The following is a 115,343-nucleotide window of genomic DNA, read 5'->3' as shown; positions in this document are numbered from 1 at the left end:
TTAGACTGTACTAATGCTTATAATGCTGCCGTGGCCCACTATGGGGTTAATGCTACCTGCATGCGACTGCATCAATACAGCTTTAATCAGCCACAAGGTATGTTACTGACCTAGCTTTCTTGTAGGTTGATTGATATAAAAGCATAGACGAAAAGAACCTTACCGGGTAAAATAAGCACCAATTTGTCAAATAAAGCGAGCTGATATCTCTTTGTCTTTTTCGACAAATTGGTGCTTACTCTTTTTTCATAATCCAGAACAAATGCTTCGCTTCGCGCTGCAAATAGAACACATATATACGGCGGCAATTTCCAACGCACATTCTGCTTTGCTTTTGTTTATGGTGGTTGAGTGATAGGTCGATGCCTAACTACTTTAAATTGCGGTGCATCGCACGGCAAGTACGCTGCTAAAAATCCCTGCTGCTACCAACGCATATATCCGCACTATACCATTGTAAACAAATCCGATGCAAGACAGTCAAAGTTAATTCACGGCAGCTTGCGTCCTTATTGAGTGGCAAACTAGAAACCCATAGAGACCAGCATATCAAACACCATCTCTTGCCAACTCGTGAACTGCATTCCACACAAAAAGCCCAGCATGAAGAATACAATAAGTAATAGGAATTGCCTAGCTTCAGTGGTTGTTAATTGTTTCATACTGGCAAGGATACAAAAAAACCCGACGTACGTCGGGTTTCTTGTCTGTAATGACTGCACTGCAGCAAAACTATGGCTATAGTGGATCTGTTAATTGGCAATCTTCGGCATTTTAAATTTATAACTTATACCCTTTTTGCCTGTTAGATCGGCTGTTTTACCAATGCACCTCGTATAGTTTCCATCAGACTTTTCCGTATTTACGTAGAGAATCACCTTGTCGGTGCTAGTCGGTTTGCGCATCCTAATAGCACAACTTTTACCCGCCTCTGGCTCTGCATCAAAAAAAGACCCATTATTAGCATTCATATAATTCCCTGTATTGGAATTGTATTCTGTTGTGTACTGCAAAAACGTTTTCCCTGCAGGATTTGGACTTATACCGGTCGAATAGAAACCATAAAATTTGGGTATACCGGCATCGTAATTGAAGCGAACAAGCCAAGTAGATGCTAATGGATCAATGCTATAACCGCCCATAAGGTCGTATTGGATAATTGCTTTTTCTCCGGTTACAACATTTATGTTTGCAATAATATCCATAGGATACTCTACACCATCAATAATATTGACAAGTCTAAGTGAATGCTGTCCCGGCTTCAAACTTTTAGATTTGATGTAGTTCGTCCCTTTGAAAACTACTTTGGTGTATTTCGCTCCATTTGTGTTAGTTGGCGAAATGTTAGTTGCGTTTATGGGATTGGCCCCAAAATAGTAATCATCAACACGAAATGTTTTTACGTATTTACTTCCATCGTCGCTCTGTACCTGAAAGTAGTAGGTTGTGTTTTTACTAGTAGCCAATCGAGCGTTTTTATCTTCCGATTCATCAGCAGTATCCACGTCCTGCGGATCGTCATCGGAGTCGATAAATGAAATATCGGTTTCGGCTTCATTGGCTGGAAATACCGGTACTTCGACGTTTTTACTACAAGATGTCAGTATCAGGACTGAGAAGAAAAGTATTTTGAAAGCTTTCATGATTACAATTTTGGTTTGATTGTGTACGTTTTTGCAGTTTCAAGATTGAGGTAAACCCCTCTTACATCAGTGCCATTAACAAATGCCAAAATGCATTTACCCCAAGGCAAACACATTGTTTCGTTATAAGCCAGCGCTACGGTATGCGCTCTGTCTGCGGTTTTTGGATCGGGATAATCCTTTATCCAATCCTTAAATTCTACCTGCGTATTGACAGGAACCCAAACCGTTTGCCATCCGGATAACTGGCCTTCCGCTGGTTTCACTTTTACTTTTGCGAAACTCAAATAATCTTCTGGGGTACCGTTGTAAATCCACGTTAGTGATTTAGGCCCGTTGTTCTCGTGTTTTCGCACGAATTTCGCTATCTGTGTTCCGGCCTGCGATCCCGATTTTACACTCACCGTCACAGCGTAAAATCCGTAGTAAAGTGTGCGTGTTTTAAACAAGGCTATACCATTTCCGACCGATGTGGCTTTACGTACAGGCTTGGTTTTGATCGCGTTAAGATTGGCCTGTGCATCGGATCGCGTATTGTATAGGTACCAAGAATAGAGTGCGTTTTTCTCGAAATACCCGCTAGGATACGAAACCTGCCAGACGGAAGATTCGCGATCTGCGGCTATTCGTCCGTTGCTATCTGAGCTATCGTTCTCGTCCCGATCATTGTTTTGATCGTTGTCATCTTCTACCTCTACTACCGTTTCGGGTTGTATGGGTACATCATTCTTCTGACAAGAGGAAAATGAAAGGAGCAGAAAAAGAATTAATGTCTTTTTCATGGTTTCTTGGCATATGAAAAACGCCCGATACCTAAACCGGGCCGGGCGTTTTCTGTGAATAAGAACTGGATGACTACGAGCAGGACAGTATTGTGACTGCAGTAGTAATTGGTCGTCCAATTCGCTTCGTGCCGGCCTTGTTAAGGGCTTTCTCCGCTGGAGGGTTAGTGCCCAACTGTACGATTGCTTTCCATTGGGCTGGCACAGCTGCAACGGCGGGGCTAGTCACTGTACCTGACGCATATTTCACGGCTTTCACAGCTTTAACAGCTGCCGCCGACATAATGAAAATCGTGTAGCTTTTCGTTTTGTCAAACGTTTTTAGCTTCTCCATGCCCAGATCAGCACGCTTGATGCTGAATGATTTGTAGCCGAGTTTCGACGAGACAGCTGTTGACGAAAGGACAGTACCGATAGCGGCGGCTGTACCTTCAACGTATTTGAAACCAACCGAAGCAGTACCGCTAACGCATGCCGACGTGGCCTTTACGCGGTACTTCACCTGGTTAGCCGTGTCGATGGCGGCAAGCCGGGCATTGGCGTTCCCATCCTCGTCATAGGGATCATCGAAGATTTCGTTACTAGATATTCCCTCGTCTGAGTCAGCAAGGAACGATTGGGCTGAGAAATCCTGCGAAACTGGCGCAGGTACGTTGTTGTCGTTGCAAGCAACGAAACCGACTGCACATGTGGCAGCGACGGCAACTGTTGAAAGGAACTTACGGAACATAAGACATAACCGGCGTCAACCGGCTTTTAGTTGAAAATCGCGCAAAGGTGTATTAAACATTTTCACATTTGCAAAATAAATTATGCTTTTTACAAAATTAATTACTCGACAAAAACAAAGGCAACCCGTATGACGAGTTGCCTGTCTGTAGTATACCTAATTGTTAATCTTACTGCATGAATGCTTTATACCAGAGATGAAACTCCATAAAATCACTGATAACTAGATATATACCTCCTGCATCAGTTACAGCTTCTTTCACTTTGTATTGATGTGGTCTCATACGATCAGATCCACTTTTAATTTCTACACTGAGATGCTTACCAAATAAGCAAGCGTGAATATCAGCGGTTCCCCTCTCTGTACTTGACTTACGCCACTTCTTCTCTTTTTCATCATAAATTCCAAAGCAGTTAATGCGGACTGCGTAATGTCCTCTGAATTTCAAGAACTTAATTATAGCCTGAGTCAAGTCAGCCGTGTTCATTGCAGGAATTAGCTTTGATTTCGCTGTAGGCATCCCGCGCTTTCTTGCGTGTTTTTCCTGTAATACCGGTACAAGGAAGAGCTGATCATTTTCCATATTAAAATTAGTTATGCAACAGTACGTAATAAATTAAGTTTAAAGCCCAAAAAAATAGACCGATGTCCTCTATGTATTTAATCAGGCAGATTGTGCCTCTAAGACGCCTTAAAATCACTCACGCAGGCTAGTTGCCTCTTCATCAAACGTAACCACATTGAATAGTTGCTGTAGTCGATTATAAACGCGTGGCCCGTAGGCATCTTTCAGCTCAACAGTTGTGGCGTTAGTGATAATGTGCGTCATGGGGCCGCGTAGTTCTGGTTTGTCGTATCGGTCCTGCAGGATCTCAGCGATTACGTTTAACGCATTACCAAAGTGGCTGGCGATCGTTTCTGCTCCTGCATCATCAATACATAATCCAATAGTACGCTGTCCAAAGTGGCAGTGACTGTAGTTATTCCAGAATGGAGCTTTGTATTTAGCAAATGTCCCTGATTCCCGGTACTGGCTGGCAATTTCCCTACTACTAATGACACGATAAGACTGAATGGCATTTTCTCGGAACAGTCGCATCATTAAGGATTTACCCACTCCGAAACCACCGAAAATTAATAGCCCTTTATTTGGATTGAGTTGCTGGCCAAACAGGCTATAGTCGCCCGTGAAGTACGCGGCAAGCTGTTGGTAGATTGGCAATCGGTATCCATCAATCAAAAATGCTCTGTTCTCTTCCAGTGCCAGGATACGTACTCCCTGCTCGATGATATGATTGAGATATAACCCCGAATGCCTGAATGTGGCGGGTACGTTACCACTTTCCAAAACTGCGCTTTTCGTTTGTTGCTGGAATGATGGCTTGGCTATTACTGCTGAGATTGGTGTTACGGCTTGCATTGGTACGTAGTGATTTTGTGGTGTCTAACATTTTCAGTTTCGATTCTTTCAGGTCATTGAGCATGAACGTTCGAGCAACTACGAGCCAATCTGTCCTGATGGGTTCGGCTCCTGACTTGTCCCGCCAATTGAGAATACGCTGTCGGTAGTAGTCGAGATCAACGCCTTTGTAACGGTCATCATCGCGGAATGCATTGGTGAAAATAAGTGGATCGAAAACGTGAGACTCGGTGAATTTGCAGCCGACCGATGAAACCTGCATTTTAGTCGATTTTGGTTTTTTCCCCTTTACCCTTTTTTCCTTACCTACCACCTTACTATCTACCTTTTCAGATATAATCAATCTATTAGTAAGGTTTATAATATTGTGTACACTCGAGCTGTCTGACTCACTACCATTTTCACCCAAAATCATGGCTGGATGGCTGCAAATGGCGTTACCATGCCAGAATGTAACACGGTAAAACAGAGTTACCTCGCTGAATTTTGGCGTAGTAAACAGCCTTACCTTGTTACATTCTGGCGTGGTACCCCAGCTTACCGCGCTGGAATCTGGCGTAGTAAACCGGTTTACCGTAGTAAATTCTGGCGTGGTAACCGGTTTGCAATACTTTACCGCTCTGGATTCTGGCGCGGTAACTTGGTTTACCGTATCAGAATCTGGCGTAGTAAGTTGAAAATTAATAGTTGTTTTCACGTGTCGATTAGATGAAGGCGTGTAGTCGATATGACTCCAATCGGCCAGTTCCTTGAGCGTTTTCCTATAGGTCGAGCCCTTCAGTCTCGATAGCTTCATTAGGTTTTTGTGATCGACTTCCCAGCACTGTTTAAGACCATCAGTTACCCAACTTTCTGTGATTGCATGAAAAAGAGCAATGTGCCTGGCCTCTGTTCGCACATCTGAAGAAATACGCTGTAGCTGTTCATACCTGGTCATACATCGCGTTACCGTTTGTATCGATTAAGGTACCTTACTACCTCATGTTGCCAGAAACCGTACTCTTTCTCATTAATTTTGAAACCAGTCAGTCGCCCTTCACGTCGGGCTCGGCGAACTGTCTCTTCTGTGATATTCAGTTGGTTTGCTACTTGATGCACATTTAGTACAACATCGTTTGGGATTGGTTGATCGCGCAACCGGTCACGTTCTTCCAGTCGTCGCACAGTCTCGGTCAGGCGCTCCCATTCTGACCGATCTATCAGAATTGCCGTTTGCATTAGACGTTAGCCAGTTTGAGGAGTTCGCGGTTAATTCGTGCATTGTAAATTCTGTACCCACGGATCAATACCATCACATGCCATGCTATCTGGGCGTTGTAGCTATTACCGGCTACAGTTTGGTAAACCATTTGCCGGGTAATTATCAGACCTTTCTTTCGCATACGGTTTACTATGCGCTCGGCGTAGCTGAAGTCTTTAGGGAACTCATTTTTTACAAGTGCCTTGAGCAGTGATTTATTTTGCTCACGGATTGTAGTCTCCATTACTTTTGTGAAGTTTGCGGTTTAAAAAGATTTGATAACAGCATAAAAGTAAAACTAATTATGCTAAATACGTAATAAATTATGCAAAATAAACAAAACTCTATCTCTGAGACAGATTATGTGAACTGGTTCACGGAAGCGTTTAAAGCATTAGAAGTTACTGCCTCCGAGGTAGCGAAACGAATAGGGGTAGATAATGCGAAGATTTATAATATACTGAATGGGAAATTCAAGCCAGGCTATGGTACGATACAGGAAATCCTAACTGCTTACCCGCGCTTAAATGCGAATTATTTGATGACAGGTAAGTTACCCATATTGCACAATAGTGGTGCTGAAGTAGTTGGTACTGGGTTGATTTATATATACTTGCCGGTAATTGTACCACCTAATGACGCTAGTATGAATAACGAAACTTACCCTGTTTTGCTACGTGAAAACAATAAGGATAATCTGGCTGATTGTGTTGTATTTAGAGTTACTGATAGTTCAATGTCACCAAGCTTCCGACCAAGCACAGTGCTTCTAGCGCGTACTGTACCTATTGTAGATTGGGAATACTTAAACTCTGTTCTTGTGGCGGTCAGTTACCGGAGTGTATTGGTGATACGTCGCGTAAAGGAGAATGACTTGCTGACGAAGGGGTATCTAACCCTGTACGCTGATAATGAGCAAGCTGGATACGTGCATGTGAAACGAGAAGATATTAACTCAATATGGCGGGTGTTGGAAATTGTTGGTGGGGGAGTTGAATAACAATCCCCGAACGTATCCCCGAACACATAGGCTACTATTAATAGCTAAGTGTCAGATTTATAGTTACATAGATTGATTTACGAATAGTCCCGTATCGATCACAGTTTATACACAACTGCGCAACAGTTGATGTATATCACCCCTCAAATTATGGCTTCTGGCTGTGATTTGAGGGGTTTTTATTTTCGGCCTGGCTAGCCTATAACTGTACTAGATACGATATACAACGCTGTGAAGATAACGGGCAAAAACAACAGTGATCGACTAAGCCATGTCTGATCAAGTAAATGATGATTATGACCGCGAGTTCAATTTAAACGGCTAGCAGTCTTCCGTATTTACGAATAGGGAAAACGCGCGATTAACATCCGGTTATCCGCTATCTCCGCGGTTGAATCAAGCATACCTTACACACCGATCAAGGGTAAGGATTATAGCCCATAATGCAGCGTGAACAAATAGGATAATAGCAATATTAATGCACTTAACGATTAACTAAGCAAAAGGTATACGTTAGGCGGTCTGTGCATTTTTAAAAAGGAATAGTTCAATAGTTGATAGCCATTATCTCATAATGCAAACGTTTGCGGAAACGTTTGCATGTACATTGGCGCTGGATGACGCTTTATTCTTTTGTAGAATGCTTGCAGGCTTGCACTTACTGGGTATTTTAGTATAATATATCCAGACAGGAGGAATAGAGGGTTATGTTTGCCCATTAGATACTTCCATCGTCTATCTTGCTCAAATTGTATTTTTGCGAGAAGTGGTATGTGTAGATCTGGTATATCACAGTGTGATTCTATTCTGTTGCCCGTGCCGGATTGTGGCTGTTGTACTCAAGCGCTGCAAACCGTTTTTATATCAATTATTTATGGCGAACTATCAGTCAATTCCTGCGGATGAACAGCTAATGGCGCAGCTCTGGATTCGATTTAAATCGGGTGATGAGCGAGCCTTCGATCAGTTGGTGCAGGCGCGGTATCGGGTCCTGTTCAACTACGCAACTCGGTTCACTAAAGATCGTGACCTGATAAAAGACTGCCTTCAGGACTTATTCCTTGAACTTTGGAACCGGCGAGCTGTCATTGTTGAAACACCGTATGTGACAATCTACCTGATCAAAGCATTCCGAAATAACCTATTTCGCCGGATACGTCGTGATTCGGCTCGCCCATTGAGCACTGATGAAACGCTGGAATGGGAAACGATTGCGACGGAGGAGTTAACTGCCGATCATAAATGGATTGCCGATGAGATGCTTGTCTCGACTGAGCAAAGCCTGCGGCGAGCCGTTGATCAGTTACCAAAAAGGCAACAGGAAGTTGTGTTTTTGAAATTTTATGAAGGCCTCACCAATGATGATATTGCTCAGGTGATGGATATCGAAAAACAAACGGTTGCCAATTTCCTATACCGAGCCATGGCGCAACTGCGGACTATTCTGCCTGTTCGCCTGTTTTCCTGATCGACTAAAGTACAAACACAACATCCCAGCTACCTCTGATCGGTTATAGATAGGTCAGAGATAGCTGGGATGTTATGTTTTCGGCCAAGCCAGGAAGCAGGCGGTACTGAAAAAATCTAAAAAAAAGTTTATAAAAAAAGGGTATACGTCAAAAGTGTTTGTCTACTTCTTTGTGACTAGGGAAATTGTCAGACGCTTATATGCCTGATTACACAACGTATACCTTTGAAGAGCTTGTACTGGACGACCAGTTTCGGCGATGGGTGTTGAAGAACGCACCCACCGATCAGGCTTTCTGGACCGAGTGGCTGCAGCGGAATCCGGATAAAGTGGATCTTGTACTGGCTGCCCGGCAGTTTGTGAGTCAGATGCAGCAGGCGCAGGAGGAACTGTCTGATGAGGAGTTCACCAGTGAGGTCGCCCGGATTCGCATTAACCGGCAAAAAGCGCAGGATCTGGACGAACTACAGTCGGTGCCGTTACCAGTACGTCACACGGGGTGGGGCTGGGTACGTATCGCCGCCGCCATTACGCTGGTTGTTGGGCTGGGAACGATGGCTTTTTTTTACTGGCGTACGCCCACAACGCCCATCGCTGTCTATCAGCACACCATTGAGCAACAAGCAGGAACTCTACAGGAAGTTCATAATACCAGCAATGCCAGTCAGTTAGTTCGGTTGCCCGATGGCAGCAAAGTGACCCTTTATAAGGGAAGCAAGATCAGTTTTCCTCGAAAATTTACCGCTCAGCAGCGGGAAGTGTTCCTGGTTGGTGAAGCATTCTTTGACGTAGTCCGTCGGCCGAAACAACCGTTCATGGTGTATACCAACCAGCTGACCACGCAGGTGCTCGGCACCAGCTTTACTGTCCGTGCCTATCCTAATGACAAGGAAGCTAAAGTAATTGTCAAGACAGGGAAAGTGTCGGTTTTTAAGACGCGGCTCGATGGAAAGCTGGGCGAAATGACTGGCAGCGAACCAGCACTGATACTGACCCCGAATCAACAGGCGACTTATCAAACCAGCGGCCTACAGCTGGAGCGTTCACTCGTCGCACTTCCTGAACCATTGTCAACCCCGGCTGGACAGCCTCAGTCCCTCTCTTTTGAGCACACTCCGGTTGTGACTGTATTCAAAAAACTAGAGGCCGCTTATGGAATTGAGATAAACTACGATGCTGACCTGTTGGCCGATTGTGAACTGACGGCTGAGTTTGGTGCTGAATCCCTGTTCGAGAAGCTCGACCTAATTTGCCGGGCTACTGAGTCACGATATGAAGTCGTCGATGCGCAAATAGTCGTTTACAGCAAAGGGTGCCGATGAGGAATTAAGTTGATCAGCCATATCCAATCAAATGAACAGGCGACTTAGAAACTGGCTGACCTGTTCACTTTTCATCAGGTAGTCAGCCTGTCTGGTACAGCGCTATCTGCCTGAGCCCCCAATACTTCTTACCCCCACTCTTACTGCAGTGAAATGATCCAGGTACGTACTGGGTAAGGGGATTCTTTGTGCCAATCCTAAACGAGTATTTTTCAATCTTTCTATGCTAATTACTACAAAACGACGAGAGATTTTCTCTAGAATCATGAGACAAGCAGGCTATCAGATCTTTGTGATGATCTGGTGTTCCAGTATGGTTCTGGCCCTGGATGGGAAAGGCCAGGAGGTACTGAACCGATCCGTATCCATCACGATTGAAAACCAGCGGGTTGAGCAGGCTATCAAACAGATTGGCAAACTGGCGTCAGTTCGATTTATCTACAGTCCACAGGTTATTAAATCTGAACGGAAGGTCAATCTATCAGTACAGGGTCAGCCGTTGTCGTTCGTTCTGAACTCCCTGTTAACGCCCCTTCAGGTCACCTACGAGGTAGTTGGTTCACAGATTATACTGCGTAGTGCCAGCACGAGCCAGGCCACCACAGCCTTGCCGGAAAAAGCCGTATCCGAAATGGCTGTTGACCAAACCGTTTCGGGAACGGTGACAGATGAAAAGAACGAACCTTTACCTGGCGTTACCGTAGCGATCAAAAACACGTCGCGGGGGACGACGACCGACGCCAATGGAAAATACTCGATTGCTGTACCAGACGAGAGCGCCATACTGGTTTTTTCATTTGTAGGCTATGAACGGCAGGAGGTGACAGTTGGTAAACTGACATCGCTGACTGTTCAGCTCAAAGGCGAAGTGCGCGGGCTGGACGAAGTAGTAGTGGTTGGCTACGGCTCACAGAAACGGGCGACACTTACGGGGGCTATTGCTACCATCGATAATAAAGTATTTCAGGACCGGGGCGTTGTTGACAATCCATTATCGGCGTTGCAAGGGCAGGTGCCGGGCGTCATCGTGACGCGTACGTCAGCCGCGCCGGGCCGGGCCAACTGGAACTTCGCTATTCGGGGTGCTACGTCGACTAATGGTACCGAGCCTCTGATTGTCATTGATGGGGTGCCGGTCAGTGACCAGCAGGCGCTGAATTCAATCAACCCCAACGATATTGACAACATGTCATTTCTGAAAGATGCGGCTGCGGCTATTTACGGGGCGCGGGCTGCCGGGGGCGTTGTACTGGTGACCACTAAACGGGCTAAAGCGGGCAAAGTACTTATTCAGTATGATGGGTCCGCATCGCAGAAAGTGATCGGCCTGCAACCCCAGTTGATCGATGCTAAAACCTTTGGCCAGGGCCTGGTCGACGCGACAACGAATGACTGGTATGGTGTACCGCCGACGACTAACCTGTGGTACAAAATGGGGCAGTTGATGCTGAACCCACCCGCCAGTGGCTATCTTGATTTGACAACCTACAACGGCCAGACGGTTGCGCCCTCATCAAACCCACTGAATCCGGGTTTCGGCGATGTTAAAGACCTGACTTTCTTTGGCGGTAACTGGACGGACGTACTGTGGGGAACGGCCAGCTCTACGCAGCATAACCTGAGCGTAGCTGGCCGGACCGAACGAGCCGGATACCGTGTATCCGCCGGGTATCTGCACGACGGTAGCCTGTTGCAGTGGGGAAATAACTCAAACAACCGCTATAACCTTCGCTTTACGCACGACTACCAGTTCTCGAGCCGATTCAAACTCGAAACCAATGTCTCGCTCGAAAAGAACGACATTATTCAGCCTACTCTATTAGGGAACATACTAGGACAGTACCAGCAGCCTGGTTTTCCGGTATCGACTATTGACGGAAAACCCTACTCCTGGGGTACGCAGTACAGCCCAAATTGGCAGGCAGAACTGGGGGGTGATAACAAGGAATACAATACCCGCGTTTACACCAACTTTCGGTTGAGCTACAATCTAACGAACAACCTGCGCCTGATTGGAACAGCAGGTTATAACTGGCTGTCGCAGGATACCAAAATTCAAACGAAAGTAATCAGTTGGTACAACTATCTGGGGACAATTCAGGCACCCGATAACCCGACGCGAGCCAATTCGACCTACCAGCGGCAGCTTAACAAGGATGCGTATTACAACCTGAATGCCTACCTGGAATATCAGAAAACGCTCCGCCAGGATCATGACATAGCGGTAACGGTGGGGACTAACTACGAGCGGGATGAAGCCAATTTATATTGGGCTAGAACGACCAACATTGCCAATGACAATGTGCCCTCTCTGAACCTGGGTATTGGTGATAATACCACAAAAAGCGTTTTTGAATCGCAAAGCCACTACGCTATTGGCTCTTACTTTGGGCGTTTTAACTATGCCTACAAACAAAAATACTTACTGGAAGCACAGGCCCGCTATGATGGTTCGTCCAAGTTTAGTGCGGCCAATCGCTGGAAAATGTTCTATGGTTTCTCGGGTGGATGGCGGTTGTCGCAGGAACGATTCCTGCAAAATCTCACCTTCCTGAACGATCTGAAACTACGCGCATCGTGGGGTAGTGTGGGTAACCAGAGTGGTATCGGTTTGTATGACTATGTACAGCTTCTCAACGTGACCGCTACCCAGGGGGCTACCAGTTCCGGTTTTCCCATCATCGGTTCCAGCCCGGTGGTATACGTCGCGCCAACGAACGATCTGGTTAGTCTGAACCGTACCTGGGAGCAAGTCGAAACATCGAATGCCGGTCTTGATTTCAGTGTGCTGAACCGGAAGCTGTCGGGTAGTTTCGATTACTTTGTCAAGCACAACCGCAATATGCTGCTCAGGCAGACGTACCCCGCTGTGCTGGGAGCAACTGCACCATCAGATAACATTGGCCATCTGAAAACCTGGGGCTGGGAAGCTACGCTACAATGGCGCGATAACGTTGGTTCGTTCAACTACCGGATTGGGGGTAGCCTGACCGATAATCAGAACCGGTTACTGAGTTTTGGGGGCGCCAACATCATTAATCAGGGCTTCAATGGGGCGGTAGAAGGCTATTCGCTGGGGTCTTACTTTGGCCTGGAATACGCTGGGCGGATTCAGACGGCTGAGCAACTGACCGCCTACCGGTCTCTGGCGACAGGTAACAATGTAAACATGCCCATCGGTGCTTTCAATGCCGATGGATCGGTACGGGTGCCCGGTGTGCGTCTGGGCGATAACATGTTCAGCGACCTGAACGGCGATGGTAAACTAACCGTACCGGGTGATTTGAAGTACCTGGGTCGCGATGACCCGCGTTACAGCTTTGCGCTCAACCTGGGTGCCGACTGGAAAGGGTTCGATTTTCAGGCTGTTTTTCAGGGTGTGGGCCAGCGGACCATTTTCCGGGAAGGTAACTGGCGTGTTCCCTTCGGATCGATCTTCCAGGGACAGACGAATTTCTGGGTGGGCGATACCTGGACCCCAACCAATACCGGCGCGACATATCCGGTGTTGTCGGCGGGTCAGAACGGCACGACCTACAATGCCTATAATTACCAGATTTCAGACTGGTCGGTGCAGAACGGGGCCTACGTCCGTCTGAAAAACCTGGTCGTGGGCTACTCATTGCCACAAGCGATTACGAAACGGATTCGGGTGGAGCGGTTGCGGATTTATTATTCAGGCAATGATTTGTGGGAGGTTTCAAAAATCAAAGACGGCTGGGATCCTGAAGTAACGCGTAGTGTAGGCCGGGCTAACGGCGATGCCATCACCAGTCGCTATCCCTTCTTCCGGTTGCACACGGTCGGCGTAAACCTCACTTTCTAATCTAATAAGAACTTCACGAATGAAACCGATACGAATTCTTTATACGATAACGTTGGCCTGCGTGCTTTCGCTGACCCAGTCTGGCTGTAACAACGTGCTGGAACTAGATCCGCTGGATAGACTTTCGGATGCCTCCTACTGGAAAACGCCCAATGATTTCATGCTGGCCGCCAATCAGTATTACACGTACCTGCGCACCTTCAGTGACGTCATTTTCGACAATCCCCATTCTGATGGTCGTTCGGATATTGTCGTCGGGCAAAATGCCTTCAGCCGGGGTACCAATACCATTCCTACGACCGATGGTAACTGGAACAATAATTACACGCGCATCCGGATTATCAATTACCTGCTGGATAAAGCGGCTACCTATCAAACACCGGCCGATATCGCCAAGTACGTAGGCGAAGCTAAATTTTTTCGGGCGTATGTATATTTCGAGCTGTTGCAACTCTACGGTGGCGTGCCTATTATCAATAAACTTTTGGCGCTGGATTCGCCTGAGTTAAAGGCTCCCCGCAACACCCGGGATGAAGTGGCGGATTTCATCATCCAGGACCTAAACGATGCCATCGCAGTTCTACCAGCCAAAACGGGTCAGACGTCGGCTGAGCTGGGTCGGATCAACAAAGAGACGGCGCGGGCCTTTTTATCGCGGGTAACGTTATACGAAGGAACCTGGCAGAAGTTTCGTAACAATGGAGCACGGGCCAACACGTTGCTGGACATGGCCATTGCATCGAGCGGAGCCGTTATCGCCGGTGCCCAGTATAGCCTGTTCGCGCCGGCTGTCTTAGGCGATTCGGCCCAGAAGTATATGTTCATTCTGGAAAACCAGAAATCGAATCCAGCCAGCCTTCAAAAGTCGGCCAACAATGAGTACATTCTGGCCAACCGCTATGATCAGACACTGCGCCAGGCTCGGGTGAACATATCACGTACCGGCCCCGGTGGTCCGACCCGTACGTTTGCGAATTTGTACCTGGCTAAAGATGGCCTGCCAATTGAGAAATCGCCTCTCTTCCAGGGATACGCCAAGGTAAATTCTGAGTTTCAGAACCGCGAAAACCGGATGCGGTACACAATGGGGTTGCCGGGAGCCCCTTATTGGCAGGGAAACGCTAACTATCGGGTTGATTGGGTGGGTGGACCAGCAGATATGGCCAACGCCCTGAAGCCTATTTATGGAGCCAACTTTACGTATGGTGCGCTCAAATGGGTGGCGGAGCGGCAGGTGCTGGACAACGAAGAGAGTTACGACTACCCGGTCATACGCTACGCTGAGGTATTGCTTATCTACGCCGAAGCCCTTTTTGAACGAAACGGAACCATCAGCGACGCCGACCTTGACAAATCGCTGAACCTGACCCGCCTGCGGATCAATAAAACAATGCCGAAGCTGAGCAACCAGTTTGTACAAGCGAATGGGCTGGATATGCGGACGGAGATTCGCCGGGAGCGCACGATTGAGTTCTTCTCGGAGGGCTTCCGAACCGACGACGTGAAGCGGTGGCACAACGCGGTTGAACTGTTGGGCAAACCGTTACTGGGCGTTAAGTGGACGGGCACGGAGTACGTAACCACATATCCGCAGGGTGCATCGACCCCCAAAGATGCCGATGGGGTTATTATTATAGATGCCGTTCGCAGCTTTAGCGAGAAAAACTACCTGCTGCCCATACCCTCACAACAGATACAGCTGAACCCACAGCTTACCCAGAATCCAGGCTGGTAAGTAACTGACCTCTTCTTATGTAGCTATCAGATGGCCACTCAGACACGTTTGATCTACACTGAGTGGCCATTTCCTTGATTTTACCTCAACTCATCTTTTCCTAAATCAACTATGAATCAACGTTTCTTCTCCACGAGCTGGGGTAAGGGCACTATTGCCCGTTGGCAAGCTGCCTGCTTCATCTTACTATTGTTGTCTGTCGCCTGTTCGCTGAAAGCGCAGTCGTTCGTTCACCCGGGGTTATTGCATAAGCAGGCCGACTTCGACCGAATGAAAAGTAAAGTAAACGCTGGCGCTCAGCCCTGGAAAGCGGGTTGGGACGTACTGACGGCCAATTCGCATGCTTCCCTGACACGCGCCTTTACCAGTCCCATTCCAGCGACCATCTATCGGGGTTTCAACGGAACAAATCCCGAAAATTATGCGTCCCTCTTCCGGGATGCCGCCTCGGCTTACCAGACAGCACTTCGCTGGAAAATTTCGGGTGATGATGCCTATGCCGAGAAGTCTATTGCCATCCTGAACGCCTGGTCGGCCGGTATGACAACCATCAGCGGTACGGCCGACCGATTCCTGCTGGCTGGTATTCAGGGGTATCAACTGGCCAATGCTGCCGAAATCATGCGCTCTTACAGCGGTTGGATACCGGCCGATTTCACCCGGTTTCAGAACTGGATGCTGACCGTATGGTACCCGATAAACCACGATTTCCTGGTTAATCACAACGGGGCCTGTATCAGCAATTACTACGCCAACTGGGATCTATGCAACATGGCGTCCATACTCAGTATTGGTGTCCTGTGTGACCGTCGGGACATTTACAATGAGGCCATCGAGTATTTCAAAAATGGAGCAGGAACGGGGTCAATCAGAAACGTTGTCCCTTTTGTGTACGGCGAGCTGGGCCAATGGCAGGAAAGCGGCCGCGATCAGGGGCATACGGTGCTGGGCGTAGCGCTGGCCGGATCATTCTGTGAGATGGCCTGGAGTCAGGGTGACGACCTCTACGGATACGACGACAACCGGATGCTGAAAGGCTTCGAATATATCGCCAAGTATAACCTGGGTTATGAGGTGCCATACACTACTTACAGAAACTGCATTGGTGTTGTGCAGACGATCGTATCGGAAGATCAGCGCGGAAATCTTCGGCCCGTCTGGGAAATGGTCTACAATCACTATGTAAATCGGAAAGGGTTATCCGCTCCTTACTCGGCTCGTTTTGCGCAGCTTGTACGTCCGGAAGGGGGCGGAGGTAACTTCGGTCCAAATAGTGGGGGATATGATCAGTTAGGGTTTGGAACGTTGACTTTTTCGCTGGATGAACCATTAAAGCCCAGTAACCAGACGATTACGTTTCCGGCAATTCCAAACAAGGATTTTGGAGCCGCCGATTTTTCTCCGGGTGCAACGGCCAGTTCAGGGTTACCCGTTGTGTATGCGAGTTTGAACCCAACTGTTGCCTCGATCAATGCAGATGGCACAATCCACGTGTCGAAGCCCGGTACAACAACGATTACGGCCCAGCAAATGGGCGATAATCAATACAACCTGGCTCCGGTCGTGTACCGGACGTTGACAGTGAATCAGATTCCGGGAGTTACCGATGGCACCTGGAGCAATGCAACGGGCATCACCACGACCACAATCGCATCAATCGCTGGCAGCGCCGATCTGAACTGGCCGGGTCAACCGTTTGTGGTAGGTGATCTGGTTCGGCTGACCGGAACCGTTCCCGGAGGCTTCACCACCAATACCAACTACTCGGTTGTTGCCGTCAACGGGGCCACCATTCAGCTTTCGCTGCGCCCGGGTGGGCCAGCCGTCGTAGCCACCACAACCATCGCCAACGGAACGGGCAACCGGTTTATGAAATGGTCGACGGCCACTAACTGGACCAACTCGGTCGTGCCGGGCGGCGCTCAAGCCAACGCCACTTTTGGGGGGACCAACTTCTCAAACATCGGCGGGGTAACCCTGGATGGCAACATCACTGTAGGTACGTTGACCTATGCTGCCAACGGTACCTCGGAACTAACGCTGGCCAGTGGCCAAAACGGGGGTACGTTGACGTTTCAAACGTTGTCGGGCATGCCCGCGATAAACATGATCAACACGGGTGCCCGGAAGCTGTTCATGGGAAATGCCAACAATAATTCGCGGGTCCCATTAAAAATTGCCGGCACGCAGGGGCTGAGAATTACGACTCCAGTTTACGGAGGAAGCGGTTCGTATGCAGGTCTGCGAATACAGGCAGCCATGGACTGGAGTGGTTTGCAGGGCGGCATCAATCTGGTGCAGGGTACCATTGAACTGCACAACACGACCAACAGCCTGACCGATGCCAACAACGTGCTGCTGCCACCCACTCGGCTGACGATGGGAACCGATGCGACTGCCGTACTGGTCTACAACGGGGCCAACCTGTATGCCAACAAACAAACCATTGGCGCACTCGATGGCACCTCCGATGCGTACATCATGTCGCGCAGTAATCTCACGAATGGAGCGTCAATCCTGGCGGTTGGTGTTGACAATCAAGACGGTACGTTTGATGGTACGATTGGTTCTGGACCCACAGCCGATGCGGTAGATAAGGGGCGGGTCAATCTGGAAAAAGTCGGCACCGGTACACAAACCATCACGGGATCGATCAAAAACGGAACGACAACCATTGGTGGTACACCCTTTTATTCGTCAGTGACCGTCAACAGCGGCAAATTGGTGCTAACAGGCGCGAACGAATACCAGGGAGCCACTACCGTCAACAGCGGCACGTTGGTTGTCAACGGATCATTGGCCAGTCCTGTTTCCGTAACAGGTGGAACGTTGGCGGGGGCTGGTCGCACAAGTGGTTCAGTTACAATTGGCAGCGGTGCCTTTATAACACCCGGCATCTCAGTAGGTATGTTCACCACATCGGCTCCGTTACTGTTGGCCTCCGGGGCAACGTACCAACTGGAGTTGACTAGCAGTAACAATACGATGGACAAAATCGTGGCCAACGGAGTGTCCCTCGAAGGAGCCAGCCTCATGATCAGTGACCTCGGAAACGCTGGCAGCCTGCCAGTCGGTACCAGCTACGTGATCATCGATAACACGTCGAATACGCCCGTTTCAGGAACCTTTGCGGGCCTGGCTGAGGGGAGTATCCTCACTGTTGGTTCTATCCGCTTTCAGCTAACCTACCAGGGAGGGACTGGCAACGACGTTGCGCTTACTGTTGCAAAACGTACCCAGACTATCCTATTCAATAGTCTGGCAGCTAAGCAGGTAGGTGACGCTGATGTTGATCCGGGTGCAACGGCCACATCGGGTTTATCCGTCAGTTACACCAGTTCAAACACGGCTGTAGCCACGATCGTAAACGGGAAGGTGCAGATGGTGGGCGAAGGAACGTCAGTGATCACGGCATCTCAGGCGGGCGATGCCAACGTGGAACCGGCGACTCCGGTAAGTCAGCTCCTGACAGTTACGACCCGAATCAACCTGACGATACTGCACCGGGACGTGGATAACTACGCCGACAATAACGCCATTCAGCCGCTCATTCATATTCAAAACCAGGGAGGCAACGCCCTGGCACTTTCGAGGCTCACCCTGCGCTACTATGTCACGGTAGAAAACGCCGCTACCCTGGGGAATCTGGTTATTAACTACGCTCAGCTGGGTAATCAGCAGGTTCGGTTACGCTACGTGCCGTTGACCCCTGCCCAGCTGGGGGCCCAGGGCTACGTCGAATACAGCTTCACGGAAGGAGCCGGTAACCTTGCGGCTGGGGCAAACTCAGGCCCTATTCAGACGTACCTGGCTAAAAGCGACTACAGCTCCCTGTATGAACCCGACGACTATTCCTACGCCCCCGTTCGGGATCAGCTGGTGAGTAACCTGCGCATCACCGCGTACTACGATGGCGTGCTGGTAGCTGGCGTGGAACCAGGCTCGACTACCCAAGTACGCGCTGTACGGGCGCTCACCGAAAGTAAAAACGGTCCATCGGCCACCCAGATCAATACATACCTGGAAATCCGTAATGAAGGCAACGTACCTGTCAACTACAGTGAGTTGAAGGCGCGTTACTACTTCACGTCTGATGGGTCAGAGCGGCTGTTAACAGAGGTTGATGCGGGTAATGTGACTACGCAATTGGTAAAAATCAATCCGGCTCTGGCGAACGCAGATACGTACCTGGAACTGAGCTTTAACCAGGGAGGGCAGCTGGTACCCGGGGCCAGTACGGGCGCGATCCGCTACCGCATCAGCAAACCGGACGGCGGGCGTTTCAACCAGACAAATGACCACTCCTACCAGGAACAGCCTCAGGATCGCAGCCAGAATAATCGTATGGTTGTGTATGTGTCGAGCGAACGGGTATGGGGTCAGGAGCCTGCTCCGGGTGCGCGTATAGCTGCGAAAAATACGGATAACCCGCTTATCCTCACCGTGCTGGGCAACCCAGTGGCGAACGATCAGGCCATCGTCGAAATTCGGGGAGCTACCGGCCAGCCCCTCAAACTGACGCTGACGGACATAGCGGGCCATGCGCTGTTCGAGCAACAGATTGAGTCCATTATTCCGGGGCAGCAGCAGGTTATCCCGATGAGCCGTCAGCCGGGTATCTATCTGCTTCAGGCAGCTACCAACGCTGAACGGGCAACGATTAAGCTAATTAAGCCGTAGCGCCAGCTGCTGTGTTTGGCTTGACAAACAAGAGGAGGCCGTACGGCTTCCTCTTGCCGTTAAAGGGAACACACACGAGATATCTTCCCGGCTTTTTAAGCCCTCTGAAAAGGGTATGCGCAACCAGACGTGGTCTATTTCAGGATAGAGGCCGTTTAGTGCATGCCTAAGCCTTTTTATGACGAAAAACCTCCGCATACCCCGAACCGACAGCCTTATGCGTGGCCTCCTCTCCATTTGTTTGGTTGGCCAGTCGGTTCTGGGACTGGCGCAATACCCCGGCCAGTCAGCCGATAAGATGAAGGTGCCGGTGAACGTACCCATCAAAGCACAGAGCTTCGATCTGCAGGATATCCGGATTACGCACGGCCTGTTCCGCGATAACATTGAGCGCGAAGGAAAGTGGTTGTTGTCTTTACCTGTCGACCGGTTGGTGCACAGCTTTCGGATAAATGCGGGCATGAATACACCCAAACCGGGCAGCCCGACCAAAATGCCCAGGCCACTGGGTGGCTGGGAAGGGCTGGATATGGAACTTCGCGGCCACAGCATCGGCCACATCATGTCGGGGCTAGCTCTTCAATATGCTTCTACGGGTCGTGACGTCTTTCGTAAAAAAGGCGATAGCCTGGTAACGGCGTTGGCCGATGTGCAGCGGGTCCTGAACCAGGATGGCTATCTGAGTGCCTATCCACAACACTATATCGACCGCAACATTGCTGGAACGGCCGTCTGGGCACCCTGGTACACCCTGCATAAACTCTTCGCTGGTTTAACTGATCAGTATACCTACGCGGGCAACCGGCAGGCGCTCGACATCGCCACAAACATGGCGTCGTGGGCCAGCAAGAAACTGTCTCCGCTTACGTCTGAGCAACGCCAGAAAATGCTTCGGAATGAATTTGGCGGTATGAACGATGCCTTTTTCAATCTGTATGCCGTAACAGCTAATCCGGAACACCTGAAACTGGCGCAGTTTTTCTACCATAAAGCGGCCCTGGAACCGCTCGAAAATGGGCAGGATAACCTCAACAAGGCGCATGCCAATACATTTATTCCCAAGCTGGTAGGCGAAGCGCGTGATTATGAGCTGACGGGTAACGAGAAAGCCAAAACCGCCGCCCTGTTCTTCTGGAAAACGGTTGTGCAGCATCATACGTACGCGCACGGGGGCAACAGCGACAAAGAACATTTCTTCGAGCCAGACCAACTCGCCAAACATCTGACGGGGAACACGAGCGAAACCTGCAATACCTATAACATGCTTAAGCTGACCCGGCATCTGTTCACGTGGTCGGCCGACGAGAGGTATGCGGGTTATTACGAACAGGCGCTGTATAACCACATCCTGGGTCAGCAGGATCCCGAATCAGGCATGGTCTGTTACTTCACGCCCATGAAAGCGGGTGCCTACCGGCTCTACAGTACGCCCGATCAATCCTTCTGGTGCTGCGTGGGTTCGGGTTTTGAAAGCCAGTCGAAATACGGCGAAGCGATTTATTACCACGATGACAGAGGCATCTACGTCAATCTGTTCATTCCTTCGGAAGTGAGCTGGAAGCAGAGAGGCGTCACCCTCGTGCAGGAAACAAACTACCCCGAAGAGACAACCACTCGCCTGACGGTGCAGACAAAAACGCCGGTACAGATGCCGGTTTACCTGCGGTATCCGGCCTGGGCAACGGCAGGTGTTATGCTGAAGGTGAACGGAAAAACGATGCCCGTCAACCAGTCGCCAGGGAGTTATATCACCGTTGAACGTACCTGGAAAGCGGGCGATCAAATCGAGCTAACCTATCCGATGACCCTCCGGCTGGTACCCACCAATGATGACCCCAGCGTAGCCGCTATTGCCTACGGACCAGTTGTGCTGGCGGGGCAATTAGGAACGGACAACCTGAAAGGAACGGCCCCGTTTCATGATCCTGCCGACCCATACCAGTATTACGGTTACGACTACGCTATTCCCGACTCAATTGTTCATACACTGGCCACGGGTGGCAAACCTGTTACAGACTGGGTAAAGTCCGTTTCCGGAAAGCCACTGACGTTCCGAACAGTAGCTATGCCGGGAGGCAAACCCGTTGACCTGGTGCCCTATTACCAGACTCACCGGCAACGGTATGTCGTTTACTGGGACCTGAAATAAACCGTCTTTACTCATTTTACTCAAGAACGTATGCCTGGCAGGTCTGCATTGTTTGGCTGGTTGATTGGCTGGTGGCTTCTGTCATCGGCTGGTCTTGCCGCACCTACACCCAAAAGCTATCAGGCTTCTTCGCCTGATAAAACCACCCGTATTGAGGTCACCATCGATGATCACAAGGCGCTTGTCTACCGGGTATGGTTCGCCGATGAACCCGTATTGACCTGGTCGGCACTGGGGGTTGAGCTTAACAGCGTTGCCGTCGGGCCGAACACCGTCGTTAAAAAGCAGCGGGTGATGAAGCACACCGAATCGTTCGCTTGGCGGCTAGGCGAAAACGACGTGATTCACAACAACTACACAGAGCTAACGCTCGACTGTTTGTCCGGGTCAGTAACCTACCAACTCGTTGCGCGGGTATTTAACGGCAGTGTGGCGTTCAGGTATGTCCTGCCCAAACAGGCTGGAACCGATTTCGGGAAAGTGCGGCAGGAACTTACAACGTTTGTACTACCTGACGCGCACACGATCTACCAGTACAATGAAGAAACCGTATTCACACCAACGGCCCTTGCAGACCTGCAAAAAACCTGCGATTTCCCGGCTACGCTGACCAATGGCCGTTTGTTTCTGTCAATTGGCGAAGCAGACAACACCAGCTATACCAAAGCTGTATTAAGCAAAGGCGCACCACCGAACACCCTGGCAGTAAGCTTCAGGAAAAACTCGGTTTTGACGAAAGAGACCTTTCAAACCCCCTGGCGCACCGTCAGCGTGGCTACATCGGCAATTGGGCTACACGCCTTCAGCGACCTGCCCCTGCGGCTTTGCCCACCTTCGTCGCAGCCCATACCGGACTGGGTGAAGCCCGGTAAACTGATTCGCTCGTCGTTGACTACGCAGGGCGGGTTGAACTGCATTGATTTCGCAGCCACGCATAATTTCCAGTACATCCTGTTCGATGCGGGTTGGTACGGGGCGGAGTTCCGCACCACCTCCGACCCTACACAGGTCATTCCGGCCATCGACCTGCCCACGGTGATTCAATACGGAAAAGCAAAAAATATCGGGGTGATCCTGTATGTCAACCGGGTGGCGCTGCGGGCGCGACTGGACGAGCTGTTACCCCTATATAAACAATGGGGCGTTGCGGGCCTGAAGTTTGGCTTCGTTGACGGGCTGACGCAGGAAGGCATTAGCTGGCTGGTCCCGGCCATCAAAAAGGTGTACGACCATGGTTTCATCCTGGATATTCACGACAATTACAAACCCACGGGGCTGAGCCGAACGTACCCCAACCTACTGACCCAGGAAGGCGTCCGGGGCAACGAGAATAACCCCGATGCCTTTCACAACACGATGCTGCCATTCACCCGCTTTCTGGCTGGGGCTGCCGACTATACGTTCTGCTACCCCAACACGAACCGGTATTTCACCGACAATCTGTATAAGAGCAAGTTGCAGGTAAGCAAAGGGCAGCAGCTGGCGCTGTCGGTGGTGTATTTCAGCCCCTTACAGGCTATTTTCTGGTATGGTAATCCCACGGATTATAACGACGAAGGGGAGATCGAATTCTTCAAACGAGTACCCACCGTCTGGAATGAAAGCCACTATCTGGCGGGCGAACCAGGTACGTTCATCAGCGTGGCGCGCCGGCAGGGTACCACCTGGTACGTGGGTTCAGCAGCGGGCCTGATGGACTGGTCAGGCACCCTGCCGCTTTCGTTTCTCGCCCCCGGAAAACGCTACCAGGCAACTAGCTACGAGGACGACGGGACAGGGGGCATTCAGAAGCGAGTGGCCGAGGTCGGGCCAGGCGATACGTTACCGATCAGCCTGAAAGCCAAAGGCGGACAGGCCTTAATTCTTGACCAGAAGCAATAAAACCACGACGAATGATTCGTATACACTTGGGAATTGGACTGCTGTTTTGGCTACTATCGGTTCAACTCTGCGCCCAGCAGCTTGTCATTTATCCCGTACCAGCAGGAGTATTGTATAGTCAGCATAATGACGACTACACGGTGCGGGTACGTAAGCCGGGGGAGCCATGGCGGGACCTTTTCGAGTATAACGTGCAGGTAGACCTGGATAAAGTGCGGGATGCCTCCATGGTGTTCTTCGACTTTTCGGGTACGGTGGAAGTTGCTGTGCGCAAAAACAACGGCCTCGTTCAGACCGCCCAAATCCGCCCGTTGTCGTACCAGATTCAATCGAAGCAGGAGGGCAACACGCTGTATTTCACCCTTACGCAGCCTCGCAAACTATCCATCGAGTTCAACGGCGATAAGCTTCAGAATCTGCACCTGTTCGCCAACCCGCTCGAAACCGAAATCCCCGACCCGAACGATCCTGACGTCATCTACTTCGGGCCGGGGATTCATACACCAGACGACAAGCCGGGTGATGTGTTTAGAATTCCCAGCAATAAAACGGTGTACATCGACGGCGGAGCGGTTATCCGGGGAAAACTCGTTTGCGACAAGGTCAAAAACGTACGGATCATCGGGCGCGGCATTATTGACCAGCCGCAACGAGGCATTGAAATAACCCATTCCGAGCATGTGCTGGTCGACGGCATCATCGTCAGGAATCCGCAGCATTACACAGTATATGGTGGCCGGTCGACGAACATTACGATTCGAAATCTGAAGTCGTTCAGCTGCAAGGGCTGGAGCGATGGCATCGATCTGATGAGTTGCTCGGATGTGCTGGTCGACGATGTGTTCATGCGTAATTCCGACGATTGCATTGCCCTGTATGGGCATCGCTGGGATTATTATGGCGGTTCCCGCAATATCGTGGTTAAAAATTCAACGCTCTGGGCCGATGTAGCGCACCCGACCAACCTGGGTCTGCACGGCGATACCCGATCCGTTGGCGATACGCTGGAGAATATCACATTCAGTAATCTCGATATACTTGAACACGATGAAGATGACCCCGATTACCAGGGCTGCCTAGCCATTAGCTGCGGAGATCTGAACCTGATCCGCAACGTGACCTACGAGAACATTCGGGTCGACGATTTTGAAGAGGGAAAACTGATAAGCCTCCGCGTGTTATACAACAAGAAGTACAATACCGGCCCCGGACGGAACATTGAGACTATCACGTTTCGGAACATAAGTCATTCGGGATCAATGGCTAACCCGTCGATTATCGAAGGGCTCAGCGAACAGGGGATGGTACGCGGCGTAACGTTCGAGAATGTACGCATCAATGGCAAACTTCTTCATAAGACCCAGTCCAATGTGCTTCAGATCGGTGCGTTCACGCAAAAAATTCTGTTCAAGCCTGACTGAGTGCAGCCCTTTTTTGTGGCCGAACCGCTTTGCCAGGTCTCGTGAACTGCGTGGGCAATGGCGGCAGGCTACTTTCCCGGACAATGCTCGTGAGTTATAGAAAGCAAGTCTATAACTCATTTTTTGTTGATGCTGAGTTATAAAACAGGGGTATGACAATACGCTTGCGGTCTATTTCCTGATAGGAGATGTGATAAGATCTCGCCGGGAAAATTTTCATATGAATAGCCGTGCGCTCAGAATAAGTTGGTTACTAGGGATGCTTTGCATTGCGTGGACTGCTCACGCGCAGGTCTGGCAGTGGTCTACACCCGTTGAGCCTGTGGTATCGCCCGAGACCAAAGACCATCCGCAGGCCTTTTTGTGGATTCCTGACAACTGCCGGTACGTGCGGGGCGTGGTAGTTGGGCAGCACAACATGCTGGAAGAGGGCATCTTTGAACATCCCGACTTTCGCAACACCATGCGCGATCTGGGCTTTGCCATCGTCTGGGTAACGCCCATGATCAACCAGACGTTCGACTGGCATGCGACCGCTGCCAGCAAAGGGGCGGGTATCGAGTTTACGGCCATGATGAACCACCTGGCCGATGTTTCGGGCTATTCGGAACTGGCCTTTGCACCCGTTGTACCCCTTGGGCATTCCGCGCTGGCGAGCTATCCGTGGAATTTTGCGGCCTGGAACCCCGGTCGTACGCTGGCCATTGTCTCAGTGCACGGCGACGCCCCACAAACACCCCTTACCGGCAGCGGTCGCCCGAATCCCGATTGGCGACAGCGCACGATCGATGGTGTGCCGGGCCTGATGGTGATGGGTGAGTACGAATGGTGGGAAGACCGGCTGACTCCGGCCTTTGCTTACGTCGACAAACATCCGAAGACACCGTTCAGCCTGCTGGCCGATGCCGGTCGCGGCCACTTCGATTTCTCCGATGCCATGGTTCGTTATCTGGCCCTGTACATCCGAAAAGCAGCCCAGTATCGGCTTCCCAGCCAACCAGGACAGACCGATACGGTGGTATTAGCACCCATTGATCCAGAAAAAGGATGGCTGATGGACCGATGGCGCAAAGACAGTGTGCCGACGGCAGGCCCGGCTCCGTACCGATACTACCAGGGCAACAGGCAGGTAGCCACCTGGTGCTTTGACAAAGAGATGGCTGAAGCCGCCGAAGCTATTTATCGTCGGGCAAGGGGGAAAAAGCCGCAGTACCTGGGTTTCCGGCAGAACGGTCAGTTTCTTAAACCGACGAAAGGCCACGCCAACTACCAACTGACGTTTTTACCCGACGCCGATGGGATCACGTTTCACCTGAGCAGCAGCTTCACCGATACCTCCCGCGTTCGGCCAACGACCAGTCACGCCCGCACCCCCATTCGCATTGATCGAATCTGCGGGCCCGTTCGTAAGCTCAACGATACAACCTTTCAGCTTAGCTTTTACCGAATGGGGTTCAACAACCCTAAACGTTCGAACGACATCTGGCTACTGGCGGCCAACGACGGCGACGCCGACTACAAGAGCATCGTACAACAGGCTGAGTTGCGCTTTCCGATAGAAAAGAAAGAAGGTAAACTACAGACCCTCACGTTTCCCAACGTACCTGACCAGCGGGCCGGAGCCAGGTCGGTTGAACTCCGGGCGGTGTCGAGCGCTGGTTTGCCGGTGCATTACTACGTTAAAGCGGGACCAGCCCTTGTGAAGGGAAACCGGCTCGTGTTTACGCCCATTCCTCCCCGAAGCCGCAGGCCTGTAGCCGTTACGGTAGTGGCCTGGCAATACGGCACCAGCGTTGGCGACAGGATACAGTCGGCCGCGCCCGTCGAACAAACGTTTTTTATTCAGTCACGCTGAAGAATAAATAGATGACCAATCGATTAACGTCCTACTTATCGATCGCATTGCTGGCGGCCGGGGTGTTCAATTCATTCAGCCACAGTGCTGCGCAGACGTTACCACCAGGCAACGTTACGACGGTCTGTAATCCGATGAATCTGGATTATCGCTTTACGCTCGAAGGCCCATCTCGCCGGGAGGCCGCTGACCCAACGGCCATCACCTTTAAAAACGAGTACTACCTGTTTGCGTCCCGGTCGGGCGGCTACTGGCACTCTACGGATCTGAACCACTGGGACTTGATCAAGACCGACGATCTGCCGCTGGAAGATTACGCGCCAACGGCGGTAGCCGTCGGGGATACAATTTATTTCATGGCATCCACGACGAAGCCGGGCGGAAAAATCTACAAAAGTGCCGATCCCAAAAGCGGCAAGTGGACGGTAGCCAATCCAGACTTCCCATTCGCCCTGACCGACCCGGACCTGTTTCTGGACGATGATGGCCGGCTGTACCTGTACTACGGCTGTTCCAATGTGCAACCGATCTACGTGGTCGAACTGGATCGAAAAACGCTCATGCCAGTGGGTAAATCGACGGGCTTGTTTGCCGGGAATCCGAAAACGTACGGCTGGGAACGCTTCGGCGACTACAACGAACGCCCCGAAAAGCCCTGGCTGGAAGGTGCCTGGATGACCAAATACAAGGGTACGTATTACCTGCAATACGCCAGTCCTGGAACAGAGTTCAAGAGTTATTCAGATGGCCTGTATACATCAGACAAACCGATGGGGCCGTTCAGACTTGCGGCCAATAACCCCTTCTCAGCCCGGCCCGAAGGCTTCATTGCGGGCGCTGGTCACAGCAGCACGTTTCAGGATCGGTACGGCAATTTCTGGCGGATCTCGACTATGTCCATCTCGGTAAAACACCGTTGGGAACGACGACTGGGACTTTTCCCCGCTTTTTTCGGCCCGGCTGGCAGCTCGTATACCAATACCCAGTTCGGTGATTTCCCGTTTATCATTCCGCGCAAAAAAATCACCTCGGCCACCGAACTCTTCCCGGGTTGGATGCTGCTGTCGTACGGAAAACCCGTGCAGGTGTCGTCGGCGCTGCCCAATCATCCCGCCCGGCAGGGAGTCGACGAAGATATTCGGACGTACTGGAGTGCGGCCACCGGCGGACCGAATGAATGGATGCAGATCGACTTGCAGCAGCCGTGTCAGATCAACGCCGTACAACTCAATTTCGCTGAGGAAGGGGCTACCTTGCTGGGGCGGACCGCCGACATTGCTTACCGATACAAGCTTGCCTACTCGGATGATAACCGTACCTGGAAAGTGCTGGCTGATAAATCGACCAATCAGCGGGACGCACCCCACGACTACCTGACGTTTGCCAGGCCGGTTCGGGCCCGCTACCTGCGCGTGATGAATCTGCACACCCCGAGCGGTCAGTTTGCTCTTTCCGATTTCCGGGTATTCGGTAAGAGTTCGGAGAAACTACCCGCGCCGGTAAGCGAACTGTCGGTAGTACGCGACAAAACGGATCCCTGCCTTGTCACGCTGACCTGGCCTGCAAGTGCGGGCAGTACCGGCTATAACGTTCGATATGGTAGGGCCCCACATCAATTGCACCATACTTACCAGGTTGTCGGGAAGAACACGCTGGTAATTCGTAGCCTCAACAAGGATGAAAGCTATTATTTCACCATTGACAGCTTTAACGGGCGGGGCGTCACGCCTGGACCCAAACCCCAATTAGTTCCTTGACAGTCAGGTATATAGATCACTCTCTTATTCATTCCCGTTATGTTTTCTCTGCGTCGTCTCGGCCGCTTATTCCTGTATACGTTCATTGGCCTGACCACGTGTCTGTCGTCAGGGTGGGTACGTCTCACGGCGGCTGAAACCAATTTAGCACCCCGGTATGTGGCCGCAACTACCGGACGTAAAAAGCCCAAACCAGCCCACGCCGTTCCGTCGGAGAAGGATATGGCCGTCTACCTGCTGGTGTATTTCAAGGACAACACTCACAGCCTGCACATGGCGCTGAGCAAAGACGGCTATTCGTTTACCGATGTCAACGGGGGCAAACCGGTGCTGGCGGGCGATACGCTGGGCGAGCAGAAAGGTATCCGCGATCCGCACATTATGCGGGGAAACGACGGGTACTTCTACATGGCCATGACCGACCTCCACATCTACGCTAAAGAAGCCGGGTTTCGGTCGACGCAGTGGGAGCGGGATGGCAAGGAATACGGCTGGGGTAACAACCGGGGTATCGTGCTACTGAAATCGAAAGACCTCACCAACTGGTCTCATACGCTGCTGCGCGTGGATAAAGCTTTTCCTGAATGGGATAAAATTGGCTGCGCCTGGGCTCCCGAACTGATTTACGACCAGACCAACGGGAAAATGATGATGTATTTTACCCTCCGTTTCGGTAACGGCCTGAGTCAATTGTATTACGCGTACCTCAACCCGGAGTTTACGGCGCTGGCCACGGAGCCGAAGCTCTTGTTTCAGTACCCGAAATATAACAAATCATATATCGACGGCGACATTACGAAAGTGGGCGACAACTACCATCTGTTCTACGTTTCCCACGATGGCAAAGCGGGTATTAAACAGGCTGTCTCCAATAAACTGACCACCGGGTACGTCTACGACGAGACGTTTTACGACCCGGAGCCGAAAGCCTGCGAAGCACCCAACGTCTGGAAACGCATCGGTGAGAAAAAATGGGTGTTGATGTATGATTGTTATGGCATCAGCCCGCACAATTTCGGCTTTAGTGAAACTACGGATTTTGTTCACTTCAGGGACCTTGGTCATTTTAACGAAGGCGTAATGAAAACCACCAATTTTGCCTCTCCCAAACATGGAACGGTTATTCACCTGACCCGGAAAGAAGCCCAGGGGCTGGCTGACCGGTACAAACTATCCATGAATTTTTAGGCACTGCCCGCGTTGACGATACCCGTCAGGCTGCCGCATTACCCCTCCCTTAGTTAACCGTTCTGTTGCATATGCGTATTTTAGTTTTTGCTTTCCTGTCGATCAGTACCGTCTGCGCAACCCTTGCCGGACAGGCCCAGCCCGTCAACGCCAAACCGCACCCCTATCTGTTCTACACCCCCCAACGAACCGAACGGCTGAAAGAGCGCATAAAAACCGATACACTGCTGGCCAATCGTTGGAACGCCATCAGGAAACGGTGCGATACATGGCTGTCGGAACCAAAGGGTGGCAACATGGAACAACTGGCACTGGTCTATACCATGACCGGCGATGGCCGCTACGCCGACCGGGCCAAAACGCTGCTTAACGACCTGACGGGGCGGGCCTTCTGGGATGGGATGGACGACCGGACGCCTCGCTGGAACGCCGGTCTGGGTACCAGCCACAACAACTGGACAGCTTCGGTAACGTTCGATGCCATCTACAACGCCCTGAGCAAAGACGAGCGCCGGACCATCGCCGACCAGATTGTCAAGCTGGGCATCGAACCGTCGATGGGTGACTGGCTATCGAAAGACAAGCGTATTCAGTCGCTCGACAACATGGGCCACAACTGGTGGGCGGCTATCGTGTTCGAAGCGGGTATTGCCTCGCTGGCGGTGATGAATGAGCAGCCCCATTCCCGCCAGTGGGCGGCCGACATCATGCAGGCCAGCCGCCAGTGGTTTGCCTTTTCGGGTAGTGTGCTGGAAAACAAACCGGCCAACTTCGACCCGACAGGCGGTTTTTACGAGAGCGTCAGCTACGCCAATTATGGGGTGAGTGAATACCTGCAGTTTCGGCTGGCCTATACCAATGCGCTGGGTACGTTGACAATGTCCTACGATAACCTGCTGAAAAAGACCGTCGACTGGTTTATGCATACGGCCTACCCGCGCGGTGACCATAAGCCCCTGCTGTCGCTGAATTTTGGCGATAGCAACGATTTTGCCAATGGCGAACGCCCGGCCAAGCTAATGATGGCCCTGGGGTTGGGTAACGATGATTACTACTGGTACATTCAGCAAACGGGTAAGACGCCTTTTCGGGAGGACCTGAACGTTGGAACGCCGATGGGCATGTTGTACCAACCCGAAAACAAACCAGTACCAGCGACACCGTCATTGACTCCTTCGGCTATGTATAGCTCGATGGGCTGGGGTACGCTTCGATCTTCCTGGAAACCCGATGCGACGCTGCTGGGCATAAAAAGTGGCTACACCTGGAATCACGCCCACGCCGATGCAGGGTCATTTGTGCTGTACCACAAGGGCGAGAACCTGCTTATTGATGGGGGCGACGTGGGCTATGGCAACCCGGAATATAGCAGCTACTTTGTTAAGAGCCAGGCGCATAATGTGGTGATGTTCAACGGCGAAGCTCAGGATGCCCGCGATCAGTATAACGCCGTGAAGAATCCCGGTCACCTCTACAACCTGCTCGACGGAGGAAATCTGAAGTATATGCTGGCCGATGCCACGGGTCCCACGTCGCGCCACTTCCTGCGGAACTACCGTAACGTGCTCTGGATCGGCAACGTGATTCTGATCATCGACGATCTGAAAACATACGAGAGCGGTCAGTTCGATTTCCTGTTGCACTATGCCGGCAACGCCGTCAAGCGCGGACCCGATCTGGAGATAACCAAAGACAAAGCGGCTATTCTGTTCCGGCCGCTATACCCCGAAACGCTGCCGCTGGGTTACCCGCACGACTTCCCTGAAAAGCTTAGATACCGCATCGAGTACGGCTTGCAGGACCGCACCACGAACGTCAGGATTCCGTATTACGTGCTGTCGCCCCCCGAGAAGACCGACCGGACCAAGCTGGTCAACGCTATCCTGTTGCTGGACGAAACCAACCAATCGATTCAGACCGCAACGGGTTCGTCGGGGGCGAGCGGGGCCGCCGGCCGGAGTAATCTGCCGATCATCGAGAAATTTGAGGGGACCAACTATCTGGGTCTGCGCATCACGCAAAACAGGCAGGTGACTGAGGTATATATCAACCTGCTGGCCGACGGTCGGCTGATGCACCGAAATGCCAACCTGACCATTGGCGAGAAGGATCAGGGTTGGGAGACGGATGCGTACCTATCGGCCATCACCTTTCCCGAGGGTGCCGACCGGCAGGACCCCGCAAAGCTGACAGCCTTTTTTGTCGGCAACGGCAGTTACCTGCGTAAAGGGGAAAAGCCACTGCTCAGTTCGCTATCGAAAGTGTTCCTGCACGCGGCCAGAATAGGAAACCAACTGGACGTACAACTCCAGGGACAGCCGCTGATCGAGGCCACGCTTGGATTCGAAAAAATAAACAAACTCAACGTAAACGGTAAAGCCATGTCCCCCGCCTACGAGGCAGGCAAGATGCTGGTCATTACCGTAGAAGAAACAAACTAATATGCCTACTATCCGATTTGCTATGACCTGCCGGTTCCTATTGCTTTGCATGTGTGTCAGCTGTCTGTTGCCTCGACAGCTCACGCTGGCCCAAACGCCCGAAATCCGTTTGCAATCGCCGAATGGCAAGCTCGAGGTGGTATTCGCGCAGCAGGAGATTAGTCCTGGTCGCAAACAGATGACCTACCGCGTCAACTTCGAAGGCAAGCCCGTTATTCTGCCATCGGGGCTGGGGGTGCAGATCGACAATCATGTGTTCGAGCACGCCATGGACCACAAAGTGACCACGCCCCCCGGCACGCTGGGCGCCAACTGGTGCGATAATCTGGTGATCAGGAATACAGTCAAAACGGCAAAAGACACGACCTGGAAACCGGTTTACGGCGAACGCAGCCTGATTCGGGATCACTACAACCAGCTGGAGATTCAGCTTCAGAAGCCCGACGCGCCGGATTACTCGTTGCACGTTATTTTCCGGGCCTATGATTCGGGCATCGCGTTTCGGTATTTCTTCCCCGAGCAGCCCAACGGCCTGTATTACCGCGTCATGGCCGAAAATAGTGAGTTTACCTTACCCGCCGATACTAAAGCCTGGTACACACCCTGGGCGCAGGGGGCCTATCAGGCGCTGCCGTTGGCTGGCCGTGCGACGGACCGCTGGCCCGAAGACGCGGAACGGCCGCTGACGCTGTCGTTGCCCAACGGCCTGTATGCCTCGCTGGCCGAAGCGCAGCTGACCGACTACGCCATGACCAAGTTCAAACTCGCCCCCGACAAACCCAACACGGTCGTTACCTCGCTCTACGAAAGCGTGGATCTGATGTCGGACGTGGGTACACCCTGGCGGGTGGTGATGGTGGCTAACCGGCTGGGTACGTTGCTCGAAAACAACGATATCATGCTCAACCTGAACCCGCCCGCTACGATCACCAATACCGACTGGATCAGGCCGGGTAAGATGATGCGGGAGGTGACGCTGACCACGCAGGGTGCCCTGTCGTGCATCGACTTTGCGGCTGCCCACAACCTGCAATACATTCTCTTCGACTGGAAATGGTATGGGCCGGCGTTTACCTTTAATTCGGATGCCCGGCAGGTGGTAGCGCCCATCGATATGCCGCAGGTAATTGCTTACGGTAAGTCGAAAAACGTGGGCGTGATTCTGTACGTGAACCTACAGGCCCTGTACAAGCAGATGGACGACATTTTTCCGCTGTACAAAAAGTGGGGGGTAAAAGGTGTCAAGTTCGGCTTTGTGGAAGTGGGCTCGCACCGCTGGATGACGTGGCTCACCGAAGCCAAACGAAAAGCGCTGGAAAATGGGCTGATGGTGAACATTCACGACGAATACCGGCCAACGGGCACCAGCCGGACGTACCCTAATGTGATGACGCAGGAAGGCATTCGGGGCAACGAGGAATTTCCCGATGCGACCCACAACACCGTGTTGCCTTTCACCCGTTACCTGGCCGGGGCGGGTGACTACACGATCTGCTACTACGACAAACGGCTCAAAAACACCCATGCCCACCAACTGGCGATGAACGTCATTTCATACAGTCCGCTGCAATCCGTGTTCTGGTACGACAAACCGGCGCAGTACGAGGGCGAACCCGAAATCGAGTTCTTCGATAAGGTGCCCACCGTCTGGGATGACACGAAAGTGATTCACGACGCCATCGGCGAGTACGTCACCATTGCCCGTCGGAGCGGAGACGACTGGTTTGTGGGCACGATCACCAACAACGACGGCCGCACACTATCATTACCACTCGATTTTCTGCCGAAGGGAAAAAGCTACGTGGCGCATCTTTACACCGATGATCCGACAGTGACGACCAAAACGCAGGTACGTGTGTCGACTAAACCCGTGAAAGGCGGGCAGGCGATAGACATGAAGCTGTTACCGCGTGGTGGGCAGGCACTTTGGTTAACCCCGGTGAAGTAACTAAACCCTGGAACGGTATGTCGATTGGTCGCTTTTTATTGATTGGAGGGATCGGCTTCTTCGGAATGGCGCGTCATGGGCTGGCTCAATCGACGCCGGGCCTGCCTGATCCGCTACGAAGAGACAACGGTGCGGTAATCTCGACCGTTGCCGAGTGGAACCAGGTACGTCGGACGGAGCTGATTGAGTTGTTTACCAGTCAGGTATACGGCCGGTCGCCGGAGAAGCCAGCGGCGATGGCGTTCCAGGTATTTGATACGGACACAAAGGCGCTGGGCGGGAAGGCGACGCGCAAACAGGTCGCTATCTATATCACCGGCAAGACAGACGGCCCCCGAATCGATGTGTTGCTCTACCTGCCAAATCGGGGGCGAAAGCCTGTTCCTGCCATTGTGGGACTAAACTTCTGGGGGAATCACAGCATCAGTGTCGACCCTGGTATTCGCATCGCCACCAGTTACCTGGAAAAGAGCCGAAACAACCCGTATGTTAACCTGGAGTGTGTCGTTGACAACCGGGCCACGGAAGCCTGTCGGGGCATCAACGCCCGCCAATGGCCGCTGGACAGTATCCTTGATCATGGCTATGCGCTGGTGACGGCGTACCGCGAAGACATCGCGTCTGATGTTCCGGCGACCCGCTTTTCTACGGGGGTGCATACGGCCTATCCCGACTGGCAAAACCGGCCCGATAACTTTGGAACGATTGCCGCCTGGGCGTGGGGGCTAAGCCGGATCATGGATTACCTGCAAACCGACCGGGCCATCGACGGGAAACGGATAGCCCTGTTCGGCTGGTCGCGGCTGGGCAAAGCGGCGCTGTGGGCGGGGGCTACCGACACCCGTTTTGCTGCCGTGCTCAGCAACGAGTCGGGCGCGGGAGGGGCAACGCTGTTTCGGCGGGGGCAGGGCGAATCCATCCGTCGGCTCTGTACCGTTTTTCCCCATTGGTATAGCACCAATTTCCGGCAGTATATGGACAAGGAAACCCAACTGCCGTTCGATCAGCACGAAGTCATTGCCCTGCTGGCCCCCCGACCCGTGTATATCGCCAGTGCCGAGCAGGATAAAGGGGCCGACCCGATCGGTGAATTTGAATCGGCCAAAGCGGCCAGTGCTGTGTACCGGCTGTTTGGTCGGGAAGGGTTACCAACAACGACGGTACCGCCCCTCAACACAAGCGTGCAGGGTACTATCGGCTACCACATGCGGACCGGTGAACACGACGTAACCAGCCTGGACTGGCGGTATTTCTTTCAATTCCTAGATAAGCATTTTACAATGAAATAAGCCGTGTCTTTGCTTTGAATTGTAAGTTAATCAATTGAGGGTGCTTCTATTAACTGTCTGTTTATTAGTATGATATATACTATTCATGAAAATTGTACGGGGCAGAAGGGTACGCCTTCACCTCCTGATACTATTTGCTATTAACCGACCATCTCCGCGTATCATGCCCTCATCCAGATTCACGTTTGTACTTGTTCTGCTTGTATGCCTTTGTAGTTTCACCCTCACTTGGGACCGGATACCTATCGATCCGGTCCTTAGGTACTGTGTGCAGCAGGCGTCGAAAACGGCTGCGTCGCTTCCCACTACCCAGCCGAATCTGCCCCGCACCATTCTGAACGGTAAGACAACCTGGACGTATGTTGGGTATAAGGACTGGACCAGTGGATTCTGGCCGGGTACGTTATGGTACCTCTATGAGTACACGAAAGATCCCAGATGGAAAACCAAAGCCGATTCCTTTTCACGGGAACTGACCCCACTTGCATACCAGAAGGCCATCGACCATGATCTGGGCTTTCAGATGTATTGCAGCTTCGGTAACGGCCTGCGACTGACGGGTGATTCTGCGTATAAAAAAATCCTGCTGGCTACGGCCGATACCCTGGCCACGCTCTTCAGTCCGAAGGTAGGCACCATCCTGTCGTGGCCGCGCCCGGTTCCCAACATGGAATGGCCACAGCACAACACCATCATGGATAACATGATTAACCTGGAACTGCTGTTCTGGGCGGCAAAAAACGGGGGTGGTAAACGCCTGTACGACATGGCTGTATCGCACGCGACGACCACCATGAAAAACCATTTCCGGCCCGACTATACCTCTTATCATGTGGTTGTATACGACCGCGACACCGGGAAGAAAATCAAAGGCGTTACTCACCAGGGCTACGCCGACAAGTCGATGTGGGCGCGTGGGCAAAGCTGGGCGATCTATGGCTACACGATGACCTACCGGGAAACGAAAGATCCTAGATTTCTGGATTTCGCCCAGAAGGTGTCTGACGTTTATCTGCAACGCCTTCCCAAAGACCTGATTCCGTATTGGGACTTTAGCGACCCAACCATTCCAAATGCGCCTAAAGATGCGTCGGCGGCGGCGGTCACGGCGTCAGCTCTTCTGGAACTCTCAACCCTGGTGAAAGACAAATCGAAGGCTGCTCTATACCGGACCAAAGCCGAGCAGATGCTGGAAACGCTATCATCGGCGAACTATCAGAGCCGTCAGGTCAATGATGCCTTTTTGGTGCACAGCACCGGCCACAAGCCAAATAACAGCGAAGTAGATGCGTCGATCAACTACGCTGATTATTATTACATCGAAGCGCTGATCCGACTTAAAAGGCTGCAGCTGGGTAAACCGGTTTTGGCAAATTTGTAAACCTGAACAAGACTCGTCGTTTTTTAGACAACACAAAAAGTGAGATAAGACAGCCCATCTGACGCCCCATTCTCCATTGAACTCAGCATATGATCAAGACCCTACTTACTGCTTTCGCCACGCTTTTTTGGGTTATTTCTTCCGGAAGGGCCCAGTCAACGATACAGATCACCAATCCGGCTAATGTTCCTCTGAGTCAGGAGGTTGTTGCTATTCCCTGGGCTAAGGTAGTGAAAGCTTTTCCGGTAATCGACACCACAAATTTTCAGGTGATGCTCACGGGAAGCCAACAGCCGCTCGCTTATCAGTTGGAGCACCAGGGCCAGAAAGACGTGCAGAATTTGCTGGTTCAGGTCTCGATTGGCCCGAATCAGTCGATAGGGCTGATCGTACGAAAGAGGAAACCGGTTCTGGTGACCCCCAAAACGTATGGTCGCTACGTACCTGAACGCTTCGATGATTTCGCCTGGGAAAATGACCGGGTTGCTTTTCGGATTTACGGTGCAGCCCTTAACGGGCGTTCAGACAATGCGTTCGGCACCGACATCTGGGCCAAGCGGACCAATCAGCTAATTCTGAATAAGTGGTACAAACAAAATGATTACCACACCGACCATGGCGAAGGGCTGGATTATTACCACGTCGGCCTGACGCTCGGGGCGGGTGACATCGCCGTGTTCCTCCACGATTCGCTTCAGTTTATTCATAACTACCGGAGTTGGGAGGTCCTGGACAACGGCCCCCTGCGTACCACTTTCCGCGTCAGATTCGACCCCTACACGTTTGATGGCGTTAGGGTACAGGAAGTGCGAACGGTATCGCTGGATGCTGGGTCGCAATTGAATAAAGTGACAGTACACATTGAACAAAATTCCGGGAAAACCTTGCCTATGGTGGTTGGTATCAGTCAACGCAACGAACCAAGTCCGGTATTGCTGGATGAAAAATCAGGCGTGTTGGGATATTGGGAGCCGAAGCATGGCAATGATGGTACATTAGGAATAGGCTGTGTGTTTCCAGATACACCCGTTCAGATGCTGACCAAATACAGCCATCTGCTGGCCCGACTCAACGCCGCCCCGGTCGGCGATCTGGTTTATTACACGGGCGGTGCCTGGGATAAAGCAGGCCAGATCACATCAGCGGAAGACTGGTTTACTTACCTGCGACAGTTCAGTCTGAAACAAAAACAGCCGCCTGTCATTCGGGCTATGAACTAGTTGCCTGCCAGCGTTGGCTACCACCGGTGACACATATTACTGCTCTGTTTGGTTACCAATGAAAGACCTCCTTCTTCATCGGTGAATGCGCTGCCAGTAGTTAGCAGCGCATTCGCCGTAGGTCGTAGCTCCTGTTGCCGTTCGATTACAGACATATTGCAGGAAGCCAATCATTAGGCACATCGCGTAGGTTGCCCGCTGTACCAATGCTGTTTCACTTCAACGTACCGGTGTGTCGCCAGCCAACGACCCACAATACGACGATTCTGATTGGTTTATGCTTTGCCGATGAGGGTCAACAAAGGTCCGCCTGTTACTTCTTGAGTGCAATTACTTTCCCGAAAGCCGGTTTGGGCTGATTTTTCCGATCAAACAGCAGCGGGTAATTGGTACGACCCCGAACGGGCCAGCCATTCAGCCAGCTATCGCCGTCGTTGACGCCCCAGAACGTGACGCGGGTGACTTTGTCTTTATGCTTCAGGAAGAGCTTGAACAGGGCTTCATAATCGGCGGCTAGTTGTTGCTGTACGCTGTCGGGCAGGGCGTCGGGGTAGGGGTTCGACTGCGCGTTGGCGGCCATGCGCTGACCCACGTCGGCCCCCTGGAAGTTGCGCGGCAGCACCTCGATGTCGAGTTCGGTAAACATCACCTTCAGGCCCATTGCCGAATATTGTAGAATGCTCTCTTCGATGTCTTTCAGCGGCACTCGGCCAACGTGCCAGTGACCCTGAATACCCACGCCGTCGATACGCACCCCGGCCTCTTTTACCTTTTTCAGGAGCGCCAGGCAGCCCGCCCGCTTGGCCGGTTGTTCGTTGTTGTAGTCGTTGTAATACAGCTCTGTTTTGGGTGCCGCCTGTTGCGCCAGCCGGAAGGCTTCCGTCACGAAATCGTCGCCCAGGTATTGCAGGAACACCGATTTGCGCATGGTGCCATCTTCATTGAGTGCTTCGTTAACCACGTCCCACGAATAGACCTTGCCCTCGTACCGCCCGGCTACGGTTTTGATATGGTCCGTGAAGAACGTGCGGATGGAATCGGCACTTTTGATCCCCCGTATGAACGGCGGCAACTGCGAGTGCCAGACCAGCGTATGCCCGTTGATCTTGATGTTGTGCTTTTTGCCAAATGCCACCAGCTTGTCGGCCATCTCGAAATTATAGGTGTCCCACTTGGGGTGGATCAGCGCCGACTTCATGATGTTCTCCGGCGTGGCCATGTTGAACTGGCGCACAATAAAGGCCGTCGTTTCCGGGTCGCGTTCGTCGATCTGAGCATTGTTCAGCGCGGTGCCAATGCCGAAGTCCTTTTTAAACGTGTCTTTCAGTGAGGGTATTTTTTGGGCGTAGCCCGTTCCATGCAGTATGGATAGGCTCAGGAAGGCCGCTGCCTTAAGGGTGATTACGTGATTTTTCGAAAGCATAAAAGGGTTTTGTTTCAGGTTGATTCGATTCGGTAACTGGATGAGACGCAAGGGATTGCACGGTCCGCCGCCGCGGTCTCTACTTAAACAGCACCTGGGCAAACTGGGACAGGTCGTGCCGCCAGACAGGCCACGTATGGCCGCCCGCGTATTCGCTGTAGCTGTACTTGACACCCAGCTCATCGAATTTTTTCATCATAACCTGGCAGTTCTGATAAGCGATGTCTTCCTTGCCGCCCATCGAAATCCACAGGTGTTTAAGGTTGCTGTTGATGGTGGACGCGTTGTCTTTCATGAAGGCATATTGCGGGTCAGTCAGCTTGGGGTTATTGGCAAACCAGCCTGAACTGAACACACCCAGGTTCGAAAACATATTCGTGTTTTTGATGCCTGCGTACAGCGTCTGCAAGCCGCCCATCGACAGGCCCGCGAGTGCCCGGTTTTTGGCGTCGGTCTCGACCCGGAAGTTGCTTTCCATGAAGGGAACCGCGCCTAGCTTCAGTTCGTTTTCAAACGCCTTCAGCACGTTTTCGTTGAAACCGGCCAGGCCACCGGCGCTCACGTTGCCGTCGAGCATAGCGATGATCATCGGTTTGGCTTTGTTTTCGGCGATCAGGTTATCCAGAATCAGGTCTGTTTTACCCTGCGTAGCCCAGCCGCGCTGATCTTCGCCCCCGCCATGCAGTAGGTACAATACCGGATACTTGTCGGTCGATTTGTCGTAGCCCGGTGGCGTGTAGACGTACATTTCGCGCCAGGTATTGGTGGCTTTCGAGAGGTAGCGTTTGATGCGGATGTCGCCGTGGGGTACGTCTTTCATGTCGTAGTAACCACTTTCACGATCGGGGATTTCGATACCGCTGGCCATCCGGCCCATGCCGTAAAAGGTTTCGCTGGCCGGGTCGGCCGTGGCTACGCCGTCGATCAGGAGCGAGTAGTAATGAAAACCCCGGCTGATGGAGTCGGTGGTGGCGGTCCAGAAGCCACTCGTGTCTTTCACCATGTCGTATTTCTTGCCCAGATCGATCTGCACCTTCTGGGCGTCGGGCGCTTTCACGCGGAACACCACCCGGTTATCAGGCAGTATCTGCGGGTATTTGGCGTTGCGGGCGTTGGTGGCCGCCGGGGTGCCCAGCACAGTGTACTTGGTCAGTGAGGCCACATCGACGGGCTTGAACAGAAATTGCGAGAACATGTACAGGCCGTTTTTCCAGACCTTGAAATCGTGCCCGCCCGGCTCCACGTAGAAGATATGCGGCACGCTATTCTGGTACAGGTAGTCGTGGGTACGTTTGCTGAACGTGATGAGCCCGTCGGCGTCGCCACACGAAAGCCAAAGCAGCTTCAGTTTCTGTTTGGCATCGGCGGGGTTCGGTACCAGTTCTTCGGGCCGTTTGGTGTTGGGTGCCGAGGAGAATCCACCTACCCAGGCAAACTTGTCCAGATTTCCAAGCCCGAAATTCAGCGACTGACCACCCCCCATCGAGAGGCCCGCAATGGCGCGGTGTTCGCGGTCGGTCAGGGTAGGGTACTTCTTCTCGATGAACGGAATCAGGTCGTTCAGCAGGTCTTTTTCGAAGGTAGCGAAGGCTTCGACCTTGTCTTTGTCGAACACGTTACCCACCGCCCGGTCGTCTTTCATGGCGCGGCCGTTGGGCATCACCACGATCATCGGCTGGAGCTTGTTTTCGGCGTACAGATTGTCCAGAATCACCTGCGGATTACCACCCTTCAGCCATTCTTTTTCATCACCCCCGATGCCGTGCAACAAATACAACACGGGGTATTTCGTCTTTTTGGTATAGCCCGGCGGGGTGTACACCAGTGCCTTGCGGGACGTACCTACGGTTTTCGACGGGTAGCTGATAGAGTCCAGTTTGCCCGTAGCGATGCCCGAACGTACCTGGTCGAAGCCTTTTGGCCCTTCTTTCTCTATTTTCTGGGCGTAACTACCCAAACTTAACAAGTTCAGGGCAGTCACTAAGTATAAGAATCGTTTCATGATTACTCTATTTTGATATTACAAGCGGCTTTTTTGTCATCCCGAAGCACGAGGGGTCTTCGGACGAGGCTAAATATTCCAGCTACCGAAGATCCCTCGTGCCTCGGGATGACAAAAGTTTGGTGCAGACAAATGCCTACTTAAATAGCAATGGAGCCATCTCGTGCAGGCTCCGGCGCCAGGTCAGGAACTCGTGCGCTGTCTTATCCGACACATACGAAACGGCATTATACCCGGCTCCCTTTAGGTCAGTCACCGCTTTCGTTACGCCATCGGGCCGCTCTTTGCTGCCGCAGCTGATGAACACGAGCTTCGGTTTGGCCTTGTCCTTCAGGTCGTCGGGGGCATAAACGCCACCGCTGAGCAGACCGTAGTACCCAAAGACATCCGGCTTATTGAGGGTGATCATTTTGGTTTCCATGCCGCCCATCGAGAGGCCCGCCATTGCCCGGTTGTCCCGGTTGGTTAGTGTGCGGAAATTGGCATCCACGTAGGGGATCAGTTCGTCAACGAGTACCGCTTGAAAGGGGTCGATCTTGAACTCCCGGATCTTGCCGAATTTCACTTCGTTGGTCATGCCATAGGTCATCACAATCAGGAACGGCTTGATTTTACCCTCGGCGATCAGGTTATCCATGATCAGGTTAGCGTGTCCCTGGTTGCTCCAGGCCGTTTCGTCTTCGCCCCAGCCGTGTTGCAGATACAGCACCGGATACTTTTTCGATTTCTCTTTCTCGTAGCCCGGTGGCGTGTACACAAACGCCCGACGTGGGGTACCCGTGCTTTTCGAAGGGAAAAGAATCTGCTGCACATTGCCGTGAGGTACGTCTTTCAGGGCGTAGAAATCCTGATCGTGGGCCGGAATCTCGATGCCGCTTTCCCAGCGAACGGAGCCGTAATAATTCTTGGCACCGGGGTCGTTGAACTTGCCGCCGTCGATGGTCACGTTATAGTAGTGAAAGCCTTCATCCATTGGTCCTTCCGTGGTAGCGGTCCAGTAGCCGTCGTCTCCTTTTTTGAGCTTGGTGCCTCCCCGACCACCCAGGCCCAGGCTCACCTTGACGCTGTCGGCTTTGGGGGCAAAGATGCGGAACCGGGCGTAGCCCTGCGAATTCACCTGCGGGTACTCCTGTCCCGGCTGGTTTAGTGAAGAGGGTTTGAAATCCTCCTGAATTGTCTGCGAAAAGCAGCTGATACTGATGAGCGTGGCTGCAAAAAAAGCAGCAATTAATCTGACATTCATATGGTTATTGGTTTTGGTTTTATACTGTTCAAGGGTATCGATATTTGAGTTTTGTCATTCCGAGGCACAAGGAATCTTCGGGCGAGGCTGATAATACCTCCGGCTACCGAAGATCCCTCTTGTCGTCGGGATGACAAAAAGCAGCAATGACAAAACCACCTCACCGAAACAGCTGCGGTAGTGTGTTGGCGAGATACAGTTTGCAATTCATCCAGGTATGGCCGCCGGGCACAATGAAGGGCTTAACATTGATCTTCTTCTCGGTAAACATCGCGATGTTCTGCTTCACCGGCTCGTACAGAAAATCGTCGGTGCCGACGCTGATGGTGAATAGTTTCAACTGGCTGTTGAGCTTGTTCGAATCGGGCGACCAATTGGAAAAATTTGCTTTGAACTCGTCGGTAGCGGTGTAGGGCGCGTATGAGCACACATAAGCAAAGGTGGAGGGGTTGGTCAGGCCGATGTTAAGCGTCTGGCCACCACCGACCGAGAACCCAGCTACGGCCCGGCCTTTGCTCTCCTTAATGACCGGGTAATTAGCCTCCACAAAGGGTACGATGTCGTTCACCATGTCTTTCGTGAAATCAGCCATCGGCGCGGGGCGCACGTTGCCGTAGGGCATCACGATAACCATCGGTTTGGCTTTGCCCTGCGCAATCAGGTTATCGGCGATGAGGTTGGCGCGGCCCACTTTGGTCCAGGTTTCTTCGGTATCGGAACCGCCGTGAATCAGATATAGCACCGGGTATTTGGTCTTGCCATTCGGGTTGAAGCCCGGTGGCGTGTACACCAGCAGTTGACGGGCGGTGCCCAACGTACCTGACTTGTAATAGCGGTAGCTGATTTTGCCGTGGGGTACGTTCTGGAGCGAATGCACCAGCGGCTGGTCGCCGGGTACGTCGACGATGCTGCGTTTGAAGCGCTCGTTAGCGAAGATGTAGGTGTTGCTCGGGTCGGCGATTGACACGCTGTCGACCATAAAGCTGTACGGATAAATATCGGGCGTCACCGGCGGCACGGTCACGCTCCAGATACCTGAGGTGTCTTTCGTCATAGCGACCGGGGCTTTCAGAAACTCGCCGGAAACCGTCACTTTTTTGGCATTTCGGGAGAAAAACCGGAACGTGATGCTATGGTCTTTATGCACATCGGGCGAGCTGATGGCCGGTGGGCGTTGCTGCGCCAGTACCGTAGCCCCCGAAACGACAACAGCCAGAAGAATAGATAAAATGCGATTCATGGTCGGTTGGGTTTAGGGTTGGAACAGCAGGGGCGTGGTGGCGGCAACGTACGTTTTCACGTTCATCCAGGTATGCCCACCGTCGGTGATCAGGCTCTTGTAGTTCACCTTTTTCGCCTTCAGGTAGTCCATAAACTCCACCGTGCCTTTGTACAGAAAATCATCGCTGCCCACGCTCACCCACAGCAGTTTCAGTTGCTTGTTCGTCTGGTCGGGCTTGGCCACAATCTGGCTGAAATTGCCGTCCATTTCCTGGGGCGACAGGTACGAACTGTAGGCGCACACGTACGCAAACTTGTCCATGTTGTTGAAAGCCGCCCGCAATGTTTGCCCGCCCCCGCGCGAAAAGCCACCGATCGCCCGACTCTCCCGGTTAGGAATGGCCCGGTAGCTTTTCTCGACGTATGGAATGACGTTGCTCACCAGATCTGTCGTGAAATCGTTGGCGCGTTTGACGGCATCGGCCCCGTCGCGAACGGTTGGGTCGGCGGGTTTGGAACCGCCTTTTTGTTCGGCAACGCGGGCCGCGATGTTGCCGTAGGGCATCACCACGATCATCGGTTTCACCTTGCCCTCGGCCAGCAGGTTATCCAGAATCAGATTCGTTTTACCGACTTTGAAAAAGGTCTCTTCGGTATCGGTCGTGCCGCTGATCAGGTAGTAGACCGGGTACTTCTTCGACGTGTTCTGGTCGTAACCGGGTGGCGTGTATACCACCAGCGAGCCGGTTGTTCCTTCCATAGACGGGTAGTATTCGTAGTTGATGGAACCGTGGGGTACGTCGCGCATGGCGTGAATCAGGGGCGTGTCGCCGGGTACGTCGACCAGGCTGGCTTTGAAGCGCTCATTCGGGAAGAACGCCACGTTGGCCGGGTCCATGACGGATACGCCATCCACGCGAAAGTTGTACGGATAAATGTCGGGTTTGACGGGACCGACGGTTACGCTCCAGATGCCCTGGGCGTCTTTAGTCATGGCGACGGGTCCTTTTTCAAATTGTGCGCTCAGTTCCACCGCTTTGGCCTGTGGCGCCTGGTAACGGAACGTAACAGTCTTGTCGGCGTTCACCTGGGGCGACACCACCAGCGGACCACGGGGTGGCTGGGCATGAATGATGCCAACCGCGCAAAGCAGGGCGACAAGCAGCGTTAGCCGGACCCTTTTTTGGTTGTACTGTTTCATTGGTTCAGGGGCTTAGTTGGGTTACTGAAATAGTTTCTGGGCAATCGTGCTCAGGTAAAGCTTGCAGTTCATCCAGGTATGGCCGCCCTCCGAGATCAGCGTTTCGTGCTTGATCTTTTTCTCGTCGAGCACCTTCAGGTAGTCATTGATAATCGGGTACAGGCCGTCCTCTTTGCCGACGCCGATCCAGAACAGTTTCAGCCGCTGATTGGTCTGCGTGGGATTGGCAAACGCGGTGGCGTTATTGCGGTCGAACTCTTCTTTCAGCATACCGGGTGCAAAGCCGCATACCCAGCTAAACAGGTCGGGGTTGTTCAGACCCAGGTAGAGCGTTTCGCCACCACCACCCGAAAACCCGGCAATGGCCCGGCTGTCTTTGTCTTTCTTTACCCGGTAGTTCTTCTCGACAAACGGAAACAGGTTGCCCATAAAATCCTTCTTGAACGCCTGTAGATTGTCCCAATTGCGGAGGCTGCCCGACGATTTGCTGATCGTCGGATATGCCCGTCCGTAGGGCATCACGATGACCATCGGTTTGGCTTTTCCCTGCGCAATCAGGTTATCCAGAATGATGTTGGCGCGCCCCACTTTCGTCCAGGTCTCTTCTACGTCCGTTGTGCCGTGCAGCAGGTATAGCACCGGGTACGTTGTTTTCGTGTCGGTTTCGTAGCCGGGCGGGGTATACACGACCACGGGCCGCTGCCCCAGTTCGGGCGAGGTGTAATAGCGATACGATACCGTACCGTGGGGTACGTTCCGGAGCGAATGCACCAACGGCGTCGAGCCGTTTATTTCCACCACGCTATTCTGAAATCCTTCGTTCGGAAAGATGGCTGAGTTTTTAGGGTCGGCCACCGAAATGCCATCGACCACGAACGAATACGGGTACATATCCGGCTTCACAGGAGCAGTCGTTACGCTCCAGACGCCCTGCGCATCTTTGGTCATGGCGACGGGAGCCTTCTCAAACTGGGCGTTCAGCTTTACGTCTTTTGCCCCCGGCGCCAGCAGTCGAAACGTAACCGTGTTGTCAGCATTCACCTGTGGCGACACCACTACTGGCCCTCCAGGCGGCTGGGCCAGCGCCCCGGCATACAGGCCGAATACTGCCCAGAAAAGCCAGAATCGACGAACTACTTGTTGGTTCATAGATAGTTAAGGTTTAGGATTTGTTTTGTCATTGTGTTTTTGTCATCCCGACGGAGGAGGGATCTTGAGTTTTCCTCGCTTCAGGGTTAAGAACCGTTAAGATCCCTCGTTCCTCGGGATGACAAAAAAGTACACTCACTGCGTAATCACATCTACTTCGGCATAGGCCGAGGCCGACCCCTCCTGCGTGTTTTTCAGCGCACGTAGTTTGACGTAACGGGCTTTGGTCGGCGCAAACGATTTGGTTTGCCAGACCGGACTGTTTTTGATGTTGGAAAACTCGCCTTCGCTGACCTTTTTCCAGGTCGCATTATCCGTCGAAACGGCAAACTGGTACTGGGTAATGATGCTGGCTTCTTCCCACCAGTTCTGGGCAGGCAGGTAGCGGAAACCTGCCAGATTTTCTTCTTTGCCCAGATCGATAATCAGATCGGCAGGCATTGCTTGGCTTTTGGGTTGGTGCCACGACGTACCCGCATTACCGTCCAGTGCCTGATTCGCCGATGTGGCGTCGGTGCTGATCACTTTCCAGGCTGCGCGGTTGATGTCGAATTTTTCCTCGCTGGGTACGCTGCTCTGTTTCGTGAACCGGTTATAGGCAATGGCTTTGACGTCCACTTTGCCAGCACCAGTTTTCACGGGGGCCGTGTATTGACTGGATGCTGCCGTTGGCGTGCTGCCATCGAGGGTGTAGTACACGTCCGACTCGCTATCGCCGGGTTTGATGTGCAATTCGCCAGCCTGATTGCGGGTAATGACGGGTGGCGTCAGAATCAGCGGGGCTTTGTAAACGGCCAGATTCGAGATCAGCGGGGAGCCTTTGGCATCCAGAATCGTCAGGCGCAGTTGCGTGGCCGTTACGGTTGGAAACCGCAGAATCCGCTTGTAGCCAATGGTCGTTTGTTTGTCCAGTTGTTTCCACTGTCCATCTACCAGAGCCTCGACCGTAAACGCCTTGACCCGCTGCCCCAACCGGATGGGTTCCTGCACCAGAAAGCGATTGAACGCCGTGGGTTTGCCAAACTGGAGCGTCAACGATGCGTTTCGGGTGGCCTCATCCGTTGCCCAATAACTGTCTGGGTCACTGTCAATGGCTTTTTCAGCACCGTAAGCCGCGCTTTTACCCCGTACCTGCGAAGCCGTCGCTTTCGCCGTTTTCGCCAGATTCACGGCAAAGGCTTCTTTGGTCGCTTTGGCGAAGGCCTGTACCGCTTTTTCGTCTAACTCATGAATCAGCCCGTTGGGCATGATCGGGAAATTGAGCAGCAACGTCCCGTTTCGGCCGATGGAATTGTAATACGTATCCATCAGTTGCGGCAACGTTTTCACCTTTCGGTCTTCGCGCTCGTGGTAAAACCATTCGGGTCGGATCGACGTGTTCACTTCGCCCGGCACCCAGGCATTGCCGTTCTCGACACCGTGGCGCAATTGGTCTTCAGGTACGTCGCCGGTCGCATTCAGCAGGCTCCAGTTGGTTTCGCCAACGTACCCAGCCTCGGTGCCCACCCAGCGCAGGTCGGCCCGGTCGCCCCCGTCGTTCCAGATCACGATGTTGGGCTGGAGTTTACGGACCAGTTTGTAGGTATTGGGCCAGTCGTAATACGTCTTGGCGTCGATTTTACGCGTTTCGTTGGCCCCACCGTAGTAGCCCGAGCCGCCATTGGCCCCGTCGTACCAGACTTCAAAAATATCGCCGTAGTTGGTCAGCAACTCGGTCAACTGGTTGCGGAAGTAGGTGATGTACTCGGACTTTCCGTAGTCGGCATGGTTGCGGTCCCAAGGCGAGAGGTACACGCCGAATTTCAGGCCGTATTCTTTACAGGCATCGGCCAGTTCGCGTACTACATCACCTTTTCCGTTATGCCAGGGCGCATTTTTGACAGAGTACTCGGTGTATTTCGACGGCCACAGGCAGAAACCACTGTGGTGCTTGGCCGTGAAAATGATGCCTTTCATGCCGGCCTCTTTACAGATCCGCGCCCACTGCCGACAATCCAGTTTGGTCGGGTTGAACAGCTTCGGGTCTTCGTTGCCCAGCCCCCAGGCCATGTCGGTGTAGGTGTTGATCGAAAAATGGATGAAGGCATAGTACTCCATTTTTTGCCAACGCAACTGATTCTCGCTGGGCAGGGGGCCAACGGGTTTTGGCGGGGTTGGCTGGGCGAATCCGGTAAGACCCGTCAACAAACAAAGCACTAGCAGAATGAATAAAGACTTAAGCATACTAGTTAATTTTTGAGCCAGCTATTCACTTTCATCCAGGCGAATAAAGGCTCCATCCAGCCGGGATGCCGGAAAATGAACCCGTGGTCGCCTTTGGGGTAGATGTGCATCTCGACGGGCACTTTCTGACGTCGAAGGGTTTCAAAATAGACGATGCTGTTGTCCACGTCAACCAGCTTGTCGTCGGCCGCGTGGGTCAGGTACGTTGGGGGCGTGTTGGCACGTACCTGAAGCTCGTTGGAGAACAACTCGACATCCTGCCGCGACGCGGTTTTGCCCAGCAGACTATCGTGCGAGCCGCCATGCGTCAGGCTGTCGCGCATGCTGATGACCGGATAAATCAGGATCTGAAAATCGGGACGCAGGTTGGTGTTACTGGCATTGTCGACGTACGCTTTCTCGAAATGGGTAGCGGCCGTTGAGGCCAGATGCCCACCCGCCGAAAAGCCCATAATGCCTATTTTACTGGCGTCGATGCCCCACTTGGCGGCATTCTCGCGAACCAATTTGATGGCCTGTTGGGCATCCTGTAGTGGGCCGATCTTCTTGTCCGTCATGATTGCATCACTGGGTAAGCGGTATTTCAACACAAAAGCAGCAACGCCTTTTTCCGCCAGTGCTTTCGCCGTGTTTACGCCCTCGCCGTTGTACACGACCACGCCGTAGCCGCCACCGGGAATGATGATCACGGCCGTCCCGGATGCCTTGTCGGGGGCTGGTTTGAAATACGCCAGCGTGGGTTTGGTGACGCCCTTGATCACACCCGTTTCGGCACCAGACTCCTGCACATCTGAGGCTTTTGAGTTAGGAACTGCCCCCGAATACAAGGGGATTATCTCCTGGGCGCTTGCGGTCAAGGGGGCAGTCAATAGCCAACCAGCTAATAGGATTATAGCCGTTGATCTTCTGTCTGTATAGCCTAAATTGAATCGTTTCATATTGTCGGGGTTCAACGCATTTAGAGTTAGTGTCATCCAAAGTTTTGTCATCCCGACACTGGAGGGATCTTCGGGAGTAAACATTTATTAGCATACACCGAAGATCCCTCCAGTGTCGGGATGACAAAGGCAGTAACAATCATCTCTTCTTTAATTCGTCGCGGTCGGTTTATAGCCCAGTAACGACAGCATTTGCGTGGCATAGCGTTTTCCTAACTCCCGGTATCCAGCCGCGTTGAAGTGCAAGTCGTCGGCGGAGTCGGTACAGCCCGCTGATGAGATTACATGGGCGTTTTTGATCGTTTGCGGGAGCGTGGCAATAATCCTGTTCATGCTCGCACACTTGCCATTCTGATCGGCGTTGACGGTTTCTCCCGCCAGCAGGGGCACTTTTTTGGGTTTCAGATCCAGGTCGTTCATCAGGTTATCGTACACGACCTTCACCTTTCTGGTCCATAGCGTATCGCCGGTATTCGATTCGCCCTGATGGAGCAGAATGCCTTTGATCACCCCGTCTTTCTGCGCCAGCTTCGCCATTTCGACCAGTCGACCGTAGGGATTTTCGTCATATTCTTTAATGAAGTTTTTCATCCAGCCCGGTATATTGGTCGTGTACGACTGGTAATTATCCTTGTCGAACAACTCGATCTTACAGCCGCCAATAGCCACGTTGATCACACCTACCCGTACCTTTTCGGGCAGGTTCGCGACTAGTTCACGGCCGAAATAATCGGCGGGGGTAAGGCCCGTCCGGCAGCGACACAAAGGCGGTTTGGCCGTGTACCAATTTCCTTTCGTTCGGTTGATTGCCGGACAATCGACGGCCTCCATCACCTGAAAGCGAGGGTTCACATTGACAGTATCCTGCGGTTCGATCTTGGCATTCCCCTCCATGTTCGATTGCCCGAAACAGAGGAAAATGTAGAAGTTTTTATCCTGAGCTACCGCACTCAGATTCAACAGGAATAGGCCAACTAACAGAAAGCCGCTAATCTTCTTTTTCATGGGGTCATTCGGTTTAGGAGACACGAGATTATGTGGACGTTATGGATAATGATGTATTACTTCTTACCAGCTGGTTTGTCGCTAATTCGGAAGTAATCAAAGTCGGCAAAGCCGCCCGTTTGTGAGGTGGCATAGTTGAAAAGGCCAAAACGGTAACCCATAAAGTGCGGAATGGTGTAGGGCATTTTCAGCGGTTCGCCAATGGCTGTCCACGTGTTGCCGTCGAGGCTGTAGAAGAAATGGGCCATGTCTTTGCGGTCGCGGAAATCGCAGTCGGCTTTCAGGTAGACCGTTTTCTGGCTCAGCGGAACGCGTTGCACCTCCACCGGCTTACCCGAACTGGCGCTGACCATGACAATCGACCGCGCCCCATTCTCGACCTTCACACCCACCAGCCCGTAATTTTTCTGCAACAGGCTCAGGCCCGCAAAATCACCGTCTTTCAGATTCGATACGTCGAGCAACGTAGTGCCCGTACATTCGGGACCAATGGTACGTTGGGTCAGCGTGTTGCGGGCCATCACGAAGGAGGTATCGGTTCGGCCGGTTTTCAGGCGCAGATAGCCTTTTCGTTCTGAAACCGACCAGAGGCTGTTATCGGGATTGTGATTCCACTGCCATACGAGTGGCAGGGCTGGCTCGCCTTTTTTGCGGGTAAATTCGTCGGAGTTCACAATGCCCGGAATCAAGCCCTTGCTGGCGGGCAGATCAAGCGTTTGGGGCACTTTGCCGTTTTCACCCAGTACCGGCCAGCCGTCTTCCCATTTTACGGGCACCAGATACGGAATCCGGCCCACCCCGCCAAAGTCGCGGAACAGGTACGCGAACCAGCGTCCGTCGGGCGTGTCGATTAGCCCGCCCTGCGCGACGCCCATATCCTGCAACGCCACGCGGCCCTCCCAGGGGCCGGTAATCTTGTCGGCGCGGTGAATTACCACCGTCCGCATACCGCCACGCGGCCAGGTGATGTTGAAGAGGTAATACTTGCCCTTCACTTTGAACAACTGCGACCCTTCCGCCGGCAGACCCCCGCTCGTACCCGATGGTGTGCTGGCGTTCTCGATGATAACCTGTTCGGTAGTGCCCGGTTTCACGCTAGAGGCATCAGCCATCAGCTCAACCAGTTTGAGTTTGCCCGCCCCGTAGATCAGGTACGTTCGTCCGTCATCATCGAAAAACAGGCTGTGGTCGTGGTATGATGGCTTAAACGACACTTCTTTCCATGGACCTTTTTCAATGTTTTTCGTCGTGTAAACGTGGGTTCTACCACTGGTTTGGGCAAAGGTTGTCGCGTAGTACGTACCGTTGTGGTAGCGCAGGCTGCTCGCCCAGGACCCACGCCCGTAGGTGCTTTTGCCATTGTTCAGGCTCATCGCGTCGACGCTTGTCAGCGTATCGTACGCATAACCCACCAGTTGCCAGTTAATCAGGTCGTTCGATTTCATAATGGGTAACCCCGGACTCAGGTGCATGGTAGTGCTGCTCATATAATAGGTGTTGCCCACCCGAATCATAGCCATATCGGGTACGTCGGCAAAAATCACCGGGTTCTGGGCCGTTTGCGCTACGGCGGCAACGTACCTGAAGAGTAACATACTTGTCAGCAGACCATATAGAAACAATTTATTTTTCATGAGGATTGGATGTCGGCCCGTTGACGCTACAGGAATAGGTTGTAATAGTGTTAATTCGACACATTTGCGGACAAGCAGTAGTCGACTGCCTATCCTGAAAGATCAATTGTTACTGCGTTACCAGCCTGATCTGATGGAAACGAGGGGTACTTGTTCCGGCCCGGGCCATGATTTTCAGCAACAGCACGTCCTGGCTATCGGCTTTGAGCCGGATCATTTTTCCCTCATTTGACAGAATCTCGGCTGGCTTGTCATTGATCAGAAAGCTCATAGTATCCAGCTTACCGCTCTCTACCAGTTCAATGTCGATGTACTTACCCGCCCGGTTTTTGTTCTGCAACTGGTAGGCAATAAACGATCGGGTTCGTCGCCAGAACTGCTCGTCATCGTAGCCCGAATCGCTTTTTTCGCCTTTGTATTGATGGTCTACTTCGGGCTGTTGTTCACCACAATTCACTTTGTCAACAGTCCTCGCTTCGAGGGCCAATGCCTCGGCTTCCTGCTGTTTCAACCGGGCTTTCTGCTCGTCGTAGGCCGACTTCGAAAAAGTCTGGAAATACATTTGGTAACGGGCATCGTGAACTTCGTAAAACGGTTGCAACGTGAGTGTATCCAGGTTAAACCGAAGCCTACTGGCGGGTTTAAGCCCTTTCAGGTACGTTGCCGGGTCACCCACCAGTGCATAGGCATTGGTGATCGGGTACAACTTACCCTTCGTTTCGTGGCCCATCCGGCTGTCGTCGGCAAAAAGCCCTTTCAGGTCGGCAGTCGATGTTTTGGCCGCCAGCACGATGGGGCCGTTGACAAAGGCCGCCCAGTTGGAACCGTCGGGCAAATACTCCAGCTGCGTTGATGTCTTGAACTGAACGGTTACTTTATCGCCCGACTTCCATTTGCGACGGATGGCCACATAATTAGCCGGTTTCCCGTTGACCGGTTGCACGTTGCCATTCACCAGAATGGCAAGCTTTTCGGCCCATTTCGGATAGCGGATGTGTAAAGAGAATTCCTGTGGTTTTGTTGTCTCGACAATCAGTTCAGATTGGTTCTGGTACGGAAATTCAGTTCGTTGAGTAAGTTTCACTTTTTTGCCCGACCAGTTCACTGTTGATGGAATGAACAGGTTCACGAACAAGTCGTTGGCGGTATGGCTGTAGATCAGCTCGCCATATTTGGTGTGATTTTCCAGGCCCGAGCCCACGCAGCACCACATACTGGTTTCGGGCTGCGAATACACGCGGTAGTGGTTGGGCCGAATGGGCGTGAAATACACAAAGCCGCCTGTTGAGGGATGTTGGCTCGACAGGATGTGGTTATAGAGTGTCCGTTCGTAGAAATCTACGTAGCTGACATCATTTTTATCCAGAAACAGGGCTTTGCTCAACCGCAGCATGTTGAACGAGTTGCAGGTTTCCGGTCCCTGATTCGAGCGTAGCACCTGACTGAAATCGGTGGTTGGGTTGAAATGCTCGCGGACGCTGTTGCCGCCGAAAGCCACACTGCGCGTCTGCGACACGTTCCGCCAGAAATATTGAGCCGCTTCCGACCAATCCGACTTACCCGTCAGCGTAGCGATTTTCTCGAATCCAATCACCTTCGGAATCTGTGTGTTGGCGTGGAGTCCCGTTAGTTTATCCTCTTTTGCCAATAGTGGATTCAGCAACGCCCGGTGTGAAATCCGCTGCGCCGTTTCGAGGTACTTCCTGTCTTTCGTCAGGATGTACAGATCGGCGAAGGTTTCGTTGATGCCACCATGCTCGGTGCGCAACACCTGCTGAATCTGATCGTCGGACAGGGGTTTTATCAACTCAATAAACCAGTCGCCCAGCCCGATCAATACCTGTTTCGCCTGCTGGTTTCCGGCGTACTCATACGCATCGCGTAGCCCTGCAAACAGCTTGTGAATGTTGTAGAGCGGCACCCAGGTGTTGTTTAGTCCGAAGCTGCTGCCGTCGATATCGCCTTTGTGGATGCGCTCCCAAAACACCTTGCCCTGCGGAATGCCACCCACGTACCCATTGCCGTTCTTGGCCTGACATTGTGCCAGTTGGTCGATCATATAATCGAGCCGTTTTTTCAGTTCGGCATCCCCGGTCGAGGCATACAGCAAGGCCAGCGCCGACAGGTAATGCCCACCGATATGCCCATCCAGTCCCGAGCTCTCCCAGTTGCCGTAACGCGGGGCTTTTAGAGGCAGTCCGGCATCGATCAGGTACGGAGCGAGCAGCTTATCCGGGTTTAGGGCCAGAATATAACGCATGTCAACATCCTGCGCATTTTTGAACGGCCCACCCGTCAGCTTCACGTCCTGTAAGGCAAACGGCTGCATCTGTGCCAACGCTGAAAAGCTGGTCAGAAGGAGAAGGGCAATGTGGAGTATGGGCTTTTTCAATGGTAACGTTGTGTGTGTTTTGCCTCAAGAAATCACTCCATCTACTTCTTATACATTGGGTCGTCGCCTGTGTATTTCAGGTACTTAAACGAAGCCGAATTCTCGGATTTTTCACCCGATGACGTAGCATACAGGCCATATACGCAGCCAATGAAACTGTTGGCCGCTTTGGTGCTCAAAAACTTGCCATCAATCTGGTCTTTCAACAAGTTCCAGTTTTTTCCATCGGTCGAGTAATAGAAACTGTACAAGGCACCCGCTGACTGTATTTTGAAATTTACCCTGGCAGCGGGTGAATGTAAAGGCACTTCAGTTACCAATTCCAGTGTCTTGTCTTTGCTCTTGAACAACTGAATCACGTCTTTACCGCCGGTTTTTGATTTGGCCGCGAAGTAAAAATGGCGTTCGTCCTGAAAAATTACCAGCCCCGCTTTTTCATTATCCGATTTTGGTGAAAAGCTCACTTCGGTTTCGGCGGTGCTCGTTAAATGTTGTTGACGTTTACCCACAAACGAAGGATTGCCTGCTTCTGAAATTGTCTCCGGTTTGAGGGTAAGTGTCAGTCCGTTGGCCTTCGACGTTTTGAACGAACTGCTATCCACCGTTCTCAAAAAAAGCATCGACAGATCGAGCCCTTTATCGAACGTCATCGTATACGCGAAGTTCCCGCTTTGCGGTAAAGCCCCTTTCTGTTTTACTTCGTTGATGTTGGTTTTGTATTGGTATTCAATGGCTTTTTCGCCGTGTTCGATCATTGGCCAATCGTTTACCCACGTCAGCGGAGCAATGAACATTTCGCGGCCTGTATTGTAATAATCGCCTTCATAGGGACGTACTGCCAGGAAAATTGAATACCAATTACCGTCGGGACCTTCGATAAACTGAGCGTGTCCGGCTGACGTGATCGGGTTGGGCCGGTCGGCTGGCAGGTTTCTTTGTGTCAACACCGGATTGCCTTCAAACGGCACATAAGGCCCCCAAACATCCCGGCTGCGCAGGGCCACCTGCGAGTGATTAACGGAAGTTCCTCCTTCGGCCGCATACAGGATGTACCAACCGTTATGCTTTAAGATATGCGGACCTTCAATCCAAACCGGTTTTTTAGAGAGGTCTACACCACCATTTACCAACTGTTTTTCTTCACCCAACACGGTCAAATTCTTATAATCGAACTCGTACATTCGGATGGTGCGGTGACCCGAATACAGCGGTTTGCGGTCGGGTGCATCGCTGTTGTAGATGATGTAGGCTTTGTCGGTTTCTTCATCGAAATAAATGGATGGGTCAATTCCTTTTACCTGCGGAATTTTTACCGGATTGCTGTAAGGCCCCGCCGGATTTTTGGACGTTACGACAAAATTTCCATCATGGTCGATATCCGTACAGGTTACGTAGTACGTCCCTTTGTAGTAAGAGATGGCCGGGGCAAACAGTCCACGCGTCATCCGCTCGCCCATAAACTCCATCTGCGAAGGACGATTGATCACATTGCCGATTTGCTTCCAGTTTTTCAGGTCGCGGCTGTGCATAATGGGCAAACCCGGGAAATACGAAAACGTAGAATGCACCGAATAATAATCAGGCCCCACCCGAACAATGCTGGGGTCGGGGTAGAAACCAGTCAGAATTGGGTTAGTCAGGGTTGTCTGCGCCGATGCGATGTGGCTGGCAATAAAGCAAAGTGCCGTACAAACAGCTAAAATTGAGTTCTTAATCATTCGCGTAATAAGCTGATTAGTAGCTTTTAAAAAAGAGGTTGAGTTACTGTGCCAGCAGCGTATAAATCTGACCAGGTTGGGTAGGTACGTCGTAAAGCAGAGTTTCTTTCAACGCTGGTGGCGTCATGTTGGCTTTTGTGGATATAATCGGAGTAGGCGTATTTTCGGTTACGTAGAACGGATTGGGGTTTTGGCCGGATGCCTGTTTCAAGGTTACGCCTTTACCCACTTTCAGTGCGTTGGTTACGCGCAGCCGCAGGTTGCCGCCAAGGTTCGACCGGATGGTGACTTTCGTTAGCTTTCCGCCGTTCCAGGCCATGTTCACCACGTCGAACCCACCGATGGCCCGCAAACCGCCAATGCTGCCGGTAGGCCACACATCGGGCAGGGCGGGCAACAGATGAATGGCACCATCGGCGCTTTGCATGAGCATTTCGGTGATGCCCGACGTACAGCCGAAGTTTCCATCGATCTGAAACGGCGGGTGGGCATCGAACAGATTGTTGTACGTACCTCCGCCCTCTTTGGTGGCGCCCAGTGGAGTCAACTGGTTCTGAATGAGCGAGTAGGCATGATTGCCGTCCTGCAAACGCGCCCACCAGTTCACTTTCCAGCCCATGCTCCAGCCGGTCGACACGTCGCCCCGGTGAATAAGGGATGTTTTGGCTGCACTATACAACGCAGGGGTCCGGTAAGGCGAAAGCTGGTTAGACGGGAACAGGCCATACAGGTGTGAAATGTGGCGATGTTTGTCGTTTGGGTCGTCGATGTCTTCCAGCCACTCCTGCAACTGACCATGCTGCCCGATATGCATAGGCGGTAATTTGCTACGCATCTGCTTGAGCGTATCGACAAAAGCGGCATCCTGTTTCAGCAATTCGGCCGCCCGGATGGTTGTCGTGAATACGTCGAATGCAATCTGGTTATCCATTGTCGTGCCTGCATCCAGCGATGAACCGCCGTGGGCGCTGGGCGCGTTTTCGGGCGATGTACCCGGCGTTACTACCAGCCAGTGGTATTTGGGATGTTCAACCAGGTAATCGACATAAAAGGTGGCGGCTCCTTTCAGAATGGGATAGGCCGAGGCCAGAAATTTTTTGTCGCCACTGTACTGGTAATGCTCCCACAGGTGCTGGCTGGTCCAGCCGCCACCGGCTACCCACATGCCCCAGAGGGCCCCGTCGATGGCTCCCGTAGCGCGCCAGATATCGGTGTTGTGGTGGGCCATCCAGCCACGGGCACCATACATCACCCGCGCCGTTTCCTGCCCGGTCTCCGACATGTCGCGTACCATCCGCAAAAACGGCTCGTGCAACTCGGCCAGATTGGTTTTTTCGGCGGGCCAGTAATTCATCTGGGCGTTGATGTTGATGGTGTACTTGCTATCCCAGGGTGGCCGCATTTTGTTGTTCCAGATACCCTGCAGGTTAGCCGGCTGCCCATTCGGTTGCGACGATGAAATCAGCAGATAGCGGCCATACTGATAGTAGAGCGTAACTAACTGTGGATCGTTGACGTTCCGGAAATTCGTTAGCCGTTGGTCGGTTGGCAGCTTTGCCGCTTCCGTTGATCCCAGGTCGAACCTGACCCGGTTGAAATACCGTTGGTAGGCGGCAATGTGTGGTGTCAGGATGGATGCAAATGATTTGGGGTACGCGTTTGTCAGGTACGTTGCTGCCCGGGCATTTTCATCTCCGCTGATGTCTTTGTAGTTGACAAAGTTGGTGGCAATGGAGATGTAGATCGTGGCAGACGTTGCGCCTTTCACCGTCAGTGCGGTGTCACTGGCAACCACCGAACCCCCATCCGTTTTGAGCCGGGTAATGCCTTTGAATCGGACCATCCCTTTCACTCCGTCCTGATCGGAGGTAGTACCGGCAATAGTCAGTTCATTGGCTGTGGTTGTTTTAATCGCTGATTTAGTGTGCTGGGTGGAATATGAAGCGGAAAACGTCAGACTTCCCCGCTTGCTGCTGGTTAAGTGCATCACAATGACCTGATCAGGAAATGAGGCCAGTACTTCGCGGGTGTATGTCACCCCGCCAACCGTATACGATGTTTTGGCAACGGCCCGCTCAATGTCCAGTTCCCGGTAATAATTGGTGAAGTTTTCGTGTCCGTCGAAGGTAAGGTTGAGGTTACCAACTGGCTGGAACATCTGTCCATGCGACTTTTTGGTGATCATCGCTTTGTTGGCCAGTTGCTCCGCTTCTTTCTGTTTACCGTCGAAGATCAGCCGGCGTACCTCAGGTAAGGCAGCCAGGGCAGCAGGGTTATCATTGCGGTTTGGACCTCCACTCCAAACGGTGTGTTCGTTCAACTGAATTGTTTCTCTGGGTACGTTGCCATACACCATGGCCCCCAGCCGACCATTCCCAATCGGCAAGGCATTTTCCCAAGTCTGTTCAGAAGGTGTGTTGTACCATAGTTTCAGGCTCGGCTTGTCTTGTGAAAAAACAGTCGTGGTTATAACGGTGAACAAACAGCAGTAAAGGAGTTTCATTGACAATGAAGTAGAGGAGAATAGATCATATACTAGAGCAGGTCGGTATTCCGAAAAACCGGCTGGCCCTTTCACTATTTTTAGCATACATAAAGGGTATCTGCCATTCTGAATCGGGACAGTCTGGGTATGTTTCTGGCACTAACGCATGCTATCCATAAACTAAAATTGCACGATGAATCTCGTCTGCGTTTTGTTGATAACCAGTGTTTTGGGTAATTGAAGGCCCTTCAGTTGTACGGTCTGTTTGTGTCTGAGAAATTGGTACAACCACACGGGAATCTTTACTATCGGGGGCGCCTCCGCTAACGCACCCCCACCAATGATTTTAGACGGCCAGGTCCACACAACCAACTAATTTCCGGCTATTGTCAATGGGTATACCGTCGGCTTGACATTGTTATGGCCGTTGCCGCTACATTTTGGATTACCCTACTGGTTTTGCCGATAATCATCGATTTGCCATGACAGTGCAGTTGGCCCAAAAAATTTGACGGGTCAGTCTATGCTACTAACGGGCAGATGCTACAAAGTACAAGTATTTCTAAATCACTATTAACTATGAAATTATCAGGAAAGTGTGTTATTTTAACCTAAATGACCGGTGCAAGGTGGACTTCTGTGCTAATAAATTACTCCCCCTTGCAGGGCGTAGTGCCCGGAGAGGTTGTTGATTCATCAGTTACCGATGTTTTCAAAAAATTTGATCAGGTACATTGAAGGAAATCAGTTACGCAAATAGGAAGACCCGTTCGAACGTACCTGTGCTGCCTGCTCAGCACAGGTACGTTCGAACGGGTTGTTTAGGTAACTTCGAACTTCAGGGTAACACCGATCGGGCACGGTCTGGCTCGTGAACACCCCATTCTGTACCGGGTACGTTCGACATCTCGATGACCAGTTCGCCGCCGTTCAGAATAGTTTGGTGGAGGAGATACGCCTTGCTGTACGGCTTTCCATTCAGGGTCATGCGTTTGATGTAACGATTGGTCGCCTTGTTATTGACCGTTTTTACTCGGAAAGACTGGCCATTTTCCAGCTTGAGGGTTGCTTCGTCGAATACAGGGCTGCCAAACACATACGCACCGTTGGTGGGATTGACCGGGTAAAATCCCAGCGCCGACAGCACGTACCAGGCCGACATCTGACCCACATCTTCGTTACCGCTTAACCCATCGGGCCGGGGTGTGTACAGGCTATCCAGAATGTAACGAACCTTGTCGGCGGTTTTCCAGGGTTGGCCTACGTAGCCATACAGGTACGTGATATGATGGCTTGGCTCGTTGCCGTGAGCATACTGGCCAATGAGCCCCGTAATATCGTTCGAAGCCTCGGCGCCCATATCGCCCCTGATGATAAACAGCGAATCGAGTTTCTGCGTGAATGCTTTCTCGCCTTTGAACAGACCGATCAGCCCTTCTACGTCCTGCGGCACCAGCCAGGTATATTGCCAGGCATTCCCTTCGGCAAAATCGTCTTTCATGTGCCGCGACACCAGCGGGCTGAATGGCGTGCGACGTTCGCCTTCCGACACGCGCCCACGCATGAAGCGGGTTGATGGGTCGAAATAATAGTGATAGGCTTTAGCCCTTTTGCTGAAATAGGCATACTCATCGGCCTTGCCCAGCTTTTTGGCGACCTGCGCAATGGCCCAGTCGTCGATGGCGTATTCCAGACCACGGGCTACACTCTCTACCAGGCTATCGGCGGGGATATAACCTTGTTTCTTGACAAAGTTCAGGCCCCGCTCGTCGAGCATAGCGCTTTGTTTCATGGCGTTGAAGGCGCGGTTTATGTCAAATCCGGTGATTCCTTTCAAACAGGCATCGGCAATGACGGGCATGGCGCTGTTGCCGGGCATAGTGTTGGTTTCGTTGCCAACCAGATGCCAGACGGGCAGTTTTCCCTGCTGGTCATAAATCGCCAGCATCGAATTGACCATGTCGGAGACCCGGCGTGGCTGCGTTAGCGTGAACAGCGGATGGGCGCTTCGGTAGGTATCCCACAGCGAAAAAGTGGTCATATTGGCGAAGGACGCTGCCGGATGAACCTGCCTGTCGGCCCCGCGATAATCACCGTTGTGGTCATTGAACAGCGACGGCGCAACGAGCGTGTGAAACAACGACGTATAGAATAGCTTGAGCCGGTTTTTATCGTTCGATTTTACCATGATTTTTCCCAACTCCCTGTTCCAGGCCGCATCGGCATCACGAACGACTTTCGCCCTGTTCCAGTGCGGCAACTCGGCCCGGATATTTGCCAGTGCATTGGTCGGGCTGACGGGCGAAATGCCCACTTTCAGCAGCACTTTTTCGCCGGCCTGCGTGCTGAAACTCACCACGCCTTTCACACGAACGCCTTTCGCTGACGAACCGGTTACCGCTGTCTGATCTGAGAATAAGTCAAGTTTGTGGATCGGTTTGGCGAAAACAACGGCGAAGTATAGGCGCTGGTCGGTGGCCCAGCCTTTCGAAAACCGGTAGCCGACCAGGGTCGAATCGTTCAGTTGTTCCAGGTACGTGTCGGTTGGGCGGTCGCCTACGCCTTCGCCCAGATCGAGCAGGATGTGCGCGTCGGTCGACTTCGGAAAAGTGTACTGATGCAGGCCAACTCGTTCGGTTGTTGTCAGGGCAACGTCGATGTTATACCGTTGCAGATGAACGGCGTAGTAACCGGGTCGGGCTGTTTCGTTGGCGTGCGAAAACCGGGAGGCATAGCCGCTTTCACTGTCTTTGGTTGTGCCTTTGGTCAGCTTGATCGGGCCGGTTGTGGGCATGATCAGCACATCGCCCAGATCGCCAATGCCCGTTCCGTTGAGGTGGGTATGCGAGAAGCCGATAATGAGCGAGTCGGAATAATGATAGCCTGAACACCAGTCCCAACCCTGTGACATTTGCGTTGGGCCAAGCTGTACTGCCCCGAAGGGCACGCTGGCCCCCATGAACACGTGCCCATGAAAACCTGTACCAATAAACGGATCAACGTAGCGGGTGAGCCCCGGAGAGACGTTGCTGTTTTTTGGGGCCTGACCAATGCTGCTGAACGGGTGTAGCAGTAAGGTTGACACAAAAAAAGAAAAGACGAGGAGTAAGCGCATTCAGTGGGTGGAGAAACCGATGTGAGAAATTCTGGATAGTGTAGTGGTGAAGTGTGTGTGGCCGCGCGAATGCAACCAGACGCGCGCAGTACCAGCCAGCTGTCACAACCTAGCTCATTTTAAATACCCAGGCGGGTTGACTTGCCAGTTGACTACGAACGGGTTCGGGGATGGTGACGATAATGGAATGACCTGATTTCTTCCACTTCAAGGGCTGCTTGCTTCCCAGAATCGTTACCGTTTTCGTTGGCAGAACGGGCAGCGTAACTTCGGTGGGTAACTGGGTTTCGGAATCAGCGGGCAGGTACGTGGCGTAGGTTATTTTTTCGTTGCTGGTGAACGCCCACTTCTCCTGCCGGTATGGGGCCAGCGGCTTCGTGTTGTAGATTGATTCGCCGTTGGTCTGAAGCCAGTTACCAATTTGGGTCAGGCGCTGGTAAGCTTCTTCGTGCCATTCGCCGTCGGGGCCGGGGGCAATGTTCAGGAGCATGTTCCCGTTTTTTGCCACCACGTCAACCAGCGTTTGCACCAGCTTACGCGCCGATTTGAAGTTCTCTTTGGGGATATACGACCAACTGTCGCCCATGGTCATGCAGGTTTCCCAGGGAATGGGCATGTAGTGATCGGGAATCTGCTGCTCGGGGGTAACGTAATTCTCGAATTCGCCCGAAACGGTGCGGTCAACGACCAGCAGGCCGGGTTGTTTTTGCCGCGCCATCTCGGCAATGCGTGCCATGTCGATGTCCTGATCGAAGGGGATGGTGCGCTGCCAGCTAACAGAGGTGTCGATGCTGCTGAAGGGACGTACCCAGCCACCATCCAGCCAGAGAATATCCACCGGGCCGTAGTCGGTCATCAGTTCCTGAATCTGGTTGTAGGTGAAGTCTTTGAACTTGCTCCACTCATCGGGGTATTTCTTCGGGTTGTAGTTGACGTTTCGGTCTTTGGGCGGGAAATACGGTTTCCAGTAATGTTCGTTGTGCCAGTCGGGTTTCGAGAAGTACGTACCAACCATGAAGTCTTTTCCCCGAAACGCCTGCAAAATCTCTTTGGTGACGTTGCTGCGTGGATTGGTGGAGAACGGCGTTTTCGTGCTGGTGATCTTGTAGTCGGTCTGCTTCGTGTCGAACATGCAGAACCCATCGTGGTGCTTGGTGGTGAAGATCACGTACTTCATCCCGGCTTTCTGGGCGGCGTCGGCCCACCGGTCAGGATTGAATTTGACCGGGTTAAACGTGGTCTGTAGGGCTTCGTAGCCTTTTTTATACTCGTACCAGTTGTCGGCGGTGGGGCCTTTGCGTTCACACCAGCCCTCATCTTCCGGACAGAGCGACCACGATTCTACAATGCCCCGCTCGCTATACGTACCCCAGTGCATGAGCAGGCCAAACTTTACATCCTGCCAGTGGCCAAGCTTCTGCCTGACGAGTTCGTCTTTAGGCCAGATGTACTTGTCGTGTTTTTGCTCTGAGTGCTGCTGGCAGAACCCGTTCAGCGACAACAGCAAGGCGGTAGCCAGGCTTAGGTACGTTTGTTTCATAGGTGATTTTGTAGTCTGTTTTTTTACGGTATCTGTTCGTGATCGAGCAATCTTTGCAGCACATAGGCGTGGGTGCCGTAGAGCTTTGCCATCTCGCCGAGGTGCGACAGTTCGATCGTCAGATTATTGCGGTAGTCGGGCAGGCAGTGGTGAATAAGGGCCTGCTCAATGGGGCAGGTAATTGCATTGGCCGCTTTAGCCAGTACACCGTTTACGATGATCAGCTCGGGGTTGAACAAATGAACGGCCATGGCGAGTCCACGGCCCAGTTCGCTGCCCGCATCTCGCAGCAGATCAATGCAAAACGCATCGCCGGCGTTGGCTTTGTCGATGATCAGTTCAATGGTCAAGGCGTCTGACGACCCTTCGTTGGCGAGCATCGACGGTTGGCCCTGCGCCAGGCCAAGCCGGGCCCGGCGGATCAGCGCCGAAGCCGATGTCAGCGTATCCAGACACCCCACTTTCCCGCAGGTACACAGTTCACCATCTGTTGCGATCTGAATATGACCTAATTCACCGGCAAAGCCCGCCGTTCCCTGCAAAATGTCGCCGTTGATCATTACGCCAAGCCCAATTCCCCAGTCAATATTGATGGAGAGCACGTGCTTTTTCCCCTGCGCCAACCCAAACTTGCTTTCGCCAAAGAGGGTGGCCTTTGTATCGTTGATGACATAAAGCGGCGCGTCGAACAGGGATTCAACCAGTGAATTCAGCGACTGCCCCGGCTCGTTAAGTTCGGGATGGGTAAAATTAAGGCCCAGTTCCGGGTTGACCAACCCCGGCATAGTAGCCCCGACGCCAATGACAACCAGTTCCATGGCCGTCAGTTTCTGGGCCAGTTGCTGCATCGGTTTTTGCAGTTCGCTGATAAACGCGGGGGAATCGCCCAATGGTAACGCCAGATCCATGCGCAGCACTACCTGATTGGTTAAATCGAAAACCAGCAGCTTGGTGTCGTGTATGGTAATGTCGAGCACAACCGTTACGTAGTGGTCTGGTTTCAGTGCATACAACGATGGCTTTCGGCCCATTTGCGCCGCGCCGGTGCCGATGCCCCAGATCCACTTTGCGGTGGCTAATTCATCGATGAGGGCCGTGACCGACGGTACGCTGCTGTGTAAAACACTGGCCAGTTGGGCGATGGTCCGTGAGTCTGACCGGTACAGTTCGGCAATGATGTTTCGCTTTAACCTGTTCTTTTTTGTGTCAATGACAGAGACCGCGGGAAGATCGTACATAAAATCAAGTCACTCTGGTTTCAGCCGTTTCAGCGCTGGCCAAGTTCAAGTTAGGTTGAAGGGTTTGTTAGAAAGTTGGTTGTCCGCAATCGATAGCAGGTGGCATGTTGGCCATTGCATATGATCAGAAATGCTTCTTACTTCACAAAACCATCGTTGATCAGCCAGTTACTTGTGTAGCAGTTAAATACGTTACCTGTCTTATTGCGGTGATGCGTTTGTTCATGTTACGGTTGCAGCCCGATTTTTTTTAACACATACTGGCCGATCTGTTCGCCCTGCTGTATGCCGCTCTCAATGGAATCACGAAAGTGAATGCCGCCATATAACCGCGAAATAGCTGCCTCGCTGGCGGCATGGTTGAACGAGCGGAACGTCCGCGCTGGTACGCCGAACTCGACTTCTACGGTATCGGTGTAGCCAATTGGCTTTCCCGCCAGGGCCATTAGCACAGTGGCCACCGCCTGCGACATCACACTGTGCCCGCTGGTGTATTCGGGGAACGGCGGTGTCTGCAACAGGGGCCGCCAGGCGCGGTCGATTTGCTGGTTGATATAGGTTTCGGGCCGAATCCGGTTGCTGTAGTATTTCTCTTCCCAACACGAAATGAAGGCATCGGCCATTGTCAGCCCAACCAGTGTATGCCAGCGAATGGTTTCGGCCAGTGTCAGGTTCTGCTGTACGCTGACCAGGCTGGTGATGCCCATCCAGTGGCCACTGGGCGAAATCTTCTTGGTGCCGAAGCTGACGTGGCCCTTCTGATTGAGGAAGAACGGGTTGCAGTCCCAGAAATTGGCGATATGCTGCTGGCTGACCGATAATACGCGGCACGTATCGTACACTTCCTTTGCCTGCCGGTAAAACGCAGACTCTTTCTGCTCGCTGTATGGCGTTGGTCTGACAGGCCGAAACTGGGCAGCGCTATCCAGCAAAAATGGACGGAGTGTTGCCCAGTAGGGTTCGTACGATTCGGAGTAGGCGGGGGGCGTGGGTTGCCACTGACCGGGTTTATCGCCGGGAGTAAACCGCAGGTAGCCGCTGGTTTTAACGTACCCATCGGCGGCGGCGTATTTCAGAAGTTTCTTCACCAGGCTGTCGGCCACGGCGCGTGTGGTCACAATCTGGTCATTGCTGAGGTGATACTGTTCGCGGCTGGTGGCAATCAGCTGGTTGCGAGCGGCTTCGAGCAGGTAACCCGAAGGCAGCATTTCCTCGCCCATACGCAGCAGCGCATATTGCGCGCCAAAGGCAGCGTCGACGCCCGACGCAGGGTTTGCCGGGGCCGGAAGGGTGTACTTGCGCAGCAGACCGGTCATGGCAACGTACCCAGTCGGGCGCTGTTGCCGGTACATGAACTCGTAGGCGGCCAGATTGGCGTAGGCGTAGTACCGGGCTGCTGCGCATGGGCCAATCACATCCGTAACCATCACGTCGGTCAGTTGCTTGAGCGCCTGTGTGTAGGCCACCGCCGCCGGTCGGGCCGGTTGCGTAGTCTGGCTCCAACCAGTAAGGCGGCACAGCAGCAGAATAAGCAGGAACGATCGATTCATACAGATCATACTAAGTCGGCTTTGCTCTGCCGCATCAATGTCGTGATATTGTATTGGTAGTTAAACACATCCGAAATCCGAGACCGGAAATCCCAAATCATATCACTTTGTTTTACGGTACACCTGAATCGTGTTGTTATTTCGTCCGAACAGGATTTGCGCTGTTGATCCATTACCGACAACCAGCACATCGCGCACGTCGCCTTTCACGGTGAAACCTGATTGCAGTTGGGGAACGTACCTGAACTGGCACTTTCCTTCATTGCGGAATAACTGCCCGTAATTCGCATCCATCTTGCCAATCTTGATCCGGGTGTTCAACTGGTTTCCCGCCAGCAGCAAATCCATTCGACCGTCAACATCGGCATCAACCAGTGCCATGGCGTAAATGGGGGCGAACTGCGCTTCAACCGGCAATTCATGCCAGGTAAACCCGTTTGTTCCCTGATTTTCCAGAATACCCGATGCAAACTGGATGGCCTGTAAGGTATCGGCCTTGCTCAACTGGTCGGGCGTCAGCAGGTCGGCCAGGGTTGCGCTGGCGTAGGCCTGGTAGCTGGTGAACTTGCGGCGAAGCGAAAACAGCTGGTTCAAGGCCTCATCGCGGGTAGCCAGCGGGTAGGGTTTTCCCTGAATGTAGTAGGTCAGGAACGGGTCCAGCGATTCGTTCTGGTCGAAATCGGCGTAGGTGATCTGAACGGGTTCCTTTGCAGTTGGTTTCATCTGGCAGTTGCGGCCAAAATTGCCCAGCACCAGATCGTCGTCGCCATCGCCGTCGAGGTCGGCTTTTTCTACGCGGTTCCACCAGCCAGCCGGTGCCAGCGACAAGGGTGTTGCCAGGCGTTTTCCCTGTTCGTTTTTCAGCAGCAGTACGGGCATCCACTCGCCAACCAGCACCAGATCGTCCCAACCGTCTTTGTCTGAATCCATCGCTACGGCGTCGGTCACCAGGCCGATGTTGGTCAGGAAGGGGGCCAGTTGAACCGTGGCGTCGGTGAAGTTACCTTTCCCGTCGTTAATCAGCATTCGGCTGCTGACGGGTTCCGGGTATCGCCCCGGCCGTACGCGCCCGCCCACAAACAGGTCTTTGTCGCCATCGTGATCTACGTCTAACGCCACCACGCAGGCATCGCTAATTTGCTCAGCGGGAAGTCCTTCTGCCGATCGGGTGAAGTTTCCTTTGCCATCATTCAGGTATAGCCGATCCTGCAACAGTAAGTCGTCGGGCAGATAGGCATAACCACCGCTGACAACGTAGAGGTCCTGGTCGCCATCACCGTCGGCATCGAAGAACAGGGCGTCGGTATCTTCACTCAACTTATCAGCGGTGAACGCAGGTTGGGGCGCAGGTTGCCACGTGCCATCGCGACGGCCCATCAGCAACGTACCTGACTGCCCTTTGGCACCCGGCGCGTACAGATCCACGAACCCATCGCCGTTTACGTCGGCCTGCGCCAGATGCGGCCCCTGATTCGAAAGCATATTGGGCATCAGTGGCTGGCGCTTGAAATCATTATACACATCTTCAACGTGCCGGTAAAGTGCCGAGTCGGGGGTAACTTCCGTAAACAGTGGCGAAACGGACGTTGACCAGGCATACGTACCTGTAGCTGTTTCCGGACGAACGATCAGCTTCTGGTCGGCTTTGATCTGGCGAAGCACCTGCGTTTTGCCAGTGGGCCAGACTATGCGGAGGCTATCGACCAGCGCGTGTTTCCCCAGACCAACATGCAGCGGTGTGTACATGCCCGACTGAAACCCCCGTGATGGGTTAAATTCCTGATATTGCTGCATCCCCGCCGTGAACACCCACACCCTGGCGCCCACCGCCTGCGTTGCCGAATTCTCGCCGAGCTGAATGGTCAGGTAATGTTGTTTTGGGTTATCGTTCCGGTAGATCGAGGCAGGTACGTTGACGTTGTTGGTGATGATCTCCAGATCGCCGTCATTATCGAGGTCAGCGTACACCGCTCCGTTCGACAGAACGGGTTGGTCGAATCCCCAGTCAACGACTTTGTTTTCGAAGGTGAGCTTGCCCGAATTTCGGAAGATGTAGTTCTTGGTGGCCGACGAGGGCATCTGTTTCAGAATGTCCATCATGGCTGTTGCGCTACCGCGCGAAGCCTTCAGTTGGGCATCGGCGTAGAACTTCATAAAGTCCATGTTGGTGTAGTCGCGGAGATAGCCGTTCGTGACAAAGAGGTCTTTCCAGCCGTCGTTATCGAAGTCGGCCACGAGGGGTGTCCAGCTCCAGTCTGTGTTGGAAATACCTGCCAGCTGCCCAATTTCGCTGAACGTAGGTACGTTCACGCCCGCCGTTTTCAGACCAGTGTTACCATTGTTCAACTGGAGCATGTTGCGCATCAACTGGTGCGAGAAGCCGTTGCGTAGCATGTTCTGGTAGGTTTCGTAGTTCTCGGGGCCGTATAGTAGTTTCTGCCGCCGATTATCCTCAGGCAGCATGTCGAGCGTGAAGATGTCGGGCCAGCCGTCGTTGTTCATGTCGACTACTTCATTGCCCATCGAGAAGTAGCTCAGGTGACCAACGGCCGTATCCAACTGGTCGATAAAATGGCCGTGGCCGTCGTTGAGGTAGAGGTAATCCTGCTCAATGTAATCGTTGGACACGTAGAGGTCGGGCCAACCGTCGAGGTTGATGTCGGCGACGGCTACCCCCAAGCCGAAGCCAATGGGGTTTCCTTTGATGCCGGCGGCTTCGCTCACGTCGACAAACTTGTTGTTGTCGTTTCGGAGCAGTTTGTCGCCAGCGAATTCGTCGCGCATCGCTTTGGTCAGCGCCGCGTCGAATCGTTTAAAATCTTTGATGTTGTGGTTTAGGAGGAAGCAGTCCAGATCACCGTCTTTGTCATAGTCGAAGAAAGCGGCCTGGGTACTGAAGGCGGGCGAATCGAGCCCGTACTGAGCAGCGCGTTCGGTGAAGGTCAGCTGCCCTTTTTTAGAAAGATGATTGTTGATATAGAGTCGGTTCCGGCGGGTGTCTGGCTCGCCGTTTCCCGAGTAGCAAACATAGATATCGAGCCAGCCGTCGCGGTTGATGTCGACGAGGGTCACGCCGGTTTTCCAGCCGGTTCCCTGCCCAACGCCGGCCGAACTGGTCATATCGGTGAAAGTTAAGTTGCCTTTGTTGAGGTACAGGCGATCCGGCGTCATGTTGCCGGTAAAATACAGATCGGGCAGCCCGTCATTGTTGAGGTCACCCACGGCCACGCCACCGCCATTGTAGAAGTATTCGTGGGCCAGCACATTCTGCTCTTCTGTTTCAGTAAGCTGATTCGTGAACCGGACGCCCGTTTTTTCTGCTCCGAGGCGGGTAAATTGCCCCTTCACGGCAACCGGCAAGCTCATGCCTGTTACCCAAAGCAGCAGTAACCAGCGAAGACGTAGTTGAAGAGAGTGATGCATTAGGTATGGTTACGGGTTAGCAAATCACACAGACAACGGTGATTTACTAACCCGTAATTTACATATTTTGGATTGGAGATTTCGGGTTGGGGATTTTTTGCTTACGCCAGCACAAACAAAAAATCCCCAATCCAAAATCCTCAATCCGAAATCTTATTTATCCCACCAGATACGGGTCGTCAGCAGATCCGGTCCCTGAACAGCAATCGCCGCGTTGTACTGCGCTGCGTTTTTGCTGCTCTCGGTTGATGGATACCGCAGGCGACGGGGAATAACACCCGCCGTTTCATTACCCACGTAATTGGTTGGCGTCAGTACCGGGTAACCCGTACGGCGCCAGTTGGCGTAGGCTTCATACGAGTTCAGGAAGTTGACCGCCCAGTATTGCGTACCAATCTGCTCCATCTGCTGCGCTGTTGTGCCAGCGCTCAGATAAGGGTGAGCCGTCAGGTACGTTGTGATGGCAGCGGCGCTTACCGTTCCACCATACAGCGACATCATGCTCATGGCAGCCGTTACCCCTTTGTTGTAGTGAACGGCGGCCTGACCATCGCCCCAACCGCGAACGGCTGCTTCGGCCAGCAGGTATTCTACTTCGGCGTAGCTCTGGAACACGGTTGGTGCGCTGTTGCTGGCGATTTTGTTCAGGTTTGCTTCTGAATACGCCGGCAGTGAATCAGTAGCGCCCCAGCCGGGAATCAGCGATTTGATCGTTTGCGCATCATACCCGTTTGGCAGCCCTTTCTGTTTGGCAGGGTCGGTTGCCGTTGCTTCCAGGGCTGGGTTGGCGTTACCCTGCCATAGCGTAGCGATGTATGGCAGACGGGGGTCGTTATTGTTCTTCAGGAAGTTAATGAACGTGTTGCTCAGTTTGCTGTTGGCTTTCCCTTTCAGGTTGGCCGCATCATACTCCTGCGTTCTAAGCGTATTGCCGTCCAGGTTCCGCGTGTTGTCGTTGCCTTCTGCGTGGTTGATCTTCGCCAGATCGTCGTTGCTCTGCATCACACCGCCCGCAATGGCTTTTTTCACGTAGGTCTGGGCCGCTGCCGCATCCACTTTGGTCAGGCGCATGCCCAGCCGCAGCATCATCGAATAGGCAAACTTCTTCCACTTGGTCAGGTCACCCGCGTAGATCAGGTCTGCCGCGCCGTAGCCCGTTTTTGTGTTGTCGAGTGCCACCGCCGCCTGATCTAGCTCAGTGAGCATGTTGGCGTAGATGTCGGCCTGCTTGTCGTATTTGGGGCTGAACACGCTTGTCAAGTAACCCTGACCCGCCTGCGAGTACGGAATGTCGCCGTACAAGTCGGTGATGCGGTGATAGACAAACACCCGCCAGATACGCGCAATATTGTACAGGTTCACCTGAGCGGCATCGCCTTTTGTAAGCGCGATGATCTGCTCCACGTTCTTCACGTGTTCGCCATAGGCCGTTTCGAAATAGGCATCTGAATACGGCGCATTATACAGGTACTTATCGCCCGACCAGTAGGTGGTCAACGACGAAAAGTGTTGAATAAGGGCACCGGCATAGATCAGGTTGCCCCGGTGGTTTTCGTAGCCCGTACCCGCCGTTTTAACCTGCGAATACGACAGCAGGTTAGGAATAACCGGTGTGGTCAGTGCGTTGGGGTTGGTATTTAGCTGCTCGAAGCCATTATCGCAGGACGACAAGAGCAGGCCTGCCGCCAGCAGGGAAGCCAACGCCGGTAATCGGTATGTCTTAAGAGATCGTAACATGGGTAAATGCGTTAAAAGCGGTGAGTTAGAAGCGAACGTTCAGGTTTAGACCGTAGCTGCGAGCGGGTGGTACACCAAACATCTCGAGCCCCTGGGCATTCCCGTTGTTGTAGTTCGATTCCGGATCAACGTTAGGTACGTTCTTGTACAGGATCAGCAGGTTACGTGCCACCAGCGACAGGCTTGCCGCCTGAATTGGCGTTTTGGCCAGGAATGACCGGGGCAGTGAATAGCCAAACGTCAACTGACGCAGTTTCACGAAGCTGCCATCATACACGAAGTTGTCGGTGATGTTCCGGTACGCGCTGCTGCCGTAGTAATCCTGTGCCGACAGGGTTTTGGTGAATGCATCGCCGTTCTGAGTAACGCCCGTTACCGTGATGCCTCCTTCGCGACCGTTCAGGGTTGCCTGCGTCAGGCCGTTGGCCGTGGCGTAGTAGTTGGTGGCGCTGTAGATTTTAGAGCCGAACTTACCATCGAGCAGGAAGCTAAACGAGAAATTGCTGACACTGAATGTGTTGGTCAGACCCATGGTCACTGGCGGAACACCACGACCCAGTGGCATCAGCGCGCTTTGCAGCGGTAAACCCGTTGCCGAGTTGTATACGATCTGGCCGCTGGCATTCCGAAGTGCCTGGTACCCCGTGATCATACCATAGGGCTGGCCGGCGTAGTGGTAGATGTAGGCGCTCTGGGTACGTGACTGATCGACCTGGAAAGTGGTCAGGTCGTCGGTGATCTTCACTACCTTGTTGTCGTTATACGCTACGTTATACGACACGTTCCAGTTGAAGCCGCTCGCTTTTTTGATCGGCGTTCCGGTCAGCAACAGCTCAATCCCTTTGTTCACTACCTTACCCACGTTCAGCAAGACGCTGCCATAGCTGGTGGCCGATGAGGTAGAGGCCGTAACGGCATCATTGGTGGTCGTGCGGTTATACAACGTCAGGTCGACACCCAGTTTGTTGTTGAACAGCTTGGTTTCGAAACCTAACTCGGTCGTGGTCGACGTGTTTGGTTGCAGCAGTGCGTTCGGGATGGTTCCGCCGTTGACCGACATCAGTGGAATATCGCCGATGTAGTTGTTTGTCTGGAGGTTATACGTCAGGTTCAGGGCGTATGGGTTAGGATAACCACCACCTACCTGCGCCACCGATGCCCGGATCTTACCGTAGTTGAACCAGTTTGGCCGGGCGTTCATCACGTCAGATACCACGAAGCTCAGACCCGCCGATGGATAGAACAGGCTGTTGTTCTGTTTCGACAGGGTCGAGAACCAATCCTGGCGACCCGTCAAGGTCAGGAACAGGATGTTCTTGTAGCCGATATCGGCCGAACCAAATACCGAGTTGATACCCAGCGCGCTGTAGTCGTAACCCGGGGTTTTCGTCACCGTGTTATCGAGGTAATAGTTGAACGGCACCACGAAATACTGGCCATTGTAGCGCAGGTTTTCCGTAGAGCGGCGCATCTGGTTACCACCAACCAGGGCGTTCACCGAGATGTTGCCAAACTCCTTGTTGAAGCCCAACAGCAGTTCGGCGTTTGTTTCGCCAATCTGTGTGTTGGTGCGGCTCATACTACCCCGCGTTGAATAGGCAAGACCGGTTGGTTCAACGCTGACGAATTTGGTCTGGTTGTAATCCGTACCCACCCGACCGCGCAGATACAGGAAGTCGGTGATGTTGTAGCGCAGCGAGAACTGACCAATGAACCGGTTCCGGACGTCGCTGTTCGGTACTTTGTTCACCGCAAAATATGGGTTGGTCGAATACACGTTGCTGTTCCAGAGTGCTTCGTAGCCACGGCTGTCGTAGCCCGGGTTCAGCGAGCGAATGTCGACCGAGTTGGCGATCAGTTGCACACCGTAGTTCGGGTTTTTCGGCGTATCCGACAGGAATGTCCGGTTAGTGCCTGTTTCGATGTTGTACTGGGCAACGCCCTCGAATACGATCTTCTTCGACAAGTTAGCGTTGGCGCTGAGGTTGAACGATTTACGGTTGAAGCCCGCATTAGGAACTACGCTGTTCGAGTTCATGTCTGACGCCGAGAAGCGGAAGCTGGCCGCATCATTTCCGCCCGATACTGCTACCGTGTTCGAGAACGTGCTGCCCGAGTTGTAGAAGTTCTTTACGTTGTCTTTCTGCGCTACATACGGACGCGACACGCCATCAAACTGGATAACGTTCGTACCATCTAGCTTGGCACCCCACGACGACGTGCCCGTCTGGATGGCTTCATCCTGGGTAAGAGGCTTGGCACCCCGCGTTCCCTGACCATATACATACTGCCAGTCGTTCAGCGAGAACGGCTTGTCCATCGTGTAGGTCCCGTTATACTCGACACCAATACCGCGCTGCGATTTGCCCGTTTTGGTCGTGATCAGGATAACCCCGTTCGAGGCACGTGAGCCATAGAGGGCTGCCGCCGTTCCGCCTTTCAGGACCGACATCGTCTCGATATCATCCGGGTTGATACTGTTCAGGCCATCGCCTGAATCGGTGCCTCCCCACATACCGGCCGAGTTTACGTTCGTATTATCAATGGGTACCCCGTTGATCACGTACAGTGGCTGGTTATTGCCGCTCAGCGATCCGTTACCACGAATGATAACACGGCTCGACCCACCGGGGCCTGTTGCCGTGCTGCTGGCGTTCAGACCGGCTACCCGACCAGACAAAGCATTCCCCAGGTTAATTTCCCGGGCCTGTGTCAGGTCGCTGCCCTTCACTTCCGACACGGCATAGCCCAGCGCTTTCTTGTCTTTGGAGATACCCAACGCTGTTACTACTACCTCGTCAAGCGTTTTGTCGCTGACAGCCAGTGTGATATTGAGCGTGGTCTGATCGCCAACCGTAACTTCCTGTGCCACAAAACCCAGCGACTGAATAACCAGCACACTGCCTTTCGGAGCTGATATTGAAAAACGCCCATCAGCGTCGGTGACGGTACCCTTGTTCGATCCTTTGATCAGGATGTTCGCGCCGGGAATTACGTCTGTCGCGTTCTCGGAGACCTTCCCCTGAACCGTTACCTGTTGCGCCATTGCTACGCAGCAACCCAGAAAAAAGAAGGCAATCAACAAGGTAAATCTGTTCCTACATTGCTTCATCGTTTTTTTGATTATGGTTTATTATTGACACACTAACACAAATTTTACTGGCACTCTATACTTGATCTTAATCTGTTGTTCCCTCATAACCGTGTATCTGATACATAGAAATGGGGTTGAGTATATCTTGATAAATACTTACGTATTTTTGCAAAATTTAATTAACTGAAGCAGACGATGTTCTGCATCGAACAGAAATAGTAGTTTCGTACACGTTGGACGGCTATAAATGCCTGAAATACTTATAATTAACAAAATGCCGCCGCCAAATAGGATAATTGATAGCCTTATTTGTTCTAATTTGGCATTGTAATCTACAGGTTATCAGTACAATATTTGGTTGAATCTGACGAACAGCAAATATATTAGTAGTTTTTAAAATATTTTAATAATCTACCGAGCTATGGCTATTTTAATTTATTTTGAGGCAATAGTTATATTATTTATATATTAAATTAAAGAATTTATTCGAAGCATACCGGGCCCAATGGCTATTGCCTCATAGTTACATTTCGTAGTTAGTCTGAGTAGACCACCGCACAAAAAGTATGAACAAACTTGGCCAATTATAGCTGGTGCAGTTCTTGATCAGGTATTGATTTAGAAAAGGTCATGGGTGCAAGACCGTATTTCTGGTTAACGGAAAAATAGCCGCCATTCACGCTGGCTGCACAACTTGGCAGCCGTCAAACTGAGTACCTATCAGACGCAAGATAGCTGCTTTGCCCGTTGCTGTGTAATTACTTATTAAATTTTTTTAAAAAGTCTGGCAGTCGATAGCCTATTCTACTACATTTGAGACGTTGACATAGGATAAATAACCGCCTGTGAATACTTTCATAGCTAGCTCAATCAGTGATGAATCTCCGTACGCTCTCTACTTTGTTTCTAACTGCCTGCCTGCTGGTTCAATTATCAGGTACGTTGGCTGTGGCGCAGGCTGTCAAAAAATCGCCTGTGCTGATTGGGTATGTCTCCGATAAGGGCTGGTCGAAGAACCAGATTGACGCCCAAAAGCTAACGCACATCAACTACGCCTTTGCCGTTCCTTCGGCAGATGGTAAACTGGCGCCACTGACGCCCCTGGATTCAGCCAACCTGGCGGCGCTCACCTCGCTTCGGAGGGTGAACAAAGACCTGAAGATCCTGCTGTCGATTGGCGGATGGGGCGGGTGCAAATATTTTTCTGATGCCGCCCTGACAAGCGCCTCCCGCACGAAATTCGCGGAAGCGGCTGTTTCCCTGCTTAAAAAACATAAGCTCGACGGGCTGGATATCGACTGGGAGTACCCGGCGCAGATCGGGGCCGGAAACATCTATCGCCCGGAAGACAAGCAAACGTTCACGTTGTTCCTGAAAGCGCTTCGCGACCGGTTGGATACACAGGGAAAGCAGGATAAACGCCCTGTAACTGATCATTACCTACTCACAGCAGCAACGGGCGGTGACACGGCGTTTGTGAGCCACACCGAGCTGGGCAAGGCGCAAACGTACCTGGATTACGTCAACATCATGACCTACGACCTCTACCATGGTAACGATAAGGTGACGGGACACCATAGCCCGCTGGCGCAATCGAAGAAAGGTGACCAGTCGCGGAATAGCTCAATTTCTGCGGTCGAAGGGCACATTCGGGCGGGGGTTCCGGCCAATAAAATCGTGCTGGGGCTGCCCTTTTACGGTCGTGGCTGGACAGAGGTAGCCGACGTTGATCATGGCTTGTATCAACCAGCTACCGGTAAGCATCTGTTTATCAGTTACGACGAACTGGTTGACAAGTACATCAGCAAAAACGGCTTTACCCGCTATTGGGATGCCGACGCCAAAGCGCCCTACCTGTGGAACCCAACTACGCGCACGTTCATTACCTATGCTGACGAAGAGTCATTCACGCCCAAAATTGAGTACGTGAAAAAGAAAGGTCTGGCCGGGATGATGTTCTGGGAATACATCTACGATCTTCGGCAGAACAGTAAACTGCTCAACAAGCTCGCGCACGATCTGTATTGATTGTGGGCAGTGCAGCTTACGCGACAGCAACACAGCCCACACCATCAAACACAAACAGCCGATACGCCCATTAGTGTTTCAGCCACGATGCCGGAATTGGAAGCGGTTCACTGCCATTGAGGCTGTATAACAGTTTCAGGGTATACCCACCACCAGCTTCGATGAAATCGAGCGCGAGGGGATGAGACCCCTGTTCTAAGGCAATTTGCCCACTTTTCTCGATAGGCCCGTGATTGCCGTCGTTATCAATCACTGGCCGGTTAGCAATTCGTAGGATTCCACCATCATCGGCGACCAGGAAGAAGCCGTAAATGCCGGTGGCTGGAACAGTCAGGTAGCCCCGAAACCGAACGCCGAAGCTGCCCGCCTTAGCTATGGTCGGCACCTGTACCTGACTTACTACGGCCGAATCAGGGGCGGTGGCCCGAAGCATAGCCTCTACGTTTTTGAACTGGCCTTTCACATACGTGCTCATCAACCCTGCCTGCGTATTCGTGACGCGAACTGGCTCAGCATAGGACTGTTGCCGGTAGCGCAGTGTATACACATCGCCCTGTAACCCGCTCGTTGTAAAAGCGGCCAGCTTCACGGTCATTGGTTGCAAGATCAGCAGCGAATCTATCAGAACAGGCGACGTTGGGCCAGGTACGTTGCCATTGGTGGTGTAGCGAACGGTCAGGTTATCGGTTGGCTTACGAATACGAAGCGCAGTCTGGTTGGTGAAGACGTTTTCTTCGGTAAAGCCACTTAGGTCAGGTACGCGATAATGAACGCCCAGCACATCCAGCCGTGGATAGTGGCTAGTCAGACGCTGCTGATAGTCGCTGAACCGATCCTGATTGGTCCACAGTCGTTCGGCCAGCGCCGTCATGCGGGGCATCACCATGTAATCGACCCGATTTTCTGACGGAATATATTCGGTCCAGGTATTAGCCTGAGCGCCAATGATCGACCGTTTTTCGGAGTCGGTTAGCCCGGCCGGAATAGGGTTGAACTGGTACACGTTGCTAAGCGAATTCTTGTCGGGCATCACATCGAAATATAGCGTGCTGACGGGTGTCATCACAACCGGATTGCCATTCCGGACGGCTTTTACGGGGGCATCTTTCACCCAGCTTCGCCAGTACATGACCGTGGCCGTAGGGCTGATTCCGCCTTCGAGTGCATCATCCCAGGCGATGAGTTTCTTGCCTTTCGATTTGAAAAACTGCTCGGTCCGGTGCACAAAATAACTCTGTAACTCCTCCACGTTTTTGATTCCTTCCCGTTTCATCAACTCCTGACAGGCAGGGGATTGCGCCCAGGTTGTTTTCTCTACTTCGTCGGCACCCAGATGAATATACTGACTGGGAAAGAGCGCAATGATCTCATTGAAGACGGTTTCGCTGAAGGTGTACGTCGATTCGTTGCAGGGGCAGATCGGCACCGAGAACGTCTTTCCCCAGCCCTCCTGACCGGTGCAGCTCAGAAACGGATAGGCCTTGATGGCTGCCGCCAGGTGACCCGGCATGTCAATTTCCGGGATGATCTCGATGTGTCGGGCCGTGGCGTAGGCTATCAAGGCCCGCATCTCAGCCTGGGTGTAGAAACCACCGTACTGCGTTTTTCCGTCTGTCTGCCGCAGGTATTGCTTCGGCAGGTCGAAATCAGGATTGGCAACGGCCCGTTTCAGTACCACCGAATCCTGATTGTTGAACGTCCGCCAGGCTCCCTCACTCGTTAGTTTAGGATATGATTTGATTTCGAGTCGCCAGCCCTGGTCATCGGTCAGGTGCAGGTGAAACTTGTTGAATTTATAGAGGGTCAGCAGGTCGATGAATTTCCGCAGATAGTCCATCGAGAAAAAGTGCCGCGACACGTCGAGGTGCATACCGCGCCAGACGTAGGCGGGCTGGTCGCGAATTTGAAGAACAGGTAAGCTGACCGAACCTGATGGAGCTCCGCTTTTCTGCTCGATGCTGGCCGGAAGCAGTTGTCGGATGGTCTGAATCCCCCGAAACATACCCACCGCATCTTTCGCCGACAGCGTGATCTGCCGGGGCTCAATCCGAAGGCTGTATCCTTCTGATGCGGTGATTGTTGGGTCGCTTTGTAGCACAATTTTCGAGGCAGTTCCGCTCGTGGTCAGGGACTTGCCGAGAATAGGTGTCAGTAACTGCTGTAACTGATCGCCTTCCTGCTGAAACCGTTTATCCAGTACAATCAGAGCCGTTTTGGCCGATAGCGTAAACTGCCCCTGACCAGCGGAAAGCGAGGTGGGGTATGGAATGATTGGGTACGTTGGCGGGGAAACCTGAGAACGTACCTGACCGGCGATCAGCAGGCTGACCAGGCAAAGTATATACTTGACGGGCATTTGGGTGGAGTATTCGTGGAATGAAGAGAAAAGTGTCAGCTTCGGAATAATTGCTTTCGCATGGCCCTGAGCGGAGTCGGAGACGCCTAGTCGAAGGGCCATACGAAAGCAATCGTTTCAAAGACAATTAACGAGTCAGTACGCCCAGTTCAGCAATGGAAACGGTAGCGTCGGTGGCCACGGTGGTTTCGAGTATATCGAATTTCAGGTACCGCGCCGACGCAGGCTTGTCGAACCGGATGGTCTGGTTCACCGGGTTATTGTTGATGTTACTGAACGCGCCCTGACTAACCGGTGCCGACCAGTTTTTGCCATCCTGACTGACCGAAACGGCGTAGCGGTACACGATACCTTCTTTCTTCCCGTCCTGACGGGGCAGGTACGTTAGACCGTGTACGGGCAGCGTTTCGCCCAGATCAACAACCACGGAGGTTGGTGCTTCTGTGCTTTTGCGCTGCTGCCAGAACGTATCGGAGTTGCCATCAAGTAGCCGGTCTGCATTTTTGCCCGGCGACTGACCACCCGTCGACACGACTGTCCATTTCGCTGAGCTAATATCAAAATCGGCCGTAGCGGGGCTGCTGGCCCGTTTCATGTTGTCGACAAAGGCGCGTGCTTTAACGGTGCCGCCAGACGGTAAGGCAAACGGTTGGCTGAAACGGGGGCTTTTCGCAGTTGGCTCCGTTCCGTCTGTGGTATACGTGATCACGGGGTCGGTCGTGCGCGGGCAGGCAATGGTGACCAGCCCTTCTTTGCTGCGTTTGATCACCGGCGTCACGATCAGTTCGGGGGCATTATACACTTCGATGTTGCCGATCAGCGGACTGGCCTTCGCCTCGTCGATGGAGATGCGGAGTTTGCTGGTCGTCACGGTCGGAAACCGTAAAATACGCCTGTTGCCGATGGTCGTGCCAGTGGCGATGGCCTGGTACTGCCCGTTCTGCCAGGCCGATACGGAAAACTTCTTTACCCGCTGACCCAGGGCGATGTACTCTTCGATCAGCAACCGGTTGAGCGTGGTCGACTTGCCCAGGTCAATATCCAGCGTAGCCTGTTTAGCCTCTTTGGCGGCGGCCCAATAGGTGTCCCGGTTACCATCCAGCACATTGCTGGCAGCATAGGTCGACGCTTTACTGAAAACACTATTACTGGTGACCGTTTTGCCACCTGCCAGATTATGCGACGCCTTATCGGTGTATGCTTTCAATTCCATGAGCCGTTTTTCGTCGTTCTCATGCACCAGCCCGCGCCGGTCGACGGGCAGGTTCAGCAGCCAGTTGCCGTTGCGGCCAAGCGAACTGTAATAGATGTCGACCAGGTGTTCCAGTGATTTTACCTTGTTGTCTTCGCTGGCGTGGTAGTACCAGCCGGGACGGATCGAGCAGTTCACTTCCGTGGGTACCCAGTGCGTACCATCTTCATGCCCCAGTGTCAATTCCCAATAGTTCGGATAGGCCGGGTACACCTTGTCTCGGTTGAGGGTGCTCCAGTTTGTTTCGCCTGCGTATCCGTCTTCATTGCCTACCCAGCGAATGTCTGGCCCGGCATCGCTGAAAATGACCGCGTTGGGCTGGTACTGGCGTACGGTAGCCACGAAACCCGGCCAGTCGTATACCTGTTTTTTGCCGTTAGGACCCTCGCCATTGGCCCCGTCGAACCAGACTTCATACACATCGCCGTATTGGGTCAGCACCTCTTTAAGCGTGTTTTTGAATACATCGTTGTATTCGGGCGTGCCGTAGGCAGGGTGATTACGGTCCCAGGGCGAGAGGTACACACCGAATTTCAGGCCGTATTCCTTGCAGGCTGCCGACAGGTCTTTCAGTACGTCGCCTTTCCCGTTGTGCCACTTGCTGTTTTTTACCGAGTGTTCGGTGTATTTGCTGGGCCACAGGCAAAACCCGTCGTGGTGCTTGGCCGTGATGATGATGCCTTCCATACCCGCCGCCTTGGCCACCCGTGCCCACTGCCGACAGTCGAGCTGGGTGGGGTTGAACATGTCGGGCGTTTCGGTGCCATGACCCCATTCTTCATTCGTGAAGGTGTTCATGTTGAAGTGCACGAACGCGTAGTACTTCAGCTTATGCCACTGCAACTGCCGCGCCGACGGAACGGCACCAAACGGAGCAGGTGACTGAGCTTGCAGCGTACTGGACAGACCTAAAAAGGCCAGGAAAAGAAGCGAAAAACGCATGACGGTACTACGGACCATATCTGAATTCGTTAAGCGTAGCTGAAAATTGATCCGTTTATGAGGATCAAGTGGCCGAAGATAAGCCTGATGGCTAGTTGCAAAAAATGAAGTTTCGCTTTCGTTATACGTACCTGAATAGGCCAATCGGCTACTTCCCGGGTACGCTGCTCTGCTACACACGTACCCAGGCTACTGTATACAACGCCCGCGTTATACCTTGTTGCCAAGCATGACCGCTCGAATCAAGTCAAAATCATGGCTATTGATCTCGAAAAAGCCGAAACGAAATGGATAGCCCCACGATTTCTTGTTTGAAATAAACGCAAGCGCATCGATCAGCGGCAGTATGGATGCATCCTGAGCAGGATAAAACTGAACAGCTCTACGGAAGGGCGTAAAATTATCTGTTACAGCGAATTGATAGAGATTATCCCCGCTAGCCTGGCCAATCGCCGTGAACGACTGGCATTTCTCATCGCCCTCCAACGCGTTTTTAGGCGAATAAAAGACCACCCAGTCGCCCGGCTTCACGCGCATGAGCGGCGCCTTCTTGCCGTGGTTTGCCTGCATAAAGCCACCGGCAACGCCACGTTGTACATGGTCTTTTGAGGCTACTACGACCCAGTATTGGGTTGATTCATTCATGGAAAAAGCTGGTTGTGAAAGAAGGGGTACCCCGATGCATTGATAATACTGCTAGGGGGCTAAGCGTCTGACTGATTCCAGCACCTGTTTCGCACCGCTCCAGACAAAAAAGGTGTCTGTTCCCACGGCCAGAAAGGTTGTACCGCTGGCCAGTTCGGCCTGAATGGTATCGGTTTTTTGCAAAAAGAGACCAATGGGAATCCCTTTTTCGCTGCATTTGATTTTAACGGTCCGAATGGCTTCCTGAACCGGTTCACTGAACACGTCGCCCAACTTGTTCAGGCTGCCTGAGAGATCATACGGCCCGATAAAAACCCCGTCGATACCGTCGACGGCAAGAATGTCGTCCAGATTCCTGACGGCCTCTTCGTGCTCAATCTGAATGATGACCGCCACCGAATCATTGGCCCGCTGAATATAGTCGGTGAAGTTCATGCCGTAATCATGCGCCCGGGCGATACCCACACTTCGGTTTCCTACGGGCGGGTACCGGGCTGAGTCAACTGCCTGTTTCGCTTCGGAAGCCGTGTTGACCAGGGGTACAATAACGCCATCGGCACCAATATCCAGCGCCTGTTTGATGAGCATGGGGGTATTCTCGGCCACCCGGATAACGGCGCTACAGCCATTTTTTACAGCCTGTAGCATCCGTTGCGCCTCGCCGCTCGACATAGTTCCGTGTTCCATATCGATGAACAGCCAATCGAACCCGGCCAGCGACAGCAACTCGCTCAATTCGGGAGATGGCAGCGAAACGATAGTGCCCAGCAGCGGTTTTTGGCCCCGGAGTTTTTCTTTAAATGTCATAATGATTCAATGAACGTACCCAGCCGTTTGGCCAATATCGCTGGTTCCGGCTTATTCTTCGAACTGGATCGTCGAAAATTTCAGGATTTCATCATTGGGCTTAGTTCGTTTGATGGCGAAGAAGTACACATCATGCCGACCAGTAACTGGCTTACTGAGCAGACCCGTCACCTGTTTCAGCGTGTCCCACGACCCGGTTGGTCCATACGCCACGCTGCTTACTACCGGCCCCGCCTGCGAATCGATTCTGACTTCAACTTCACCAGCCTGGTTCGCCGATCCGTATTCGTAGGTAAACTGTTTAATTCCGGTCAAATCAATATTTTTCAATAGGATGTACGATTTGTGGCCTCCCTGCGAGAGGTTGTCCCGGAACCGCGAAAAACCAACGTGCGCATCGGCATACGCTGCCTTGACCGTTGCGCTTCGGAGCCTGATCAGGTCGGTACCCGTGAGCGGCTTCACCAGATTACCACCTTTGTCTTTATACGAAGCCAGAAGCGTATATTGGCCCTGAAGGTCGTCTTTCGGATGATCGGTCAGTGCCAGCGTGCCCTGGAGTGGTAACACTGCCTGTTTTTTCGTTGGGTCGGTCAACGAGTAAATGTAGCGGACCATCTCCTGGGCGTCCTGCGTAGAGAGTTGGGGATGGGCACTCATTACGTGTTCGGTACTCCAGTTGCCACCGCCGCCGTTGATGATTTTGGTCGCCAGTTGTTCCAGTGCGCCTGATTGCCCTTTGTAGCGTTGCGCAATGGCCAGCAATGAAGGCCCAACCGACACCTTATCAATAGTATGGCAGGCTTTACAATCGCTGTTGGCCATCAGCAGTTTGCCGGGCGGTGCCGGGACTTCTATCGTCGTAGCTGAGATTCCAGGCACCGAACTGCTTAATGCACTAGGCTGAGGATCATATAGGTACGTTACTTTGATCCGTTTGGGGTCAATCCGTACGTCTTCTTTGTCAGTCACCTTCACGGCGTAGGCAAATGGTTTGTTTGGCCAGAAAAAAGACGTATTGCCAGGGCTGGTGATAGTTACTTTCGGCCGGGTATCGCCAACGTGAACGACCACCGTGTCGCGGCCAACCAATCCGGCCCGGTCTGTTACCTTGAGAATAGCGTGATACGTACCTGGCTTCTGATATGTAAAGGTTGCGTTGGGCGTAGTAGCGCCAACGGTCTTCCCATCAAAGAGCCACTGGTAGGTAATGGCATCGTCGTCGTCGAGGTCGCGGCTACCCCGGCTGTTGAACAGCACCCGGAGCGGTGGCTGGCCGTCGGCTTCGCGCAATAGGGGGAAATTTCGACGTTCAGACGTTAGAAATACCGTTTTATCGACGTAGGCTTCCGTCGCTGAATCAACTATGCTGGCTTTGGCAACCGGGGCGCGGTTGCCCGTATTGTACTCGATCTTCACCAGTCGGGCGTCTTCATTATCTGCTCCGTAGACTGACCCGTATTCCAGCATGTACATAACGCCATCTGGCCCGAACGCCAGATCGATGGGCCGGCGGAAATCGCCATTGCCGGCCATAAAGGGCTCGCTGCGCACGTAGTTTTCATTGGCGTCGAACCGCAGGGCCATCACCCAGTTCCGCATCCAGTCGAACACAAACAGGGCGCCGTCGTAGTAATCGGGAAATTTGGTGGGCGAGGTGTTTGCCTTGTTGAACGTATAGAACTCACCGGCCATTGCGCTGCGCCCGCCAACGCCCAATTCCGGGAATTCGGCCGAGGCTGCATACGGGTACCAGATCATGGCGGGTGTGGCAGGAGGGAGCTGCGCAAGGCCTGTATTGTTGGGTGAGTTATTCACCGGAGCCGCCGGATTATAGGCCGGGCCGGCTGTTTTGGTGGCGAAATCCCATTCTGTATAGGCCGAATTATTGCCCACAAAATAGGGCCAGCCATAATTACCCGCCCGTTTAGCCTGGTTAAATTCATCGTAGCCACGCGGCCCCTGCTCGCCATCTTTACCCGCATCGGGGCCAATTTCGCCCCAGTACAATACCGAGGTTTTCGGATTGACCGCAATTCGGTAGGGGTTTCGACAGCCCATCGTGTAAATCTCCGGTAGTGTTTTGGCCATGCTGTTCGGAAATAAATTACCCGCCGGAATGGTGTAGGTGCCGTTGGCCTCCGGATGAATGCGCAGCACTTTCCCTTTCAGATCATTAGTGTTCCCCGCCGACCGCTGCGAATCAAGGCTGTACGATTCCTTGTCAGGCCGTTCGTCCAGCGGCGAATAGCCATTCGACGGGAATGGGCTGGAACTGTCGCCGGTCGAGAGGTAAAGGTTGCCGTCTTTATCCCAGGCCAGCGACCCGCCGTGGTGTGAGCCACTATTTTTCTGCACAGGTACGTTCAATAATACTTTCTCGGATGCCAGATTCAGCGTATTGTTCGCGTTCAGGGTGAACCGCGATAGCCGGAAAGCCAGGTTGTCTTCGGTAAGGCCTGCCGGAGCGTAGTAGAGATACAGGTTGCGGTTCTGCGCAAACGCCGGGTCGAGCGTCATGCCAATCAGACCGGTGCCACCCATGTTGGTGATTGGCAGTTTATGAACCAGCGCCGATTTGCCGGTTCGCGGGTCATACATGGATAGGTTACCAAACAATTCCGTAAAAAAGACCTGTCCGTTTGGTGCTACGGCCAGTTCCATCGGGGCGTTCAGATCATTGACCAGTACTGTTTTTACGAAGCGGTTCTGGTCGGGTGTTACGTTGGCATATGCCTTCGAGTAGTCGAGCGGTTTATTGTCGCCAATGGCGTATTTGAGGCCGCCCAGCAGGTGACCAAGAAAAAGCGGATCGCTGTAGCTTTCGTCGGTATGGCCGTTGCCGGTGTAAAAAGCCCGTCCACCGTCGAAATCGTGGTACCAGCTAATGTGATGATGCGCCCCATTGGTGCCGCCTTCGTAGGTGTTTTCGTCCAGATCGGCCAGCACCTTGATACCAGAATAGAACGATCGGTAATTGTACCATTCGTCGGTGCGTTCCCAGCGGGCAGGCAGCATCGCCGTTGCCGGATTAGTGGCATCAACAACCTCGACTGTTGCTTTGCGGATATTGGAATTATGAGGGTGGCTCGAGAAGAACGCGCCCATCAACTTGCCATACCAGGGCCAGTCATATTCAGTGTCGGCCGCCGCATGTACGCCAACGTACCCACCACCGGCCTGAATGTAGCGCTCAAAAGCGGCTTGTTGCTCGCCATTCAATACGTTGCCCGTGGTGCTCATCCAGACAACTGCCGCGTATTTTTTCAGATTGTCGTCGGTAAACAGGGTAGCATCGGTGGTGGTGTCGACGGCGAACCCGTTTGCCTGACCCAACTGTTGAACCGCTGCAATGCCAAACGGAATGGAGGTGTGATGCCAGCCTTTGGTTTTTGAGAAAACCAGTACGGTAGGCGGCGTAGCTGATTTCCGAAGGGTCATGCCCGATTGCAACACGACGAATGCGCTGATGACACCCAGACAAACGAGTTTTAACGAGAGAGACATGGTTTAGGCAGTGAACTGAAGGTGCATATGGTACCGGGTACATAAGCCTGCGTCAGCCTGTGGTTACCTATTGCCTACATCAGTAGTATGGCCATTGCCAATTGCTTTTGTGTATAACTATTCCAATAAAAACATGAAAGCCAGCTGGAATCAATTGCGATACTGGTCGAATCGGGAAATAATCAGGCTGATTGTGGCGCTGCTGATTGGTATCCCGACGCTTGGTAACGTACCTGTTTTAGCTCAGTCACCAGGGAAAACCGTGTCGTTATTTGATGGTAAAACCCTGACGGGCTGGAAGACGGTAGATCCTGCCCACACGAGCCTGTGGTCGGTGGCCGATAGCCTGATCAGAAGTGGCGACGGGGTGCACAAAATACCGGAGAATACGTACCTACATACGCTGAAAGCATACGAAGATTTTGAATTTCGCTGCCTGTTCCGGCTACACGGCGACCCGGCAACGGGCATGATAAACAGCGGTATCCAGTACCGGTCCGTAGTGGAGGGAAATAAGATCATTGGCTATCAGGCCGACATAGGTACCGGCTATTGGGGTGATCTGTATGACGAACACCGACGGGGAAAGCTGGTCGGCGGTGATCTTCGGACGCTCAAACACCTGCTGAACGAAACCGGCTGGAACAGCTACATCATCCGTTGCAAAGGAAACCACCATGAACTGTATATCAATGGCGTAAAAACCTGCGATTACACAGAAAAAGAGGGCAAAATTCCCCGGAAGGGTGTCATTGCCGTGCAAATCCACAGCGGCGGCGTCGCTCAGGTCGAGTTCCGGGACCTGGTCATTACTGAACTTTAATACGACTTATTGCCATGAACAAAGTCTGTTTATTTGCGCTATGCCTCTACCTTCCTTTCCTGCTTGTCAGTTTGCACAGTATAGCGCAACCCGCTCAGCCAAAGCCTGTGCAAAACACAGAAAAGGTCGATCGCGAGTATGCACTGGAAGCCTCTATGCTGGGGTATTTTGCTAAAGACGGCTCCCGTAACCCTACGCTAAAGGCCAATAAGGGCGACCGGGTACGTATAACCATCACCGATACCGAGTTGATGACGCATGATATCGCGCTTGAAAAGCTCGGCATCAAGAGCAAGACTATTCAGGAGAAAGGAGCCAGCACCAGTATTACGTTTACCGCCGATAAAAGCGATACGTATTACTGCACCGTACCGGGACACCGCGCCGCTGGTATGGTTGGCACGTTTGAGGTAGTTGAAGGTGCCCTGACTACCGCAACAGTGGCCGGCAACGTACCTGTAAAGAACGGCAGACCGCTGAACCTGAATGTTGAGTCAGGTACGTTGGCCGACTGGACCGCTACCGGCGACGCTTTCACCAACCCGATCATCGATCAGGATCCGTCGCCGGTTCACGACAAAGACATGCACATCGGTTTCGAGGGCAGGTATTTCCTGAGTAGCGGTGGCACTATCAACTATAAACAGACAGGCACCCTAACGTCTGTTCCGTTTCCGGTAACCCAGCCGTTTGCTGCCTTCCGGGTGTCGGGTGGAGCCTTGCAGGATACCCGCGTCGAACTGGTACAGGTGAGTACCGGTACCGTTATTTTTCACAGTACAGGGCAGGGGCGTGCCACGCTTCAGCCGGTTGTGGTTGATCTTCAGCCTTACCTGAATCAGGAGATCTTCATTCGGATCATTGACAACGAAACAGGCATCTCGCAGATTCCTTATATCGCAAATGATAAAATGGCGCACATCAATTTCGATGAGTTTCTGTTTTATCCTACGCGACCAACGTTCCCCAATGAGTTGAAACAGAAGGATATCATTATTCTTCCCCCGCTCGACCCGGTGCTGCATGCGGGGCTTTCAGGGCCTGAAGCCGCCAACGTCATGACGCTGCCCACTGGCTTTAGCATTACACTGGGGGCCGCTGAACCCGACGTGGTTAAACCAATTTGCTTCACAATCGACCCCCGAGGCAGGCTTTGGGTTGTTGAAGGGCACACCTATCCGGTGCCCGCTCCGGAAGGGCAGGGGCGAGACCGCATTCTTATTCTCGAAGACACCAACGGCGATGGTACACTCGACAGCCGGAAGGTCTTCGCCGAAGGGTTAAACCTGGTTAGTGGTATCGAAGTGGGCATGGGCGGTGTGTGGCTTGGCGCGGCACCCTATTTGCTGTTTATTCCTGCCGATTTTAAAACCGATAAACCAACTGGTCCGCCCCAGAAAATGCTCGACGGTTGGGGAACTGATGATACCCACGAAGTATTAAACAGCCTGCGCTGGGGGCCCGATGGCTGGCTGTATGGTACCCACGGGGTCTTCACCCATTCCAACGTCGGCAAACCGGGTGCTCCTGATGCTGAACGGACAAAGCTCAACGCTGGTGTCTGGCGTTTTCACCCTACCACGCACCAGTTCGAACTCTTCGCCGAAGGCACCAGCAACCCCTGGGGACTCGACTTCAACGACGTTGGTCACGCGTTTGTAACGGCCTGCGTCATTCCGCATATGTACAACATGATACAGGGCGGGCGCTATTTCAGGCAGGCCGGGAAACATTTTAACCCGTATACCTACGACGACATAAAAACCCATGCCGACCATGTACATTGGGTAGGCGAACGGGGGCCTCATGCCGGCAACTTCCGGTCGGCCTCGGCAGGTGGCGGCCATGCCCATTCCGGGGCTATGATCTACCTGGGCGGCAACAGCTGGCCGAAAGAGTACCGAAACGATGTGTTCATGAACAACATCAATGGCGCTAAACTGAATCAGGACCACCCCGTACGGGCGGGCTCGGGCTATCTGGTTACGCATAAGCCCGATTTTCTGACCATGAACGACTCCTGGTCGCAGTGGCTGAATATGAAATATGACCCCAGCGGTTCGGTTTGGGCTATCGACTGGTACGATAAAAACCAGTGCCACAGCCCAAACCCGGATGTGCACAACAAAACGATGGGCCGAATTTTCAAGATTACCCATAAAAATGACACCAGGGTAAAGGTCGATCTGACCAAAGCGTCGGACATGGAACTGGTGAACTATCAATTGAACCCCAACGACTGGTACGTGCGGCAGGCCCGGACGATTTTGCAGGAGCGAGGCCCAAACAAAAAAGTACATAAAGCCCTGAAAGAGATCCTGGCTAAAAACCCTGATGCCACCCGGAAGCTGCGCGCGTTATGGGCACTACATGTAACGAAGGGGCTCACCGAGAATGAGATGGTCGATTTGCTGGCTTCTGAAAACGAGTATGTCAGAAGCTGGGCTATTCAACTGCTGGCCGAGAATAAGCGTGTATCCCCCGAAACCCTGAAGCGGTTTGCCACGCTGGCGCAGGGCGATACGTCGGCGCTGGTGCGGCTGTACCTGACCTCGGCCATGTTGCGGTTGCAGCCGGCGCAGCGATGGGACGTAATGGAGGCGCTCGTGCAGAAAACGCAGGATAAAGAGGATCACAACCTGCCGCTGATGGTGTGGTACGCATCTGAACCACTGGCGGCCATCGACATGAAACGGGCGCTTGAGATGGCTCAAAAATCAGCGATGCCGAAACAGTTGACCTATACCATTCAACGAATTGCCGCCATCGGTACCGATGATGCGAAGAAACTGCTGAAAGACCTGAACGATCAGGTGGGCAAACAGACACATTCGCACGAAAACCATGCGATTCAATCGCTGATTGCCAAAGTACTTAACGAGTAACGAGTTAGTTGAAACAGAGGTATCATGATTAAACGATTCAACACCATTAGCCGAGGCCTGATGAGTAGCCTGCTGGTTAGCTGTTTGCTGACAACGGCATCTGGTCAAACCAAAGCGCTGTTTGATGTGCGGCAGCAGCAGGCCGCAAACGCGGGAGGGAACGTAATGGCCCCGGTGAAAGCGGTTGCTCCATCGACCGACTTCAAGAAGACGACCATTACCCGCGATTTCCTGTCGGAGGGCGTTGCCGTTGCTGATCTGAATAAAGATGGCCGACCGGATATTGTAGCTGGGTATGTCTGGTTTGAAGCCCCCAACTGGACTCGCCACGAAATGGCTCCTTCGCGGGTATTCGACCCGCGAAAAGAATACAGCGACTCATTCCTGAACCTGGGAATGGACGTGAATCTGGACGGCTGGGATGATGTTGTTATCATTGATTTCCCCGGAAAACCCGCTTTCTGGTTCGAAAACCCGAAAAATAAGCCAGGCACCTGGGCCAGGCACATCATCGCCGATTCGGTGGGCATTGCCAATGAATCACCCGGTTTTATCGATATCGACGGCGATGGCCGCCTCGATATCCTGTGTGCTGATAAGGCGAAGAAGCAGATTATCTGGCTGAAAGCTCCCGTAAAACCGGGTGATACTGTCTGGCAGCGATTTGCATTGACTAAAGAGAACGTACCTGGAACTGAAATTTTCTCGCACGGCATCGGCTACGGCGACATCAACAGAGATGGCCTGAACGACGTGGTGATTCGGGATGGGTGGTTTGAAGGAACAACCGATAAAAAATCCGGCACCTGGGTGTTCCACCCCGCCAATCTGGGCGAACCCTGCTCACACATGCAGGTTCTGGATGTGAACGGCGACGGAAAGAACGATGTGGTCAGTGCGTCTGCTCATGCCCTTGGTGTTTGGTGGCATGAACAGATTAACGATGAGGCTGGTAAAATAAATTTCAGGACGCACCTGATGAGCAACACAACGGCCCAGACCCATTCATCTATCATGGCTGATCTGAACGGCGATGGACGTAAGGAGTACATCACCGGCAAACGCTTTCTGGCTCACCACGGCCGCGACCCCGGCGATAGCGACCCCGGTATATTGATGTGGTTCGGCTTCACGCCTGGTAAAGAACCGTATTATGCGGAACACATCATTGACAATGACTCCGGCGCTGGCCTCAACATCACGGTGCACGACATGAATGGCGACGGAAAAACTGACATCGTCATTGCCAATAAGAATGGCGTATTCGTATTTGAAAATAAGTTAAAGCGAAACTAATTGACTGTATATCAGTGAGTTGTTTAGAGCTGTCGCTTGGTCGTTTTTGCGCTGCCGGTTGCGAAAGTCCGTGACACGTGAATTGCGTTCTGCCGATGCCAGGCAGCGAGTTTTTCCAGTTCCTGAGGCAACCATGAATTAGAGTCCTGACGGCGTATCTGCAATTTGTCTTTGGTGAGTAAGCCTGCTTTCAGAATGATTTTTCGCTCAAATTCAGGCAGATGTTCAATGAGATCGGCCAGTGAATCCAGGCGTTTGGCCCCGCCATCCCACAGCCCCACCTGGATGGCAAAGGCGTAAATTTCTGTGGGTTTCCACAAGTCTGGATTTAATTCACGACGATATTTTGAGTTTCCGTCGAGCCCGGTAAGTCTGGCAAAATCAGCTTTCGACATGGAGTCGAAGGCCATTGATCGTAAAACAGCAGCTCGAAAATTAAAGTAGGACTGTATAATCTGGAAAACCTGTTCCATGCGATAAATGTAAAAGTCAGACCGATAAAAGCATTTACCAGAGCGTCTACAAGAACTACGCCAGCAGGTGCAAAGTGAGCGAACTTTATTGAGCCGCGTGTTCAGGGGCCGGTCAGCGATACAGCTCCGCAATACGTCGTTGCCGGGCTTCACGCACCGAAAACGCCCCCCGTTGAGTACAGTCAGGTACGTTACTGCTTTAAGTAATTGAAAGCAATGGTTAACGAATCTCAATCAACCATCATACGTGAAAAACAGCGTACTCATTGTTGCCCTGTTGCTGAGCATCTGCTCGGTTCAGGCTCAGAAAAAGGTGTTTACTCAAACGCCTGGCATGGTGTCATATACCTATCGGGCCAGCTTCGCCAGAAACATGGCTGCCACGCTCGACACTATAAAAGGGTTGGGTATTACCGATATGGAGTTTTCTAACCTCTTCGGGAAAACGGCCGCCGACATTCGTAAACTGCTCGACGAACGTAACATGACGTGCTCGTCGTTTGGCGTGGGTTACCCAGATCTACAGAACAAACTGGATGAGGTGGGCCAAAACGCGAAAACGCTGGGCGCCAGGTACGTACGGGTTGCCTGGGTGCCGCATAAAGGCCCTTTTACGCTCGACATTGCCAAGCAGACAATTACTGATTTCAACGCTTTCGGGAAAAAACTGAAAGACGACTATGGCCTCACGTTCTGCTACCATAATCATGGCTACGAGTTCGAGAAACACGACGCGGGAACGCTCATGGATTACATTATTCAGAACACCGACCCCAACTACGTCAGCTTCGAGATGGATATCCTCTGGACATTCTTCCCCGGTGCTGACCCCGCTGCGTTGCTGATGAAGTACCCTGATCGGTTCAAGCTTATGCACCTGAAAGATCTGCGTAAGGGCATTGTTGGCAACTTATCGGGCGGAACACCCGTGGAGAACGATGTGGCGTTGGGTACCGGGCAGATTAATTTGCCAGCGGTGCTCAAGGCAGCGCAAAAGTCGGGTATCAAGCATTATTATATCGAAGACGAAAGCCCCAGTGTATCGGTGCAGGTTCCGCAAAGTATCGCCTATCTGAAGAGCTTGAAATAACTGCCCACTTGTGTATATGGCTGACGAACGTACCCAGTACAATGAGTAAGGAATGTCAGCTGAAAGCTCTATGAAATTGCCGGACAATGCCCTTGGCTACCGGGCTCAACTTCGGTAACGTAGCCCGTTTCTGTAGCATTGAAATCAGTGACCTGAAGCACATAAACGCAAAAACAAACGGATGAATCGTCGGACATTCATTAAACAGTCGGCCGTTGCTACTGCCAGCACCACAATTTTGACCTTTCCCGTTTACGGGAAAAATGCGCCCAGTAACAAGGTTGTTGTCGGTATTATGGGCGTTAATAGCCGGGGCGCATACCACGCAAAATCGTTCTCCAAATTGCCGAATGTGGAGGTAGCTTACCTATGCGACGTAGAAGACAACGCCATTAAAAATGGGTTGGATGCGCTGAAGGGTGTAAGTCGGCAACCGGCTATTATCAAGGATATCCGCGAGTTGGTTGCCCGAAAAGATTTCGATGCGCTGCTCATTGCAGCGCCCGACCACTGGCATGCGCCAGCGGCATTGATGGGGGTGTCTAACGGCAAACACGTATACGTTGAGAAGCCGTGTAGCCACAACCCACACGAAAGCGAAATGCTGATCGAAGCGCGCGCCAAATATGGCAGACTAATTCAGGTGGGTAGCCAGCGCCGGTCATTCCCAACGCTGATTGAGGCCGTAAACGAAGTACGGGGAGGCATTATTGGTAATCCGTATTTTGCCAAAGCCTGGTACACTAACAACCGCAAGCCCATTGGGATAGGAAAGAAAATACCTGTGCCCGGCACACTGGATTTTAACCTGTGGCAGGGGCCCGCTCCCCGGCAGGAATACCGCGACAACCTGGTACACTATAACTGGCACTGGTTCTGGAACTGGGGTACCGGCGAAGCCTGCAACAACGGTAATCACGAACTTGACTGCTGCCGTTGGTTTATGGGCGTCGATTTCCCGTCGACAGTGACCTCGTCGGGTGGGCGATTTGCCTATAAAGATGATTGGCAAACGCCCGATACACAGGTGGCCTCTTTCGAGTTCGCGAACGGAAAGGCGATTTCCTGGGAGGGGCGAAGCTGTAATTCGTTTCCGGTTGAAGGCAGTGGCCGGGGCTTCATTATCTATGGCGACAAGGGCACGCTGGTGAACAAAGGCGGCGGCGACTACCAGATCTTCGATACGCAGAACAAACTGGTCAAAGAGATAAAACCCGGCACTAAACTGGATCCAAACAATACTGTTAGCGCAACCGGTGATCTGGAAATGACCCATTTTGCCAATTTCGTTGACAGCGTTCGGGGCAATGCTCAACTCACCGCCCCGATCGAGGAAGGCCACAAAAGTGTGTTGTTATGTCATCTGGCCAATATTGCCCAACGGACTGGCAGCACCCTGCACTGTGACGCCACAAACGGCCATATCAAAGATAATAAAGCAGCCATGCAACTGTGGAAGCGAGAGTACGAAAAAGGGTGGGGTATGGCCCTCTAACACTGCCACAGGCAGAGTTGAATTGATCGGTCAGCGTACCTGATAAATAAGTAAGTAAAAATTGAACGCTCGTCCTGGTTAAGGGCGGGCTTTCGTGCTGTTGCATTCTCCGCCAGCCATTTGTTTGTCAACGTACCTGCTCTTTGCCAGCCCTGATGCGTAAAGAATGGCGGTCAGCCGCTGAAATAGCTGCATCCATATTGCAGGGTAAGCTGGCCGATGAACTCGTCGCGGCTCCAGACCCGGTCGCCCGTTTGTAGCGCCTCGATGTTACGATAGCCCTCTTCAACGGCTACCGACGACGTACCTGTGGGGAAGCACGCCAGCATACACACCCGCGTGGAGGCTAGCTTGGTGAGCCCTTTCAGCAAGTCTCAACTTTAGTCACTTTAGGATTATGCCGATCCGCTTATGATGCAGGCTTGAACTCTTTCAAAAGGCCTAAAAACTCTTGGAAGGTTTCGGCAATGAAATAAGTGTTCTGTTCGTCAGATGACTGCTCGAAAAAGTAGCTATCATCGTAATAATATACCCCGCAATCTTCGCCATAAGGAATATAAAGGATGAATCCACCGCCAGGATCATTTCCAATTAATAAACTATGCTCAGGAATTTCATCTTGATATTTATCAAACCAGAAAAGCAGGTTCAAAACCTTATCCTGCGAGACATTATATCCGTAAAAGACATTCATCAGAATGTCTTGCTCAAGATCGTCTACATGGAATACCTGATTTAGAACTCGTCCACCATTGGATATTTTTAGAAAATCCCTGTAGTCAGATGGAAGTGCAAAACCGATTTTCTCTTCCAACTTCAGGAGTTCATCACTTGAGAGATCACCGTATGGTTTAATAGGAATCATCGCTTCTTGAGTTTAACCCCTTTTGATTTTTTGGTGCCGGATACTCCGCCCTTGTGCGTAAAATCTTTATGGATGTCAGTGGGCACTTCTTGCATTCTTTCCATATCCTGATGATGGTGCCAAGTGTTGCCATCTAATCTAGGTCCTTGCGGTGCTAACTTATCTGCATCGGTGTAATCGGTTGTATGATTTCCCTTCATGTCAGGAATCTTGACTTCCTGCCTCATGTGCGGGTCAAAGATAGGGGAACCGTCTTTGTATCTTACTTCGACGCCATCTGAACGCTTATAAACCCACTCGGCACCATTATCTGATACCTTGATGTCACCCCCTCTATCAAGCCACTTTTTGAAATCAGGGGAGTGTGAGGGCTTTCAAAATTTTTTAGCTAATTCCCTGAGCTCCCTAAGGCCTTTTGATACGCATACCTCAGCATTGTGTACCCACCACATCCACTTGCCGATGAAGTAGGTGTGGGCGTGAGCCACCTCGATGTTGTAGACCAGTTGGGGCTGGTCGAACTCAGTGCGGTGGTCGGCCTGGGTGATGGCTACCCATTGGCCGTCCGAGCGCATCACCTCCTTGATAAGGTCTAACAAACCTTATACTTACTGGCACAAAAAAAGAGCGATTATAGTCATATAATCGCTCAAGCATTTAATGGGAAGCGGACGCTATAATTGCACCTCTTTTTTTAAATAATTAAAATATTTTTTGTCCTCACCATCGAATATTTCCTCTCCTTCACCCATGTAAGCCCGCATCAATTCGTCTTTTGCTTTTACGAAGTTTCCTAGTTCAAATTGAACCTGTCCTAATCGTAAATGGATCAGTGGATTACCAATTGCGTTAGGGCAATGCATCACGTCTTGCAATGCTTGTTGTGCTTTATCAAATTCCTGGTTGAAGAAATAAGCTTCGCCAAGTGAGAAAAGAATCCAAGTGGATGCTTCCCACTCCTGATAAGGTTGAGGAACTAACTTGAACGCCTGTTGATAACAGTTGATCGCCTCTTTGTAATCGTCTACTTCAACATAATTGTCGCCCTTCTCACAGAGTTTTACTATTTCTGCGTATATGTGGTCATCTAACTGGTCGTTGCTCATTTTTTTAGAGGGGGTAAGTATTTTTCTTTGAGTTTAGCACCTCTGCTTCTATTAATACTGCTTGGTTCTAATTCATAATTAGCCGGATCTTTCATCCAATCTCGAACTTCTTTCGATTTTGGACCGTATTGACGACCTTCTCGATTCCACCAGCTAACAGCATCATCGAGATGGCCCATATCTGTTTTGCTAATGTCATACCATTTTCCATCTGGTCCTAACACCTCACGCTTTCCATTAACATCTCTAAATTTCTTCTCAACTTCCATGCGTTTAATTACATCACGGCCAGTTTTAGAGCTTTTGCTTGGAGTTTTGCCGAGATATTCAAGCCGTTTGCTTTTTACTTTACTAGGTGCACTGGATAGTAGCTGCTTTTTCTTTGCCTTAGCGGCTCGTGAAGCATTCTTCACCATCTTCGAGACGCAAACATTGGCATTGTGTACCCACCACATCCACTTGCCGATGAAGTAGGTGTGGGCGTGGGCGACCTCGATGTTGTAGACGAGTTGAGGTTGGTCGAACTCAGTGCGGTGGTCGGCCTGGGTGATGGCGACCCACTGACCGTCCGAGCGCATCACCTCCTGACCAATAACCAACGTACCGGCTTTTTGCCAGCCTTGATGAGTAAAGAAGGGGTGTTCAGCCGTAGTCTGCACCCGCTCGCCGCCCATCCGTAGGTGAATCAGGTGGTCGGTTTCACGCTCAGAGGTGTGGGTGATGGGTTGTAAGGCTAACTGGCCGGTGAACTCGTCGCGGCTCCACACCCGGTCGCCTAGTTGCAACTCCTCGATGTTGCGGTAGCCTTCTTCAACGGCGACCGACGTACCGGCGGGGAAACACGCCAGCATACACACCCGCGTGGAAGCCAGTTTGGTTAGTCCTTTCAGCAGGCCTTTCTTCATGGCCGCGCTCTTGGCCAACATGCTGGCCAGCTTTCGGGCGGCTCCTTTTGCCGCTACTTTGGCACCCGCCTTGATAAGCCCCTTGGCACCCGCCTTTGCCCCCTGCATGGCCACAGTGGCCGTGCCAAAGCTGACCACGCCCGCCGCAATACTGGCCACATCCCAGACCAGAAAACCGGCATTCAGCACCGCCCCAAACGTGTCGCCCGTCTGCATGGAGTGAACCATGTCGCGGCCGCTGCCCCAGACCGGAATCATGCCCTCAACCAGACCAGCTTCACCAACCGAGTTTTTTTCAGCTTCGGCCTCTTTGAGCACCTCCTCCGACTCCTTCTGCATCTCCTCCAGTTGCTGGGTAACTTCGGGCGGAACCGGTGTCTGGCCGGAGGTTAAAAATTCGATTTTACCTTGTCCGCTGCTGCACCGGATGCACGATCGGAAGATGAGTACCTCCTGCTTGTTCACCTGCACGGGGTACGTGTCCTGCCACATAATGGGCGCGGGTACGCAGGGGACGGGGGTACCGCCGGCCATCTGCGTTAATTTCTTGCAGATGACAAAGGAGGGTATGTTGAGATAGGGCGTTTTATCAGACGCATTACCCACCTTTAGTCCCTGTAGCCGCACATTGCGCGGAGTGGCCTGAAACGGCATGGGTACAGTGCCTTCGCTGCATTCCAGCAGGGCGCCCGTAATCACATACTCTAGTTCATCAGCCATAGGAAACAGGGGGTGTTTTCGTGAGAATAACAGCGCTTTAGTGCAGATAAAAATGTATCAGCCGTGAAAAAATATGATCAGTAGCCCATTTTTTTTAAACCAGCTTTCACTTCTTTCGCGGTTTTGTAGCTGGTAGTTTCTTTTCGCCCATCAGTGTACTCGCAGTCGCAGCCCCAAAATTTTTCGCTCAACTTCGCCAGGTACGTTGTCTGATTTTTTTTGGTATTAATAGTGTAAATATGTGTTTCGTAGAAATTGCCAGAATAGTCATGATGCCGTTGAGGATATTTAGCCAGAACGATTAATTCGTTTGTCTTGTCTTTATTTGCATTGGCATAAAAAACAGATAGAACTTCCGGAAAACCGCCATCTTCGTCAATCGGTCCGAATGGCGTATCATGGTAGCTACCCGCCTGGGTTTGTGTATAAATGTGCCCCATGATTTTACTGAAGGAAAGCGTATCTGCTTTATCGGCTGGATAGCCATACAGGGCGATGATCGTCGGGGTATTTTGAAGCAGGTTGTTTGTTTCCACGACCGGATGTGCCAGACTTGTTCCTGCTGGTTTAAGGCGCCCAACAAACTGGCTGGCTGATTCGCCCGTTTTTCGACTAATCTGCTGACAGAGTGACGGAAAACTCAGCAGGCATAGGGTTATAAGGACTACTAGTTCTCTTTTCGAAAAACCCGATTGGTGGTTCATGTACAGTACTGTTAAGCAGTTAATCGGGCGTTATTTATCATCCTGGGCTATGCCGTTTGGCAGATAGATCAGGTACGTTAGCGCCTTTTTAAATAACCGTTCACGATCAGCAAGGCCGTTAACGCCTCCATTCACTTTTTTTGTTACAGACTCAACAGAGGTGAGCCCGTCAATCGATTCTACACTTACGCGAAGCTGAAAATACCAGAGTGCGCTTTCAACGGCATAGCCGGTATCAGTGGCGATCAAGTCTGGATTTTCGGTAAAATTTACGGTGCTGCCTGCGTGTTTCTGATGATAGAAATCATCAAACGCTTTGTAATTGGTTTTGCCCGTTAGCTGGAAAACGCCACGCCCTCTGTACAGGTACCCGTCTCCACTTGTTTCTGCGCCGTTGCCCAATCGGTTTCCGTATACGTAGTTTGCCAGTGCCTGCGGATTTTTTACATAATCTTTAGGGTCTTTTTTGTGCTTACCGAAGTATTTTGGAAAAATGGTCTGCAATCGACTGGCGGTCGTGTAGTTCAAATTTTCTACGTTGGCCGCCTTGGTAAATCCACCGGTTTCATGGCCCGCCTGGGCCAGAAAGTGAGCTAATTGAATTTCGTTGGTGATGCCATACGCCTTCATGTTGGCCTGAAGCTGCCGCTGTAATTCGCTTAAAACATCTTTATTGCCACCGGGAAAAATCTGCGCTAGCTGCTCTTCGGTAATGACAACGTCATGTTGTCCCTGTGCTGGTTCCGACCCCTGACTCCCGGCCGTTTCGCGCTGGTTAGGTCCCTTTTCAGCCAAACTGCCTTCCACGGCGCTATACAGGGCAGACAGGCTATTGTCCAGCGCCAGCTCTTCATGGCGCAGATAGGTTCTGTAAGCGAGTTCGAGGGCATTGGCCTGTCTGTCTAGCTCAACCTTAACCCGGAGGCCGTCAGTGGTGCCTGCTCGCTTCCAACCGCTGGGCCCCGATTCGAACGTACCCAGCGAGTTGTCACTCATACCACTCCCGGACTGACTCGTTAGCGGATTGCCGTCGAATAATCTGCTTGGCATAGTAGTGCTGAAAGGGAAAAAATAGCGTAATCCGGTATTGGCCGTAACCCCGGTCGAGGGAGGGGGAGTGGCGGTTGTTGCATGCCAACGAAACCTATCCGTAGCCAACCAGTGAGCGTGTCGGCTACGGATAGGTACGTCTTAGGCCTTGTCGCCCCAGTTGTTGTCGTGCTCGGCGCCGGCGAAGGTGATTTTCTCGGCCGAAATGCTAAGCGTAAACGTTGCCGCCGGACGGGCCACAACGCCCTGCTCGGGGGTTTTGTTGAACCGCTCGGCGTACTTGATGCACCGACCCTTGCTGAATTCAACGGTTTTCAGCGTTGTCTGGTCCTGATCAACGAAACGGATGGTACCATCGCCTTCCGTATAGGAGTTCGCCAGCCATTCGGCCAGCGGGCCATCGGCGTCGGAAGATGTTAACTCAACGTGTACCACGCCACCCTGGGTGACGGATGATGGACGTCCTTTTGAGTCAACCGAACGGCTCAACTCATAATTGAAGCTAACGACTTCAGTGTCAGGTACGCCCATGGCGGAAAAATACGCGGCAACTGCTGATGCAGCCATAGTAGTAAGTTGTTTTAGTTGTACGATTGATTATGAAAAAGAAAGCGGAAATTCGTTATTCGTAGACGTCTACATTCGGCCCGGTGATGTCTACCTTACTGTCTGCCTTGACGTTGAACTCAGTGCCGGTTACGTCTACTTTTTTCTGCCCGTGCAGAGCCATTTCTTTATCGGCAGTAATTTTTACATTACCCTCGGCGTGCATGGTAATGTTTTCCGTTGTGTGCATGGTGATGTTCTTCGCCTCCATCTGAATCAGCCCTTTCGTGTAGATCTGAATCACCCCGTCATCTTTAAAGCTGATGTGCAGGCCAGTGTCTTTATTATTGGCGTTGGTAATAAAAAACTCCTGTTCGCCAGGCTTGTCTTTCATCACGATCTTATTGCCGCCCTTCGTCCTGATTATCTTCTGGTAGTTATTGTCGAAGAAGTAGTTGGTCGCGGGGTCTTTATGGTACAGACTGCCGGCGATCACCGGAAAATCGACGTGATTGGCCTCGTAACTGATAAGCACCTGGTCGTTTACTTCGGGAATAAACAGCGAGCCGCGTGCGCCGCCGGTGTAGGCCATAGCTACCCTAACCCAACTCGATTTAGCTTCCAGGGCGTTTGGCCAGTGAAATTTCACCTTGACCCGACCCAGTTTTTTGGGGTCGTCGTTCTTGATGACGGTCGCAATTTCGGGCAGGGCCGTTGGCGTTCGAACGAGCGAATTGCGCGGCGGCATTTCGGCCGAAAACGGAACAGCTTCGAACCGGTTACCATAATTACCGACCTCATCAACGAAATGGATCATGCCGATGATGCGGTATTTACCCACGCTCTCCTGTTTGTATTTGCCCGGTGCAGTCAGCTTCTGGGTCGTTACATCGACAATGATGCCGATGGTCAGGTTGGGGTTTTCGCCCGCTCCTTCAAACGTGATCAGATCGGTAGCATTACTGATGTTGGTTGCCTCTACGGCTTCGTCCAGCTCACTCTTTGTCTGTACATCGCGCAGGGGCCAGCGAAGAGAGGTGCGGCTGAACAGCGACGCTGATTTAGCGTAAGCGAAATTGCCAAATACGCCTATACCATTAACCGGCTTGCCGTTGCTCCGGTAGTCTTCGTCTTTCTGGTAATTGTAATGGTACATCTGAAACTGGTTAGGTTTCAGCGAAACCGACATATTGAAATGCTGAATCCCATCAATTAAAAACGGAACCGTCTGGTTTTCAGGGCGTCCAAGAATTAGCTTAGTGCCGTCATAGTAGCACCACTGACTGTACTCACGGCAGAGGCGGGTCACGAACTCCCAGTTCGATTCGTCATACTGCGCCTTGTAATCGATCAGGCTCGTGTAAGTCAGATCAACGTTTCTGGGCAGCGATGACCCCGGATAATCTTTTAAAACCGCGTTCATGATCATGGGAAGCGGCGTTTCTACCCAGGCCCGGCGCTGATGACCATCTTCCATAAGGTAAGTAGGGCTATGCCCCTTTATCAGAAAGGAATTGATCATGTCGGTATTGTTCACGATGGTTAACTCGGTAACAATGCCGGAAAACTTGAAATCAGCGCTGACGTTTTTATAGAGGGGCTTGAACGAAATCGTGGCCACTTCGCCCACCATAGCCGTGTGCGACTGCTTGAAGAAAAAATCGTTCTTGTCTTCAAGTACCTCAAAAGGCACAGCTATTTCGAACGTGTGGTGCGTAAACAGCGACTGATTGATCTGGAGGTGTGTGAAGTGTTCCAGCTTTTTACCGCCAATCACTATATCTGCTTTAACCTGCTGAGCCATGAATGCATCTGTTTTGTAAGAGAAAAGCGATCGTTAAGCCCCCATTTTCCAATCCATCCACATATTATCGTGCACATTACCGTCAATGATGATCTGACGGGCCGTCATTCCCAGCTGAATGGAGTAGGCCGCTGTGGCATCGCCAACCCTGAACGATTCATGATACTGCACACAGTAGGCATCTTTAAATTCAACCCGCTGTAACGTACCTCCCTTCTGATCGCGGTAAACGATCCAGCCATTCTTCAGGGCCAGTGGGTCAGACGCCCAGTTCGTTAACACGCCCCGGTCGTTGCCAAGAATAGAGACCTGCACCAGGCCGCTCCGCACCCCCGCCGATGCCCGTCCCTTCCGGTCTGTCGACTGGTTGAAGTTGATCGAACTATCAATTAACGTGAGCGGATTTTCGAGACCATCGACAGAAAACTCGGAGCGAAAGGAAGAGGCCATAGTCAGAAAAGCGTGGAATGATAATTGATAAAACCTATAGATTTACATACTATTAGACCTATAGACGTCAACTGCCAGAACTGTAGCGGTTACGAGTTAGCCGCCGCCTAACTCAAGCCGGTTGGTTCACGGGCGACACCCCCAACCGTTTAATGGAGCCTCGCCCGTAAAGCCAGGTCAGTTTATCGAACTTCTGCTTTAAAGTCGTTTCGGCGGCCGGTGTCTTCATTCCTGCCTTTCTCGCCGGTCAGGTTGATAATGAACGTCTTGGCCGGAAAAAACGGCGTGATGTTCAGGTCAACAATGATGCGGTCTGGCTGGATGGGGTCTTGCCGAAACTTAGGCGGATCAAATTTGTCGATGATCTTTCCGGGGCCTTTGATTCGGTCCAGAAACGAGACGATCTCGTCGGTAAGTTGTTTCTCTACCTTGCCGCTCCAGTTTTCCATCGCCCGTTTGTTGAGGAAGTTCATCATCACCTTCATCAGCCAGTCGAATACCCGAACTACGGAATAGGTTTTCAGGCCAACGTTGTTGCCTGCAAAAAGCGTTTTTCCCGAAAACGGGATAATACGGGCAAACTCTTTGGTCATCGGAATAAGCCCAAGACCCTCCAGTTCGCCAACCTCTGTCTTAAGCAGGTTCATTCGTACGCCATCTACTTCTTCAAGCGCACCGAACTGCAACCCTGCCGATACCTGGGAGATCAGATTCTGGTGGATTTTCCCCGCTAATGCTGTTGAAGGCTCGATATACAGGTCTTCCTCTTCGCCGTATTCATCGTACTTGCCCCGGCCAACCAGGTGGTTTACCGTCATCATCACGTTGGCAAATCTGGGTACGTCCTGCGAGAGTTTCTCGCGCTGAAATTCCTTGATCGTGTCTTTCAGCCCGCCCATGTTACGGTAGTCGGTGATGAGCATCAGCTTATGGTCACTGGCTATCTTGGCCCAGGCATCCACCACCGTTTTTTTACCGAGGTAACCCGGGATGATCAGCAGTGAGTAGCTCTCCTGCAGGTCGAACCGGTTATAGACCTGGTGAATTTCGTTCTTTACGAACTCGATGGTTTCGTTGTTGTACACGTTGGCTGGATCGAGCTGACTCAGACCGGCGTTTACAAAAACGATATTGCGCACTTTGAATCCGCTCTGATTGGCATTGGCAAAGTAGAGTGCCACACCCCGGTAGGTTGCTTCCAGTTCGCGACTGGCATCGAGTACGTCCTTCACATTCTGTTTGTGAAGTTCTTCGGTTGCTTCGAGCTTTTGCTGGGTCTGCTCGGCTAGTTCGGCCACACTACCTTCTGTAGACAGCATTTCTTTCCACAGTTCGAGGCGTTTAAGCAGGGCTTCACGGTCGCGGCGACGGTCGCTTTCTTTCAGAAAGATTTCGCGCTTGGCCCGCCGTTCCGGATTCAGGCTGTCGGCCCCTTCAATGGTGGTTTCGAGGAGTTTATAGCCTCCGAACTTAAGCTGCTGAAGTTCAGCAATATTCTGAGAAAACGATCGGCCGGCGGCAAGTTCACGCTCCTGCGTGCCGGTTTGTTGATTGATAGTCTGGTTTTTTTGCTGTTCAGCCATGGCAAACGTGGATTAGATAGGTATGGATTTCACCAAAGCAGGAGCTAGCTAGCCTGCTCTATTTCGTCGATCATCTGCTGAATCATGGCCAGCATGGTTTGTTTTGCCTGAGGGTTCTGAATAGCGTGCTGCAGCATTTTGTTGGAGCGCAGTTGGTAGTTGATCCGCTGCAGATCTCGCATCTGGTCGTTCAGCTCTGTCAGGTAAGGACTTTGATCAACAATACCCTCTGGGGTAAAGTCGCCCAGGCGGCCAAATTTAAACGTCTCGGCCATCGGTTCACCTTGTTGGCTACTCAACATAACGGTGACCTCCGGCTTATAATGATCCATCACGTCATCAACCGATTCCATGTCGGGAACGGCTTCCGCCTCCATCGGCAACTCATCAGTGAACTTGCCGATATACAGCGTCTTGTTCATGCTGATAGGCGAGAGGCTTGGGGGAATCTCGCGCAAGCCGGGCCAGGCACCGGGCATTGTGTTGTCAAATTGGTTCATCAAATTTCTATTTAATTAGGCTAGCCGATAGGACTTAGCTACTAAGCTACTGAAACAGTGCTTTTATGCCAACTGTTTTTCTGAATCGCCAGAATTAATAAGTGATCTTTTCGTAAGCGGTTGCTCCCCATCTGTCGACTATACTCTCTGGGTAACGCAATTTGATAGTATATCTGATATGTATAATAAATAGAAAATAGTATCCATTTAGCAAACGGTAAACGTTGAACATTACTAACCGCTCAAACAAAAAGGGCTTCCAACTACACGTGTTTGTGTGGTCAGAAGCCCCTGAATCGAGTAGGCGTTGCTTATTTCAGCGATAGCAGATAACCGATGGTGAAGTTGGCATCCCAGTCGAAAACAAACTGTTGTGTACCTGTAGCGTCGGCAACAGCTTTATAAATAGTCAGACCAGCTTTCTGTTTCGCGTTTTCGCCAGTATAGCCCGCAGGCATCTTCAGCACGGTGTATCGCTCTTTCCCTTTACGTACCTGTTTGGCCAGTTCAGACGGAACACCACCAATGATGAAACAGGTTTTGCGCAGATCAGCCGGCACCTGTTTGGCTTTAGCCTTCACGTCGTCATACACCTTATCGTCGGTATCGCCATTCTGAAAATACTTTGCTCCATAGGTCTCTAGCGCGCTTACATTGCTTCCTGTTCTCCATGAAATTTTGGTATTACCCGAGCCAATGTCAACCACAAAGGCATTATCATCGAATTCAGCAGGGAGTGCAGCCCGGAGTGCCAGCTTACCTTCCTGTTCGGGCGTTACGGTATTCACTACGTAGTTGAGGGCTTTCAGGTTCTTGATGATTTTCTGGGTGGTTTCTGCTTTTAGGGCGCCCGAACTAATCACAAACTGGATCTCACGGCCATTCACGCCGAAGTTGAGCATATTGGCAATGTATTGCTTCAGGCCCGCCCGGATATCAAGATCGGTTGCCATATTTTCAAGCACCAGGCTATTGCCAAATTCGAATTTCTCCAGCTTCCATCGTTTCTGATCGTCGATTCTGACAATGAACGAGTTAAAGCCGCTGGCTCCCAATTCAACAACGCCTTTCAGTTTGCCGCCCTGGGGTTCAGGAGCCTGATAATTGAAAGCAGCCTGCGACCCGCCGTCGCTACTGGCCTCTGAGCTAGCTGTTGATTCGCCAGCGTTAACATCAACACCACCAGTGCCTTGTGCAGCCTCCGTTGCTTCCTGACCCGGTGGGAGCGTAGGCGATGTGGTATCAGTTTGTTCGGTTTTGTTGCCCGCTCTGAATTTTTGAATCAGGTCAATACCGGCCACGTATTTCAGGCCAAAATAAATGAGGGCTAAGATCAGGGCCGTAATCAGAAGCCGACCCGCAGTGGTTAATCGTTGCATGTGGGGAGAGAGATGGTTATTGGGTGAATAGGGAATTGGTTGGTTGGTTAAGCGCCGATGACTGATTAACCAATCAACCAGTTACCCGTGTAATTAATCGAGCAGGCTACGGTAGCCTTCGTCTTTGGGCGGATTAATAACCCGTGCTTCTACAGGACGATCAGCAGCCGGTGCATTTAGCTGAACAAGTGAGAATTCGCCTTTGTTGTATGCTTCCAGTAAGGTTTGCCCTTTATCAGAGAGCATGCCGTTCTGAATATCAACCCCGTTGATAAAGTCCATCGACAGGTCCATCGCCCGTTTCATCTCGCCAAGCTTCTTGCTCATATCGTCCTGGATATACTCCATCGATTCGTCGAAGTAAAACTTCTTGTCGGGATTTCCTTTGAAGATGCTAACCGCCGTCTTGAGCGCATTTGAGCTTTCTTTAACGATCTGATATTCAGTTTCTTTCAACTTTACCTTGATGTCGGTTTCCTTGATCAGGTAATCGGCCGATTTATTGACTTTCTCCATGAATTCGAGCACAAGTTTCATATTCCGTTGCAGCGGAAATAACTTCTCGTTCATTTCCTGGAGACCAGCGCCTTCCATAGTTGCCAGGGTAGCAGCCTCTTTCATGCCTGGTTTGGTGGCGGCCAGCTCGTTGGCTTTGTTGGCTTCGGCAAACTTCTGTTTAATCGAGTCGTTGTTCTCGTTTATCTTCTTGTTGAGTTTCACCAGTTGCCCGGCCAGGGTATCAATCTGCCCCTGCATTTTCTCGCGTTTTTCGCGTAGGTCCTGCACGTAGATTTTCATGATGGCGATCGGGTCCAGTTGAATAATGGTGCCCGTAATCTTGCGCATCAGCGTTTTGTAGAGGAAAAATACGGCAGTACGCACATCCCGGCTGGTAAACAGGAAGACGAGCAGGGCCAGTGCACCCAGCAGAAATGCCAGATACAGCGTATTCTCGGTAGCACGAATCAGGAATTCCAGGATTCGGTTGAAATAAACGAGGCCAACGGCCCCCAGTGCACCCAGCAGAAGCATACCGGTGATGCCTTCCGGGCGGCTCCAGAACGACCCTTTGCTGCCGTCGCTGGCATTACCACCCGCTAGTTGTGAAAAATCAGGAGAAGCCATAATTAAGAAGTTGAAAGTGTTTTTGTGTTTACAGGTTGCGGTTACTTTGCTTTTGCCCCGTTGGTTGTCTTCGGCGGGGTAAATTCTGAATAGCAGCACAACTGCAAACAGAAAACCGGTCCGCCGGTGCGGGTAAACTTATTTCAGGTATGTTGCAATCTTCGAGACGTCGGCCTTGATCTGGTCGGTGAAGGTAGCGTAGGTAGCTTCGAAGTTGGCTCTGTTCTGGCTGATCTTCGAGCTTTGTTCAGCCACTTCACCCGTGATTTTTGTCAAGCGGTCTGTATTGGCTGTAACGCGTTGCTGTAGCTCGGTGATCTGTTTGGCAATTGATTCATTATCGGCCTGGAGTTTCTGCTGCTCTTCCTGAAGACCACCAACGCGCTCTTTCATGGCGGCATCCACACTTTTCAGAAAGGCATCGCGGTCAGTACTCAGGGCAGTCAGATACTGATTGGCTGCTGTAGCCAGCACGCTGGGGTCGCCGGTAGCGGCCATAGCCTTGAAGCTGGCCCAGGCTGCCTGAAACTGTTTGTCTTCGGGCAGCCCCAGGTTGCTCAGGTTCTTTAAAATCTCGCGGAACTCGAAGTAGTCAGGCCCCTGCAGATTGGCTTTACTTAGCACACCAGCAAAATGATCAACAAATTTGGTGTCTACCGAGCCAATGGGTGAACTCGCCAGCGGGCCAGAACCGGCACCTGATTGAGCGGGTGTCGACGCCTGGCCAGCTGAAACGGGTTGTGTAACCCGGCTGGGCGTGGGTTGAGCAGCAGGTACGTTCGCAGAAGCGGGGTCTTCTTTGATGAAGAACCCCAGTAGCTTATCTCCGAAACTTCTGTCAGCATTCTGTGCGAAATCGGCCATAGTTGGTTAGTCGTGGTTGACGAGGCAATACTACAATCTTGTCTGAAACCTACAACGGGTATTACGGATAAACGGTTACGGGACTGGCCTAATGTACCCCAGACTTGACCAATAAAAAAAGCCAACCCGATGGGCTGGCTTTTGGGCAATTCATACTGACTCGGGCGGGCTACACCAACTGAGCCTGCAATTTTTGCTCGAGTACCGATTTGGGTACCGCGCCAATTACCTTATCGACCATCTGGCCGTTCTTGAATACCATCAGTGTAGGAATGCTACGAATGCCAAACTGCATGGGTACCTGCGCGTTTTGATCGACGTCCATTTTAGCGATTACCGCTTTGCCGTCATATTCATTAGCGAGCTGCTCTACAACGGGCCCGATCATCTTACAGGGTCCACACCATTCGGCCCAAAAATCGACCAGTACGGGGATGTCTGAATTGATAAGGTCGCTGAAGTTAGCGTCAGTAGCTTCGATAGCCTTTGATCCTGCTGCCATGATTATACGTTAGTTTATTGCGTTCTACTTTGTTTCAATGCCATAAACCCGCCCTGTAGTCTTTAGTTCCCCCGACCCATTGAGCGGTCATACAGACTGCTCTACCAGCCAATAGCTTCTTTGTCACGCCAGAATTTACCGGTTTCGGTTACGGGTGCCTCGGCCGCGAGCCAGACAATCGTTTCGGCTCCTTTGTCAACCGGGCGGCTGGCTCCGGCTCCGCCCATGTCGGTACGGACCCAGCCGGGGCTAACCGCGTTGACCGCCATATGGGGCAGCGCCGCCGCAAACTGCCGGGTTACGGCATTCAGGGCTGCTTTTGAAATACTGTAAGCTGGCGCATAAGTCTGCATCGTGCTCAACGTCGACACGTCGCTCGATACGTTTATGATCCGGGCACCAGCCGGGCTTTTTTGCAGATAGGGCAGAAAGTCCTGGGTAACCATGATGGTTCCCTGCACGTTGGTCGCCAGCGTTCGGTCGAGCAATTCAGGATTTAATTTTAGGATGGTCTCGCCGTGATCTTCCAGAATAGCTGCATTATTAATGAGCACATCCAGATGATCCGCTTTCTGCGAGAACGTACCTGCGGCCTGTTTAATACTGACCGGATCAACAACGTCAAGTTGAATAAATGTGGCCTCATACCCTTCATCGCAAAGCGACTGGGCGGCGGCTCGCCCTTTGGCCATATCGCGTGATCCAACAAATACAGCGAAACCACGTTTAGCCAATTGACGGGCTATTTCGAAACCAATGCCTTTATTTGCGCCCGTAATCAGGGCTGTTTTGGGGTGTTGTGTTGTCATGATATACTACCGGAAGCTAACGGTAAAAGCAGAAAATAGCATCTTTGTTTCAAAAGAGAGCCTGTATGCTGCCAGTCGTATACTCTAACAGCCGTTACATCAAATGAAGTAGTAAGTCACTTAATAAGGAGTCAACTTTGTTCAACCTTTCATCATTTAACCACATCGTTCTATGAGGTCATTACTCACCTTCCTCTGCATCTGCCTTTGCTTATCTGTGGCTACCGCTCAGACCAAGAAAAAGACGACTACTGCTAAGAAAGCCACTACGACTACGAAAACGTCGACTACCACGGCCGTGAAAAAGCCGGTAGTTACAAAACCCCGGCCTGCAACAGTAGCAGCAGTAGCCACAGAACCGGCACCCTCTACGCTGACTTTCCCGAGCACTGAGCCCGAAAACGCAGCTACCCTGGATGCGGTTAAGAAACAGCAGATGTATGACGAACTGCACGGTGTGAAAAACCAGCCAAATACGCCTAATACAGGTAAGAAAGGGCAGGGATCAACTCGTAATGGTGGCAGCATGACGGGCGGATTCCCCACTGGCACAGAAACTAAACAGGCTGACAGCGAGGCACGTACCTACATTGGCGTACGCGTTGGAGGCAACTACAGTACGTACCTGGAACGGTTAGTTATTCCGACCGGGACGGGTGGTACCATTGATGTGACGCCCGATCCGCTCTATGGCTTTCATGCAGGCATAGTCTTTCAGTTTGGTCGGGGAGGCATTGCGTTCCAGCCAGAAATCAACTTCAATCAGGATTACCTGAAGAGTACGACTGGCACCATATCAGCCAGTTCGCTGGTTGTGCCGTTACTAGCGAAGTTTCAGTTTGGTCAGCAGGGCAACACCCGTTTCTTCGTAAACGTCGGGCCATACGGTACCTATGCGTTGGAATCGGGTAGTACAGAGACGGTCATTCGCTACGGCGGTGCACTTGGGCTGGGAGTAGGTATTCCGGCCGGGCCCGGTAAAATCACCGTTGAAGCACGGGGCTATTACCCCCTTGGCGACTCGAAAGGCACGTATGATTTTGCTAATATCCCCGGTAAACCAATCACTGGTCAGGTTTCTCTGGGCTATTTATTCCCACTTGGAAGCCGATAAATAAGTAAGGCACGATAGATTTGTAGCTCAGAACGGGTGGCACACGCTACCCGTTCTGTTGTTTACACACTATTCAGACAACAATGCCGACGGGGTGGGTAGCGTTCACCTGATGAAATCCGTACTTTTGCGGCACTATTCGCAACGAAATGCCAATTAACAAACGCAATGTCCTGCGCTATACCGCCTGGACTGTGCTAACTCTACTGGTGCTGGGCATCGCCGGAGCCGTTTACGCCTACACACAGCGGGAACGTCTGCTTACTATTGCCATTGAACGGGCCGTGAAAAAAGCAAAGCGAGATTATGACCTGACGGTGCATATCGGTTCCGCTACATTTACAGGCTTTAGCTCGTTATCCGTTACCGACGTTTCAGTAGTGCCTGTCAACCGCGACAGTCTGGCTCGTGTAGACCATATTCAGGTAGGCGTCCGCTTGTGGCCGCTGCTGGTTGGTACGGTGGCCTTGTCAGAGTTGTCGGTTGAAAACGGTTTTCTTCAGGTTGTTAAGCGTGACTCCTTAACGAACCTGGATACGATCCTGAAGCGGAAAAAAGATTCAACCGCTGTTAGTAAGCCACGTACCCGTACCGATTTGGCCGACGTAGCTGAGAATCTGATCAACAACCTGCTGACAAAGATTCCGGATGATCTGAATGTCCGGAATTTTGATTTTCGGGTTATCGACGACGAAAAACAGTTGAATCTGCTGGCATCTGAAGCACGCATTGATAACGGCGATGTGACTTCAACGTTTCTGCTAAACCAGAATGAAGCGATCTGGCATATCACCGGCACGGCCTCGCCGTCTGATAAAGAGTATGATGTGAATCTGTATGCGGTGGGTAAGCCACTGGAAATCAAATACCTGGAACAGCGATTTAAACTGAAAGCTCAGGCCGATACGGTTCATGCCGAACTTCGTGACGTAGATCGGTCGGGCGGCGAGTTCAGGCTGGAAGGAGCGGGTTCAATTCGTAACCTGCGGTTGAATCACCCGGCTCTTTCACCTAATGATGTGCTGGTACGGCGGGCGGCGGTAGATGCCAACCTGTTTGTAGGTGAAAATTATGTGGGCGTCGATAGCAGTTCAACGCTTTATCTCGGCGAAGTGGCTGCCCATCCGTTTCTTAAATATACCCTTCCGGATACAGAAGCAGGCACTGGTAAGGTGGTAGAAGCGCAACTTCATACCGACGATCTTGACGCTCAGGCCCTGTTTAATTCATTCCCTCAAGGCCTGTTCGCTTCGCTCGACGGCATGAAAGTGAAGGGAAAACTTCGGTATGACCTGATCTTTAAGTTTGACACGGCACTGCCCGATTCGGTTAAGTTTGACTCCGGTCTGACTCCCGACGGCTTTGCTATCACGCAGATGGGCCGGACCGATTTCCGCCGAATCAACCAGCCGTTCATTTACACCCCTTACGAAAAAGATAAACCTGTTCGGGATATATTGGTAGGCGCAGAGAACCCGGACTTTACGCCCCTCAACTACATTGCACCTGATCTGAAGAATGCGGTGCTCACCTCGGAAGATTACAATTTTTTCACGCATAAAGGCTTTAATGAAAAGGCGTTTCGTGTATCGATCGCCACGAATTACAAAGCCGGGTCCTTTAAGCGCGGGGCAAGTACGTTATCAATGCAATTGGTGAAGAACGTATTCCTGAACCGTAACAAAACATTATCGCGAAAGGTCGAGGAAATCCTGATCGTTTGGTTGATGGAGAACGAACGCCTCGTCTCGAAAGAGCGGATGTTCGAGGTGTATCTGAACATTATCGAGTGGGGGAAAAACATTTACGGCATTAGTGAAGCCGCCCGCTACTATTTCGACAAAACACCTGCCGAACTCAATCTGGGGGAAAGTATTTTCCTGGCTTTCGTTATTCCAAGCCCCAAGAAAGCGCTGAACCATTTTCAACCAGATGGCTCACTCCAGGTGCGTAACGTACGGGGCTACTTTAAAATAATTGGTCGAATTATGGCCAAACGCGGTCTTACTCAGCCTGATAGTGGCGCGTATGGCTTCTATGATGTGCGGTTACGCGAAAGCCTTCGCCAACAGGTAATGCCGCAGGATTACTACGAGTCGGATAGCCTGAACACCGACCAGACAGACGAAGGCGGCGGTATGGATGATCTGTTTGATCGCCTGCTAAACGGCAAACCAGACGATGACCAGAAACCTGCTGCCCAGCAACCCGTTGAGGAAGCGCCGGCTGTACGCCCCACCCGCCCCACCGACGAACCCGTAGTTACCGATACGGTTAAGACTAGAAAACAACTGCGGCAGGAGCGACGTGAACAGAAACGGCGCGAAAAGGAGGAGAAAAAAAGGCAGGAGCAGGAAACGGATGGCAGGTAGTTTTGCTGGTTTCTACTGTTTTGTACTCGCGTCTGACAAGCCTTATCAAGAAATGGTCTGGGCTGAACAGTAACAAACGAACATATTTTCTGTACGGACGCCAACTTTAAATAATTATATTTGTTGTCTCATTATCAGTCTCCGGACTATTAGCCAGCTAAATTGATTCGATTATGGCCATTATGATTACTGAGGAGTGCATCAACTGTGGTGCCTGCGAACCAGAATGCCCCAACACAGCTATCTATGAAGGTGGTGTGGAATGGACATGGGGTGGTGGTACAGCCCTCGATGTCGTTGATTTTGGTGATGGCACCGTTGTCAGCGGTAAGTCGCCTCAATCACCAGTTTCCAACGAGTTTTATTACATCGTTACCGATAAGTGTACGGAGTGTAAAGGATTCCATGAAGAGCCGCAGTGTGCAGCCGTTTGCCCGGTCGATTGCTGCGTACCCGATCCTGAACACGAAGAAGATGAAGAAACGTTGCTGGCCAAGAAAGCCTGGTTGCACGCAGAAGAGTAATAACAGCAGTCATTGCGTTTAAAAGGCCAATCGGGCGGTTTTACACGAATTTTATCATATTGATAAGATCCGTGTAAAACCGCCCGATTGGCCTTTTAAACGCAATGACTGTTAATGAACTACGCTGAACAGTCGATTCCAGCGAATTTTGTTGGCCGCATTTGCCGGATTCGGATCGATCGACATCCAGATGAAAACCGCTTTACCGACGATATGATCGGCAGGCACGAAGCCCCAGAAGCGCGAATCCAGCGAGTTATGCCGGTTATCGCCCATCATGAAATAATAGTCCTGTTTGAAGGTGTAGGACGTGATAGGTTTACCGCCAATAGTAATTGACTTATCTGTCACCTCAACGTTTTCGTTGCTTTCATACTTCTTGATAACTGTGCCATAGATAGCGATCGCTTTCTCGTCAAGCTGAACGGTCACGCCTTCTTTCGGAACGGTGATCGGGCCGAAGTTATCGACGGTCCAGTTGAATTTATTGCCGCCATACAGTTGTGAGAAGGCCGACGGAGTTTGAGGTGGCTCTTCGTCATAAGCGGTCACTTTCTTGACCCAGTCGAGGGTTTTGATCGTGGCAATCGTCTCAGCAGTGGTATTCAGCTTATACCCAACAACTTTAGTTGTTTTGGTTACTGAATCGGGCTGTTCAATGGGCTGCCAGTTGTAGGCTTCACTACCGGGTCTGTAGTCATTGACAATATCGTACTGCCGGAAAAAGGTGTCGTCAAGATCGCCTTTCGTCGTTTCTATGAAATACGATGTTTGTGCCTTTGGCGGAACGTCGGCAGCCTTGTTATTCACAAAAACCTGCCCGTGACGTACCTCCAGCACATCGCCGGCAATCCCCATGCACCGTTTGATGTAGTTTGTTTTCAGGTCGGTTGGGTATTGGTCTTCGGGTGGGAAGTTGAAGACAACCACGTCGCCGTTTTTAACCGATGAGAAACCCGGTAACCGAAACTGCGGTAACTGAATCCAGTCGAGGTAAGACGGAATTTCAGTACCCCATATTTTCTGGTGCGTCAGCGGAACCTGCAGGGGTGTTTTAGGCGTGCGGGTGCCATAATGAAACTTGCTGACGAACAGGAAATCGCCCACCATCAGGCTCCGCTCCATCGAGGGCGTCGGAATGGTGAAGGCTTCCATGAATAGCCAGCGGATGAGCGTTGCGGCGACGACCGCAAACAAAACAGAATCGAACCACTCGCGAATGGCTGATTTTTTTCTGACCGGTTGTGCGGCCTTCGTTTTCGTGTTGACTTCAGACACAGGGAATTGATGTTCTTGGTCTTGGCTGGTTAATCAGTTCCCAGCCGCTGAACCTTGTTTGGTGTACAAAAATACAATGATTTTAGCGCTAACGCCTAACCGCCTGTCCGGCCAATAGACTTGCTGGTCATTCTCCGAGTAAGTCGTCCATCCCAAAAACACCCTGACGCCCGGCCAGCCATTCGGCCGCAACGACCGCACCAACGGCGAAACCCTGCCGGTTATGGGCCACGTGCGAAATCTCAATCCGGTCGACCTCTGACTCGAATCTGACGACGTGTGTGCCAGGTACGTTGCCTTCGCGTACCGAATCGATAACGATCGCATCAGTAGTATCACCTTCAGCAGGCTTGTCGGCTTCTGAAACCGCCCAGCGATTTTTGTGTGGCAGGTTATCAAGCAATCCTTCGGCCAGTGTGATGGCGGTGCCCGATGGCGCGTCTTTCTTCTCAGTGTGGTGCACCTCGGTCATCGATACCTGGTAGCTCGGGTAGTCGTGCATGAACTTTGCCAGCGTTTTATTCAGCCTGAAAAACAGGTTGACACCGATGCTATAGTTCGATGCGTAGAAAAAGGCGCTGCCCCGCTCTCGTACTGCTGCTTCTATTTCGGTCCGCTGACCAAGCCAGCCCGTAGTGCCGCAAACCACGGCCCAGCCGCGACGAATGCAATAACGAAGGTTATCCACCACCGATTCGGGTGAACTGAATTCGATTACCGCGTCTACGGCGTCATCGGCAAGGGCATCGAGGTCTGCGCGGTTGTTCAGATCGATCCGACCCACAATCTGGTGACCACGTTCGAGGGCAATCTGTTCGATGGCTTTGCCCATTTTGC

Annotated in this window: 81 protein-coding genes (2 of these 81 running past the window's edge); 27 read left to right on the top strand and 54 right to left on the bottom strand. The window is 52.1% G+C overall.

Features of this window, described 5'->3' with window-relative positions; genetic code table 11:
- Positions 1–114 carry the end of a hypothetical protein gene (locus J2I46_RS19880; RefSeq protein ID WP_207330804.1) on the top strand. 1,236 nt of this gene lie to the left of the window's left edge, so the window shows 114 of its 1,350 coding nt (coding positions 1,237–1,350); its start codon lies beyond the left edge, outside the window; it ends in the stop codon at positions 112–114.
- Positions 115–752: 638 nt separating this feature from the next.
- On the opposite strand, the gene J2I46_RS19875 is transcribed toward J2I46_RS19880, so the two are convergent.
- The 7 genes from J2I46_RS19875 to J2I46_RS19845 all read right to left on the bottom strand — a co-directional run bounded on the left by J2I46_RS19875 (position 753) and on the right by J2I46_RS19845 (position 6,059).
- Positions 753–1,643: a hypothetical protein gene (locus J2I46_RS19875; RefSeq protein ID WP_207330803.1), complete on the bottom strand. Its 891-nt coding sequence runs from the start codon at positions 1,641–1,643 to the stop codon at positions 753–755.
- 2 nt (positions 1,644–1,645) lie between these two features.
- Complete coding sequence (locus J2I46_RS19870) at positions 1,646–2,425, bottom strand: hypothetical protein (RefSeq protein ID WP_207330802.1); 780 nt, start codon at positions 2,423–2,425, stop codon at positions 1,646–1,648.
- A gap of 73 nt (positions 2,426–2,498) precedes the next feature.
- Positions 2,499–3,155: a hypothetical protein gene (locus J2I46_RS19865; protein WP_207330801.1), complete on the bottom strand. Its 657-nt coding sequence runs from the start codon at positions 3,153–3,155 to the stop codon at positions 2,499–2,501.
- Between the two features lie 169 nt (positions 3,156–3,324).
- Positions 3,325–3,738: a hypothetical protein gene (locus J2I46_RS19860; protein WP_207330800.1), complete on the bottom strand. Its 414-nt coding sequence runs from the start codon at positions 3,736–3,738 to the stop codon at positions 3,325–3,327.
- A 114-nt stretch (positions 3,739–3,852) separates the two neighbouring features.
- Positions 3,853–4,575, bottom strand: coding sequence for a P-loop NTPase family protein (locus J2I46_RS19855; protein ID WP_207330799.1), 723 nt, complete (start codon positions 4,573–4,575; stop codon positions 3,853–3,855).
- A complete protein-coding gene (locus J2I46_RS19850) occupies positions 4,490–5,512 on the bottom strand; it encodes a hypothetical protein (RefSeq protein WP_207330798.1) in 1,023 nt (340 codons plus the stop codon). The genes J2I46_RS19855 and J2I46_RS19850 overlap by 86 nt, the downstream gene beginning before the upstream one ends.
- Positions 5,513–5,792: 280 nt before the next feature.
- Positions 5,793–6,059, bottom strand: a complete 267-nt coding sequence (locus J2I46_RS19845) for a hypothetical protein (protein ID WP_207330797.1) — start codon at positions 6,057–6,059, stop codon at positions 5,793–5,795.
- An 81-nt stretch (positions 6,060–6,140) separates the two neighbouring features.
- On the opposite strand from J2I46_RS19845, the gene J2I46_RS19840 reads away from it, so the two are divergent.
- The 17 genes from J2I46_RS19840 (at position 6,141) to J2I46_RS19760 (ending at position 38,376) form a co-directional block, all read left to right on the top strand.
- The gene (locus J2I46_RS19840) at positions 6,141–6,815 is read left to right on the top strand and encodes an XRE family transcriptional regulator (RefSeq protein WP_207330796.1); all 675 of its coding nucleotides are present in this window, start codon (positions 6,141–6,143) and stop codon (positions 6,813–6,815) included.
- A gap of 874 nt (positions 6,816–7,689) precedes the next feature.
- A complete protein-coding gene (locus J2I46_RS19835) occupies positions 7,690–8,283 on the top strand; it encodes an RNA polymerase sigma factor (protein WP_207330795.1) in 594 nt (197 codons plus the stop codon).
- A gap of 200 nt (positions 8,284–8,483) precedes the next feature.
- Positions 8,484–9,605, top strand: a complete 1,122-nt coding sequence (locus tag J2I46_RS19830; protein ID WP_207330794.1) for a FecR family protein — start codon at positions 8,484–8,486, stop codon at positions 9,603–9,605.
- A gap of 265 nt (positions 9,606–9,870) precedes the next feature.
- The gene (locus J2I46_RS19825) at positions 9,871–13,431 is read left to right on the top strand and encodes a TonB-dependent receptor (RefSeq protein ID WP_207330793.1); all 3,561 of its coding nucleotides are present in this window, start codon (positions 9,871–9,873) and stop codon (positions 13,429–13,431) included.
- 19 nt (positions 13,432–13,450) lie between these two features.
- Complete coding sequence (locus tag J2I46_RS19820; RefSeq protein WP_207330792.1) at positions 13,451–15,166, top strand: RagB/SusD family nutrient uptake outer membrane protein; 1,716 nt, start codon at positions 13,451–13,453, stop codon at positions 15,164–15,166.
- Between the two features lie 111 nt (positions 15,167–15,277).
- Positions 15,278–19,846, top strand: coding sequence for a cellulose binding domain-containing protein (locus J2I46_RS19815; protein WP_207330791.1), 4,569 nt, complete (start codon positions 15,278–15,280; stop codon positions 19,844–19,846).
- Between the two features lie 217 nt (positions 19,847–20,063).
- Positions 20,064–21,995: a glycoside hydrolase family 127 protein gene (locus J2I46_RS19810; protein WP_207330790.1), complete on the top strand. Its 1,932-nt coding sequence runs from the start codon at positions 20,064–20,066 to the stop codon at positions 21,993–21,995.
- Between the two features lie 30 nt (positions 21,996–22,025).
- Positions 22,026–23,876: a glycoside hydrolase family 97 protein gene (locus J2I46_RS19805; protein ID WP_207330789.1), complete on the top strand. Its 1,851-nt coding sequence runs from the start codon at positions 22,026–22,028 to the stop codon at positions 23,874–23,876.
- An 11-nt stretch (positions 23,877–23,887) separates the two neighbouring features.
- Entirely contained in the window at positions 23,888–25,297 is a 1,410-nt protein-coding gene (locus J2I46_RS19800) for a glycosyl hydrolase family 28 protein (RefSeq protein WP_207330788.1), read from the top strand.
- Positions 25,298–25,556: 259 nt separating this feature from the next.
- Positions 25,557–27,152, top strand: coding sequence for an alpha/beta hydrolase family protein (locus tag J2I46_RS19795; RefSeq protein WP_207330787.1), 1,596 nt, complete (start codon positions 25,557–25,559; stop codon positions 27,150–27,152).
- Positions 27,153–27,163: 11 nt separating this feature from the next.
- Positions 27,164–28,909, top strand: coding sequence for a family 43 glycosylhydrolase (locus J2I46_RS19790; RefSeq protein ID WP_207330786.1), 1,746 nt, complete (start codon positions 27,164–27,166; stop codon positions 28,907–28,909).
- Positions 28,910–28,948: 39 nt separating this feature from the next.
- The gene (locus J2I46_RS19785) at positions 28,949–30,097 is read left to right on the top strand and encodes a glycoside hydrolase family 43 protein (RefSeq protein WP_207330785.1); all 1,149 of its coding nucleotides are present in this window, start codon (positions 28,949–28,951) and stop codon (positions 30,095–30,097) included.
- Between the two features lie 71 nt (positions 30,098–30,168).
- The gene (locus tag J2I46_RS19780) at positions 30,169–32,538 is read left to right on the top strand and encodes a heparinase II/III domain-containing protein (RefSeq protein ID WP_207330784.1); all 2,370 of its coding nucleotides are present in this window, start codon (positions 30,169–30,171) and stop codon (positions 32,536–32,538) included.
- A gap of 1 nt (position 32,539) precedes the next feature.
- Positions 32,540–34,486 carry a glycoside hydrolase family 97 protein gene (locus J2I46_RS19775; RefSeq protein ID WP_229379857.1) on the top strand — a complete coding sequence of 649 codons (1,947 nt, stop codon included), beginning with the start codon at positions 32,540–32,542 and terminating at the stop codon, positions 34,484–34,486.
- Positions 34,487–34,503: 17 nt separating this feature from the next.
- Positions 34,504–35,775: a glucuronyl esterase domain-containing protein gene (locus J2I46_RS19770; RefSeq protein ID WP_207330783.1), complete on the top strand. Its 1,272-nt coding sequence runs from the start codon at positions 34,504–34,506 to the stop codon at positions 35,773–35,775.
- A 163-nt stretch (positions 35,776–35,938) separates the two neighbouring features.
- Positions 35,939–37,156, top strand: a complete 1,218-nt coding sequence (locus J2I46_RS19765) for a glycoside hydrolase family 88 protein (RefSeq protein WP_207330782.1) — start codon at positions 35,939–35,941, stop codon at positions 37,154–37,156.
- Positions 37,157–37,245: 89 nt separating this feature from the next.
- Positions 37,246–38,376: a BT3233 family polysaccharide utilization protein gene (locus J2I46_RS19760; protein ID WP_207330781.1), complete on the top strand. Its 1,131-nt coding sequence runs from the start codon at positions 37,246–37,248 to the stop codon at positions 38,374–38,376.
- 17 nt (positions 38,377–38,393) lie between these two features.
- Here J2I46_RS19760 and J2I46_RS19755 read toward each other — a convergent pair whose 3' ends face one another.
- From J2I46_RS19755 to J2I46_RS19655, 21 genes are all read right to left on the bottom strand, one after another.
- The gene (locus J2I46_RS19755; RefSeq protein ID WP_207330780.1) at positions 38,394–38,531 is read right to left on the bottom strand and encodes a hypothetical protein; all 138 of its coding nucleotides are present in this window, start codon (positions 38,529–38,531) and stop codon (positions 38,394–38,396) included.
- Between the two features lie 158 nt (positions 38,532–38,689).
- Positions 38,690–39,799, bottom strand: coding sequence for an endo-1,4-beta-xylanase (locus J2I46_RS19750; RefSeq protein ID WP_207330779.1), 1,110 nt, complete (start codon positions 39,797–39,799; stop codon positions 38,690–38,692).
- Between the two features lie 79 nt (positions 39,800–39,878).
- A complete protein-coding gene (locus tag J2I46_RS19745) occupies positions 39,879–41,801 on the bottom strand; it encodes an alpha/beta hydrolase-fold protein (RefSeq protein WP_207330778.1) in 1,923 nt (640 codons plus the stop codon).
- Positions 41,802–41,937: 136 nt separating this feature from the next.
- Complete coding sequence (locus tag J2I46_RS19740) at positions 41,938–43,044, bottom strand: alpha/beta hydrolase-fold protein (RefSeq protein ID WP_207330777.1); 1,107 nt, start codon at positions 43,042–43,044, stop codon at positions 41,938–41,940.
- 160 nt (positions 43,045–43,204) lie between these two features.
- A complete protein-coding gene (locus J2I46_RS19735; protein ID WP_207330776.1) occupies positions 43,205–44,284 on the bottom strand; it encodes an esterase in 1,080 nt (359 codons plus the stop codon).
- Between the two features lie 12 nt (positions 44,285–44,296).
- Positions 44,297–45,466, bottom strand: coding sequence for an esterase (locus J2I46_RS19730; protein ID WP_207330775.1), 1,170 nt, complete (start codon positions 45,464–45,466; stop codon positions 44,297–44,299).
- Positions 45,467–45,487: 21 nt separating this feature from the next.
- Positions 45,488–46,615, bottom strand: coding sequence for an esterase (locus J2I46_RS19725; protein WP_207330774.1), 1,128 nt, complete (start codon positions 46,613–46,615; stop codon positions 45,488–45,490).
- A gap of 135 nt (positions 46,616–46,750) precedes the next feature.
- A complete protein-coding gene (locus tag J2I46_RS19720; protein WP_207330773.1) occupies positions 46,751–48,838 on the bottom strand; it encodes a discoidin domain-containing protein in 2,088 nt (695 codons plus the stop codon).
- A gap of 5 nt (positions 48,839–48,843) precedes the next feature.
- Positions 48,844–49,776, bottom strand: a complete 933-nt coding sequence (locus tag J2I46_RS19715; protein ID WP_207330772.1) for an alpha/beta hydrolase — start codon at positions 49,774–49,776, stop codon at positions 48,844–48,846.
- A gap of 150 nt (positions 49,777–49,926) precedes the next feature.
- Positions 49,927–50,781, bottom strand: a complete 855-nt coding sequence (locus J2I46_RS19710) for a sialate O-acetylesterase (RefSeq protein WP_207330771.1) — start codon at positions 50,779–50,781, stop codon at positions 49,927–49,929.
- 56 nt (positions 50,782–50,837) lie between these two features.
- The gene (locus J2I46_RS19705) at positions 50,838–52,415 is read right to left on the bottom strand and encodes a glycoside hydrolase family 43 protein (protein WP_207330770.1); all 1,578 of its coding nucleotides are present in this window, start codon (positions 52,413–52,415) and stop codon (positions 50,838–50,840) included.
- Between the two features lie 109 nt (positions 52,416–52,524).
- Positions 52,525–54,807 (bottom strand): glycoside hydrolase family 127 protein, encoded by a 2,283-nt coding sequence (locus J2I46_RS19700; protein WP_207330769.1) that lies wholly within the window; start codon positions 54,805–54,807, stop codon positions 52,525–52,527.
- A 41-nt stretch (positions 54,808–54,848) separates the two neighbouring features.
- Complete coding sequence (locus tag J2I46_RS19695) at positions 54,849–56,525, bottom strand: glycoside hydrolase family 43 protein (protein WP_207330768.1); 1,677 nt, start codon at positions 56,523–56,525, stop codon at positions 54,849–54,851.
- Positions 56,526–56,568: 43 nt separating this feature from the next.
- Positions 56,569–59,028 (bottom strand): glycoside hydrolase family 95 protein, encoded by a 2,460-nt coding sequence (locus J2I46_RS19690; protein ID WP_207330767.1) that lies wholly within the window; start codon positions 59,026–59,028, stop codon positions 56,569–56,571.
- Positions 59,029–59,848: 820 nt separating this feature from the next.
- Positions 59,849–62,125 (bottom strand): GH92 family glycosyl hydrolase, encoded by a 2,277-nt coding sequence (locus J2I46_RS19685; protein ID WP_207330766.1) that lies wholly within the window; start codon positions 62,123–62,125, stop codon positions 59,849–59,851.
- 109 nt (positions 62,126–62,234) lie between these two features.
- Positions 62,235–63,665 (bottom strand): alpha-L-fucosidase, encoded by a 1,431-nt coding sequence (locus J2I46_RS19680; RefSeq protein WP_207330765.1) that lies wholly within the window; start codon positions 63,663–63,665, stop codon positions 62,235–62,237.
- A 23-nt stretch (positions 63,666–63,688) separates the two neighbouring features.
- Positions 63,689–64,903, bottom strand: coding sequence for an ROK family transcriptional regulator (locus J2I46_RS19675; RefSeq protein WP_207330764.1), 1,215 nt, complete (start codon positions 64,901–64,903; stop codon positions 63,689–63,691).
- 227 nt (positions 64,904–65,130) lie between these two features.
- Complete coding sequence (locus J2I46_RS19670; protein WP_207330763.1) at positions 65,131–66,453, bottom strand: vanadium-dependent haloperoxidase; 1,323 nt, start codon at positions 66,451–66,453, stop codon at positions 65,131–65,133.
- Between the two features lie 102 nt (positions 66,454–66,555).
- Positions 66,556–69,876 carry a VCBS repeat-containing protein gene (locus J2I46_RS19665; RefSeq protein ID WP_207330762.1) on the bottom strand — a complete coding sequence of 1,107 codons (3,321 nt, stop codon included), beginning with the start codon at positions 69,874–69,876 and terminating at the stop codon, positions 66,556–66,558.
- A 153-nt stretch (positions 69,877–70,029) separates the two neighbouring features.
- A complete protein-coding gene (locus tag J2I46_RS19660; RefSeq protein ID WP_207330761.1) occupies positions 70,030–71,613 on the bottom strand; it encodes a SusD/RagB family nutrient-binding outer membrane lipoprotein in 1,584 nt (527 codons plus the stop codon).
- A gap of 25 nt (positions 71,614–71,638) precedes the next feature.
- Positions 71,639–74,725 carry a SusC/RagA family TonB-linked outer membrane protein gene (locus tag J2I46_RS19655; protein WP_207330760.1) on the bottom strand — a complete coding sequence of 1,029 codons (3,087 nt, stop codon included), beginning with the start codon at positions 74,723–74,725 and terminating at the stop codon, positions 71,639–71,641.
- An 858-nt stretch (positions 74,726–75,583) separates the two neighbouring features.
- Between J2I46_RS19655 and J2I46_RS19650 the strand changes: the two genes are divergently transcribed.
- The gene (locus tag J2I46_RS19650; protein WP_207330759.1) at positions 75,584–76,735 is read left to right on the top strand and encodes a glycoside hydrolase family 18 protein; all 1,152 of its coding nucleotides are present in this window, start codon (positions 75,584–75,586) and stop codon (positions 76,733–76,735) included.
- Between the two features lie 70 nt (positions 76,736–76,805).
- On the opposite strand, the gene J2I46_RS19645 is transcribed toward J2I46_RS19650, so the two are convergent.
- The 5 genes from J2I46_RS19645 to J2I46_RS19625 all read right to left on the bottom strand — a co-directional run bounded on the left by J2I46_RS19645 (position 76,806) and on the right by J2I46_RS19625 (position 86,244).
- Positions 76,806–79,193, bottom strand: coding sequence for a family 20 glycosylhydrolase (locus J2I46_RS19645; protein WP_229379856.1), 2,388 nt, complete (start codon positions 79,191–79,193; stop codon positions 76,806–76,808).
- Between the two features lie 25 nt (positions 79,194–79,218).
- Positions 79,219–81,303 (bottom strand): alpha-L-fucosidase, encoded by a 2,085-nt coding sequence (locus J2I46_RS19640; protein WP_229379855.1) that lies wholly within the window; start codon positions 81,301–81,303, stop codon positions 79,219–79,221.
- 192 nt (positions 81,304–81,495) lie between these two features.
- Positions 81,496–81,930, bottom strand: a complete 435-nt coding sequence (locus J2I46_RS19635) for an EVE domain-containing protein (protein ID WP_207330758.1) — start codon at positions 81,928–81,930, stop codon at positions 81,496–81,498.
- Positions 81,931–81,981: 51 nt separating this feature from the next.
- Positions 81,982–82,737, bottom strand: a complete 756-nt coding sequence (locus J2I46_RS19630; RefSeq protein WP_229379854.1) for an HpcH/HpaI aldolase family protein — start codon at positions 82,735–82,737, stop codon at positions 81,982–81,984.
- A 51-nt stretch (positions 82,738–82,788) separates the two neighbouring features.
- Entirely contained in the window at positions 82,789–86,244 is a 3,456-nt protein-coding gene (locus J2I46_RS19625) for a ThuA domain-containing protein (RefSeq protein ID WP_207330757.1), read from the bottom strand.
- A 133-nt stretch (positions 86,245–86,377) separates the two neighbouring features.
- Between J2I46_RS19625 and J2I46_RS19620 the strand changes: the two genes are divergently transcribed.
- From J2I46_RS19620 to J2I46_RS19610, 3 genes are read left to right on the top strand one after another with little or no spacing between them, the layout of a single operon-like run.
- Positions 86,378–87,067, top strand: coding sequence for a 3-keto-disaccharide hydrolase (locus J2I46_RS19620; RefSeq protein ID WP_207330756.1), 690 nt, complete (start codon positions 86,378–86,380; stop codon positions 87,065–87,067).
- Between the two features lie 14 nt (positions 87,068–87,081).
- Positions 87,082–89,952, top strand: coding sequence for a PVC-type heme-binding CxxCH protein (locus J2I46_RS19615; RefSeq protein ID WP_207330755.1), 2,871 nt, complete (start codon positions 87,082–87,084; stop codon positions 89,950–89,952).
- A 24-nt stretch (positions 89,953–89,976) separates the two neighbouring features.
- Entirely contained in the window at positions 89,977–91,248 is a 1,272-nt protein-coding gene (locus J2I46_RS19610; RefSeq protein ID WP_207330754.1) for an FG-GAP repeat domain-containing protein, read from the top strand.
- Between the two features lie 23 nt (positions 91,249–91,271).
- Here J2I46_RS19610 and J2I46_RS19605 read toward each other — a convergent pair whose 3' ends face one another.
- On the bottom strand, positions 91,272–91,658 hold the full coding sequence (locus tag J2I46_RS19605) for a hypothetical protein (RefSeq protein WP_207330753.1): 387 nt from the start codon (positions 91,656–91,658) through the stop codon (positions 91,272–91,274).
- 310 nt (positions 91,659–91,968) lie between these two features.
- On the opposite strand from J2I46_RS19605, the gene J2I46_RS19600 reads away from it, so the two are divergent.
- Positions 91,969–92,811 carry a sugar phosphate isomerase/epimerase family protein gene (locus J2I46_RS19600; RefSeq protein WP_310589054.1) on the top strand — a complete coding sequence of 281 codons (843 nt, stop codon included), beginning with the start codon at positions 91,969–91,971 and terminating at the stop codon, positions 92,809–92,811.
- A 181-nt stretch (positions 92,812–92,992) separates the two neighbouring features.
- A complete protein-coding gene (locus J2I46_RS19595; protein ID WP_207330752.1) occupies positions 92,993–94,306 on the top strand; it encodes a Gfo/Idh/MocA family protein in 1,314 nt (437 codons plus the stop codon).
- Between the two features lie 173 nt (positions 94,307–94,479).
- Here J2I46_RS19595 and J2I46_RS19590 read toward each other — a convergent pair whose 3' ends face one another.
- The 18 genes from J2I46_RS19590 to J2I46_RS19505 all read right to left on the bottom strand — a co-directional run bounded on the left by J2I46_RS19590 (position 94,480) and on the right by J2I46_RS19505 (position 109,218).
- Positions 94,480–94,635 (bottom strand): Hint domain-containing protein, encoded by a 156-nt coding sequence (locus J2I46_RS19590; RefSeq protein ID WP_207330751.1) that lies wholly within the window; start codon positions 94,633–94,635, stop codon positions 94,480–94,482.
- A gap of 80 nt (positions 94,636–94,715) precedes the next feature.
- Entirely contained in the window at positions 94,716–95,171 is a 456-nt protein-coding gene (locus J2I46_RS19585) for an SMI1/KNR4 family protein (RefSeq protein ID WP_207330750.1), read from the bottom strand.
- Positions 95,168–95,398 (bottom strand): HNH endonuclease, encoded by a 231-nt coding sequence (locus tag J2I46_RS19580; RefSeq protein ID WP_207330749.1) that lies wholly within the window; start codon positions 95,396–95,398, stop codon positions 95,168–95,170. The genes J2I46_RS19585 and J2I46_RS19580 overlap by 4 nt, the downstream gene beginning before the upstream one ends.
- Before the next feature lie 147 nt (positions 95,399–95,545).
- Positions 95,546–95,770: a hypothetical protein gene (locus J2I46_RS19575; protein ID WP_207330748.1), complete on the bottom strand. Its 225-nt coding sequence runs from the start codon at positions 95,768–95,770 to the stop codon at positions 95,546–95,548.
- A 75-nt stretch (positions 95,771–95,845) separates the two neighbouring features.
- Positions 95,846–96,277, bottom strand: a complete 432-nt coding sequence (locus tag J2I46_RS19570) for a tetratricopeptide repeat protein (protein WP_207330747.1) — start codon at positions 96,275–96,277, stop codon at positions 95,846–95,848.
- A complete protein-coding gene (locus tag J2I46_RS19565; RefSeq protein WP_207330746.1) occupies positions 96,274–97,902 on the bottom strand; it encodes a polymorphic toxin-type HINT domain-containing protein in 1,629 nt (542 codons plus the stop codon). Before J2I46_RS19565 ends, J2I46_RS19570 begins: the two co-directional genes overlap by 4 nt.
- A gap of 77 nt (positions 97,903–97,979) precedes the next feature.
- Complete coding sequence (locus J2I46_RS19560) at positions 97,980–98,438, bottom strand: hypothetical protein (RefSeq protein ID WP_207330745.1); 459 nt, start codon at positions 98,436–98,438, stop codon at positions 97,980–97,982.
- A gap of 198 nt (positions 98,439–98,636) precedes the next feature.
- Positions 98,637–99,656, bottom strand: a complete 1,020-nt coding sequence (locus J2I46_RS19555; RefSeq protein WP_207330744.1) for a glycoside hydrolase family 19 protein — start codon at positions 99,654–99,656, stop codon at positions 98,637–98,639.
- A 141-nt stretch (positions 99,657–99,797) separates the two neighbouring features.
- Positions 99,798–100,223 carry a type VI secretion system tube protein TssD gene (gene tssD / locus J2I46_RS19550; protein WP_207330743.1) on the bottom strand — a complete coding sequence of 142 codons (426 nt, stop codon included), beginning with the start codon at positions 100,221–100,223 and terminating at the stop codon, positions 99,798–99,800.
- A gap of 55 nt (positions 100,224–100,278) precedes the next feature.
- A complete protein-coding gene (locus J2I46_RS19545; RefSeq protein WP_207330742.1) occupies positions 100,279–102,006 on the bottom strand; it encodes a type VI secretion system Vgr family protein in 1,728 nt (575 codons plus the stop codon).
- A gap of 33 nt (positions 102,007–102,039) precedes the next feature.
- On the bottom strand, positions 102,040–102,456 hold the full coding sequence (gene tssD, locus J2I46_RS19540) for a type VI secretion system tube protein TssD (RefSeq protein ID WP_207330741.1): 417 nt from the start codon (positions 102,454–102,456) through the stop codon (positions 102,040–102,042).
- Positions 102,457–102,638: 182 nt separating this feature from the next.
- Positions 102,639–104,039: a type VI secretion system contractile sheath protein TssC gene (locus J2I46_RS19535; protein ID WP_207330740.1), complete on the bottom strand. Its 1,401-nt coding sequence runs from the start codon at positions 104,037–104,039 to the stop codon at positions 102,639–102,641.
- 44 nt (positions 104,040–104,083) lie between these two features.
- Entirely contained in the window at positions 104,084–104,539 is a 456-nt protein-coding gene (locus J2I46_RS19530; RefSeq protein ID WP_207330739.1) for a type VI secretion system contractile sheath small subunit, read from the bottom strand.
- 311 nt (positions 104,540–104,850) lie between these two features.
- A complete protein-coding gene (locus J2I46_RS19525) occupies positions 104,851–105,918 on the bottom strand; it encodes an acetate and sugar kinases/Hsc70/actin family protein (RefSeq protein WP_207330738.1) in 1,068 nt (355 codons plus the stop codon).
- 93 nt (positions 105,919–106,011) lie between these two features.
- Positions 106,012–107,043, bottom strand: a complete 1,032-nt coding sequence (locus J2I46_RS19520) for a hypothetical protein (RefSeq protein ID WP_207330737.1) — start codon at positions 107,041–107,043, stop codon at positions 106,012–106,014.
- Positions 107,044–107,181: 138 nt separating this feature from the next.
- A complete protein-coding gene (locus J2I46_RS19515; RefSeq protein ID WP_207330736.1) occupies positions 107,182–107,907 on the bottom strand; it encodes a hypothetical protein in 726 nt (241 codons plus the stop codon).
- A 169-nt stretch (positions 107,908–108,076) separates the two neighbouring features.
- Positions 108,077–108,409 (bottom strand): thioredoxin, encoded by a 333-nt coding sequence (trxA, locus tag J2I46_RS19510; protein ID WP_207330735.1) that lies wholly within the window; start codon positions 108,407–108,409, stop codon positions 108,077–108,079.
- A 101-nt stretch (positions 108,410–108,510) separates the two neighbouring features.
- A complete protein-coding gene (locus tag J2I46_RS19505) occupies positions 108,511–109,218 on the bottom strand; it encodes an SDR family oxidoreductase (protein ID WP_207330734.1) in 708 nt (235 codons plus the stop codon).
- Between the two features lie 172 nt (positions 109,219–109,390).
- Here J2I46_RS19505 and J2I46_RS19500 point away from each other — a divergent pair, with 172 nt between their 5' ends.
- The 3 genes from J2I46_RS19500 (at position 109,391) to J2I46_RS19490 (ending at position 113,228) form a co-directional block, all read left to right on the top strand.
- Positions 109,391–110,332 (top strand): porin family protein, encoded by a 942-nt coding sequence (locus J2I46_RS19500; RefSeq protein WP_207330733.1) that lies wholly within the window; start codon positions 109,391–109,393, stop codon positions 110,330–110,332.
- A 149-nt stretch (positions 110,333–110,481) separates the two neighbouring features.
- Entirely contained in the window at positions 110,482–112,704 is a 2,223-nt protein-coding gene (locus J2I46_RS19495; protein ID WP_207330732.1) for a transglycosylase domain-containing protein, read from the top strand.
- 173 nt (positions 112,705–112,877) lie between these two features.
- A complete protein-coding gene (locus J2I46_RS19490; protein ID WP_207330731.1) occupies positions 112,878–113,228 on the top strand; it encodes a 4Fe-4S dicluster domain-containing protein in 351 nt (116 codons plus the stop codon).
- Positions 113,229–113,339: 111 nt separating this feature from the next.
- Here the strand turns inward: J2I46_RS19490 and lepB are convergent, their stop codons facing one another.
- Complete coding sequence (gene lepB / locus J2I46_RS19485) at positions 113,340–114,506, bottom strand: signal peptidase I (protein ID WP_207330730.1); 1,167 nt, start codon at positions 114,504–114,506, stop codon at positions 113,340–113,342.
- Between the two features lie 127 nt (positions 114,507–114,633).
- On the bottom strand, positions 114,634–115,343 hold the 3' portion of the coding sequence (gene dapB / locus J2I46_RS19480; protein WP_207330729.1) for a 4-hydroxy-tetrahydrodipicolinate reductase. The gene runs 25 nt beyond the window's last position; the window shows 710 of its 735 coding nt (coding positions 26–735); its start codon lies off the right edge, out of view; its stop codon occupies positions 114,634–114,636.

This window comes from Fibrella forsythiae (assembly GCF_017353175.1).
Lineage (GTDB): Bacteria > Bacteroidota > Bacteroidia > Cytophagales > Spirosomataceae > Fibrella > Fibrella forsythiae.
Note: the sequence above shows the minus strand (reverse complement) of the source record. Positions and strands in the feature narration are given on the sequence as shown.

Excerpts from the sequence above, each read along its gene's own strand:
- J2I46_RS19875 (WP_207330803.1), bottom strand. The coding sequence starts at position 1,643 with ATGAAAGCTTTCAAAATACTTTTCTTCTCAGTCCTGATACTGACATCT.
- J2I46_RS19870 (WP_207330802.1), bottom strand. The coding sequence starts at position 2,425 with ATGAAAAAGACATTAATTCTTTTTCTGCTCCTTTCATTTTCCTCTTGT.
- J2I46_RS19865 (WP_207330801.1), bottom strand. The coding sequence starts at position 3,155 with ATGTTCCGTAAGTTCCTTTCAACAGTTGCCGTCGCTGCCACATGTGCA.
- J2I46_RS19860 (WP_207330800.1), bottom strand. The coding sequence starts at position 3,738 with ATGGAAAATGATCAGCTCTTCCTTGTACCGGTATTACAGGAAAAACAC.
- J2I46_RS19855 (WP_207330799.1), bottom strand. The coding sequence starts at position 4,575 with ATGCAAGCCGTAACACCAATCTCAGCAGTAATAGCCAAGCCATCATTC.
- J2I46_RS19850 (WP_207330798.1), bottom strand. The coding sequence starts at position 5,512 with ATGACCAGGTATGAACAGCTACAGCGTATTTCTTCAGATGTGCGAACA.
- J2I46_RS19845 (WP_207330797.1), bottom strand. The coding sequence starts at position 6,059 with ATGGAGACTACAATCCGTGAGCAAAATAAATCACTGCTCAAGGCACTT.
- J2I46_RS19840 (WP_207330796.1), top strand. The coding sequence starts at position 6,141 with ATGCAAAATAAACAAAACTCTATCTCTGAGACAGATTATGTGAACTGG.
- J2I46_RS19835 (WP_207330795.1), top strand. The coding sequence starts at position 7,690 with ATGGCGAACTATCAGTCAATTCCTGCGGATGAACAGCTAATGGCGCAG.
- J2I46_RS19830 (WP_207330794.1), top strand. The coding sequence starts at position 8,484 with ATGCCTGATTACACAACGTATACCTTTGAAGAGCTTGTACTGGACGAC.
- J2I46_RS19825 (WP_207330793.1), top strand. The coding sequence starts at position 9,871 with ATGAGACAAGCAGGCTATCAGATCTTTGTGATGATCTGGTGTTCCAGT.
- J2I46_RS19820 (WP_207330792.1), top strand. The coding sequence starts at position 13,451 with ATGAAACCGATACGAATTCTTTATACGATAACGTTGGCCTGCGTGCTT.
- J2I46_RS19815 (WP_207330791.1), top strand. The coding sequence starts at position 15,278 with ATGAATCAACGTTTCTTCTCCACGAGCTGGGGTAAGGGCACTATTGCC.
- J2I46_RS19810 (WP_207330790.1), top strand. The coding sequence starts at position 20,064 with ATGCGTGGCCTCCTCTCCATTTGTTTGGTTGGCCAGTCGGTTCTGGGA.
- J2I46_RS19805 (WP_207330789.1), top strand. The coding sequence starts at position 22,026 with ATGCCTGGCAGGTCTGCATTGTTTGGCTGGTTGATTGGCTGGTGGCTT.
- J2I46_RS19800 (WP_207330788.1), top strand. The coding sequence starts at position 23,888 with ATGATTCGTATACACTTGGGAATTGGACTGCTGTTTTGGCTACTATCG.
- J2I46_RS19795 (WP_207330787.1), top strand. The coding sequence starts at position 25,557 with ATGCTTTGCATTGCGTGGACTGCTCACGCGCAGGTCTGGCAGTGGTCT.
- J2I46_RS19790 (WP_207330786.1), top strand. The coding sequence starts at position 27,164 with ATGACCAATCGATTAACGTCCTACTTATCGATCGCATTGCTGGCGGCC.
- J2I46_RS19785 (WP_207330785.1), top strand. The coding sequence starts at position 28,949 with ATGTTTTCTCTGCGTCGTCTCGGCCGCTTATTCCTGTATACGTTCATT.
- J2I46_RS19780 (WP_207330784.1), top strand. The coding sequence starts at position 30,169 with ATGCGTATTTTAGTTTTTGCTTTCCTGTCGATCAGTACCGTCTGCGCA.
- J2I46_RS19775 (WP_229379857.1), top strand. The coding sequence starts at position 32,540 with ATGCCTACTATCCGATTTGCTATGACCTGCCGGTTCCTATTGCTTTGC.
- J2I46_RS19770 (WP_207330783.1), top strand. The coding sequence starts at position 34,504 with ATGTCGATTGGTCGCTTTTTATTGATTGGAGGGATCGGCTTCTTCGGA.
- J2I46_RS19765 (WP_207330782.1), top strand. The coding sequence starts at position 35,939 with ATGCCCTCATCCAGATTCACGTTTGTACTTGTTCTGCTTGTATGCCTT.
- J2I46_RS19760 (WP_207330781.1), top strand. The coding sequence starts at position 37,246 with ATGATCAAGACCCTACTTACTGCTTTCGCCACGCTTTTTTGGGTTATT.
- J2I46_RS19755 (WP_207330780.1), bottom strand. The coding sequence starts at position 38,531 with ATGTCTGTAATCGAACGGCAACAGGAGCTACGACCTACGGCGAATGCG.
- J2I46_RS19750 (WP_207330779.1), bottom strand. The coding sequence starts at position 39,799 with ATGCTTTCGAAAAATCACGTAATCACCCTTAAGGCAGCGGCCTTCCTG.
- J2I46_RS19745 (WP_207330778.1), bottom strand. The coding sequence starts at position 41,801 with ATGAAACGATTCTTATACTTAGTGACTGCCCTGAACTTGTTAAGTTTG.
- J2I46_RS19740 (WP_207330777.1), bottom strand. The coding sequence starts at position 43,044 with ATGAATGTCAGATTAATTGCTGCTTTTTTTGCAGCCACGCTCATCAGT.
- J2I46_RS19735 (WP_207330776.1), bottom strand. The coding sequence starts at position 44,284 with ATGAATCGCATTTTATCTATTCTTCTGGCTGTTGTCGTTTCGGGGGCT.
- J2I46_RS19730 (WP_207330775.1), bottom strand. The coding sequence starts at position 45,466 with ATGAAACAGTACAACCAAAAAAGGGTCCGGCTAACGCTGCTTGTCGCC.
- J2I46_RS19725 (WP_207330774.1), bottom strand. The coding sequence starts at position 46,615 with ATGAACCAACAAGTAGTTCGTCGATTCTGGCTTTTCTGGGCAGTATTC.
- J2I46_RS19720 (WP_207330773.1), bottom strand. The coding sequence starts at position 48,838 with ATGCTTAAGTCTTTATTCATTCTGCTAGTGCTTTGTTTGTTGACGGGT.
- J2I46_RS19715 (WP_207330772.1), bottom strand. The coding sequence starts at position 49,776 with ATGAAACGATTCAATTTAGGCTATACAGACAGAAGATCAACGGCTATA.
- J2I46_RS19710 (WP_207330771.1), bottom strand. The coding sequence starts at position 50,781 with ATGAAAAAGAAGATTAGCGGCTTTCTGTTAGTTGGCCTATTCCTGTTG.
- J2I46_RS19705 (WP_207330770.1), bottom strand. The coding sequence starts at position 52,415 with ATGAAAAATAAATTGTTTCTATATGGTCTGCTGACAAGTATGTTACTC.
- J2I46_RS19695 (WP_207330768.1), bottom strand. The coding sequence starts at position 56,525 with ATGATTAAGAACTCAATTTTAGCTGTTTGTACGGCACTTTGCTTTATT.
- J2I46_RS19690 (WP_207330767.1), bottom strand. The coding sequence starts at position 59,028 with ATGAAACTCCTTTACTGCTGTTTGTTCACCGTTATAACCACGACTGTT.
- J2I46_RS19685 (WP_207330766.1), bottom strand. The coding sequence starts at position 62,125 with ATGCGCTTACTCCTCGTCTTTTCTTTTTTTGTGTCAACCTTACTGCTA.
- J2I46_RS19680 (WP_207330765.1), bottom strand. The coding sequence starts at position 63,665 with ATGAAACAAACGTACCTAAGCCTGGCTACCGCCTTGCTGTTGTCGCTG.
- J2I46_RS19675 (WP_207330764.1), bottom strand. The coding sequence starts at position 64,903 with ATGTACGATCTTCCCGCGGTCTCTGTCATTGACACAAAAAAGAACAGG.
- J2I46_RS19670 (WP_207330763.1), bottom strand. The coding sequence starts at position 66,453 with ATGAATCGATCGTTCCTGCTTATTCTGCTGCTGTGCCGCCTTACTGGT.
- J2I46_RS19665 (WP_207330762.1), bottom strand. The coding sequence starts at position 69,876 with ATGCATCACTCTCTTCAACTACGTCTTCGCTGGTTACTGCTGCTTTGG.
- J2I46_RS19660 (WP_207330761.1), bottom strand. The coding sequence starts at position 71,613 with ATGTTACGATCTCTTAAGACATACCGATTACCGGCGTTGGCTTCCCTG.
- J2I46_RS19655 (WP_207330760.1), bottom strand. The coding sequence starts at position 74,725 with ATGAAGCAATGTAGGAACAGATTTACCTTGTTGATTGCCTTCTTTTTT.
- J2I46_RS19650 (WP_207330759.1), top strand. The coding sequence starts at position 75,584 with ATGAATCTCCGTACGCTCTCTACTTTGTTTCTAACTGCCTGCCTGCTG.
- J2I46_RS19645 (WP_229379856.1), bottom strand. The coding sequence starts at position 79,193 with ATGGCCCTTCGACTAGGCGTCTCCGACTCCGCTCAGGGCCATGCGAAA.
- J2I46_RS19640 (WP_229379855.1), bottom strand. The coding sequence starts at position 81,303 with ATGGTCCGTAGTACCGTCATGCGTTTTTCGCTTCTTTTCCTGGCCTTT.
- J2I46_RS19635 (WP_207330758.1), bottom strand. The coding sequence starts at position 81,930 with ATGAATGAATCAACCCAATACTGGGTCGTAGTAGCCTCAAAAGACCAT.
- J2I46_RS19630 (WP_229379854.1), bottom strand. The coding sequence starts at position 82,737 with ATGACATTTAAAGAAAAACTCCGGGGCCAAAAACCGCTGCTGGGCACT.
- J2I46_RS19625 (WP_207330757.1), bottom strand. The coding sequence starts at position 86,244 with ATGTCTCTCTCGTTAAAACTCGTTTGTCTGGGTGTCATCAGCGCATTC.
- J2I46_RS19620 (WP_207330756.1), top strand. The coding sequence starts at position 86,378 with ATGAAAGCCAGCTGGAATCAATTGCGATACTGGTCGAATCGGGAAATA.
- J2I46_RS19615 (WP_207330755.1), top strand. The coding sequence starts at position 87,082 with ATGAACAAAGTCTGTTTATTTGCGCTATGCCTCTACCTTCCTTTCCTG.
- J2I46_RS19610 (WP_207330754.1), top strand. The coding sequence starts at position 89,977 with ATGATTAAACGATTCAACACCATTAGCCGAGGCCTGATGAGTAGCCTG.
- J2I46_RS19605 (WP_207330753.1), bottom strand. The coding sequence starts at position 91,658 with ATGGCCTTCGACTCCATGTCGAAAGCTGATTTTGCCAGACTTACCGGG.
- J2I46_RS19595 (WP_207330752.1), top strand. The coding sequence starts at position 92,993 with ATGAATCGTCGGACATTCATTAAACAGTCGGCCGTTGCTACTGCCAGC.
- J2I46_RS19590 (WP_207330751.1), bottom strand. The coding sequence starts at position 94,635 with ATGCTGGCGTGCTTCCCCACAGGTACGTCGTCGGTAGCCGTTGAAGAG.
- J2I46_RS19585 (WP_207330750.1), bottom strand. The coding sequence starts at position 95,171 with ATGATTCCTATTAAACCATACGGTGATCTCTCAAGTGATGAACTCCTG.
- J2I46_RS19580 (WP_207330749.1), bottom strand. The coding sequence starts at position 95,398 with ATGAGGCAGGAAGTCAAGATTCCTGACATGAAGGGAAATCATACAACC.
- J2I46_RS19570 (WP_207330747.1), bottom strand. The coding sequence starts at position 96,277 with ATGAGCAACGACCAGTTAGATGACCACATATACGCAGAAATAGTAAAA.
- J2I46_RS19565 (WP_207330746.1), bottom strand. The coding sequence starts at position 97,902 with ATGGCTGATGAACTAGAGTATGTGATTACGGGCGCCCTGCTGGAATGC.
- J2I46_RS19555 (WP_207330744.1), bottom strand. The coding sequence starts at position 99,656 with ATGCCAAGCAGATTATTCGACGGCAATCCGCTAACGAGTCAGTCCGGG.
- tssD (WP_207330743.1), bottom strand. The coding sequence starts at position 100,223 with ATGGCTGCATCAGCAGTTGCCGCGTATTTTTCCGCCATGGGCGTACCT.
- J2I46_RS19545 (WP_207330742.1), bottom strand. The coding sequence starts at position 102,006 with ATGGCTCAGCAGGTTAAAGCAGATATAGTGATTGGCGGTAAAAAGCTG.
- tssD (WP_207330741.1), bottom strand. The coding sequence starts at position 102,456 with ATGGCCTCTTCCTTTCGCTCCGAGTTTTCTGTCGATGGTCTCGAAAAT.
- J2I46_RS19535 (WP_207330740.1), bottom strand. The coding sequence starts at position 104,039 with ATGGCTGAACAGCAAAAAAACCAGACTATCAATCAACAAACCGGCACG.
- J2I46_RS19530 (WP_207330739.1), bottom strand. The coding sequence starts at position 104,539 with ATGAACCAATTTGACAACACAATGCCCGGTGCCTGGCCCGGCTTGCGC.
- J2I46_RS19525 (WP_207330738.1), bottom strand. The coding sequence starts at position 105,918 with ATGCAACGATTAACCACTGCGGGTCGGCTTCTGATTACGGCCCTGATC.
- J2I46_RS19520 (WP_207330737.1), bottom strand. The coding sequence starts at position 107,043 with ATGGCTTCTCCTGATTTTTCACAACTAGCGGGTGGTAATGCCAGCGAC.
- J2I46_RS19515 (WP_207330736.1), bottom strand. The coding sequence starts at position 107,907 with ATGGCCGATTTCGCACAGAATGCTGACAGAAGTTTCGGAGATAAGCTA.
- trxA (WP_207330735.1), bottom strand. The coding sequence starts at position 108,409 with ATGGCAGCAGGATCAAAGGCTATCGAAGCTACTGACGCTAACTTCAGC.
- J2I46_RS19505 (WP_207330734.1), bottom strand. The coding sequence starts at position 109,218 with ATGACAACACAACACCCCAAAACAGCCCTGATTACGGGCGCAAATAAA.
- J2I46_RS19500 (WP_207330733.1), top strand. The coding sequence starts at position 109,391 with ATGAGGTCATTACTCACCTTCCTCTGCATCTGCCTTTGCTTATCTGTG.
- J2I46_RS19495 (WP_207330732.1), top strand. The coding sequence starts at position 110,482 with ATGCCAATTAACAAACGCAATGTCCTGCGCTATACCGCCTGGACTGTG.
- J2I46_RS19490 (WP_207330731.1), top strand. The coding sequence starts at position 112,878 with ATGGCCATTATGATTACTGAGGAGTGCATCAACTGTGGTGCCTGCGAA.